The following is a 115343-nucleotide window of genomic DNA, read 5'->3' as shown; positions in this document are numbered from 1 at the left end:
TAATGACGGCGGTAAGCAAGATGATGTTTCGCTGCAAGGTGTGGGTCTTGGTCATCAGTTCATTGACCGAGTAAATGTTAACGTTTATCCATCCGAACTGCTTCGACCGGGACCATGTGTACAGCAATCGCTCGTTCTCAAGCTCGCGAAACGCATAACCCTCCGAGGAGCCGTTATCCATAATCTCACGAATAAACGGCTCCTCGCTGCCGTTCTTGAGCAGCAAGCTCTTGTCATTGTGAGAGATAATGGTTCCGTTCGATTCCATGAGTAAGTAGGCTTGCTCACGTGTCTCCGATGAACGCAAGTGATTCTCGATTTGACTTTCCCGCAAATTCACGACGATCGTGCCGCGCGTCGTGGTTGAAAGTCGGTTGAGCGGAAGCACATACGATACAACATGTACCCCCGAATCCAGCTTGCGCGGATACCAGACGCCGCTGATTCCGCTTCGCTCCGCAAGCGCCTCCTGCATCCAATCGATGGACTCGTACCCGTCCAGCCTCGTAATACCTTTGTCTGTGGACACCACATAGTCCGAATCGCTGAGGTAAAAGAAAGAGGAATATACGCCATCACCTATTTTGTTTAAATTCAACAGGTCCTGGTGCACGGCCAACGCGCTGCTGACATTGTCGAAATTCAAATTGAGTTCGGCAAAGGTCTTGTACGGGCGGATACGGTCGAAAAAGTGGGTACCGGCAAGACGTATCGTATACTGGGACATGATGTTCAGTGCATTCTCGTTCAGATTCCGGCTGGCGTTCAATCCGGCGAGCGAGGATTCTGCAATGGCGTGCTTTGAATTCCGTAAAATTTGCGCGCCGCTGTACCATGTTAAGATCGCCGTGGGAACGGCCATGACGCAGAACAGGATTAATGCCAGTTGAAGCATCATCGGAAACCGCTTCATATAGCCCCTCCTATCAATATAGTGGCTTGGAATCTTTCTAAGGGAGAATCACACAGGATTGCCGAAAGTACCAGCAACCCTACAAGATGAACATTCACATTACGAAGCGTACCGGTTCTGCAGGAAGCCGCGTAAATTCGCTCGAACCTGCATTCCGGAAATCATACACTGCATTGCCGTCATAGCCGATACCGCATTGAAATTCAGGCTTGTAAAACAAGCCAAACATACCTTCCGCTTGGCCCTCAATTGTGTACACGGATCAGCTTCATTCCACTAATTGGTTAATTAAGTATTCGATAGGTACTCATTAAACCCTTCTGATTTAGAACCTGACCTCTCATGTAACGAGTTAATTAAAATCATAAAAAGTACATGTATTTTCCGACAATATCAGTTAAAATAAGCAAGTAGTTTTCCTGCTGCAGGGGCATGTTGGACAAGCTGCAGGATTGCGCGGCATTTCAAAAAGGAGGACATATATCGTGCAAGAGTTATTGTTAGGGGTATCTTGGGTTGTTCTTTTGAAAATTATTTTTATCGACATCATTCTTAGCGGGGACAATGCAGTCGTTATTGCGCTTGCATCCAGAAATTTGCCTAAGGATCAACAGAAAAAGGCAGTATTCTGGGGCGGTTTCGGCGCCGTTGCCTTGCGCATCGTGCTGACCTTTGTAGCAGTGTTCTTGTTAAAAATCCCGTTTGTAAACGCTATTGGTGGAGTCATGCTCGTGTGGATCGCGATTAAGCTGCTCAAAGGGGAAGAGGAAGGAAACGACATCAAGAGCGGCAACAGTTTGTGGCAGGCGATTAAGACGATCATTGTCGCGGATTTCGTGATGAGCTTGGATAATGTCGTTGCGATTGCAGGAACGGCAGAGGGGCATTTGGGACTTATCATTTTCGGATTGATCGTGAGTATTCCGATTATCATATGGGGCAGCCAGCTGTTGATGCGCTTAATGAACCGCTTTCCGATCATTGTTACACTTGGATCTGCGCTTCTGGGGTACACAGCTGGTGAAATGATGATTCACGATAAAATTGTCGGCACCTTTATTACGGATCATATTCCTTATGGCAGGTATGTCGTGCCGGCTATATTGGTCGTAATTGTCGTTGTTGTCGGAAAAATCCTTGCCAAAAAGAACGAAGAAAAAGAGATCAAAGTACCAGGAAGCGTCGCCTAATTACAGGCTGGCTTTTATAATAAGAGCGCCTCGGTATGATGGTATTGGGTTTGGAACCCTTGGACAATCCCATCATACCGAGCGCTCCTTTTTTACAATGGCTATTTCTTAGCCCTAACATGAATGTTTAACGGCGATTGCAGCCAATCTTGGACGACCAGCTGCTTCAAGTTTGCAGATCCATCGCCTTTATTATTTACGCCAGTCATGTGGAAGAAGTTCCTTTATGGTAACTACAATACCATGGTCAACCATCACTTCTGTATATACATTATCGTTATGAAGCTGACTAATAAACTCACGGCAACGACCGCATGGAGGCATAATATTTCCTTCCCAACCAACAGCAATCATTTTTAGTACACGGCTTTCACCCTTGGTGATCATGGCAGCTGCAGCGGCATGTTCAGCGCAAAACCCCATCGAACATGCTGTGTCAATACATACGCCTGTATGTACATCTCCACTTTCTGATAGAATCGCAGCTGCAACTCCTCCAGCATCTGCATATTCTGAAAGTTTGCGTGGATTTAACACCGATTTTGCCTTGATATAAAGTTCATCAAATGTCATCCGTCTAACCTCTCCTACTCACATTAATTAATGACTTCCCGCCACTCGGGAGCCGTTAAGTGCAATTATTGCGCTAACGTTACCCGGTAGTTAAATGCCACTTTCAAAAATCCCTAGCCTTTTACTGCCGAAATTAATAAAAACATCGGGCGCCGAATTTCTTCTTGCCAGGCAGAATTCTTATCCAGCATATCTTGGGTTGGTTGAAGTTCGGAAAGCTTCACAATTCTAAAGCCGGATTCAATTAATGCGTTAATATGGGTGGTGATGGTGCGATGGTATTTGATGACATCATTGTCCAAGAATCTAGACTGCCGTGGACCTTCATTGTGGTAGTTGTCGACAGGCCAATGCAGTTTCTCACCTTGCTGTCCGTAGTACCATTCTTGTGCAGCGAGCGCGGTGAAGATAGGATGCTCAACCGATAGAACGAAGGTACCGCCTGGAGCAAGGCAGTGATAGACTTTACGACAGATGATGTCGAATTGCGCTACATAGTGGAGCGCAAGAGAACTTATCACCACGTCGAATTCCCCTTCAGAAAAGTCGATATCTTCGATTGCAAGACGCCGATATTCGATTTGCGGATCTTCGGTCATAGCTTTAGCACGATCTAACATATTCTCCGAGAGATCTACGCCTACCACCGATCGTGCCTGAAGTTCGCGCGCATAACGGCAATGCCAGCCAAAGCCGCAGCCAAGATCAAGTATCTTTTTATCGCGCAAATCAGGAAACAATGTACGAAAGGTAATCCATTCACCGGCTGCATCCAATCCGCCAAGCGATCGCGGCATCTGACTATATTTCTCGAAGAATCCGGAATCATCGTATTTGTTCTGTTTCACAATAACCGAAACCTCCTAATCAGATCTTAATATGTCCTACCTGTATTTTATCTTCAAACCATGAAGGGTATCTATCGATTTTATTATTTTAATAAAACAATACTACCTGTTAGCGTGGCAAAGGCAACCATGTTTAGTGGTTGCCTTTTTCTTAGTCACTGGGTTTAAGCTATCGTGTCCCGTCCCTCAACCTATCCCAGTCACCGGAATAGTATTGTTTCCAGCTCCAAAGACTTATCTTTTGTTCCAATGGATAAACCTTCCGCAATTTCCTTCCATTGATGCGGATCAGGTACGGATTTTCCCCCACCAAAAGCATCTATCCACTGCTGATGAATGCCATGCATGAATTGGATTTGTTTTTCCATTCCTTCGATTTGAAATGAATCGGAGTCGGGCAGCAGTACCCTTTTATCAAAGAATTGTGTCATCGCATACGCTATTTCTGCAGGTTCCATTGAAAGCTTTTCAGAAGGTTTTCCCAACCGTTGGATTACCAAACCATTTAGATCACTGTACGATTTCGAAAACGTAAGGGTTCCATCACGTAATTTTGTCATTTCCTCAAAGGATAACGTTTCACCTGCGATTAACCGTTCCAGCAGTCTAACGTTATCGTGAGCGGCTGTGAACAAAACCATTACTTGATTACCTAACATCGTGTCGTAATAACCTTCGTAACGGGCAACCTCCTGCCGAGTTACAATCAACCCCCATGACACAATTATAAATGCAATAAGTTCTGCAAAAGCGATAAACAACCAAAATTGCCGTTTCCGCAACAATTGCAAAGTCTTACCCCCTTCCTAGCTTGGCTAGGCGCGCTCTGCCCGTTAATGCAGACTGAAGCACAACCCTTTAGAATTAACGTTCCCTGTTGTTGAATAAGGAAAGAGACAATAGATTTGTATTACTAAAACCAATATAATCATTAATATGATGATGTAAAAGAAGGAGACGTTCTGATGAAATTTATTGGTGCCGTCGTTGCTTTTTTTGTAACTGATTTTTTCTTTCATGTTATAGAAGCTTTTGCAGCGGGGCTTAAAGCTGATACGCCACTAGAACGTATCGGGGCAGTTTTTTGCGGTATCATTGTCCTTCTGATTCTAATGGCAGTATTCCACAAATTCTTTTCAAAATCTTTTTTTAATGGGTTCACGGTAGCGACAGGTCTATTCCTGAGTTTTGATATTGTAGTGTTTCATTGGATTTTTCAAATTCATCGTATAACAAATGGACCTGAAGCGAATTGGTTAGAACCCGTGTTTGTTGTCACGGGTATCATTTTCGTCACTTATGGCATAAAGAAAGAAGGATCCTCGAAAATCACTAGTTAACCGAATAACGTATCCCCGCCTTTATAAGGTTACGCCAGATTATCTTTCCATTATTCTCCCCGTCCCTCGGTTCATTGAGAAAGAGGAGCTACATCGTTGCAAGCTCCTCAACTATCATTCTCCGTCGTAATGAGGTTGGGCTAATCTAAAGCTCCTTTACCATCTTCACAACTTCGATTTAATAATTAAGTTGCTTATAGAAATTCACAGCACGATGGTTATTGCTAAAGACATTCAGTATAAGCTGTCGATAGCCTTTTTGTCTTGACCACTCTTCTGCCTTCGTCATGAGTCCCTTGCCGACTCCTTTACCTTCACCTTGCGGAGAAACCGTAATCGCCACAGTATAGCCTTGTTCTACGTCGTTCAATTTATCTTTATGAGGCTGTACTTCCAAGATACCAAGTAGCTCTCCTGTTTCATCTTCCGCCACAAAAATCTCCGTGCCTGGAGAAAGACTGTCTACTGATTCTTTGGCTAGCCTTAGCTGTGCTTCTGCCATTTGCCTGGATCACGCCAGCTCATCATCTCAAATTCCATAAATCGTAAAGCAAGACTAACAATAAAATCTTTATCGGATTCTTTAAAAGCTCTAATTTGCATATACTTACCCCTTATTATATTAAGTCGTCTTGGTCATTCCGTTCTACTCTATCTTCACAATAGAATATCATCCATTAATATAAATCTCTTAACAATGACGCTCTCCGAGCAGAAATTGATCGATTACCGCCCGATCCTCATCTACCAATTCTCTGCCGATTCGGTTCACCAATTCGCGTTCGATTCCAGGCTTATTGTCACCAAGCTCCATCACTAGCTCTGCAAACGTGCAATATTCGTTCATATCCCGCCAAAATTCCGCCGCGTTCACAGGCATATGGTGCGACTCAATGTACCATTCGACATGGTATTGCTTGATCAATTCTACGATTCGAAGAAGATCCCGCGCAATATAATATCGTGGTCCATCGTAGATCGCCGGTCCTAGTACGTCTCCGAGAAATAGCACCCGCTCCTCAGGAACATACAATATGCACGAATCCTCTGCATGAACGCCGCCAATGCGCTGGATATGGCATGATACAGCGCCCAAATGAAGTGTCAATGTATCGGCAAACGTAGTATCCGGAAGTACTACCCGAATGTCTCTATTCACGCCATCATATTCTTTCTTTATATAATCTGCACAGAACTCGATCTCTGTACCTTGCCTAACCCGTTCGTCCAGCGCTTCGTCCGACCAATCTAACCCGACCAGCTTTTGAAGAGCTTGGTGCGTCATAACGGAAGCAACGAGCGGTGAATTGAGGTCGCAAGCGGCGCCGAAACTATGGTCCCAGTGCCAGTGGGTCAATGCAGTTATCGACGGTCGCAACGGATATTCCCTCCTCACTGCATTGCGGAACACCGTCGCATGTCGGACTGAATTGCCGGCGTCTATGAAGAGCGTCCGGTCGTCTCCAATGACGGCACCAAGGATCGGACGATCAACAGAACCGTCCGCGGGCATATATACAAATCGTTTAGTTAGCTTATTAAGCATTTCCGCTCACTCCTATTGCGGCTGGGAGAAGCCGCTTTGTTGATCCATAAAAATTTATTGGCGCTCTTGTATGAAATAATTTTACAATCATATCTGCTCTTCTTAACTATCGTTATTCCGTTAGCGCATGCTTTGGGAGTGATATTTCATCTTCACGATCATTCCACTTTATTTTTAATAAAATTGTCTCATCGCTCAAACGGCCGTTTTTACCCAAATAAGTGGTCCATTCATACAAAAGACCTTGTACATTATCCCTGGAACGGCTGATTGCACCCATTTTCCTGCTATGGTTGCTGGTAATATCATAGATTAGTGATTTGATGAAAGTCTCATCCCCAATATAGGTCAACTTCCAATTCACCTTACCTGAGACCATATGTGCCAATTCGACATGCCAGTTGTTACTTTGTCCATGAAGTTGGCATAAAACTTCATTACGCTTTGTATCTACCTCTTTAACGAGGCGGGGTATGTTGATGTGAATCGAACCATCATTACCAATAACCGCACTTGGCACATGCTGCCGGGGCTCACATTCTTGGCGTAAATAATCAGGCGGAGGGGGATACACTTTGCTACTGTTATCGTAATATTCTCCTTCATCCCCTTGGACATAGGCCCCTATTCTCTCAGCCATTTTAATCATTAGACCAATGACACGGTCATCTGCACCGCATAGCGTAATTCGTCCCTTTCGCAATATAAAAGGTATGCCTTTATAGGCTTCCATCAGTTCAGCAATCTTTAACAAATCATCTGATGTGATGGGATGATTCTCACTTTCAATCCAATTATTGGCCTTCGTAATATGCAGATCATAACTCATAAAGACTCATCTCCAGCAGCAATTTATTTTCAATTTTAATTCTAACCTTGCAGAATGCATATATGATGGCAATGGTTATGCGGTAAGGGCGTGAAAATCGTTTCGAAAGAAAAAGAGCTGCCGGAGCAGCTCTCTTCGTTATTTCAAAACGTCTTGAATAAATCTTTCGAGCGCGGTGACATCCGTGATGTTCTTGTTGCATTCTTGACTGTCCATGCACAAGTAATTACCAACCGCCTTGTAATAATCCGGCGAAGAATGAGCCGGCCTCGATTTGGATACCGCTGTAAATAACGCGAGCTCTTCATGCTTGTTGCATAAAAAGCAGACACCTTTTTTGTTCGTTGGGGTAAACTTCCCTTCAATCCCTACGATTTGTCCGTCTAAAGGGTACACCAGGAACAATTTACCCGTGGAGATGCTGATCCATCCGAGGTAGGTCAAATACCGGTAATCTATGGTCAAATCAGGAATCGGCAACTTTTTATTCTTATGGAACAGCTTCCGGATCTGTTTTTCCGTAACTTGCGGAAAATTTGTCATATAGGATTCCAATGACCGGTGATATTGCTCGAAATCCTCTGCGGTTTGCAGCGCAGGGATGTTACCGAACAGCTCTCCTTGGATCCCCTCTGAATCCGGAAATAGCTCCTTAATCTTGAATTCCGTGCTACTCCGGACGGCTTCTACGACCTTGCGGTCGGAAACGGTTTGGCACGTGCGCTGCAGATAGCCGATTTGCTTTTTAATAAAATTATACTGATGGTTTCTAATGAATGGCCCGTTCATGACCTACTCAGCCCCTTATCATTAATTGAAAATGAAAATAAGGTGCAAAGCCCATTATTAGAAACGATACATGCTTCGCCTGGGCGATGTTATCTCAATTGTTCGCCCCATGCAAAGAATCGCCCCAATAATTAGGCTTTGCATGAGTTAAGCTAGTCCCGGCAACATGATTTGCCATGGTCTACCACCTCCCGCCGAATACATAACCATTATGATAATACCATCAATCGTTTTTTTCAAGGCGCTAATTGCATAGGTTATCTTCCCCGACAATTAACGTAATCTGCCCGATCGGAACAGGCTGCACTCCTAAGGACGACTCCAATCTCGATTATACAGATTTTGGAAATATACTTATACATTGGATTGAGCTTTTAAGAATCAGGCCGCTCGAAATCTGCCTACTACTCGTCTCCGCACCACTAACTCCAGCCGCCCTTCATGCTCCTTACAATGTACGTTTAAACCGCTCATGCGACCGCAGCGGATACTCGCTCGGCAGACTGCTGACCTGGTCCAGATGCTCCCACTGCTCAGCCGTGAGCGACCAACCGATCGCGCCCAAGTTATCTTCGAACTGGGCAAGGCTGCTGGCGCCGATGATCGGTGCCGTGATCTCCTTTTTACCAAGCAGCCAATTCAGGGCAACCTGAGAAGACTTCTTCTCGGTTTGCCGTGCGATCTCCTTAACCGCATTAACAATCTCAAAGTTTTTCGGCGTGAACTTGTGGTTGATATCGAACTCGCCTTTTAAGCCTAAGGAGAATCGGCCGAAGTCCGGCTTTTCGAGCGAATCGTACTTGCCCGACAACAAGCCTCCCCCAAGCGGTCCCCATGGGATAATGCCGACCTTTTCCTCTTCGCATAAAGACATATGCTCGCGGTCCATTTCGCGGCTGACCAGGCTGTATTGCTGCTGAATCACGACAAAACGGGCATAGTTCTTGGCATCGCTATGTGCCAGTGATTTCATCAGATGCCAAGCTAGAAAATTGGAGCAGCCGATATAGCGGACTTTGCCGGATGTGACGAGGTCGTTCAGCGCCCTTAAGCTTTCCTCGATCGGCGTCAAGTGATCCCATACATGCAGGTAGTACAAGTCGATATAATCGGTATTCAACCGGCGAAGGCTCGCATCGATGCCATCCATAATATGCTTGCGGGAATTGCCTCGATCATTCGGATGCGGACCGACGCCAATACCAACCTTCGTTGCCAGAATGACCTCCGATCTGCGCCCGCCGATAGCCTTTCCTACGATCTCCTCGGAGGTTCCTCCGGTATAAAAATCCGCCGTATCGATAAAATTCCCGCCTGCATCCAGAAACTGGTGCACCATCCGCGTCGATTCAGCTTCATCGGTTGAACTCCCAAATAACATCGTGCCAAGGCACAGCTCGGATACGAGCGTTCCGCTGTTTCCTAATTTACGGTATTTCATGTTCATTTCCTCCCTAAAATGTAAATTTGGTTAGTTCAATTACGCTTCTACAGTAACCGATGACTTCCTCACGGAGCTCCGGCTTTCTCCTTTTAACCGGACGATAGTCCAGCGGATAAGAATGAGACCTGAGATTCCCATGACGAAATAAAGGGAAGACATCATGCCCGAGGACAGCACTGCGCCAATACTGATACCAAGAGCCCCCACCGCCTGCGCCAATTGAAAAACTAATCCGTTGACCGCCATGTAAGAGCTTCTCGCGTCTTCCTTTACGATCTCTGCTAAATAGGATTGTCTGACAGGGTGGTACAACAGCTCTCCGGCCGTAGCCAAAAGGACGGCAAACAAGATGAGCCACAATGAATTGCTAAATCCAACTACGCAATAACCAATCGTGTACAACAGAGCTCCGCTATACAACACAAGCGTATCCTTGAATGCCTTAACCAGCTTCGTAATAAAAAGGGAAAGGCAGATAACCATAACGGTATTCTCGATTTGAATGAGACTCAGTACCTTCATGCCGGTCAGCTCAAACGAAAACCAATCCGTAAATGCGACCTGACGTGCGACAAATTCCCGCTCCAGCCTTACGCCTATGTAGTTGGTCGTTTGAAACTCGATGGAGTACAGCAGCATCCCGCCCAAGCTATACAACATGAAGAGCTTATCTTTCACCAAAGGCGTATAATTGTGCCAGATGCCACGGAAAATCTTCATTCCCGTCCCGCTCAGGCCATGCTTAAGAGCAGGCTGATAGGTTTCCTCAATCCGAAAAGCAGTTAATATCAGCGTAATCAGACAGGCTAGAGTGAGCATGACGAACAATTCAAACCGGTGTGAAGCGAACCAGAGTCCGCCTAACACGGATCCGATCGCGACGGATAAATTGACCGACCAATATTGGATAGCGTACATGAAGCTGCGGTCTTCCTTCGTGCTGACATCGATCAGCATCGCATCGGCGGCCGGACTCATCATGCCATTGCAGGCGCTTTGCACCAGCATCATGGTAAAAGTCAGCCATGCGGAATCCAGGAGCGATGAATTGGCCAGCGTCATGATCGAGAGGGCGATGAACTGTATGCCCAAGGATGAAACCATGATCACTTTTCTTCCCCGAAGGTCGGACAAATACCCTCCATAGACGCTCATGACGACTTGCGCCGCCAGAGTGATCAGGAGTAAAATACCGGCCAGCCCCTGCCCCAGTTTTTCCGAGAAATAAATGGCCATAAACGGGAAAATCATCGTCCCCGCCGACCGGTTTAAAAATGAAGTAAAAATGCGAATTCGGATGTTCGGATGCAGCTTGAAAAATTCCATCTCCATTCCCCCCTTGATGTAGTTCTATTTTATCTTGTAAAAGTAGAAAAAAAAGAGTAGTATCAAAACAAAAACTTCACCTTTTATGAAATGGAGGACGGAAAGCGCGATGAAGTCCACCGAGCATTATCTGAACATTCTGCTGTCGCTCCCACCCCACCTGGTCAAGGGAGAGACCGTTTCTATTACGACCCGGGATTTGACGGAAGTTCTATACTGTACATCCCGCAACGTCAAGCTGATTTTGCGTAAGCTCTTGGAGGAAGGATTTATCGAATGGCAGGCCGGGATTGGCCGAGGCAATTCGTCCAAAATGACTCTCTTGAGGGATCTAGGGGATGTGGCGGATGAGTACTTTCAAGACCTGCTGGCCAAAGATAAGATCAAAGAAGCTATGGACCTGCTCTATCATAAAAACTTGCCCATCCCTCTATGCAGCAAGCTTCGAGCTCGGCTCGGCGCCCGGTTCGGTTTTCAGGTGGAACAGACAAAATCCGCCATCGTGGATGTTCTGCGGGTAACCTTGGACAGGAAGCTTACTTCTCTTGATCCCGCTTTCGTATCGACTTCGACCGAGGCTTTTTTTCTTCAGCAATTTTGTGATACATTGGTTGCCTTCGATCCCCAGACCAAGACCTACCTTCCGGCCCTTGCCCACTTCTGGGAAAGCAATGAGGACGGGAGCAGGTGGACTTTTTATTTGAGAAAAGGAGTGCGTTTTCACCACGGACGGCCGTTTACGGCAAAGGATGTGCTGTTTACGCTGCAGCGGCTTGAGACTGTCCATTCTCCATCACGTTGGCAGTATAAAGAGATCGATCGGGTCGACATCGTGTCCGATCATATCATTACCTTTTATCTAAAGCAGCCTAACCGGTTATTCCTACACTTTTTCGGCTCTTTCTATATGTCCATCCTTCCCCATGACGTTGAATTTTCGGAAAAAGCGATGATCGGAACGGGACCGTTTCGCATGGCCGAGTTCACGGACCAGGTGCTGGTTCTGGAGGTTTTCGAAGACTTTTACCGGGAGAGAGCGCTCTTGGATCGGGTGGAGCTGTGGCTCATTCCGGATGACATCCAGAACGATCAATACCAGCTCCCTAATTGGGACGATGCAAGGCAAGAGGAGAACGACCCTACGACCGAAATCGAATCGTTGATAGACGGCTGCCAGTTTGTGGCTTTCAATTTTAGAAAAGAAGGCATTCATCATCAACCTTCTTTCCGCATGGCGATGAGGCTTCTTTACGACCGCACCGCGATCATTGGGGAGTTGAAGGGGAACCGCATGGCTCCGGCGAGCAGTTTTTTGCCTGATAAGAGCAAGCATGTCGACGATGGGGAAGCGCCCCTTAAAGAAGCACAGGCTTATCTTCGGGAAAGCGGATATTCCGGGGAAGCGCTAAAGCTTTATTACTTGGATAAAAAGGAATTCTTGAAGGACGCCCAGTGGCTGCAGCTGCGCTGTCATTCTATCGGACTGCATATCACCATTCATCCGATACCCTTTGCTGACTACTTTTCAACGGACGCGGACCGTGAGGCGGATCTGCTGCTCATCTGCGAATCGCTCGAGGACGATACGGAGTGGGGATATCTGCGATTATTTCAGGATGAGTCGAGCTTCCTGCACCGTTTTTTCAATCACGAGCAGCATGCATGGCTGGGAATGTGCTTCCGCAAGTTCGTGCAATTGCCTACACCGAAAGCGCGGGGTGAGGTCATCGATCGGATCGAGCAGAGAATGAGGGACGAGGACTGGATCATGTTCGGTTATCACATCAATAAGGTATCCAAGTATCATTCGGCGCTCAAAGGGGTCTCACTGGACTCCTTCGGTTGGATCGATTTCTCGAAATTATGGATCAAACAAAAAGCGGCTATGGGGTGATCGGATTCCGGGCCACGCTCTACCGAAACGTATGCACGCTATGCGCAAAAATGCTTGAGAAAAGGCAGCCGACCCTGGCTGCCTTAGGTGTCTTTATTAAGTTCTTGTATCCGTTAGCTTAATGATGTGTACGATTTTTCAGCTTACAAAACAAAATTGCGATAAATATCCAAACAATAGCCCCTATAATAAACGGTAAAACTCTAAAGTTATAATTAATCACATCATCCATTCCTAGAATGATTTTAATGAGGAATTGAATGTTTGAAATTAAGTTCGCGTATATTTGGTAACTTCCTTCTGTTACTCCCTTTTTCCATCCTAAATCGTCAATTAACCACGCCATAATTGTTAATAGGTTATAAATGAATAAAGAAACAATGCACCATTTCAAATATCTCATAAAAATGAACTCCTTAATTAAAGCGTATCACGAAGCCTTATTTCGTTCTTGAACCTATCGTTCTCCGTTAGGGAACAATCAATTTATATTGCTTACTTCGCAGCAATATTTTTAAGATCTGATTCGGTAATGCCTAATTGCTTACCTTCTTCTGTAACGTTATGGCTAAACTGCATTACATTATTATGGGCAAAATATATGTACTCAACGTACGGTTCATTTTCAAATACAACAATAGTGTAAAATGACGGTAATTTAATACCCCAGATTCCTTTAACTGATTTTATTTCATTCTTTTTGTAATGCTGTTCATTCAAAAGATAGTTAGTCACTTTGTTCGCATACATTTTTTTGTTCGTTTGTACGTAAAAGAAAGGTGTGATGAAAAGTCCTATTACTAAAATGGCTAGTATCCATTTCATTATTTTCAATGCTTCAGCCCCTTTCTACATCCCAACGCTTTCTGTTCACTAACTAATCTGCTAGTAAACGTAACGAAGCTACCGATCGTGCCGGCAGCTTCTTCGTTATTCAACTATATAATACGTTCAGAGAAAAAGCCTATCTATCATCTGCCATCATGCTTTATTGATTGAGCTATCGTTCTGCGTTAGTTGAACGACCTAATAAATATCTTAAGGTAGATACTATTTAAGGGCCGCCATGAATCCACTGATTGGCGCGTCTTAGTTCATTTGACTTCCTCGTCGGCCGAGGGACCGTAGAGGCCGGGCACCGGAATATCAAGAAGCCGAAAATAAACCCCGAGCTGCGCACGGTGGTGGACCATGTGGCTTAACCCGAAGGTGCGAAGCGCGATAGCCCGCGGTTGGCGCAGGATGATATGGTCGCCGTTCCGCAAGGTCCATTCCTCGCCGAGCGTCTTCTCGTCGCATTCGGCTAACAGCTTTTCAAGCTTGATGACGTTCGCGTCGAATTCCTTCAGCACTTCTTCGCGTCTTTCCAAAGGTTCCCGCCGAAGCGGCACGGTCGAAAGATCGAATTCCGGGTAATGAAAAATCGCGACTTGCCAGTTCAGCAGGTTGATCAGGTGCGTGGCCAGCCCGCCCAACGTCATAGATTTCACATGCGGCTTCCACGTCATATGCTCCTCGGGCAAGCGCTCCAGGATGCGGCGCGTAGTGGCCAGCTCATGCATGGCGTCTCCGACGATCAGTTGTTTCACCATAGATTCCCTCTACTCCCTTATATGAAATGTACTCCATTCTATACTACCATATATTGTAAGTGCCCTGCCCGTTATTTGAGAAAACTCAGGACTATAAAAGAAAGTACCTGTGAAGCCGCGCCCCGCTTGGATTTTCGTGTTTTTCGCATGAGAAAAACGTCTATCGACGTACATTCAAAGATGTGCGACCGCGTTTAGTGGAAGTTTTTATCGCCAATAAGAAAGCGGTTTTCGGGAACCGAAAACTTATACTTTCTTATGTGGTAATAAAAAACAGCCGTTTCCGGCTGCCTCCCGTCCTCTCGAGCGACGATTATACGATAAACCTATATCCGGAGCCCCATACCGTGCCGATATACTGCGGCTTAGACGGCGTCTCCTCAATTTTCTCCCGGATGCGGGCGATGTGAACCGTCACCGTGGACGCATCGCCTAAGCTGTCCAAGCCCCATATGCGTTCGAACAGCTCCTCTTTGCCGAATACCCGGTTGGCGTTCTGCAGGAGGAACAGCAGCAGGTCGAACTCCTTCTGAGCTAGCATCACTTCATTGCCGTTCACGAACACGCGGCGAGCATCCTTATGCACTTCCAAGCCCCGCACTTGCAGCTTGTTACCTTCGTTGCCTTTGCCGAACCGCTCTTTCATCCGTTCGAACTTTTTCAGATGCGCGCTAACTCGAGCCACCAATTCGCCCGAACTGAACGGCTTTGTGATGTAATCGTCCGCGCCGAGACCGAGTCCGTTAATTTTATAAATCTCCTCCGCCCTGGCGGACACGAGCAGCACCGGAATATCGCCCTGCTCCCGGACGTTTCTCAGCACCTCGAAGCCGTCGATGTCCGGCAGCATAATATCCAGAAGAATCAGCTCAAACTCCTCTTCCTTGAGTGCTTGGAGGGCTGCTGTTCCACTGTTTACGATTTTCACGGCATAGCCGCTCAGCTCGAGATAGTCCCGCTGCAGATTGGCGATGCTTTGGTCGTCTTCCACGATCAGAATCTTCTTCATCTTCTAACTCTCCCTACACGCTAGAACTTCTTGAGCGATATCATGATCCGGGTCCCTTCGCCCACTTGGCTCGTAGCCCAAATCTTTCCTTCATGCCCTTCAATAATTTGCTTAGCGATGGCCAGGCCAAGTCCGCTGCCGCTCTTTCGGGACGGGTCCGCCTGATAAAATCGTTCAAAAATGTGAGGCAGCTTCGTTTCCGGTATCCCTTTTCCATTATCTCTTATCTCTATAATGACCGAGGTCCGCGTCTCCCGGAGCATAATCATAACCTGCCCTCGGCCCTTCTCTACATAAGTCATCGCATTGTCCAGGATGTTCTGAACGACTCGTTTCAACCGCTCCCGATCGATCAAGACCTGTACCGATTCCTTCATTTCATTGATTAGCTCGATGGCGATGTCCGCCTTCTCGAATTCATATTTATAATCCGCTACGCAATCCTCGAAATAAGCCAGCACATCACTCTTCTCAAAATGATACGGCAGCTGGTTCAGATCCAGCTTCGAGTACAGTAGGAGATCGTCGATCATCGCGTTCACCAGAATCGCTTTGGACCTGGCGGTTTCCAGGTACTCCTCCAGCTTTTCCGGCGTTTTGGCAACACCGTCGATGATGCCTTCAATATATCCTTTAATGGATGTCACAGGCGTTTTCAGATCATGTGAAATGCTGGACACCAGGAACTTTCGGTTGTCGTCGTATTTTTCCTGCAGATAGACGGATTCCTTGAGCTTGATCCGCATAAGCTCTAGCGTTCTGCACAGTTCGCGAACCTCGCCTTCGCCCTCCTCGGCAATGCCTCGGCTCAAATCGCCTTCACTAATAGCATTCGCCGCAGCCTTCAGCCGTGAGATCGGCGTAACGATGCCCCGTGAGAACCGGTACGATACCCATAAGTTCATCACGAGAAAGACGAGCGTGAAGAAGCCCAGTGTAAAGCCGCCCAGCAGCCAGTAGAAGCCCGTGTTCATCTGAATCGGAGCCAGGAGCAACAAAATGCCCATATCGCCGGATTGCAGCTTATAATCCACGCGGGCAAACTGATAATTGTCGCCATCCAGCTCAATCGTATCCGGATGCGTTTCTTCCCCTGATAGAATTAAGCTTTTCTCAATATCGAATTTACTGAAACTTTTTGTAGCATATAAGACTTCCCGATTCTTTAATAGGACGGCACTGGCCCCTAGAACGTTCACTCGCCTCGTCAGCTCGTTTTGGTATTGTTGATCGAGCAGTTGGTCGAACCCGGCCATCTGCGCTTGTCGCTGCAGCTCGCCTATCGCCGCCCGGACCTCGAAAGCGCGCTGCAATCCCTTCGACTGCACTTCGTATCCGAATACCTTCGTATAGGTCGCGATAAAAATCACGACCGCCAGCAGCGTGAGGCTAATGGATGCCAGCATCGCCAGCGCGTTCATCGTAAAAAAACGTTTGGTGAAGTCCATGCAAGTCCCTCTCTAAATATCTTTCCTGTCAAACAAATAAAAACCAGTTGTAAATAACATCATACCACAACCTGCCAGAATCAAGACTTGGCGCAAAATCTTGAATACATTGATCGACTCTGAAATCCACAGGAAGTACCAGTCGAACATGGAGGTCACAAAAAAGCTGGAGTAGGCCGAGAACGCTATGCCCAGGAAATTAAACGCGATAAACACTAAAATCGATAGGAAAAAGACAGCTAGTCCGCCTTGAATCACATTCGCCAAGAGAATGACAATCAGCGCAAAGACCAATACGGGGAAGAAGGTTAATGCATACGACGCGATGACCTTGAACACGCCCTCGAAGCTTGCGGTAGACGGATTAAAGATGAAGCCTGCCAGCATCGAAATGATCATCACGAACAACAGAATACCGGCAATAAATAAAGCCAAATTCAATACTTTTGCGCTGAATACGCCGAATCTCGATACCGGTCTAAGCAGGGTAATTTTCATCGTATTCGAAGAAGTTTCCCCGTTGAACATATCGATCGCTACGAAGGTCGCAAATAGCGGCAAAATCGTATACGAGAAAAATTGCAGCACAACAATCGGAAACTCAACGCTGCCCACGACCCGCAGTCCCAGCCCATGCTTAATCGTTGTGACGGCAAGCTGTCCGATCATCACGGCTAGCGTGGACAAAATTGCGGCCGCCAGCAGCTTCTTCTTCTTCATCAGCTTCACCGCTTCATTGAGGAATGCGGCTTTAAACCCGGCCATTTCGATCCACCTCGCTTACAAAATAATTTTCCAAGGATGAATAATAAGAAAGAATGTTCTCGGTATATTCCACGTTGACCAGTCGGCCACCGTAGACGATTCCGATTCTTGTGCAGGTTAACTCTACATCATGGATCAAGTGACTGGAAATGAAAAAGGTGGTTCCTTCCTGAGAAAGCTGCTTAATGAGCTTCCGCATCTCCAGCATGCCTTCCACGTCCAGCCCGTTCAAAGGCTCGTCCAGAATGAGCAGCTTCGGCCTGGAAAGAATAGCCGCAGCAATCCCCATCCGTTGCTTCATCCCCAGGGAGAACTTCTGTGACTTTTCATTCTTGTATTTCAGCATGCCTGTAATTTCCAGGCATTCATCAATGCGCCGCTGATCCACATCCGGATAAAATCTTGCAAACAGCTTTAAATTCTCATTCGCCGTTAAATACGGATACGACTCCGCAGTTTCAATCAAGCAGCCCACATGCTTCATGGCATTCACATAATCCTCGGTCACGCTGGCGCCAAAAATCTTTACGTCGCCGCGGTCCGGCTTCATCAGCCCGGTAATCATTTTCATGGCGGTTGTCTTCCCCGCCCCGTTCGGGCCAAGGAATCCGAAGACATCCCCTTGATCGACTTCCAGGTTCAATTCGCTGATACCCCTGCCGTTCTTAAACGACTTGGTCAATCCGCTAATTTCAATCGCCTTGACGGTCACTTTGTTCAACTCCTTCAAAAAATGCTCAGGAAGCCGCGGATCGCAGCCTCCTGAAGTGTTCGCTTTATTCAAATACGCGATTAAACTCGCCATCAACGAATGGCTTCATCTTAGATTTGTAAGAATTGTCTTTGGTGATTTCCATGTTGATATTTACATACACTTTGCCTGTACCGTTCGGGTGAATCATTCCGTTCTTCTGCTCACCCTTGGCATTCATGTACGTGAACGCCTGATTCGATGACGACAGGCTGTATTCGAAATTGAACGTATCTTTCTCCGGATAGTAGCTTTCGAAGCCTGGGTAGACGATTTCTGTATATTTACCCGTCACTTTGTCCCCATCGACGCTTATAATTTCGACCGTTCTTTCGCCGATTTTCACGAACTTCCCGTCTTTGTCCATCACGATGTTGTTCTTATAGGTCCCTACGTATTTGCTGCTGAGCCCATTGGAGTTGCTCACTTTCTCTACGTCTGCGCCCGTGAGGTCCGGCTTCACAACCTTCGTCGTGCCTACTTCGGACAGCTTCAATACCACATTCAGTGTAAGATCATGCTGAACGCCATTTTTATCTTTTCCCGACAAAGTGATATCACCAGTAACATTCTCTAGATAACCTGTTTTATTCTCAACCGCTGAACCTACAACCTTCTTTACGAAGATATCGCTGCTAATCGTCGGCAGTTCCGTTTCATGGCTCAGCGATTGCTTAAAGCCGAAAGAAGCTACTGCATTCGCAAGCGCAGGCACCTGCGCCTCGGACAAGCTGCCGGCATACACTTTACTGCCGTTTGCTCCTTCTTCGACCTGAACGTAATCCTTCAGGTTACCGACCACAGCGTCTACAATCTTCTCGATCTCCGCTGCGCCATTTTCATTGAATGGATTGTTGAACTCCCCCGGTGCACGTCGCTTTAGATCCTTTGGATATTCCATAACGTAGAATTTATTCTCTGCGCTGTTTTTCCAAGCGGAAATTTTCGCATCTTCATACGAATAGTTGCTAGTCGTTTTGCCATCAGTCTCTGTAGTCACGCGATTGCTTTCGGACATTTTATTGACCGTATCAAACTTTTTGACCTCGGAGGACTGCACTAGAATTTTATCGTTATCTTTGAGCGTATAAAGCGTCTCAACCGTATAGCTGCCTAAGCCATTCTCCATCATCGCAGCCGTCGATTTCGCGGAACCCTTCAACGAGTCATACCCGGATCCGAGCAGCGAATCAGCGAATGCCGTCGAGACAAACAAGCAAGCGCCAACTGTAAATGATAGCACCGTTAATCCTTTTTTACTTAATTTCATTTCGGTTCTCCTTTTAAGCAAGAATTAGGGGGAAACGTTTCCTTACTACTTATTCTAAACCAAGCTTATTGAATCCCTCTAAATCGTTTATTAACAAAGTATAAACTCCTGCCTCCTCTGCCATCCCTGGGTAAAATAAAAAGACAACCGGTTTCCCAACTGTCTTGTCTTTACTGCTTATTCCGTTGTGTACGGAAGCAATGCTACTGTACGAGCGCGTTTGATCGCGATTGTCAGAGCACGTTGTTACTTCGTGGAAGTACCCGTAACGTTAACTTTATTTAATCCAATCTTGCCCATTGATGGGTTGCTTGCAGCAAAAAAAGCGGATAAGATCAGCTGCTGTTGATCCGAGTTCAGACCATTATAGAACGATTCAAAAACCTATTCCCTCTCACCTAGCCGATTGACCGGCAGCCTGCTTCTTTTCATTTATGGGGCTATCGTTCCTCGTTAGTTCAATGTTCAGCTAATGAGTTCGTTCATGTAAGTTATTATTAATTTTCTTTACTTCTAGGGCATGACTGGCAAGATTGGGGGTCGGACAAATATTCATGCAAATCCCGCCAATCGTTTTCTATAAATTTTCGCAGCACCAGCCGTTCTGTATCCATGACCTCCATATCCAAGCTCCTTTTTTTTCATTCAGTTTTTACATACTTCTTTTGCTAATTGCCATGTTACTATGAGTACTGAGAATGTTGCAGTTGTTGATTATTTGTATTTCAAATATCTAGCAATTGCATTAAATAAATACGTTCTTCGTAAGACTTTGGTTCCAGCACCTTCTCGGCATCCCTGCCCATTGCCGTTCGAGCTTCTGCTATCAGTGAAGGGGCCGATTCACTGAGTTGAATAATTGTCGCTCGGCGATCAGATGGGTCAGGTGTCCGAACCATTTATCATGCTAATATGGGTCCGCCCTTAACAGCATCATTACAGCGATCACATCTATAATCACCACTATGTGTTATCAGAGGATTATTCCTTATGGCATTTTCTGAAATCTTTAGCATTGAATTTACATCAAGTACGTTCCATTCACTTTGGCCAACTTTAACTTTTTTAGTAACTGGCATAAGAACATCCTGTAATTTGATAAAACCCTCAGAGCTTCCGCCAATCTCAACCTCAATTGTTAAACCTTTAGAATCTTTAGCCCATCGTCTAAACAAATTTCTTCCTGCCATTTGCTCCGCTAAGTGAATTAATGTCAAACGGTTAAAATTAACACCCATAAGAACAACATATCCACCAAGTTCAGCAATGGCTTTTAGTGGTGCATATACATTTAACGGAGCTTGTTTCGATATCAATTCTTCTTCATATGAACCAAATGCAGTAAATGAATTTAATGGGTGATTACCTCGTAGTCGATTTTTCAACCTCAGTATTGTTTTGGGAATAGCACCCATCTCTATATCTACTTCATTGCTCGTTGGAGAATAAATATTATTCATTTCTTTGGAATTGTCGTTAGTTAACCAACTATAGTCACCGCAACCATTTTGGGATGGTCTTAGATGTTCTGGAGGGAATACACTAAACGCATCTGAAAATGTAGGTACAAGTAAAGTACATTCTTCATTTAAGAAACCTTGAACAATTGTTTCTGCTCCTCCATCAATGACTTTTCCAATATCACTTTTTGAAACTGACATGAACATCCATCACCCCAATTAAACGATCGTTCTAATCCATTTTTTGAATTGTCACTGTTCTGTAATCACGTGTTTTCAAAACACTTATTGGCAAATGTTTGTTTAAGTCCATCAATTACATATGAATAGTTTACCACACACTTTTTTTGGAAAGTACGTTTATAACTAAACGGTTAAGACGTCAAACAAAAAAAACGGGCTCTCCCACTAACTCGGAGTGCCCGATCATATAAACAAAAGGTTAGAATTACAGCAGAATCAAGATAGCGAACGCAGCGCTTCAGGGGTGAAAGGCTTCAGCTCCTCAAGCCGGCCATCGCGGACCTTAGCCGCCCATGCCGGATCAACCAGCAGCGCACGGCCGACTGCAACCAGATCGAACTCTCGATTGTTAAGCTTGTCGGTCAAGGCATCCACATTCGCCGTACCTGCGTTTTCCCCTCTAAACGAAGATAGAAACTCATTATCCAGACCTACGGAGCCCACAGTGATTGTAGGTTTGCCGGTTAATTTTTTAACCCAGCCTGCGAAATTCAGATCGGAACCGGCGAACTCCGGTTCCCAGAAGCGGCGGGTCGAGCAGTGAAATACATCAACACCCGCTTCTACAAGCGGCGCAAGGAATTTGGCCAGTTCATCCGGATTGGCTGCCAATTTCGCCTCGTAATCACTTGATTTCCATTGCGATATCCGCAGTAAGATAGGGAAATCGGGTCCTACGGCGCGACGGCAAGCCGCAATAATTTCAGCCGCAAAACGGGTTCTTTTCACAAGGTCTCCACCATAGCTATCGGTGCGCTGGTTCGTTCTCTCCCAGAAAAACTGATCGATCAAATAGCCGTGGGCGCCATGAAGCTCAACCCCGTCAAAGCCGATCCGTTTGGCATCCGCCGCCGCTTGTGCGTAAGCGGCAACAACGGAATCGATCCTTTCCTGGCTCATCGGCTCATTGACTTTTTCTCCGGTCGCGAGATCCAAGCCTGAAGGTCCGATCGGCAGCTCTTCCGGGTTCGGAACGGCTCCTACCTTACGGTCCGTGCCGATATGCCATAGTTGCGGCATAATCAGCCCGCCGGCTTCATGTACTTCCGCGACGACGCGAGCCCAACCCTTCAGCGCTTCCTCCCCATGGAAATTCGGAATATTCGGATTATTGGTGGCAGCCGGATCGTTGATCAGGGTACCCTCCGTAATAATAAGCCCTACACCGTTCTCAGCACGGCGACGGTAATAAGCGGCTACATCAGGACCCGGCACTCCTCCGGGAGAGAAGGCTCTCGTCATTGGAGCCATGACGACCCGATTCTTTAGGTTCAAAGTTCCAAGCTTGAAGGACTCGAATAAAGGTCCTAGCTTGGAGGCAGGTTGGATTTTTTGATTATTCACTTTAACATTACCTCCATTATGAGTAAATTCTGGTTTCATAAGCTTGCCACTTAAACTGTCATATTAATCATTACAGTTATTGGATTTACTATACCATACTTTTTCCAAAATCACTACTTTTCACTTACTTTTTTCTGTAAATAAATTGACATCAGCCTCTTCTACCGCTGAGGAGAGCAAGCCCTCAGTGTGAATTCAGTGTCAACCGATGTCATTACCTACTCTAGAAGTTCTTCGTTCTGATTATTAAAAATTTCCACTTTAGCTTTTGAACTATTTGTTACCTCACCAGTTGGATGATCGATTATATAAGCTTTCTCGTACTTCATTTCAGATTCAACAGATGTATTATCTTCAAATGTTACTTTAAGTCGCTGTCCTTGTTCCAGAATATCGCTCAGAATAACGTTTCTCTCTTCATCCTCAAATTCAGGATGAATGTGGTAAACACATTCAAGAGCCGGCGACAGATGCTGCATATCCCTATTTCTTTGACAGCACCAGATTTTTCATATCATGTTATATCCCTTCTTCGGCCAGCAATGAAAGGTTGTTAGAATAGTTAAAAGCTTATTTTATCAACGAAGTCAAAGATAATAGAGGAGGCAAAAAGCGTAGTCATCAGAAAGACAATTACCAAAAATACCAGCAAGCTTCGTCTAAAAGCAGGAATAGGAACACCTGAAGCTTGGGCGTAATGGGCAGCTGTTAAGCAGCAAATATGCCCATGATGAGAAACCACGGCTCGTAAAACAATAGATCCCATAAAGCCAATTTTTGCATATCGAATACAATCAAATGAGGAAAGTTAAGTTCTATGAAACCCGTCAAATAAAGAATCTTTGTAAATATCCCAGTGACTCCATGTGCAATTAAAAAGGCAGTGCAGAGAAGGGTCGGAACTAGTACAAAAAGACGGTGTATCTTTATCCCCCCCCCATAAACGGCATCCACGCTGGCACGACCTTGCCCCACGGTTGGACGAGCCCAAGTAAGATGAATCCGCAAACCAAAATGATAACGCCTGCGAAGTAACTTGCATAACTAGCGTTTTGTACCGATTCAAGGTCTTTAAACGTATGCGAATTGTCTATTATTCCTCCTGCCGCTTCATAGAACCGAACGCAGACGGCATAAAAGATCGCCCAGACGCAACCGACGTAAGTTGCTTCGATCTGGTAATGCCTCACAACCAAATTAGGTATTAATAACATGTTTTTTCAAATTTACTCAAGAATGTCCTATCAATACGTAAAGTGTGGTGAATAAAGTGAAAATATATTTAACAATCTTTTTTTGCATAATTATTCTGTTAATTAATATTGGTTGCAGTAATAATGATGCAGATATCCGCTCATTATATGCAACAGCCGAAGGTAAGTACACGGTTCATATAATTGGAGAAAAAAGTGAAAGAGAAATGGCCACCAAGTTTACCGAGTTTTGGAATTCAGATAGTAATATTGAACTTATTGAAACTATAGGATTATACGACAGTCAACCGAAAGACGTTAAACTAAGAAAAAAACTAAAATTATCAGAATTCCCAACAATCATTATTTGTGATACAAAAGGAATCGTGAAAAAAGCAAAAAACCTTGAAGAAGTATATGTTTATTTTGAATTAGTAAAATCCACATCAAATAAATAAATTTCTATAAATTCGATTAGCGAATCCACAACAAGATCAGATATGGTATTGGTTTTTTCTTATATTTGTGACAGTTCTTGTTTAAACTTTACTTCGCAGTCTGTATACGGACGAATCGCCGCAAAATCATCAGCCCCCCCGCTCCCTCCGAAATTCGGTCGGCGCCAAGCCGTTGCGCTTTTTGAACGCTTTGCTGAACTGATAGACGTCAAGGTAACCGCAAGCCCGCGCAATATTCGATACGGAATCCCCCGTGTACAGGAGTCGGCGAACCGCCTGCTCGTTGCGCAGCCGGTCCAGATACTCCTTAGGACTGCACCCGTACCGGGCAGCGAAGGTTCTGCGCATGTATGCAGGGGAGAATCCGGATTGCTCCACCAATTCGGCGATACGCAACTCCGAAGCAAATCCCCGATCCAGACTCTCTTTTAATCGGCGAAGCGCCACAGCCAGTCCTTCCTCCATTCCCTCGCTCCACTCTACTTCCGCCGCTTCGTGGAGCTCTTGGATCAATCGGTACCAAACGGACTTTACCCGAGCCTCACGCCCAGGGTCCCCCGGCACCCACTCACTCTCCGCCTCTTGAAAAAGCATGCCGATTCTACCCATACGGTCTTTCTGCAAAGGCATGAGGAACGGCAGCTGCAACCGCTCAACCGGCTCTGGCGGTTCCCAGCCGTTCCCGCTTTTCCGAAGCAAAGCGCAATCGAAGAGCAGCATCGTCATCCGCAAGGGATACGCAATAGAAGACTTCATGAAAAGCGGCATGCCTGGCCACAGATAAACTAAGGTGCCTCCTTCCACATCTTCGTCTCCTTCCTCGCGACGGAATACCCCCTTACCGCTGTAGATATAGTAAAAAGTATGCCCCGTAACTGTCCGCCGGATATCCTCCCAACCAGGCACCGCCGGCTTGGCGAGCACCCAATGGATATGTGCCGCCAAATCCCCCTGAGAATATTCCATGCTTATTCCTCCTCCGAGCAGAATCTAACCTGTATCGTTTATGATAAACGATTCGGTTTGTTTTTGCCATTGTCCCTCTGATACGTCAGGTGCTACACTCCACATGTACAAGAGTGGAACAACCCACTCTGAATGACATTATAACTTGGAGATGATAGCTATGATCCGGACTTTTCAACAACACCGGCTTCGGGAATTTAAGCTGCTTGATGGATTATGGGATTTCGTTTTTGACAAGAACAATGTAGGAGTGTCCGAAGGATGGTATGAGCGCTTCCCATCCGGCTGCGATCAGGTGCCGGTGCCTGCATGCTGGAACAACGAGCTCGGCAAATTCGACTACGAAGGAGTCGCATGGTACCGCACCCGGATCACCTGCGAGGAAGCAGGCCATCTTCGGCTCCTGTTCCATGCTGTACTAGGCCATGCCGATGTCTATTGGGACGGGAAGCATTTAGGTTATCATTACGGCGGCTATACCCCATTTGGCTTCACCATTCAGAACGCCACCGCCGGAGAGCATGAGCTCATCGTCCGGACGGACAGCACGCTGGAGCGCAATACCATACCGACCCACGTAGTGGACTGGTTTCATTACGGCGGCATCATCCGCCCTGTGGAGCTTCAGCGTTTGCCTGACATCTCGATCGGAAGTATGCGGATTACTTACGACATGACTGGCGACTTCAGCGCCGACGTCCGGATCGCACTTACCCTCCGGTCTCTGGGGAATGCATCAACCGACGTCCCCGTATCCCTGTACCGAAACGGGGAAGTGTTCTACTCGGATACGGTTCATGTCCCTGCTGGCGGCAACGTCGAATTGAACGTAGCCCAAGCTTGGACGGGACTGCGACGATGGAAGCCGGAAGAACCTGAACTCTACCTTATCCGTGCCGTAGCAAGCCAGGATGACTTGACGGACCGCATAGGCTTCCGCACCGTGGAGTCCAGAAAGAAGAAGATTCTGCTGAACGGCAAGGAGCTCTACTTGCAGGGAGTCAACCGCCATGAGGAGCACCCGGAATGGGGCTTTGCTTTCCCGAACAAACTGATGACCAAAGATCTCGACATCATCTTGCAGATGGGCTGTAACACCGTACGCGGCTCCCATTACCCCCAAAGCGAATACTGGCTCGATCTGTTGGATGAGCGGGGAGTTCTCTTCTGGAGCGAGATCCCGATCTGGGGTGCTTGCCTGCCCGCGGAAGACACAGACGATCCTCTCTTTGTCCAGCGTGCGCTCACCATGATGGATGAGATGATCGAACGGGATCTTCATCACCCCTCGATCCTGTTCTGGTCTGTCCATAACGAAATTGATACACGGTCCAAACAGGCTTACGATCTGTCCGTTAAGCTGACGGAGCTCGTACGGAGCAAGGACCGGTCACGGCCTGTAGCTTATGCCACCATGTTTCCGATGGAGGACATCTGCCTCGGACTATTTGACGTCATCGGCATTAACTACTATGGCGGATGGTATTACGGGCACGCCGATTTCGAAGTGATGCTCGAGACTTTCCAAGAGCGCTGCAAGGCGTTTGGCGCGGAGAACACCCCGGTACTTATGACCGAGTTTGGCGGAGCAGGCGTCTACGGCGACTCCGGCTGGGAGCCCAGGTTGTTCAGCGAAGACTACCAGGCCGATTTGATCAGCCGGGCCCTGAAGCTCTTCCGATCCGATCCAAAGATTAGCGGCACGTACATCTGGCAGTTTGCAGATACCCGCGCCGACCTGCAGAGCCGTCGTGCCTTCTTCAGGGACCGTGCCCGCTCCTTCAACAACAAGGGGTTAGTCAACGAATACCGCAAACCCAAACTCGCCTACCGCGTGGTCAAGGGCATCTACACCGGACATGCCGATCCATACAACTGGGGCTCCACGCTGCAATAATCTCACAATAGGGGCACTCGTAAATCTAGCACTGAGCGGATTTGCCCCTCAGTATTCCGCGAAACACCGCCTTTCAATATAGGGGCTATCCCAAGTGAGGATAGCCCCTTCCTCTTAAAATCATGCTTCTCATTCATGATGATCATGTGCATTGCCGTCTGCATTCTCTCGATACTGTCCTGGCGTCAAACCTTCCGCTTTCATCCGCTTTATTGGGAATGCATAATTATGCATCATTTATGAATTATTTTTTTATTTTAAAAAACAAAAAAATCGCTTTTAAAGCGATTTTTTGGAAGATGCTTTATGATGAATTATTTAGTTTTTTCTATTTAAAACTTTTTCATTCTATATGATCCTATTAAATTATGTAATAGCTTTTTATCTAGACTATCAAAGGCTTTTTGAATCCAAATAGTCGTTGCTGCACAAGATTCCGCTGACCTCCAAAACTATAATTGGAAGGATGCGTTGATACCCGCCCTTATTCAGTCGAATTCGATAACTTTCTAGTATTAAGATTCCGAACCCAGATACTTTTCCGCGTAACGCAAAAAAATCTCGGCAGCCGGCGAGAGATAACGTCCTTCGAAGAAAAAGACAGCAACCGAACGCGAAAGAGGAGGGTCCAGAGGGATAATCGAAATTGTCGGACCCGGCGTTTCCGCCATCAGACGCGGGAGTACCGAAAGCCCGAGTCCCTCTGCAACCAGTATCCGCGGAGATGCGCACTCGTAGGTAATGATCGGCACAAAACCCTCTTTGATGCACGCCGTAAATACAAGCGAACGGATACCCGATCCTTCTTTAAAGGATACGAACGATTCCTCCCTTAATTCCCTGATCGAAACCGCTTTGCGTTTCTCTAGCGGATGTCCTTTGGCAACGGCTAGAACTAATTCATCGTCATACAGCGCTTTCGCGCAAACCCCAGGCGGGGGAATTAAGTGTTCCAACTGCGGCAAATGTTGATCGTCCCAGGCGTGGGCAAATGCGAGATCCAATTCGCCCTTCTTAAGAGCTTCAAGCAGCGGGCCGGTCGTGTTCTCCCTGATAAACACTTTAATCCCCGGATACTCCTGCCCGAACGCTACCAGCATTCGCGGCAGTCTGGTTTGCACCAAAGATTCTAACGCCCCTACCGTTACCCTCCCTCTCGGCTGATTGATGAATCCTTTGGCGGAATCTTTGGCCCTCTCCGCCTCCGCCAAAGTCTTTTCCGCACCGATAAAGAAATTCTTTCCTGCCTCTGTAAGCGTTACACCGCGGCCGGAGCGGTTAAAAAGCCTGACGCCGAGCTCCCGTTCCAGGTTCCCGATCTGCTGCGAGAGCGCCGGTTGGGCAACCCTCAGCCGCTCGGCCGCTCGCGTTAAATTGTTTAGTCTCGCGACCTCGACGAAGTAAACTAATTGTCTAAGCTCCATTTCCTAGACCACCTGTTCTCCAAGATATAAGTAAATCTTATTGCTACAATAACATAAATGTCTTTTCCTTATCAATTGAACCGTAGTAATGTAATCATCAACGACACACAGTTAGATTACGTTAGCATGGGAGGCTAAAAGGTGAGACCGGCAAATGCGGGAAAGTGGTATTTTGGATGGAATATTGTCATTGTCACTTCAATGATTACGATGCTGACGGTAGGTACACGTCTTGGAGCAGGGCCCTTTTTCAAGCCGATGTTGGACAGCCTGGGGATAAGTCGCACGCTTCTGTCTTCTATTTTTGCCGTTAGTATGATCGTGTACGGGATTGGTATGCCTATAGCCGGTTATCCCGTCGGCCAACTCGGTACACGTTTTGTTTTGTTGGCAGGAACAGCCATCATAGCCGTTTCCACGGTTTGGACGGTCTGTACGACAGACCCGGTCAGCTTTACGCTCGCTTATGGCATTTTACTATCCTTCGGCCTTTCTTTCACAAGTCCGATCGCAGTAACTCCTATCGTAAGCAAGTGGTTTACAAGGCAGAGAGGAAAGGCGCTATTTTATTTGTCTACCGGGGCGATGGGAGGGATCGCAACAATGACGCCTGCTTTTACATCCATGATTGAGTGGGTCGGATGGCGGATAACTTTGCTGCTGCTCGCAGGCTTGTTTCTTGTTTTGATTGTTCCCTCTACGCTAATTCTGAGTGACGATGCTCCCGTTTACACGGACCTACTCCCCGGACAAATCAAGACAAATCGGACCGATATTTCGGCGCCGATGATTTCATTAAATAAATGGACGGATGCCCTCGTGACACGGCCTTTTTTGCAAATTAGCATGGCAATTGTATGCGGTGTCGGCCTTCGGAGGGCTTGTATGGGCTGGGAGCACGGCGCTTTCTTCTGCCATTCTCGGAACCGTATACGGTCTCCGATGGCTGGGAGTTTTATACGGCTGGAGCTATTTCATTCATCAGATCGGAGGGGCGGTTGGTATCTTTGCTGCAGGATGGGGATATGAGTTTTTTGGGACGCATTTTTTCTCCTTTGGGATCGCGTCCGGTTTATTGGCGCTTGCCGTTTTCGTAAGTCTGCGGCTGCCTGATTGCGCAACCGACAAATTTTTAGAAAGAAGAGGAGCCGTAAAATGGGACTGACCGTTAGGAAAGCAGTAGAAGCAGACGTGCCGTTCATGTTAACAATCTACAATGAGGTTATTCGTAAGTCGGCGGCGACTTTTGATTTAGAAGTGCAATCTCTTGAACAGAGACTGGACTGGTTTGCCAAATTCGATGATCGTCATCCGTTACTCGTCGCAGAGGTCGAAGGGAAAGTGGCCGGATATTGCGGAATCCTGCCATTTCGGCAAAAACCCGCTTATTCACATACGGTAGAAGTATCCATTTATATCGATGAACTTATGCAGGGCAAAGGAATTGGGCGGATCCTTCTCCAGGAGATACTGGAACTGGCTAAATCTATAGACCACCATGTCATCATTGCAGGAATTGTCGGCGAGAATAAGGGCAGCGTTCGCTTGCATGAAAAGCTGGGTTTTACTTTTGTCGGAACTTTTCGCGAAGTCGGATATAAATTTGGAGAGTGGCACGACATTTCATTTTATCAACGGTTTTTATAGACTTTAGGAATGGTCATCTTATAGGGAGGAAGCCGAGCTCATCGCGGGCCACGCTACCGCGTTCGGGATGGATGCCTCCCTTCGACCCAACACCCGATATCGTAATCCATGTGTTTCATGCTCCTTTCCATCAACATCTCGTATTACTATCTTCGACACGTTCATATGGAAATTATTCGCAATAAAAACTGCGAAGACCATGAAGAAAAAACAAATAAAAAAAAATCACCCATCGGGTGACTTAACCTTCTAGCCGACCAAAGCCCTCATCCTTATTCAAGATGGGGGCTGTTTGATGCTTACGAAATTTTCATAAGATTAATCCTCTACAACTGCAGCTGCTGCATCAGCTCATCCTCGCCGAAGGCGAGTGGGTCGATACAGACTTCGCGATGATAGCCTTTTCCTTGTGTAAACCTGGTCAGCGGCGTGACAAACCGGTGATAAGCAATCCAATACTTATCGGTGCCCGGCTCCTGGAGAATCGAATGATGCCCGGTGCCGAGCATACCCTTTTCTTTATTTTTGAGAAGAATCGGGTAACGGTAAGTTACCGGCCCGTATAGATGCTCCGCCGTGCCATAGTTCACGTGGTAATCATCGCTGCCGGTATCGTCGCAGGACCACGTGAAGTGATACTGTCCGCCGCGCTTGAGAACGGTGACCGCCTCCCGGAAGTCGAGCAGGCCGACAAGATTCTCCATCGTATCCTCAATTACGCTTATCATATCATCGCCGAGCTGTACAATTGCAGGGTGTGCATTTCCAAACAATAGGTAAGCCCTACCGTCATCCTCAATAAAGACAGATGGGTCAATGACTTGTCCCATGGCGATACCAAGACGTTTCGTCTGTTCCATGGTAACTAGCGGCTGCGGATGCGCGCAAAACGGGCCTTCCGGAGACTCGGCAACCGCAACACCTATGGCGCTCTCTCCGCTTTTCATTTTGCCACAGAAATAAAAGTAATATTTACCATCTTTGCTGGCAATGGCCGGAGCCCATGCGCTGCCGACAGCCCAGGGTACATCTTCCGTGGCCAGATCCAAAATCATGCCTTCGTCTCTCCAAATACGCATGTCTGAGGAAGAAAACGCATGAAATTGCGTGCCCGACCAGCCTGTGAAGCCATCGGTTGTAGGATAAAGGTAATAGCGGTCGCCGAACTTCGCAAGATCAGGGTCGGCGAATTGTCCGGGCAGCACCTGATGTCCGTCGCCAAACGCCGCCAGTAGGCGGCTGCATTCAGCAGTGGTAATTGGGAGGACTCCGCCGTGGCGTTTCTTGGTTTTCCCCAAATCGAACGTCCCTTCCGGCAGAACCTGGAATACACCGCCTTCAAGATCGGAAGTTAGCAGGGGGAGGTAGCCCTTTCCTTCTGCAAAGCGATCCACAATAAGGCACCACTCATCGCGGTCGTTAAGCTTATATATTTGCGGGCCTTCCACACCAAACAATTCTTCCAAAGCCGGAGCGTGCAGATTGGTAAATGAGTCCTTATCCAGAGATGTGCCTTTTTCGACCCGGATATTCTTAGTCGTTTCATCCTTGGAAAAACGGTAGTAGGTACCGTTATGGGCAATGATTGTGGTGTCAATGATGTGGTTTTCCCGTTCAATATACTTTTCAGGCGCTGTAAAACTGCGAAAATCCCTGGTACGAGCGCTATAGATTTTTTGTTTCCGCTCTTTTTCATGCGGTTCCTGCGTCGCTGAGGCCCAAAACACAAAGAAATCGTCCGAGGTTTCGTCATAAATGGCCTCAGGCGCCCAAACGCAGCCGGCGCCCGGTACGCCAAGCGTGACTGCCCACGGTGAAGACCAATGCACCAGGTCGGCGGATTCCCAAATGATAATGTCGCGGCTTCCGACTGATGATGCTGCAGACCAGCCCTTTCCATTTGCGATACGGAGATCCGTGGCAATCAGATAAAACTTGTCCTCCTTGGGCGAGCGTACTAAAAACGGATCCCTTACGCCTTGTTCCCCCAGTTCGGAACGCAGAACCGGTAGGCCCGCGTTCAGGTCTTTCCAATGCAGGCCGTCCTCACTGTAGGAGAAATAAACCTGCTCGCCGTCAGGCTGTTCTCCGATAAAGTGCACTAAAAGATAACCTGAATATCTGCTATTATGTACTGACAAAATAAAGACCTCCTTAATGTTATCAAGACGCATAACTTCAGTTGAGCTAAATAACCCAACCGGCTAATACGGCCTTATCCTTTTAACGCGCCAATCATAACCCCTTTGACAAAGTACTTCTGAATAAGTGGATAGACGAATAAGATCGGGAGCGTAGCGATCATAATGGTTGCATACTTGATTGTTTCGCCGATCTGCACCTGCTGGCCGAACCCGAGTTCCCGGATCCTCCTTCTTTCACATCCTGAAGCAGTCCGTCTTCCCGCTCGTACTGTCTAAAATAAGCTGCGATCCCTTCGGCAACCGGCAGCATCTCTAAGGCGAACTCAAGATCGCCGTTTTGCTTGGCGTATTGCAACAGCTGCAGCGGCCATTGCAGCGAAAAATCGGCGATTTCCTGCATGAAGCTGCCGGGAGCGACAGCGAGCAGGCCCGGACATACCGCTTTTACCGACAAGGCGAAATCCCGCAGCGCTTTGCGGGTCAACCGGTAATCTCCGCTGAGGTACATATGCGAGTGGGCAATGATCGTATTGTCGCCGAGATATTGCCCTTTTTCGCGTGTCGGGCATTCCATGAACTGCTCCTGCGTCCCGTAATTAACCGCATTGCTGCATATGCGCCAGATGGAGTCCAGCCGGGCGTGAGAGGTCGAAAACGAGCAGTTGTCGTCATCCATCGGATAATGCCTGACAACGGCGGCAAAATGCTGCGGTTCGAGCGCCAAGCCTCCGCCGATTACTTCCACGTACCGGAACGCCTTGTAGTCGAAAAACTCGAGCACATCTCTCCCTCCGGACAAGGTCCAAAACTCCAGATATGTACAGTTGCATCTCAGCTTGTACCGGACATGAACCCCATCCGCATCCAGTTCTTCCCCGCACCGGATTTCTATATTCCCGCCATTCCTGCCTTCGGCTTCCATCATGAATTGGCCCGTTATTTCTTCCCAAAATCGACTACATAATGATCGTCAACAAGCCTGTGAATCGAACGGGGCTTTCGCGGGTTTTACTCATATTTCAATAGTAACAAAACTTTTATTAGACAATAAATTTTCGTTCAAAAAATAAAGTTCTTTACTCTAATAGTGTCCATAAGAAAGTATTGGACTCAATTAGGACAAAAATAAAATGATGATTATCATGGATTCTTCCTACAAAGAGTTTATGCCAAACTTATCCATAAGTATCTCTTTAAATAAGTTTTTGTCAATTTCTTTTTTATCTTCTTTTCCATCAATCCATTCGGTGAACGAGGTATCCGTTAGAATTATGTTTCCTCGTTGACTTTGCCTAGTGATTAATGGTCTCTTATTAAAACGAGATTCTTGATGCTCCGCTATTATCCTCTGTACCTCATTCAGTTCCGAAAGATCCTTAACTACAACTGTGGAATCAAACACATACCCTAGTTTCCAACAATCATGTTTATGTTTCAACCTCATATACAAAAAGTAATCACCGTACTCACTGTCCGCTTTTTCTACTTTAAATTTACCATTATTGGATATAACAATGTCCCCATTTAATGGGACTGGCTTTAGCGGTAAGTTCCCTCCAAATCCGGTGTCGACCAAATATTGTTGTCCATCGTGAGTTATGATATTGAGTACATGTGTTCTTCCTGTCGCGCTCCATCGTTGTCCAACATGGTCATAAGTAACACCTCTAACAAGGGTTGTATTAAAGAAATTTTCAATTAAAAATAAATATAAAATAGAATTTAGCTCATAACAAAGCCCTCCCTCATTTCTTTTGATTATTTTGTCGATTAGATTCTCTTTTGTAATGTCAGTAGTTCTATTTTCAATTACGCATAAATTTTCAAATGGGATTTCTCTTGCAGTCTTTTCAAGAACAATGTCTAAGTTTTCAAAAGTTAATATTTCGTTTTTTAAGATACCTATTCTATGACGAAATAGCAAATCTAACTTGTCCATTAAATCATTTACCTCCTAACAAACTGTGTACGAAATAATTTTAACATGAACTGAATAAGGCTGCCGTTCATTTTTCGCGGCTGCCTTTGTTTGGAGTTGTTTAGCGCTAGTTCAACGGCATTATTTTAACGCTTTCTCCGTTAGCACAACTTCATCTTTTCTTTTAATACCTCTGGGTTGTTCTATGAATATCATTACAAGCGAGTCTTGATTACTCTTTTGCGTTAAGGGCTGCTCGTTTCCTCTTTCATCAATCGATCGTGCCATCACACAATATTCTCCCACAGATCTTGGACACCAGTTTAGGACGAATCGCTGCCATTCCATATTCTCGCGCGGTTCAACACTTGCATCTTCTCAGGTTTCTCCCCCGGCGGGGGCTATGCCGGCCTAACACAGGTTATTGTCATTAACGGCACAAGAAGAGAGTGATGCTTGCTGACACGGATGAACCGATGAATGTTGGAACAGAACAGAATCCTGCGATTCAAGTGATCGAGCCGACGCCGTATATTTAATAAAACAACTAAATTATTGGTGCGGTTAAGTCCTAACCCTGTATCTTCAATAATCATATATGCTGCTGGGTGTTCATGAACAATTTGATAACGGTCACGCTGAGGAACGTCGAAAACTTCTACGACAACAGTATGAACAACTTCTAAAAGTTTTTTCAGACTTGCTTTATCTCGACCTTCTATAAGGTCAAAACGAAGTAAAGGCATACATTCTTTTCTCCTTCAATATTGAAATATAAATTTCTGGCGTTATAAATGAAACATCATTTTTACCCCAAGTTGCCAGAAACGGTGGTTGATATTCGCGAAGATACTGTTGAAAGAGTGGGTACATCTTTACATTATTTTAGTAATCAAAAATTAAATCTAGTTGTTTTTCGTCATTTCCGGGTCGAGACATATATGATATGTCGTCAATTTAAACCCTCCCATTTACAAATAATAACTTAAGCTTTCATATATCAAAATTGTTCGAATACCTCTTGCCGCTTTGCCTGAAAATGCGCGTGTTATTTAGTGGAGCCCTCTTGTGCTGACACGAGTGCTCGAATCAGAACCGTTCCCCTGCATAGAGGAAACTCTTTTTGACAAAGGCATCTGCTTGCTCGATGGTTTGTTTGACGATTTCAGCTGCAGATTGGTCTTTGGCTAACCTAAGACCCTGCCCCGCCCAGAGTGACATATACTCAGGGTCATTCGATTTTGCAGCTGCCTGTCGAATGTCTCGCGTCATAGCGTTTTGTATTGGGTAAGCAGGGATTGTTCCGGGATACTGATGCATGTCATTCATAAATTTTGTTCGAATACCTCTTGCCGCTTTGCCCGAATATGCGCAAGTAATTTCAGTGGAGTCCTCATTAGCTGAGAGGATCTTCCGTTTGTACGTTTCATGTGCGCCGCTCTCCGGACACGCCAGAAACGCAGTGCCCATCTTTACAGCAGCGGCCCCTAATGCGAGGCTCGCTACAAGTCCCCTTCCATCCATGATGCCCCCCGATGCGATGACCGGAATCGATACATGATCTACAATCTGTGGAACAAGAGCCATGGTGCCAATCAGTGATTCGGAAACATTTTTCAAGAATGTGCCTCGGTGACCTCCTGCTTCACATCCCTGAGCCACAATTGCGTTTACGCCGGCCACTTCCAAATGTTTAGCTTCCTCAACTGTTGTTGCAGTGCCTATTACGACAGTACCACACTGCTTCATGGCTTGGATCACGTCATGTGGTGGTATACCAAAAGTGAAACTAAATACCGGGATCTTCTCTTCAAGCAATACTTGCACTTGATCGTCGAACGATTCCGAAGACTTCAGAATGGATGGATTTTGAGCAATGCCAAGTTTGACACGGTATTTATTGAGATAATCTGTCATTTGAACGACTGCTTCTTCCGATTCTTCCGGTTGCTCAGGTACAAACAAGTTTACTCCGAAAGGCTGGTCTGTTAATTCTCTGATCTTTTGGATCGCGCCGCGGAGTTGTTCCGGCGTTAAGTATCCGGCTCCCAGATTGCCTAAGCCTCCGGCATTTGAAACTGCTGCTACTAAGTCGGGCGTCGTGGGCCCACCTGCCATCGGTGCTTGGAATATCGGGTATCGAATTTTTAGCGTGCGTGTTAACTCAGTTTCAAACACGGTTGAACGCCTCCTGTTATTGGTTTTGAATTAATGCGAAACTTATTAAATGTTTCTTAACAATCCCTTTTTATTGGTATTGACTGCACCGGTTATCAATATCATAACAGCGATAACGAGCACCAAAGTAGCAAGAATGAGCGACAGGCTGTAACTATGCGCCAAAAATGATGCAGAGCAGCAATTGAATCCTAAGATGATAAGATCTCCGGGTTTCCCAAGTTATGAACCCTGCGCCAAAGGCGGAAATAAGGTAACCGAAGTTATTACTTCCGGCCAAATACCTGGATTCCGTGACGGAAAGATGAGCTTGTGATTGCATCAATGGAAGTATGGAAGTGTATGAAAAACGTCCGATCCCCATTGCAATGATGATGATGAGCATAACAAATCCACCTATCATGGTCTTGGTGGATTCAAACATTTTCGTATGTTTAGTTCCTGCATTCTCCATGGAGAGAAACCCCTTTCTAAATTCATTGTAGCTCTCCATGGATATCGTGTAAAATGAATATAAACAATATTAAACATCAAAATTTTCAATATCTTGAACGGAGGAATGACGGTGGACATCCGGGACATGCAGATTTTTCTGGCTGTTGCAAACGAGGGGAGTATTACCAGGGCGGCCGAGAAATTGGAATACGTTCAGTCGAGTATAAGTATCCGTATCCAGCAGCTCGAAAGTGAACTAAAAACAGAACTATTCCGCCGTGGGCGGCATGGGGTTCGGCTCACAACATCCGGTGAGGCACTAAAGTCCTATGCAGAGAAAATTGTCTTTCTTACGCAAGAGGCGGAACGTGTCGTGGCAGATAACTCGATTCCAAGAGGGACACTTCGGATCGGATCGCTTGAAACCACAGCAGCCATTCGGCTGCCATATATTCTCACAGATTACCATAAGTCTTATCCTGAGGTCGATTTGACAGTAAAAACCGGAACGACGGAAGAACTCATCCATTTAGTGTTGAAGTACGAATTGGATGGAGCATTTGTAGCTGCGCCAGTTGAGCATGCAGAGCTCGATATTATAGAGGTTGGGGTTGAGGAACTTGCACTCATCTCAGGAGGACAATTCCCCTCAATTGATCGGCCGGAACAATTGCGAAATCTAACTTTACTGGTTTTTCGTGTTGGTTGTTCTTACCGCCGAAAACTCGAGGATTGGTTACATTTAAAAGGAATTATTCCTGCTAAGATCATGGAATTCGGAACATTGGAGGGAATCCTTGGGTGTATTCACGCCGGCCTCGGGGTCTCCCTTTTACCCCGCTCGGTGGTTGAGAGAGCCTTGGTTCAATATAACTTGCGATCTCAAAAAATCTCGGAAAAGCTCTGCAAAACACCGACTCTTTTCATTCGCCGCAAAGATGCCTATGAAACTGTAGCTGTGTCTGAGTTTATCCAGATTGCAAAACGTAGGTTCAACCTTATGGAACCCTCTTTTATTCAAGCAAAATAATCTTAAAAAGTCGTAAGAAGCTTTGGTGTTGGATGGTACATGTCGGACAGTTCTCCCTTGCCAGTACTTTAAGGCTGGTCTAAATGTTCGCGACCTCTCGAATGTCACTTTACAACGTCTCCGTAATGAGCGTAAATCCTTCGATCACGGCGTCTTCGTCAACCTCGATCAAGATACATCGTTTTCCTTGATAATTCACCTGTCTCACGTACTTTAAATCTTGCGGACTGACAGAAATCGTGGCTACCTTCGTATCAATCTTAATCGATTTCGAAGTGAACTTCGGAATGACGCTGCTCGCTTTGATTTCATAGTTTTTGTCGTCGACGACCGTTTGGAACGCTCGTTCCACCTTTTCCATCGTTACGTCCTCCACGCCGCTCACCGTCAGCATTCGTTCCACATCTTTATAATCCAGCTTGGGAGGCTCTTCTTCCTCGTGGGACTCGATGACCCGATGAATTTCCTCGTAAACATGAGCGATCGTAGCGGCATCAAGTTGTTCGCCCGCCACTTCCTTCACGATGTCCTCAAAAATGGCCCTCTCTTCTAGCGCCGTCAAGGTCTTCTCGGCATTTAAGACTTGCTCGATGAATTGCAGATTCGGTTCATTCGCTTTCCCCGCGCAATACAAAATGCGATTTACGTCGGAATAGTTGTCCGTCACGCTAGGGTAGAAAAAACCTTGCTCCGGCGAGTTCAATTTGATGATCGGGTCTACGAAGACATTATACTTAAATTCCTTCTCGACATAATCAAACATGAGCGTTTTCCGCTGTTGTTCCGTAGAATTCACGCTGCACAGAATGAACAGATTCGCGAACATCTCGTCCTTTTCGCTCTCATCGGCTTCTTCGTTCCTGATCTTGGTCGGCCGGGAATATTGTCCGCGGACGAAAGTAACCACCGTATCCTGTTCGTATTGGGTATCCACCAACATTTTCTCCACCAACAAGAGCATTAGATCTTGCCATTCTTCCGAATCACCGGTCACCAAACCTTGATGGAGAAGCACCTGCGTAGGCTGCTCCGCTTCCTCTTGAAACTTTAACTCGAACATCTTCTGATCTAATTCGCCAGTCAGCAGTTTTTTGAAATTGACCATATATAGTTCCTGCTTCTCCCTGTCCAATAGGGCAAACGGCTGGCGCTCGTAATGGTAGATCTCGTTGCTTTCCTTCATGATATACACGTTAAAAATTTCGAAAATATGAAGCATGTCGTGATCCAATTTAAATTGCTTGCGAATATGCGCGATTTCTTTCTTTATCATGATTCGTCAGTCAACTCCTTAGAAGTGTAATAGCCTTACCAGAATAAACCATGGCACTGAAAATATGTAACGGATGACCTGCCTTCCTGAGTATTCACATCAACACAAAAGCCCTTCATGAGAAGGGCTTCCACCGTTACTTCCCTTTATTTCCGTTCCAAACTAAGAGTGAACAGAACTCCAATGTCTCGTAATTGAAAATATAGCGTTAATTGACACTACTTATGAAGCGTACATGTTCTTTCCTATCACTTGGATGAACTACTTCCTGTATGTTAATTCATAATTATAGATTTCTCAACAATTTTAAGAACCTATCCTATCCTCACTACTTCTGAAAATTTTCTCAATAAATATGACACCACAAAAAAGAAAGCGGCGCAAAAAAAGAAAGAAAGTACTGTCATTGTAAGGAGCCCCCCATTATTGGGGAGCCCTGCAAAATACCTTGGTTTTATAATGAAATCCATGAAAATGAAGGTTTTTTCCCAAAATTGAGGGTAAAAAAACAAAAATGCAGTCCGTTCTCTCCTAAGAGGCGGGCTGCATTTGTTCTATTAACTTCACCATCCGCTTTGCATTTACAACGAAAGCGGTAAGCAGGGCCTGCATTCGCATGCGAAATAAACCTCGGTATTTGGCCCTGGTCATCCCGTGATACCTTTTCAGTTCTGCATTCTTATGCTCAATGATCGGTCGACGGCGAATACGTTCTTTGAACGTATCCGAGAGATGCAGGTTCTCCCCGTGCCTATTTCCTTTAATCACCAATAATCCGGTTCGTTCGAGCGGCTCAATACCATGTTTGATGGCGTTCTCCACGATGGGTTGAAGGATCATTTTTGGGACAAGACATCCAAGGCATTCCGTGCGAATGTCATATTCCACTTGTAATCGATTCCCAAACCGGATTTGATGAATGAAGATATAGTTTTTAATAATGCTCAATTCTTCTTCCAGCGAAATCATATCGGGTCCCTTGATACTGTAACGAAAAAACAAGGAGAGCGCTTTTGTAAGTTCGAATATTTGTGAAGAATTCTGTCTCACAGCAAGCCCTTTAATCGATTCCAGCGTATTGTATAAAAAATGGGGGTTGATTTGGCTTTGCAAAAAGCTGAGTTCCGCTCTCCGTTTAATCAATTCCGTCTCGTAGAGGACACGCTTGCTTTCCAGCAAATGATCCGTCAACTTCTCAATTTCCGCCAACATTTCATTGAAACGAGAAGCCATAATAATCATTTCTGCATAACCATCTACTGTGATTCGTTTGCTGAGATGTTTTTTTTCACCGAGACTCACTTCTCCCATCAGCCTCATAAACTTCTTCAAAGGCTGCAGAATGTTGTTGCTTACGTACAGAAGAGGTATGATCATCAATAAAAGTGCGATTGCGACCATGATAAGCTGCTGTCGACGAATCTCATTAAGACCTTACAGGAGCACACGATTCGGCATGGCGATAACAATTTCACCGCCCAAATCCGGAATAGCTTCCCTCTGAATCATATATTGACTGTTAGGATTCAACAATTTATCTTTGGGAATCGGCTCCCCCAGATTGCTTGAATCGTCATTCGTATAAAATAGCCTTCCGTTACGATCATCCATGTAGACTAAGGCACCCTCGGGTAAATTGACAGGCTTGCCGTCGCCGAAAAGCAATCGATTATCTAATACCAGCAGCAAAGTGCCGAGTTCATTTTTGTCGGCATCAAAATCAGTTATTGAGTAGATAGGTGCTCCCGCCACCAATACCGGCGTTTCATGGTAAGGAAAACCAATCATTTTAAGTCCCAAAAAATAGGACAAGTTATTTCGCGGAATCTCCCGGGAAATTGCTGCGAGTTGATCCGTATTGGCAAGGAGATTGGAGACAGCGCCATTTTTTTCGACTAGCGCGATATCCAGAATTCCCGATTTCATTCCCGCCATATCTGACAAATAAGCCTTCAACTGGGAAAACAATTCAACCTTTTGGGCTAAATTAGTAGCAGTCAAATAGTTTTGTACGGTTTGTCCGTTGTAGGCAACCGTTTCAATAATTCTTTGAATATCTTTGCTATTCGCAGAAATGGATTGATTCAGCTGCGAAATAACACCTTTGATATAATCGCTGTTATTCCTCTTTACAACATTGATCGCACTATAATAATTCGCCGCCATGATCGAAAGCATAACCGCAACAATGAATAAACCTAGTAAAGATAGCTGCAGCATGATGGGAAGTTTTTTCAAATAGGATAGTTTCATGTGACATGTCCTTTTTTTATCCTGGATTTCGAAACAATTGTAAAGGTGCGCCAAACCAAGGATAATGGAATCTGCCAAGAAACCCAAAAACCTTGAGAGGAGCACCTATAAACGATAATAATCCTCAAGTAAAGTGGTGCCGGTATTTTCCATAAACGACTTCCAACTCGGACAAATCATGGGATTTCACAGATGTTTACTACAGCAAAATCCCGCCACGTCGGGTTTTTGGCTCACTGCTGTCATTTGGGAAAAACTCTTTCCCTCTTTGGATATTTGGGAATTTTCGTTATTGTTAAGTGCGAACTTGCGTTAAGATTATTGGACACACATAATGAAGTGTAAAGGACATCTCGAGGTCATTTTAGGGAACAAAACCAAGAATCTGCAAAGAAGGGATTGATCAAGTGGAGCTCCCGAAAGTTAGTGTCGAAAATATGAACGTCAAGATTTCGTTAGGCGGGTTATTATTAAACGTTCTGTATGTCAGATTCGGGTACTTTTATCAATCCTTTCTCGAACACAGCCATAGCATGAAAAGCTATGAACTGCATTATATTCCTCGAGGACAAGGAATCTTGGTAGCAAGCGGCTCCAAATATCCGATACATCCTGGCACGCTATACATGACTGGCCCGGATATTGTGCACGAGCAAATTACGGATCTTTCCGACCCTATGGCGGAATACTGCATATGCTTTGAAGTGTTGGCCAATCAAAGTAACGATGATCCGGAGCTGTCCTTTATTGCAGAGCAATTCGTTCAAACAACCTTTTGGTTCGGTCAGGACAAGCAGAATTTGATGCAATTGTTCGAGCAGCTCTCCTATGAAACTGCCAACCGGTATGTCGGCTACTACCTGACGATACAAAATATTATCGAGCAGATTGTCATCAAGCTGATCAGAAACTACACAAACAATTATCCGACATCCTCCGCTATGCCGCTTAAAACCTTGGACGACGAGAGAATCGTTATCATTGAAAACAGCTTTCTGTCTGACTTTCATGATATAACTATTCAGCAGCTCGCCCAAAAATTGGGGCTAAGCGTCAGACAGACGGAGAGAACCATTCAACAGTATTATGGCATGTCGTTCTCCCAAAAAAAGACCAGGGCAAGAATGACGGCCGCTACTCACCTTCTTACTATGACCTCAATGTCCATTAGCGAAATAGCGCGACATGTCGGTTTTTCTTCACTGGAACATTTTTGTGCCGCCTTTAAGAAATACTACAATGTCTCGGCAGGGGAATATCGCTCCTTACGCAAGCCCTCTGATCTCAATGTGACATCCCAATGAAGACACATTACAAACCGAGGCTATCCTGAATCATTTACATGATTTCAACATAGCCTCGATCTGCCTTTGCTGTTTTTCTGAAACGTCCTGTTACACCTCATTCAAAAATTATATACCATGAACATCACATCTATCGGACAAAATAAAATCAACTGTAACGTCTAAACCGGAATGCAGCGTTAAGCGAATATGTTTACCATATTCATCGCAAAGCGCCTTTGTTTCTTGGGCGTTAACCATGGCTTTTATCCACGGAATGCCTGCTTTTAATTTGATTTCATTATGATCTACAACTGATTTTAATGTAACACGTACAACGTTGGTGTCCCATATTAACTCTTTAACTTCCACTCGAGTCCTTGCCATCAATCCGTTTATGGACCCCGATTTCCATCCGGTAGGCAGCGCCGGAAGAACTTCAATTTCACCTGTATTGGAGAATAGCAGAGCTTCATTTACTGCTCCAACTGTACCAAATAAGGTATCCGTACAATAACAGTCGCTTCTTCTGTTTGTGTCATGGTCCGTCATCAAGGAAGTGTAGTAACCGGAATCTGCCATCATCGGCAGAAGGGAAGAGACGACCCCGTCACCGTTTTTTAACCTGGCGTAAACAAGAGCCTTGTGCATCCAGCCGTGCCCCGCTGTCGCGTCCCCTGTATTATATTTATTTCTGTTCTCGATGGAGATATTGGCAGCTTTCATCAAATCCATATTGTTCTGCGTTTCATACGCAGGCCATGCAGGGTAGAGATGGCTCAAATGGCGGTGATTGTTGTTTTCGGTGTATTCATTCATCGCCCATTCGCGTAATGCGCCGTCCTTATCGACTTTGTAATCCGGCAACAGCGCCAGCAACGCTTCCCATTTGGCAACTGCGTCTTCATATCCGTCGCGCTTTATTGCTTTCTCCATGGTTATGACCATATACAGACCATCTCGCGCCGCGGAAATATCCATTGTGGCATTTGCCGTAATCGTACTGTTGTAACCGATTGGATTATTCTCCGGCGAATAGGTAGGGATCAACATATATTTCTCGCCTGGATTTAGCGCTGTCTTCCCTTTCTCATAGCAAGCATTACCGTTTTTATCCGTATAATATTCCGGCGTACATAGCTGCTCCCAGAAATTAGCCTGCTTTGTCAGCAGCGGAAGCAAAATATCCTTTTCCAGATCCAAATATCCCTTTTCGATTAATTGACCGAATTCTTTATCCGTCAGCCCACCGTCCTTTACACTGAGAAGCGGTTTCAGATTATGGATTCTCATGTTGTCATGGATTGGAATCTGACGGTTGCCGTAACACTGCCAATACTCGAAGATGGGAAGCAGACACCAGCTTGCCCCTGCATTCCAGTATTCAAATGGATAATCATTATCGTATTCCACTTGCATCCCGCGGTCGCCATCCGAATTTACAGACACCTGAAGCGCATCATGCATCCCGTAAGACATTCGCGCATTGTATTCGAAATCGGGGGCATTTCTCAAGAAGAATGTAATATACCCAAGCTGCGCTAGCGTGAAACGGCCTGTATTCATGGGGGAAACCTGCAAATTCACGTTGGCGTCGAGGGTATAGATGCCACGCCATCCGGGATTCCATTCTCCGGTCCACATTCCATACAACCGCGGCGCGCTTGAACCGCTGCAACAAATTAAGGCATATCGTCCCTGGTTGTACACCTGCTCCATAAAAGCGTGATTGATTTTGGTTTTCGATGCCTTTTGCGCGTTGATTAGCGATAAGTTGTCTGCGCTCTTGTCATCCTCGTCGCCTTGAAGCGTAAAACATACAGCGTTAAATTCTGCGGACTGTTTTTGGGCATGCGGTGCAAGTGCGGCGTTGTAATCGAAATTGCCGGAGGAATCTTTATATTTTTCCGAGACAGCATTCGTGTTTTTAAAAACATTATCAACTATATCGTATTGCGTCATTCCGGCAAAATCTTCGCTTTTGCCCATATCAAATGTCCTGCTCGATTGCGTTATTAAATATACGGCGTCGGCATCGATCACTTGAATCGCAGGATTTTGTTCCGTTCCGACGTTCATCGGTTCATTCGTGTCAGCAAGGAGTACTCTCTTCTTGGATCCGTTAACAACAATAACTTGCGTCAGGCCTGCATATCCGCCATCGATCAATTCGCTTCCCGGGTAGGACGGGTAATGGGCAACCTGTGCGATATATGCCGCATTCGGATCCACCAGCTTTTTGTATTGGAGTGCCGAAAGCTCGGACGCGCCATCCCGCGCTTTGTACATACCCGAGATGTCGTCAATGGAGATAATCATGTTGATCTTTGCGCCGGCTGAGGATTGTTCAATCTTCGTAATCGAAACATTGTCTTCTCTGGATGTAAACGAGGTTCGAATCCACTCACCGAATTCATCGGTGTAACGCACACCGGTTTCCGCCGTCTCGTAATTCGTCCATCTTTCATACCCGGACACGGATCCCTTATCCGTCACGCTCAATCTGAGCTGGTGTCCCGGATGGTAGCTGTAAAAAAAGGTTCTTTGCCTAGTTGTACCGTCCGGAAAAGTAATCTTCCATTGATCATTCAGATGAAAAACATTCCATCTGGCCTCGGCAAGCTGCCCCGTTAATTCTTCCGGAATCACTCTTGGATCTCGGGACGGATAGTTGTACCACATATATTGAAAAATAAAACTGTCCGTATACGGCGAGCCTGACGTGATATACCCGTTTTCGCCGTTTCCGCTAATCATGCCTTCCCGCCACGCTAATCCGGGATTTATTGTTGGCACTTCTTTATAGGTGTTAGTGTAATTTCCTTTTTCGTACATTCGTGCGGTTCCCGATCCTTTAATCATGCTATTACTCTCCTAATCTGCTCGTTATATTAATTATTATATCGAGTAGGAGAAGCTCCATGAATCGTTCAGAGCGACATAATAGAACACAAATATGTCGCAATTGTGCAGGGGTGCAGAGGAAGCCCTATTCAAACAACATAACAACAACAACATGCTGACTTTCACAACTCCGTCAAACACTTGTCATTCGTTGCTCACATTTATGTGAAATTAATCACATACTTTCGTATATGATAAAAGTATAGAAAGAACGATAGAGCAGGTGAATATATATGGACAAATACCGCAAACAGGAAAAGGCGCTAATCATCCTATGCGCAGTGGTTGCTGTGATCATGCTTATTTCTTGGAGCCGTCATTTATTTGCATAAAAGGAGATGGTAATATGCACTACGATCCTGTGCTTTACAGCCGCATGCTTACCGAGCTTACTCTCGCGTTTCACATTATTTTCGCTACGATCGGGGTCGGTGTCCCCTTGATGATCGCACTCGCCGAATGGACAGCGATTAAGCGCAATGACCCGTATTACTCGCTCATGGCGCGGCGCTGGGCGCGCGGCTTCGTGATTACCGTCGCTGTCGGCGTTGTGACCGGAACGGCAATTGGCCTGCAACTAAGCTTACTATGGCCAAGCTTCATGCGGATTGCCGGGCAGGCGATTGCGCTGCCGCTGTTCCTGGAGACTTTCGCTTTCTTTTTTGAAGCGATCTTCCTGGGCATTTATTTGTACACGTGGGACCGTTTCAAGAAACCTATGATGCATTTTTTGCTGCTGATCCCTGTCGTCATCGGCTCCTCCGCCTCCGCGTTCTTTATTACGACCGTGAATGCTTTCATGAACACGCCGCAAGGCTTTAAGCTGCAAAATGGGATCATCACCGACATTCAGCCGCTGGTTGCAATGTTTAATCCGGCTACGCCGACGAAAGTTGCGCATGTGCTCGCTTCGTCCTATATGACGAGTGCTTTTATACTTGCCGCGATTGCCGCTTTCTCTTTATTGAAAAAGAAAGATACGCTCTATCATCGCAAAGCGCTTAAACTCACAATGACTGCAGCTCTTGTTTTCTCGCTGTCCACCGCTCTTGTCGGCGATCTTTCCGGTAAATTCCTAGCCAAATATCAACCTGAAAAGTTGGCCGCCGCCGAGTGGCATTTCGAGACTTCGGAGAATGCTCCACTGGTATTGGGCGGGTTCTTGACTAAAGACAACGAGATCAAATATGGGCTCAAAATCCCTTATGCCCTAAGTATTCTGGCTCATGGCTCTCCGACGGCGGAAGTCCAAGGCCTGAATGAAACCCCGGTCAAAGAGCGCCCGCCGCTCTATGTACATTACATTTTCGATATGATGGTCTCCATCGGTATCTTCCTCACCCTGTTGGGCTTCATCTACTTATGGGCACAGCGCAGAGCTCATAAAAATCATGGCCGTTACCCACGCTGGCTGCTGCGTCTGATTACGTGGTCAGGACCGCTCGCCATGCTCGGCATCGAATGCGGTTGGGTATATGCCGAAGTCGGACGTCAGCCCTGGATACTCCGCGGCTTTATGAAAACAACCGAAGGTGCAACCACTTCCACGCATGTGGATACGATGCTCGTCCTATTTTGCTTCCTTTACATTTTGCTCGGACTAACCGTCATCAAAGTACTCGGCAAGCTCTTCAAAAACAATGACGTTCAAGAAGAACTGATCGCCCGCGGCATAGAAGGAGGGGAAGCCTGATGAACTATGAAACGATCGGCATCTCCGTGCTATGGATATTTTTATATGGCTACCTGATCGTGGCCTCCATTGATTTTGGCGCCGGATTTTTCAGCTATTACTCCTTCATCACGGGGCGAAAACATCTTGTTCACAACATCATCGAACGCTACTTATCACCTGTCTGGGAAGTGACCAATGTATTCCTGATCTTTTTCATGGTGGGTATCATCGGCTTTTTCCCGGATACTGCCTATTACTATGGCACGGCGCTGCTCATACCGGGAAGCGTGGCCATCATTCTGCTCGCGCTGCGCGGTTCCTATTATGCTTTCAGCAATTACGGCTCCAAAGACAACAAATTCTACATGCTCATATATGGGGCCACAGGCCTGCTTATACCGGCGTCACTCTCGACCGTACTGACCATCTCCGAAGGCGGATTTATCATGGAAAAAAACGGCAAGGTGCTCTTCCTTTACGGAGATCTATTCCGCAGTCCTTATTCGTGGGCCGTCGTCCTGCTTGCAATAGTCAGCGTGCTTTATATTTCGTCCATGTTTCTAACATACTACGCGGCTAAAGCACGGGATAACAAAGCTCTTGAAGTCGTTCGCGGTTACGCACTTGGCTGGAGCATGCCAACGATCCTATGCAGCTTACTCGTTTTTTTCGCGATCAACGGTCATAATCCGCAGCACTTTGGTCGAATGGTTGATTTGTCCTGGATGTTCGCCGCATCGTTTCTATGTTTTCTAATCGCAATTTTTCTCGTCTGGAAACGCCGCGGTTACGGCTGGGCTTTTCTATTCGTAATGCTGCAGTTCGCCTTTGCCTTCTTCGGTTATGGCGCATCGCATCTCCCCTACATTTTGTATCCTTACATTACGCTTTATCACAATTTTACAAGCGATACGATGGCGCTATCTTTGATTATTGCTTTCATTGCCGGATTGCTGCTGTTAATTCCTTCACTTGCTTTACTCATGAAGCTGTTTCTGTTCGATGCCTCTTACGTTCAAGGCAAGTCTTCCAAGAAAGGATGATGCTGATATGGATTTCGAATTTTTTTTAATTATGGTCGCCCCGATACTGATCGTCTTGACTTCGATCTTTTTTCTATTCGCCTGGTTTGCAAAAGGAAATGATGCATCGATGGAGTAATTATAAAAGTATCTCAATCGATAAGAATGCGAGGGCAAACCTTGAAATCTACATCAAATCGAAAAACTTACAATGAATCCGTCGTATACTGGCGGCAGTACCAGCCATTTATGCCTGAGGATATGCGGCTAAAACCCGGCAACCTTCCCTTGGAGGATTGGTGGAAATGGCGTGATTTTCATATACACTTGGATCGCATGCCGGTCGAACAAGCACCGGTTAAAGTGATTTTGATTCACGGCGCCGGCGGCAACGGCAGACTTCTCGCACCTTTCGGCTTGCTGCTGCAACGTGAAGGTTACGATGTGGTCGCTCCTGATTTGCCCCCATATGGTCTTAGCTATCATGAATGCGGACAAACCGCAGATTATCCGATGTGGATTGAAATGCTCAGCGATCTCATTCAAGCTGAAATCGATCGCGATGGCAAGCCGATCATCGTAATCGGTACAAGCATCGGGGGCATGATCGCTTACCATGCTGCTGCTCACAGCCAGCAGGCAATCGGTGTTATAGCCACAACCTTCGCTGATACGAGCAGGCAAGAAGTTCGCGATCAAATTGCTCCGAATCGGATGATCAGCCGGCTTGGCAAACTCTTGCTAGACCGGTTTCCATTTGCCCTGGATCCCATTCGAATACCAATCACTTCGGTATCCAGAATGCATTTGATCACCAATAACCCGGAGCTTACCAAACTGATTAAGCATGATCCGCACGCAGCCGGAATTAACATTCCTTTGCGCTTGCTGCGCACTTTTTTAAATGCCAAACCCGCCCATACAGCCTGAGCATTTTACACAATGTCCTGTCCTGCTTGTTCATCCGGAGATCGATCCGATGACGCCATTTCCCATTTCAGAGCCTTTTTTCAACCGGTTAGCCTGTGAAAAAAGCTGCGTCATTCTGGAAGGGGCCGGCCACTTTCCGATCGAACAGCCCGGCGTGGAACAAATGATACAAGCTGTTAAAAGATTCATTGATAGGCTCGTTAAATGAGAAAACGTCTATCGACGTACTTTCGAAGATGAGCGACCGCTATCTTACCCGAATACTTTGCGGGGACCCCAATGAGCGGAAGTTTTATCGCCATGTGGCAAAAAATCCCCTTCCTTCGCTAACCTGCAGCGAAGAGAAGGGGATTTACATATTTCCCGGGAAATGATCGAAATTAGTCGAAATAAACTGCTTTTCCTGTTTTCGCCGACTCATAAATCGCTTCGAGAATTTCAGAAACAACACACGCTTGCTCAGGTGTGACTACCGGTTCTGTGTCATTCTCGATCGCTTGAATCCATAGGCGCATCTCTAAATCAGGCGCACTTTCCGTTTCGCCAGCATAGAAGGCAACGCCCCCAGCATTAAGCTCGACCTCAGTAGTGAACAAGCGGCTATGTTTCTCGCCATTGATGCGCAGTCCGCCTTTCATGTCGGCTCCGCCCTCTGTACCGCTTAACGTGCATTTCGCTTCATCGACTTCAAGCGTGTTCAGTGCCCAGCTCGACTCCAGAATAATGGTAGCGCCGTTTTTCATCGTAATCATACCGAAAGCCGAATCCTCAACGGTGAACTTGGATGGATCCCAAGGTCCCCAAGCATTTGCTGCGTTTTCACGTTGAGACAATTTGTGGTAGGACGTTCCAAGTACGACCTTAGGCTCGTAGTTGTTCATCATCCACATTGTCAAATCGAGCGCATGCGTACCGATATCGATAAGAGGTCCACCGCCTTGTTTCTCTTCATCCAGGAATACGCCCCAAGTCGGAACAGCACGACGTCGGATTGCATGCGCTTTAGCGAAGTAAATTTCACCAAGCTCTCCGTCCGAACAAAGTTTGTACAAGTGCTGGCTGTCGCCGCGGAAACGGTTATTATAACCGATCGTGAGCTTCTTACCTGTGCGTTTGGCTGCCTCAACCATGCGGCGTGCGTCTACGGCTGTCTTGGCCATCGGCTTTTCGCACATCACGTGCTTGCCGGCTTCAAGAGCCGCGATCGTAATTTCGGCATGGGAATCGTTTGGCGTACACACATGAACGATATCGATGGTTTCGTCCGCCAAAACCTCTAGGTAATCAACGTAAACGCGGGTTTCGCTTTTACCGTATTTGCTTGCCGCTTCATGCGCTTTTTCTGGAATGATGTCGCAGAATGCCACCATTTCCACATTGCTTAACTTGCTCAGGCTCGGCATATGCTTGCCGTTCGCGATTCCGCCACAGCCAATAATCGCGATGCGATACGTTTTGGACATTTTCAAAGTCTCTCCTTTGGATTATTATTACCACATAAGAAAGCATATATTTTCGGTTCCCGAAAACTCTTTCTTATTGGCGATAAAACCTTCCTCTATACGCGGTCGCTCATCATTGAATGGCCTCGATAGAGGTTTTCTCATACTTTTCATATGTACATCAGGCTATTACAATAAGTAGAGGCATTTTTTCCCTACCTTAAAAGTATAACAAAATACCAAAAAAAGAAAATTTCTGATCTGGCGAAAGTTATATGCGATTTTGTCATGATGGAGGATGAACATGCTAATTCATGAAATATCCCGGAAAATCGGCATTACCGCGAGGGCGATTCGCTTTTATGAGCAGAAAGGGCTGCTGTCTCCCGCCAAAATAAAAGAAAATGGCTACCGCACCTACACCGAGCAGGATGCCTGGCGCCTGCAAACCATCATTTCGCTGCGGGAAGTCGGCATGACACTGGATGATATCAGGCAAACGCTGAATCAATCCGACTCCTCCAGCCAAGAGGAATTCATTTACGCCTTGCAGCTGCAGCGCTCCATGCTGTTCCGGCAATGGACCGGAATGAAGCAAATGATCGATACGATGGACCGCATGATTCATGCCGCCAAAGTCAATCAAACACTGCCGACTGAGCAGCTCTATGAGCTTGCCGGGCATAACAAAGCGATGCGGGATCTGCGCGATAGCTGGCGTGACCACTGGGACTTCGACGCGAAGGCATCTCAATTCGATAGGCAGCTGAAAGATGAAAATCTCTCGCCGAATGCAGCATATGAAGCCGCACTCAACCTCATCGCCCGGCTTGTCTCCCCTCTGATAGGGAAAAAGGGACTCGATGTAGGAACCGCCACCGGCAATTTGGCTGGCAAGCTGCAGCAATTAGGCGCCTCTATGTCTGCTATCGATCAATCTAAACAGATGCTGAAGCTTTGCGAAAGCAAATATCCCCAAATCGAGCTGAAATTAGGCAACGTACTGGCGATTCCGTTCATGGATGGACATTTTGATATTGTCGTTAGCTCGTTCGCGCTTCACCATTTAACACAGCCGCAGAGAACATTAGCTTGGGATGAGATGCTGCGTGTACTGAAGCCCGGCGGCCGAATTTGTCTGGCAGATTACATGCTAAGCGATGCGAGTGAGCAAAGTACCTACATCGCCAAGATCATCGCGTCAGGAGCGAACAAGCTGCCCATGATGCACGAAGAGGTCGAGCTTTACCCTATTCACACCGATCTTATTGCGTGGATGAAGCAACATGCAAGCCAAGTGGCATCTCACCGAATCAACGAACTGATCTATATTGTATATGCACAAAAATAAGCCTGGGCCGCTGTCCTATCAGCAAACCCAAGGCTCATTATTTTTTAATCGTATTCGCTACCAGCTTGTAGCCGACTCCTCGAATGGAATCGATTTGAACGGATTGTTGATTCATCTCAAGCTTCTTACGAAGCGAACTTACATGAACGTCGACGGTTCTTTGGCCACCGATATAGTCGAAGCCCCAGACAATATTCATGAGATCGTCTCTCGTTACGACGACGCCCGGACGCTGCACGAGATACAGCAGTACTTCGAATTCCTTCGGTCTTAAAGGGATCGATTCCCCATTCAGGGCAACTTCATATTTTTCCGGATAAATAAATAACTCACCGGCTTGAATGACCTTCTCATTCGTTTTATTCCTATCGGTTACTGCATCCTCGGGCTGCGTTCTGCGCAGCACAGCAGACACGCGTGCCAGAAGCTCGGCAACACCAAAAGGTTTCGTAATATAATCATCAGCACCATGCTTAAGGCCTTGAACGACTTCGTCCTCCGCATTGCGGGCCGTTAAGATGATGACAGGCGTGCTGTTCCCTTTTTGCCTCAGCTTGGTTAATATTTCAAAACCGTTCAGACCCGGAAGCATAATATCCAAAATAATCAAATCATAGGACTGCTGCAAAGCTTCTTGAAGTCCATCTCCACCATGGTCGATGACTTTCGTATCATAACCTTCTTGGGACAAGTTATAGGATAATAATCGGGCTAAAGTGGGCTCATCTTCAATAACTAGTATTTTTTGTGCCATTGGATCCCCCGAATTTACAGACTTTTAACATTGCACAGCCTTATTTTAACACGAGATTGTAAAGACAATGTAAACATACCGTTAATGCGGTGTAAATTAGTGGATCACAGGGAGCTCAATGGTGAATTTCGTCCCCATGCCGACTTCACTGTCGACACGGATCGTTCCCTTGTGCAGCTCCACCAAATGTTTGACGATTGACAATCCGAGTCCAGTTCCGCCTGAGCTTCGGGAACGTGCCTTGTCTACCCGGTAAAACCGCTCGAAAATACGCGGCAAATCCTTCTTCGGAATCCCGATTCCCGTATCGGAAACGATGATCCGCAATCGTTCATAGTCGCCATCGGCATTCATGTCGAGCGGCTCAACGCGTACTCTTACCTTGCCGCCATCCTGCGTATAGCTAATTCCATTGGACAGCAAGTTTATTAAAATTTGCCGCAAACGGTCCTCATCCGCCTCAATGTAAATATCATCGTCTACATGCATGCTTAGCTCGATATGCTTCTTCTCCGCTTCCTTCCGGAGCACACTGAGCGATTTCTCGAGGAATTCCGGCAAATAGACCGGCGAGAACTGCATCGGTATACGCTTGGACTCAATTTTGGACAGCTCCAGAATATCCCCGATCAAACGGTTCAACCGCTCGCTCTCATCGAAAATAATTTGCAAAAAGGAGACAGCCGTCTCTTTATCGTTCAAAGCTCCGGCAAGCAGAGTCTCGGCAAAACCTTTAACAGCTGCAATCGGTGTTTTCAACTCATGAGAAACGTTGGCGACAAATTCGCTGCGCATCCGCTCCAGTCTACGCACAGCCGTAATGTCATGCAGGACGATCAAAACCCCCGACCATTCCTCATCCTCATGGGCAATCGGATTCAAGTTGATTTCAAGGATACGTTCAGCCGGATAATAAAAAATCATCTCGTCGCGAATCGGCTCCCGTGTCTCGATGCATTCCTGGATCAGCTTCGTGAACTCGTATTGCTGCTTCGCTTCGTTGTATTTTTTACCGAGCAGTTCCTGTGCGGAAAAGCCAAGAATGTATTCCGCTGACGGATTCAGCAGCATAATCCGCTCTTCACGGTCAATCATCATAATGCCGCTGACCATATTTTCCATAACGCCTTGAAGCCTGCGCTCGTTTTCTTGAATGCGTTCCATCTGCTGCTGCAAGCTTTCCGACATGTGATTGATCGCCTGTCCCAACTGTCCAACCTCATCATTGCTGTAAGAAGGCACGCGCGATTTATAATTCATATTCGTAATCTGTTTGGCAACCCGGGTCATCTTCTCAATCGGACGCGTGATGCCTTTGGCAATTCGATAGCTGACAATACCCGCAATGATAAACAAGATGGCAAGGCCTGTGATAAGGAAATACCACAAGCTGCGGATCGATTGATCCACCTGACTCAAGCTCATCGCAATACGTAAAAATCCGGTAGTTTGCTCGCCGATTTTAACAGGAATAGCCGCGTAGAGCATTTTTTCCTTTAATGTATCACTATATCGGGTTGTATAACCTACTCCGCTGGAAGCTGCCGCCGCGATTTCGGGCCGATTCAAATGGTTGTCCATTTGCTCGGGATTTTGGTCGGAATCACCTAATACACGGCCGTCGGCACGAATGAAAGTCAGCCTGGCTTCCGTCGATGCCTTAATGCGTTTCGCTTGGATGGTATAATAAGTGATCAGCTCGCTATCTGTACCAACTCGATTCCATTCCCCTGTCGCCAGAATCACTTTGAGCTCGCGTTCCATGTTGTCCTGAAGCGCCTCAATATGAGAATCCTCCAACACCTTAGCCATAAACACGCCCGCAATCAACATCGAGCACCCAATCAGCAAAATCAAGATAAACGTCAATTTGGCACGGAATTTTGTCATCCGTCATTTTCCTCCGATAGCGTATGTTTGCAAGCTTCGTCCTTTCCGATTTAAAAGAAAAAGGGCTACTCCACATAGTAACCCTTTCTTTCGTGCCCGATCCAGTATTTTTTTTGTAAAGGTTATTTGAAGACTGGCTCTTTGAGTGCAGTCAGCTTCTCCAGCGAGTTCTTCTCGACGTCAGCATGAAGGCTGTTGCCATGGGAATCCATCGTCACAATCGCAGCAAAGCCTTCAGTCTCCAGGTGCCACATCGCTTCCGGAATACCGAATTCCATGAAATCGACGCCCTCTACTTTTTTGAAACATTGTGCGTAGTACTGCGCAGCACCACCGATAGCATTCAAATACACGCCGCCGTGCTCTTTGAGGGCAGCAAGCGTTTTCGGACCCATTCCGCCTTTACCGATAACGGCGCGGATGCCGAACTTCTTAATGATATCGCCTTGATAAGGCTCCTCGCGAATACTTGTCGTCGGTCCAGCCGCTTTAACATGCCATTCGCCGGACTCGTCTTTGCTCATGACCGGTCCGCAATGATAAATCGCTGCGCCGTTCAGATCGAGCGGAGCGTCGTGGTCCATCAAATATTTGTGCAGCGCATCGCGTCCCGTATGCATCGTACCGTTAATGACTACGACGTCGCCCACTTTCAGCTGGCGGATTTGCTCTTCGGAGATTGGCGTCGTCAACACGATTTCACGACGTTCTTCTGCAGCGCTTGCCGCAGCTTTCTGGCCTGCCTCGAAAGCTTCCTGGAAGGAAACTTCCGTTCCTCTTGGATAGGACCAGCCATTAATTTCACCGGTCTCCGCATTCAGAATAACGCCCTGACGACGGAACGCCCAGCAGTTGTAAGCTACGGATACGAAAAAGCTCGCCGGCAAACGATTCATGACGCCGACTTTACAGCCAAGCAGCGTCACTTGACCGCCGAAGCCCATCGTTCCGATACCGAGTGTGTTCGCATGCTCCATCACATACTCTTCCACCTTGCGAAGCTCAGGATGCGGGTTCACATCGTCTACGTGACGGAATAATTGATGCTTCGCCAGCTCGTAACCGCTTGTACGGTCGCCGCCGATTCCTACGCCGATGAAGCCGGCGCTGCAACCTTGACCTTGCGCTTGATAAACCGCGTGCATGATGCATTTGCGGATGCCGTCGAGGTCACGTCCAGCTTTACCTAGACCTTCGAGCTCCGTAGGAAGGCTATACTGGATGTTTTTATTTTCGCAGCCGCCGCCTTTAAGGATCAGCTTCACTTCAATATCATCGCGTTCCCATTGTTCAAAATGAACAACCGGCGTACCAGGTCCGAGATTGTCGCCTGTATTAGCCCCAGTAAGGGAGTCTACCGAATTCGTGCGCAGTTTGCTTGCTTTCGTCGCATTGGCAACCGCTTCAAGAATCTGCTTCTTCATCATAATTTGGTTTGCCCCAACCGGGCAGTGTATAATAAACGTTGGCATGCCCGTATCTTGGCAAATTGGAGATACATTGCACTCCGCCATATGAATGTTATCGGCAATACGCGATAAGGACAGCGCAGAACGGGTTCCTTGATCCTCGCGGTCCTGTGCCGCTTGAACCGCTCGGCGAACATCGCCTGGAAGGTTCGTAGAAGTTTCGACAATCAAATCGTAAACGCTTTGATAAAAATGCTGCATAACTAAGTCTGGCTCCTCTCTCATTTGAAAGAAATTATGAAAATAATTGATAAGTCCGCTTTCAGAACCAAGAAGGTTGGACGAAACTCGGAGAAGGAGGAACGGAGCGTAGCGGTTTGCTACGTGAGTACCGGACTTCCCGATTTCGTTCAAGATTCGACGTCGATTTAACTACATAGAATAACTTCGTTATTAAAGTGGACTTTATAAACAACTCTATCTATTATATCATACCTCATACAAAGAGTTCGATGTTGTTGTGAGGAAAACAAGGAGATTCACTGACATGTACAAAAGAATTGGCATTACGGTGCTGCTAAGCCTGATTGGCATCAGCCTGCTGCTAACTCCGCTGCAAGCTGAACGTTCCCGGCAAATTTACTATCAGGACCAGGTAGCCGTCCTCATGTACCATCACGTGCACGACAAAGACACCAGCTCCGGAACGATTACGCCCGTGCTCTTTGAAGAACAGATGCAGTCTTTGCTAAGTAAAGGTTATCATTTTATTTCATTAAATGAATTCAAGCAGTTCATGGAAGGCGCGACTGTTCCTGTCAATGCGGTGCTGGTCACCTTCGATGACGGCTATCAAAGCTTTTACACATCGGCTTATCCGATCCTCAAAAGCTTGCGCATTCCCGCTGTCAATTTCGTCATTACGAACGAATTGACCAATCCGCTCGGCTCTTATATTCCATCTATGTCCAGGGAACAAGTCAGCGAGATGACGCATGCGACGAATTTCATTGATATTGGCTGCCATACGGACAGCCTGCACCACAAGCTGCCTAGCGGTAAAGCCGCTCTGGTTGGAAGATTAGACCAGAATGGCCAGCAAGAAACCGACGAAGCTTACAAGCAGCGCGTGTTCAAAGATACGAACGCATGCGTCGGCAAGCTCAAGGGGTTAACAGAAGCGCCGCTCGACACGATGGCTTATCCGTTCGGCATCACGTCGCCGGAAGCGACGGCACTCGTCCGGCAGGCGGGCATTCGCTACGCCTTCACGATCTCTCCGGAGATGGCGACACGCAGCGCCGATCGCCTGCTCATCCCGCGGATCAACGCGGGCAGCCCCGGCATCACGCCGGAGCTGCTGCACCGCTCGATCCAGCGGAGGGTTACTGCGCAGCCGGGCAACGCCCCGCTGCGTTTGGATGTGGCGACTGCCGCCGAGCAGCTGGGCGGCAGCGCCGTTCTAGAAGGCGGAGCGCTCCAGCTCCGCCTGCGCGGGCAGGCATTCACCCTGCAGGTGAATGCGAAGACAGCGACGCGCGGGCAGACGCGCGTCATACTGCGCGAGCCCGTGCTGCGCGTGCACGGGCGGGTTACGATCGCGCTTGACGACCTGCAAGCGCTGATCGGGCTGCCGCTCGTCTACACCCCGGCCACCGGGACGGTGGCTGAGCGGGTGACGCCGAGCGTGAAATAGACAAGGCCGTCTGGAGGATTATGCCAGACGGCCTGCTCTCTCTTGCCCGCATTTCGCGGGACAAACATTGTCGAAAAGTGATGGATATTTCCCCTCGCAAGCGTTACTATTAAGATGATCATCTACTAGGAGGACATTATGAATCATCACTTTTTTGCCTATTTATACCGATTAAAATATATCGACCGCTGGAGTTTGATGTGGAACATGCGCCGAGACACGGTGGCGGAGCACTCCTACTATGTCTCTGCGATCGCCCATATGCTCTGCACCATCGCCAATGAAGTTTACGGACGCAACGTACCTACGGACCGAGTCGTTTCCATTGCCTTGTTCCACGATGCATCTGAAGTTTTGACCGGGGACATTCCGCAGCCCGTCAAGCATAACAACGAGAAAATCCTGCGCAATTTCCGCGAAATTGAAGATGTTGCCGTGGAGAGATTGATAGATACGATTCCCCCGGAAATCAGCCATGTTTATCGTTCATTGATCCAGGATCATGACCCTGAGCTGTACCGTTGGGTAAAAGCCGCCGATCTCCTGGAAGCTTACATCAAATGTTTAACCGAGCTTTCTACCGGTAATCGCGAATTTGTCGTAGCTAAGCAACAGATACTTGAGAGCCTTCAAAAAATGAACATGCCGGAAGTGGACTATTTCCTTACCCATATGAGCGCTTCTTTCGAAAAAACGCTGGATGAGATTACGTTGAACTAACATAAAAGAGCATGTCATCGGCCGATGAACATGCTCTTTTCATTTGAACTATAAGATTGTCGGATTGGTCATCATCAGAACCGCCAGGATAACCGCAATCGCTACGATCCAGCTGAATGTTTTGATTTTACCGGCATGGGATTCCGTATTTTGACCTGCTTTACCCGCCGCAATCAGCTTCTTCATTCTAGCTCCCATCATTCCCGTAAGCGCACCGATGATCAGCAGCAGCACAACCGCTGCAATCATCCAAGGTACGGAAGGACCTGCTTGGTGAATCATAGCTCCACCTGTAATTAAGGCAACAATTAAAGCAAATTGACCGACCCGATTAAACGATGAGAGCAAGCCAACGAAGCTTTCTTGAGCTGCTCCCGACAATGCCGCTGCACGTCCAACGAAAAAAGGGAATAAGACATACGCACCTAGCAGTAGAGCACTCACTACATGCAAGAAAATCATAACGTTATACATTTGACGCCTCCACATTGTTTTGAAATGGTTTTCTTTAGTATACCGAATTCCACAAGGCTGGACAAGAAAGCGATCCCATAAATGGCCTCAGTTCACCATATCTACAAATGTCAGTGGCTTAACATATGCACACGACATGCATACAAAAGAGGGCACAAAAACGCCCTCTTTTCCTTTAATCTATAAATTCAGCAACCTGCAGCAAACGTTTCAGCAGTACGGCCGCTTCCGCTCGGCTAGCATTCGCGTCTGGCACGAATGTATGGTCTGTCATACCATTGATAATACCAGCATTGACTACTGCTGATACAGCATCCTTCGCATAACTGCTAATCTCTTGATTGTCCGTAAACACCGTTACTCCCTTGCCGCCAGACGCAGGTTTCTTGCCTGCCTTCTCAAGAGCGCGGGCGATCATAACCGCGGCTTGTTCACGCGTTATGTATGCATTCGGCTTAAAGGTGCCGTCTTCGAAGCCGTTAATGATACCCGCTTCTGCTGCCGCGGCAACTGCTCCCGCGTACCAGTCGTTTTCATTTACATCGGAGTAAGCAGCGTTCATCTCCTTCGGCAAGCCCAGCGCACGAACCAACAACGCTGCAAATTCTGCGCGCGTAATCGGGTTCAATGGGACAAATGCAGTATCCGTCATTCCGTTCACAACTAGCTTGGATGCCAATAGTTCAACATCCGGCTTTGCCCAATGACCGTCCAAATCCTTAAATGATTTCGCGGAATTTACAATAATGTAAATGCTATTGCCCGGTCTTTTCATCGTTACTTCCGTAGCACCGCCAACCGGTTTAAAGGTCGCCGGTACGAACGTCATCGAACCGCTTGTCGGATCGTAAAGAACGACGGTGCTCTTGACTGGGCTTATAATACGATTTACATTTATAGATCTGCTCACATAGATACCGGAGAAGTCATGGATGGAAACCGACTTACCATTTGCTGAAGCTGTCAGTTGAAAATCCACAGCGTTACTGAGTAGACTCACCCCGTTTTTCCTTGCGTCTGCTTCGATTTGAGCTGCTTTATCTCCCGCCAACTTCTCGATCGTAAAACTAAGTTTCACGTCTTTGGCGTCGGCACCCAGCTGATTCGCCAAATTCAAAGCATCGAGCAGCTTTAGAGGAAAGTTATACGTGATACCAGCAGCATTCATAGATAGTTCCGCAGAAGGAACAGTTTTAGCTGCTTCAATTAGATCAGAAGCTGGAAATTCAAACTCAGTCGCAGCGCCGTCAACGTCTAATTCAACGATAATCTTAGGCGCAGATGCATTGCTCGTCGTTTTGGTCATTAGCTCTAAAGCGGTCTTGATATCCGTTCCTTCAATAACCGCCTTCTCAACCATAGTTCCATCTGCTCGCAGCGCTTTCACCGAAGCAGCTGCGATTTTGGGATTCCCATCCTCATTCTTCGTCACTTTTAAATGAATTGGCCCTGTTGTTTGATTACCTACCTCATTGATTTGACTTGATCGGTAAGGTTGAGCGTTGACCTCTAGTGACTTTGCCCCTTCACCGGCTGAGTTCACAGCGGTAACGATATAGTAATAGGTGGTACCGTTTTGAACGTTTCGATCTGTATAAGTTGCTGCAGTAACGGTATCAGCAATGCTTGAATACGGACCTCCGCTGGATGTTCCTCGCTTCACCTTGTAATATGTCGCTCCTGTAACACTATCCCATTGCAAGCTCACCAAGCCGTCACCCGCTGACGCGCTTAATCGGGCAGTAGCCGGCGGTACTTGGATCTCTGCTGAAGGTGTTGCGTTCGCTTCATTCCAACTGACGAATTCACCGGTAGTTCCTACGGCTGTCACCAAATAATAGTACGTAGTTCCATTTATGACCTGCTCATCTGTATATGTGGCATCTGTAACCGATGGGTCGGACACGTTAATCATCGGATTGATCACCTCATATGTTCCGCCACTCGTTGTACTCCTCTTGAGCGAGTAATAAGTGGCATTGGTAACTGTTGACCAGGTTAAGTTGACCCGGCTATCTCCTGCCTCTGCTCTTAGGCCTGTCTCGGCAACGGGAGCAGGAACTGTCAACGTTCTACCTTTTGCTCCTGCGTGACTAAGCACTACTTCCTTCACATTGACCGAAGGTATGGCTGTATACGGATATGTATCCTTCGGATTCCATGTACCATTTGGCTTCCATGTTGGCAAACCGCTATGGACAAAAGTACTGCCTACATCAATGATAGATCCTGCCGAAGCGCTATCATAATACGCGACAGGCACTCTGACATTTTCAAAATAATTTCCTTCCGAGTACACTTGAGATGAAGCGCCTACGCCAATCGAGTATATATTGTCAGGACTGTTTGACGAGTTATAGTAGTTGTTATACATATGAACTTGTCCAAATCGAACCCGTGGAGCTCGCTGAGCAATATTTTCGAAATAGTTATGATGAATGGTCACACGCAAGCGGCCAGCGTCCGGTCCCGAGTCACTGCTGCCTATCAGCATCGTTTTATCGTGATTCGAGAAATGGTTGTTGGATAAAGTGACCAAATCCGATTGATTCGTAATATCAACAAAGCCGTCATGGTGCTGGAAGTGCTTGCCGAAATACGTTGCTTCATGACCATCCGAACGCCCGCTGTTATCGTTAAACGAATTATGGTCAATCCAAATCCGCGAGGAAGCGGTTATCGTGATGTTATCATATTGGGAGTTCCAATTCCCCGAAGCTCCATCGGCCGGATCCCACAACGGAAAATAATCATAAGCATCTTGGAACTCCAGATTGGTAATCGCGATATTACTCACGCTGTCCAGTACAAGATTACCTCCCACAATCTTCGCGTCGGAACCGATGCCAATCAGAGTGGTGTTGGAGCCTACATAGATTTTTACCCGTTCCGCTTGCTTGGCTTGTGCCGAACTTCTTGCATGTTCCAATGCCGCTGGATTAGCAACATAAGCTTCAACGGTATAATTGTACGGAGTTCCTTTAGTATCTACACCTTGTCTATAATCCTCATAACCAAGCGGTTGATTCTGATCATCGACGTTCATATCTACTTTACCTTTGATAAAAACTACTTTCGGGCTCGCGTTCGTTTTATTCGTCGCGTTATTGCCGCCTAATGCTTGAATCAGTTCATTGCGGTTAGTTACGATGTCAATGTGATCCCCGTTAGCCCCTGCGCCTCCCGTTAGCTCCTTTTTATAAGAAGCCCAGCCGTCTTGATTTGCGACAAGCGTTTTCACCTGAACTGAGTTGATGACTTTAAGAATAAATGAAACTTGCGCTCCCGATGTATATTGAAAAGTCAAATAATGCTTATCTAATTCTAATGAATTCAAATAATGGCGATAAATAACGTACCCGCTTCCGTTAAAATCATAATCCTGACCTCGAATCAGCGTATAGGAGCCGTTGGCTATGGACTGTAATTCGATTCCTGGCGAAAGGAGGTTGATTTGCAAATTTTCGGCTCTTTCCACATTTTTATCAACAATAGCTTCTTTTTGATCAAGTAATGGCTGCATAATGAGCTTTGGTAAAATGATCGGCTGCGTCGGATCCCAGTCTCCAAAAATACGCGGGATTGTTAAAGCGCTCGCTTCTGCTGCCGTCATTTGCTCCGAAATTTTCGAATCCCGAAGTGCAGCATTTGCTCCGCCTCCAACGCTGTTGAATTCTCTGAAAGCACTTGGCGATAATGGACCGGAAGTGCCGGCCCAACTGCTTGACCAGCCTGAGGCTTTAATGTGAGAATCCATCCAAGTATTGATGAAATGAACCTTTGGGTTATTTTTCCAAGGACGGCCTAAGTAGTGATCTCCTTTGGCAGAAGCATCTTTAATGAGCCTGTTGTTCAAAAATACATAACCGACATCGGAAATTTTATTCTGTGCGGCTGCTGTGACATACCCGCCATCCTTGCTCGTGGCTCCAGGGTGTCTGGCGCTTATAATATCACTATTTTCAATAACGACAGCTGGCGCTTCGCCAAAAATAAAATCAACATCACCTCGGATAACGCTATTGCGGAAGTACTGCCTGCCCGGATTGGTCGTTGGATTCGTTGTACCACCACCGTTATATAGCGTATCTTGATACCCCAAAATTTGTACGTTGTCAAAGATCGCTTTATCCGCTTTTACGGATACCGCTACCGCTGTACCGTAAGTATCGCGAGGTCCCGCATTATTTTCAACGGTTAGGTTATATGCGCTGAAATTATCACCCTGTACATCTAACGTTTGGCTCTTGAACGTACTGCCGACGTTACCCGACTGTCCATTCGTGCCACCGTAATCTCCGTAGACAATTTTGGTCACTTCACGACCTTCTCCAATAAAGCTGATATTCGGAGCCGTCACAATTACTTTTTCATTGTACGTTCCTGCTTTAATGTAGACGACTTTGCGACCGCCTGATAATTGTGAAGCTCTCGCAACCGCCTCGCTGATCGTTGGAAACCTCTTAGCGTCAACATCGGCCGATTGGTTGGGATCAACGGTCACGATTTCCGCCGGGGCTACGTACACTTCATTGGAATAGCCGCTTATGCCAGCAGCATTAACAGCTGCTACTACATAATCGTACTCGGTTCCGTTCACTACGCTATTATCTTCGTAAGAATAGTGATCGGCTGCAACAGATCCAATTTCAACAAAAGATCCAACTCCGTGCATGCTCCGTCTCACTGAGTAGGCTGTTGCCCCTTGAGTTGCGTTCCAAGAAAGCATCACTGTCCCTTCATTTGCAATTGCAGTTAAGTTTTTGGGGGCTGTTGGGGCTCCAGGGATCGGTGAATACGGTGTACTTTTTACCTGGTTCGAGATCATGCTTTCCGTTTTGGCGTTAACCGCCGTCACGACATAATAGTAAGCGGTTCCATTATTTATTGAAGCATCTACGAAGCTCGTTCCCGTAATATCTCTTTGAATTTCGGTATACGGACCGCCATTGTTAGTACTTCTTTTCACGTTGTAAGAAGCTGCTGCGCCGACTCCATTCCATGTAAGCGCAACCTTATTATCCCCTGCTTCAGCCGTCAATCCTGTCGGATTGGATAAAGGCGCGCGCGGAGTGCCGGCCAACACCTCTGATGCCGAGCCTTTTCCCGCAACACTTGAGGCAATGATTTTGTAATAATAGGTTTGGTCGTTATTTAGCACAGTGTCCGTATACCTGGTTTCTGTAATGGCCGCGTCAGGACTTAATTGTATGTATGTACCATCTGGAGCATTGCTTCTCATCACCAAATATTTGATCATCATACCATTTGTCGTTGGAACAGCATTCCAGGAAAGCTTCACTGCACTATCTAGAGGCATTGCTTGCAAACCCGTCACTTGTTCCGGTAGCGGTATCGAATCCGTAGGTGTAAGCTGAACGGCTTCCGAGTCCGTTGATCCATTATCATTAACTGCGCTTATGATATAGGAGTAGCTCACCCCATTGTGCAATCGGGTATCTTCATAATAGAGCCCGGTAAGTGCAGCGATCTGTTCATAATTCCCAGTTGCCCCTTCTTTCCGCTTAACGAGGTAGTTGGTTGCTCCATCCGTAACCCCCCAGGTTAGAGCAGCTTGTGTGTTACCAGCTACCGTGCTCGTGATTACGGGCGCTGCCGGAGGCAGCAATGGCTCGTATACGGTTACGTTGTCGTAATAAATGTTGGCTTTGTTACCGTCTGACGTTTGATGATCCAGCTTGTCCAAATACCTGCTTGCTTGCGCTGTAGTGGAATCAAAAAACTGAAATCCTTGGCCGTCATTGAGACGGTACGTATGGTTATTCTCATCGGTTACTGTAACCATGACGCCAGTGGTCGGATTATTCAGATTCACCTGAATTTTCATATGATACCAGGTACCCGCTTGAAAGCTGCCGGACGGTACGATCGATTTATATTGTTTATCCGCGCCGCTGACCGGATCTTTGTAACGATATGCAATCGCATTAGAGAATGTCTCAATGAAAACAATCTGAGTGCTGCCGCCCAACAATCGAATTGCTCTGTGATTTGAAGAAATCGCAGCAGCATCGAACTTGTAATCAAACTCTGCTACAATCGTTCTGCCCTCCTGCTTGGTGAACACAGCCTGAGCCGTTGCATGGTTGCCGGTTTCGTCGTGAAGCATAAGTACTTTGTTGTCGGTGTTGTTCGTCCATGCAGGTCCCTGCATGTTGATGATTTGCGCAAAGTTAGGTGTACCTGTGCTGTTAGCCGGTACGATATATTTGGAAGTTAAGCTTCCACTTGTTGTTGGAGTCGTGGTCAAAGGTTGCTCAAAATTCTCACTAAAACGGAATGCTTCTGCCTGCGCACTTCCAGGCCCAATAGCAGGAACAAATGTGACAACCAAAAGCAAGCAAAGCAGAATACGAAATAATTTGCTCATCAAACCCATCAACCTCCTATTTATTACATCCATTTGCACATAATAATGATTACGCTTACATATTTTCAGCACATCTCTCCCCTAACTCTCTCCTGTTTGTATTCCCCCTCTGCCATTGCATATTTCGTCTTAATTATATGAACCAACTCCCGTTACGTATATAATCCTAATGTTTGAATAGAGCCTAGATTAAGGGGCTGAAAGGAAATCTGTTCCAATGATTATCGTGATTATCGAGCACAAAAAAACTAGTGCCTGCTATCCGCAGACACTAGTTCTAATCGATTCCTATTTAAGGTAGTGGCTCCACCGGTACATTACCGATCGTAACGGCTTTCGTGAACTTTGCGGTCGTATTCTGTCTTAACCGCATATTGGCTGAACCGGAAACGCTCGGATTAATTTGGACATTTACGATTTTCTCCGCATGCCCGCTGGCATCAGCTGTCAATGAGAAGCTCGTACTGTAGCCGTAGGATGAAGGCCACGTGCCATTGCTGTTCTGTACTTTGGCGACTTGCGTACCGGAGCTGTTATAAATGCCGAGATTATAGCCGGATACCGTCGAATTCGCTGCTAATCCGTTCACAATGATTTTTACTTGGAACACATATTGATTCGGTAATGTGGATTGATGGATAAATGCATACGGATCGGTAGTATTGGTTGACGAGCTATATCCATAGGAGCCTGCTTTGAATGTTGTACGATCCCACCATTTGTAACCGGCGGCCGGCGTTGCCCAAGGTTCTGCTACGGGTTCAGTTGAATTAGCCGGCTGCTCCCAACTGTACAGTGTTGTAGCTGAATCAAGACTTAGACCAGGGACTTGCGTCAAGCTTGTGTACGATTCTTTGGTAGCCAGCCAATTAACCATGTTAACAAGCAGCGTGGCATCATTCTGCTCTTGGAATCCTGCGTAAGTGGTCTTCGTGCCGCCGTTCTCTTCTTTCTTATACTTCGGCGTTGCATCTTCAACCGGCGATGAATCACCGATGAAGCCGGCTTTACCTGCGCTTACTTTGGAAACAGCGACATACGGACCTTCGGCGACTCCTCCGCCGTTGTATACGCCTTGATCCACGGCGCTGGACCATTTGGCGCTTGTTGCAGGCAGGTACACAATGCCTTTGGCCTTATTAGGATCCGTGATCGCGAGCGTCGAGCCAGCATGCATGGCGACCGTGGAAACTCCACTCGTAATGTTAAATGCCTGTGATGGGCTAACAATGTTGTTTGCCGTAACATCGCCTATCGCATTGTAACGGAATCGTACGCCAAAGTTATCGGCCAACCAATCCGCACTCGCTACTCCTTGCATCGCTGTTGAGGCCGCTTCTTCCGTGCTCATGCCTTTTGCAGGATTGGTCCATGCCCCGCGCCTGTAACCGTTAAACACTTCTGAGGCGTCCCAACGATTCTTGTTTCGATCAGCATTATAATGATCGCCAACGAAGAAGATACTGCCGCCGCTTTGAACATACTGCAGCATGGCGCTTTGCTCGGAAGTCTTGTATGGAATGTTCGCTTCGCCGACGACAAATACATCGTACTCAGATAAATCCGAAAGCGTAATCGGACTTGTCTTACGAAGTTCTTTTACATAATAACCCGCATTGCCAAGCGCATTGGCGAAATCAGAGAACCCGCCGTCAATGACCCAGTCGGCTGCACCCGCCGTTTGACCGTGCGTATTGTCAAACAGCACCTTTTTCCCATTCGCTGTCGAAGGCGTAATTGTCGGAGCCGGATCGGTCGGTCCTTCCGCAAATGCTTGCGGTATCGTTCCTAAGAAAGATACCGATAATACGACGGTAAGAACAAGGCTCTTCCAGCTCTTTGTTCCAAACAAGCCTTTCTTCAACATCAAATCCCTCACCTTTTGGATAAATTAGCCAAGACTTGGCCTATCTATATCGTAGCACAAGTAAATGAGATCGGAATAGCATCCCGGAACGGATTTACAAAAGAAACAAAAATTTAGTGGCGTGCACAAAGGAATTGCGAAGTATAAAGTAGACGTGGTAATATTAAACTAATAAAGGAGCCGGCGGCAACCGGTTCCTTGACAAATAGATTACCCTCAAGGGTAATCGGCCGCATGAGCATTGATCTAATAGACCGCTGAGCGCGAACTCAAGAGCGGTCTATTTTCTTTTCATGTAGATTAACAATGCTATACACCAAAAAAAAGAACCAGCGTTCCCATTCAAGGAACCTGGTTCTTTTTCTATTCATTAACCCGTTACAACTTTAATTACATTGCGTACGGAGTTAGCTGTTTTATCCAAAGCCGCTTTCTCGTCTGCAGTCAGCTCGATATCCATAACTTTCTCGATACCATTGCCGCCAAGTACAGTCAGAACGCCCATGAACAGGTTGTCGTAGCCATACTCGCCTTCGAGAAGAGCGATTGTAGGGATGATGCGTTTTTTGTCTTTCAGGATTGCTTCAGTCATTTGTACAAGAGAAGCTGCTGGTGCGTAATAAGCACTGCCGTTACCAAGCAGGTTAACGATCTCGCCGCCGCCTGTACGCGTACGTTGAACGATCGCTTCGATACGGTCAGCTGGAATCAGCTTCTCGATCGGCACGCCGCCAGCGTAAGTGTAGCGAACGAGGGGAACCATGTCATCGCCGTGTCCGCCGATAACTACGCCCTTCACGTCTTCTACGGAGACGTTCAGCTCTTGGGAGATGAATGTCAGGTAACGAGCCGTATCGAGTACACCGGATTGACCGATTACGCGGTTTTTAGGGAATCCGAGCGCTTGGTAAGCTACGTAAGTCATCGCGTCAACCGGGTTACTCAAGATGATAACGATGGAGTTAGGAGCTACTTCTTTTACATTCTCACAAACGGATTTCACGATGCCTGCATTCGTGTTAACCAAGTCGTCGCGGCTCATGCCCGGTTTACGAGCGATACCTGCAGTAATGATCACGATGTCGGAATCAGCAGCATCCGCATAGCTGGAAGTACCTGTGATTTGGGAGTCGTAGCCTTGAACAGGACCCGCTTCGAGCATGTCGAGCGCTTTACCTTTTGTTGGGTTCTCCAGTTGTGGGATGTCAAGCAGAACAACGTCTCCGAGTTCTTTTTGAGCCAGCATAAGAGCAGTGGTTGCACCTGTGAAGCCCGCGCCGACAACGGTAATTTTATTACGACGGATTGCCATTTGAGGTATGCCTCCTAAGAGTTTTTATGGTGGAAATCTGATTTAAAAAATGGGATTAGCCCATGTTTTTGATGATTTCGTTAGCGAACTCGGAGCATTTGATTTCTTTCGCGCCTTCCATCAGACGAGCAAAGTCGTAAGTAACGGTTTTGTTGTTGATGGATGCTTCCATACCTTTGTAGATCAATTCAGCCGCTTCCAACCAGCCTAGGTGCTCAAGCAGCATAACGCCGGACAAGATGACGGAACCTGGGTTAACGACGTCAAGACCTGCGTATTTAGGAGCTGTACCATGAGTTGCTTCGAAGATCGCGTGACCAGTCAAGTAGTTGATGTTCGCGCCTGGAGCGATACCGATACCGCCAACTTGTGCAGCAAGAGCGTCAGACAGGTAGTCACCGTTCAGGTTCAATGTTGCGATGACATCGAAGTCAGTTGGACGAGTCAAGACTTGTTGCAGGGCGATGTCGGCAATCGCATCTTTTACGATGATTTTGCCAGCTGCTTCAGCGTCTTTTTGAGCTTTGTTCGCAGCTTCAGCGCCTTGCTCTTCTTTGATGCGGTCGTATTGAGCCCAAGTGAATGTTTTGTCGCCGAATTCACGCTCAGCCAGCTCGTAACCCCAGTTTTTGAACGCGCCTTCCGTGAATTTCATGATGTTGCCTTTGTGTACCAAAGTAACACTCTTACGGCCGTGTTTGATTGCGTACTCGATAGCCGCACGGATCAGACGCTCAGAACCTTCGGAGGATACTGGTTTAACACCGATACCGGAAGTTTCAGGGAAACGGATTTTCTTAACGCCCATTTCGTCTTGAAGGAATTTGATAACTTTTTTAACAGCTTCGGAACCGGACTCCCACTCGATACCTGCATAGATGTCCTCTGTATTCTCACGGAAAATAACCATATCGACCAGCTCAGGACGTTTAACCGGTGAAGGAACGCCTGTGAAGTAACGAACCGGACGGGAACATACATAAAGGTCAAGCTCTTGACGAAGCGCCACGTTCAGGGAACGGATACCGCCGCCAATTGGCGTAGTCAGAGGTCCTTTGATGGACACGATGTATTCGCGCATAGCTGTCAATGTATCGTTAGGCAACCAGTTGTTGAATTTGTTGAATGCTTTTTCGCCGGCAAATACTTCGTACCAAGCAATTTTTTTCTCGCCTTTATAGGCTTTTTCTACAGCTGCATCCAGAACGCGTTGGGAAGCCGCCCAGATGTCAGGCCCCGTACCGTCACCTTCGATGAAAGGGATGATTGGGTTGTTAGGAACTTGCAGAACACCGTTTTCGATGGTGATTTTTTGACCTTCTTTTGGAAGTTCGTAGGATTCGAATTGTGGCATGGAATTTCCTCCTTAAGATTATGGAAAATATGGTTTTTGAGTTACGCTTGCGCTTTTCCGTTACGTGCTTCGGCTGTTCACTCCGAGGGCATGGCGGATACACAAAAAGTGACGGGAGTTGCGGCACTCCCCCGGCTATACCGGGAACGGGTACCGAACTGCCCGCACCTTGAGCAAAAAGCTTCATATACTAGCAATTATCGTTCGCTAATTGGGATATATTTTTGGTTCACAGGACCCGTGTACTCTGCGCGAGGGCGGATCAAACGGTTGTTCTCGTATTGCTCCAGCATATGGGCTGTCCATCCGGATGTTCTGGAAATGGCGAAAATCGGCGTAAACAGGTCACGCGGAATTTCCAGGGACGTATACACAGATGCGGAGTAGAAGTCTACGTTTGGTTTCAAACCTTTGAGGCTGGTTACCAAATCATCGGCTTTAATGGACATATCGTACCATTTCATGTTGCCGGTGATTTTGCCCAGCTCGTAGGACATTTTTTGCAGGTGCTTCGCGCGAGGATCTCCGTTTTTATAAACACGGTGGCCGAAGCCCATGATTTTGTCTTTGCGCTCTAGTTTATCGTTGATGTAAGGAACAACGTTCTCTACAGTACCGATTTCTTCAAGCATCTCCATAACCGCTTCGTTCGCACCGCCGTGAAGAGGTCCTTTGAGCGTGCCGATCGCGGAAGTGATACCGGAGTAAATATCTGTAAGCGTTGCAACCGTAACGCGGGCTGCGAATGTGGAAGCATTCAGCTCGTGGTCAGCGTGAAGAACCAATGCTTTGTCCAAAGCTTCGATAGCAACTTTGTCCGGCTCTTTACCCGTCATTTGGTACAAGAAGTTAGCAGCTACAGTAGAATATCCTTTCGATTCCAAAGGCTCTTTGCCTTCACGAATACGTGCGAACGCCGCGATGATTGCAGGCACTTGCGCTTGTAATTTAATCGCTTTACGTACGTTTGCTTCCGGGCTCATGTCGTTCGCTTCTTCATCGTACAAGGCAAGTGCGGATACAGCCGTACGAAGAGCTGCCATAGAATTAACGTCTTTCGGATAAGATTTGATTTGCTCGATAACCGCAGCAGGCACCTTGCTGTTCGCGTTCAGGTCATTCTGCAATTTCTCAAGCTCGGATTGGCTAGGCAGCTTACCAAACCAAAGCAGGTAGATTACTTCTTCAAATGTCGCATTTTCTGCGAGGTCATCAATATCAATCCCGCGATACGTAAGGACACCATCTACAATGGAGCTGATCGACGAGGTCGTGGCTACAATTCCTTCCAAACCTTTGGTTGCAGTCATGGGAATCTCTCCTTAGCTACTTTATTAGCAAAAAATTGCTTTTTTCCTAACCTTAATAATAAAGGATTTCGTACGGTAAGTGAACAAAAGAGGACATAAAACTTCATTATCACTACCATAAAGAATCTTTTTGACGGAATTCGCGCTTCCGTCAGCATTTAAGAAATTGGCATTTTAGTATGGATTCTTAAACAACCTTTAACAAGTTTCTGTTAATTTTGTCGAAATATACTTACCATTCAGGAAAAGTTTGTCGGAAACGATGGAGATTGATACAATGTAGCCTAAGAACATCTATTTTTACGAAGCTTATACTTCGACGCCAGTTTTTCCGGCGAAAAACGCTAAGGAGCATAGATATGTGCAGCAACTTCAGTATCGGCATTATTGATATCGGGTCCAACTCCATCCGGCTTGTTATCTACGAAATCAATGCGCAAGGGGCATATCGTGTGGTGAGCGAGCATAAAGAGTCCGCAAGACTGAGTGAGCGTATCGGTCCGGACGGCCTTTTACATAACAAAGATATTCTCTCAGTTGTTCCCATTCTCGCACATTACTCGCTGCTGTGTAAAGCTCACAACGTGCAAACGATTAGAGCTGTAGCGACGGCTGCGATTCGCAATGCAGCGAATTCCGCTGATATCATTCGCACCCTCGAAGAGCAAACCGATCTTCGCATTGAAGTTCTGAGCGGAGCCGAAGAAGCCCGTTACGGCTTCCTTGGCGTCATTAATACCATCGATATCCGAGATGGGCTCATTATCGACATCGGCGGCGGAAGCACGGAAGTTACCCTGTTCCGCAATCGTGAACTGCTTCAGAGCGTGTCTTTTCCATTCGGTGCTGTGAATACAACCCGTCAATTTATGAAAAATGGAACGATTTCAGAGCAAGAAATTATGGGGATCCGCCATACGGTAGAGGAAGCCATCTCCTCTAATCCTTGGATCTCAAGCTCACCGAATCTACCTATGATCGGGCTTGGAGGTACTATACGAACACTAGGCAAAATGAGTCAAAAACTTAATAAATATTCCCTCCAGCTTGCACACAATTATGTGATGAAACCTGGCGAGCTCGATTATTTCCTTAGACTGCTATCCTCGATCCCTTTAGAAAAACGAAAAAAAATCGAAGGCCTGGCCAAAGAGCGAGCCGACATTATGATTCCAGGGCTTGTTATCTTAGACACAATATATGAGGCAGCACTCAGTTCACATTGTATCATAAGCGGTGCAGGACTTCGGGACGGTCTATTTTATGAAACATTTAACCCAGAACAGCCCAGGAAAAAGGATGTACTTGAGGCGAGCATTAACAACATGCTCCTACTCCATCCGAATGCAACAGTAAAACACGTACAGCATGTCGATAGACTCGCTATGAAGCTTTATGACGAACTCAATGTCGATCAAGCCTCAGGCGAACAGAGCAAACGTTACCTTCACGCGGCAGCTCTTCTATATCGGATAGGAGCAAGTATACATTATTATCAATTCACCAAACATACCCAGTACATGATAGCGCAAGCACGAATCGACGGGTTCAATCATCGGGAAATCGTTATCTGCTCCCTCATAGCCTCATACAAAACAAAAAGCCGGACCCACCAGCAGGTCCTTGCTTATAAGGACATTTTGATGGAATCCGACGAAGGCTTGATCGTAAAGCTGGGTTTACTGCTCCAATTAGCGATTGCCCTGGATCGAAGCGAGACGCAGCCTGTACAGGATGTGGAGCTGACTATAAAAGGGAAGACGCTTGCCATCAAACTTCAATGCGTCCACAACCCCCTTCACGAGCTAAAAGAACTAGCTGTGATCAGTAAAGATTTTGAGAAAGGCTGGGGTCTCAAGATTATGGCTCAAGCTGAAGCTTTTTCCAAGACATAATTTTCATCGCCTCGAACTGGCTCCGATAAGGGGTCAGTTCATTTTTTACCCGCGCATACATCCCGTTCGGCATTAGTTCTCTCGCTTTGACGTTGTCATTTAACGAAAGGCTAAGGATTTGGATCATCATTTTTTTCAACTGTCCATCGAGCACAGGACACATCAATTCAATACGGCGAGTTAAATTCCTCGTCATCCAGTCGGCCGAAGACAGATATATATCCACTTGCCCGCCGTTTTCGAAATAATAAATGCGGGAATGCTCCAGGAATCTGTCGACGATGCTCCGTACCGTAATGTTCTCACTCAATCCCGGCACTCCTGGACGCAAGCAGCATACACCGCGAATGATCAGGTCGATCTTAACCCCTGCCTGAGATGCCGCATAGAGCGCATCCACCATCTCCTGATTGGATAAAGAATTCATTTTTGCAATAATATGAGCCGGCCGGCCGGCTCTTGCATGCTCAGCTTCGCGCTCAATAAGCTCGAACAGTTTGATTCTCAAATCTGTCGGGGCGACTGCAAAAGACTGCCAGTTATGCGGCGCCGAATAGCCGGTAATTTCGTTGAAGAGCGCCGAAGCATCTTCTCCAATGACACCATTTGATGTGAAAAGGCCAACGTCGGTATACAAGCGAGCGGTGCTGTCATTATAATTGCCCGTACCAACGTGTACGTATCTGCGCAGCGTGTTTTCCTCTTGACGCACGACTAGGGTGATTTTGGCATGTGTTTTCAGCCCTACAAGGCCATAAACGACGTGACAGCCCGACTTTTCCAACTTGCGCGCCCATGCGATGTTACGCTCCTCGTCAAACCGAGCCTTCAGCTCAACGACAACCGTTACCTGCTTTCCGGACTCCGCGGCTCTGGCAAGCGCCTGGATGATCGGGGAATTCCCGCTAACTCTATACAAAGTCATCTTAATCGCGAGTACCTGCGGATCGTAGGCTGCATGAACAATAAAATCCGTAACCGCATCGAAAGATTCATAGGGGTGATGGACGAGCACGTCTTTTTGTTTCAACAAAGAGAAATAATCGCTTATATCCTCGAATTCAACCGGATATTTGGAAACCAGCCGCGGATATCGAAGATTGTCAAAGCCGTTCAAACTGCCTGCCAGCTTCATAAAGTAAGTAATATCGAGCGGACCGTCAATTTCAAAAATATACTCCGTAATCTCAAACTCATCCTGAAGCTGAGCAAGCGCATAAGGATGCATGCCCTCTTGCACTTCCAAACGCACCGGAGATCCCCAGCGCCTGCGCCGCAACTCCTTTTCAATCTCTTCGAGCAGGTCCTCGGCCCCTTCTTCATTCAACGTCAAATCCGCATTCCTCGTCAGTCGAAAACCATGAACGGCAATTGGCGTGTAGCCGCTAAAGAGCGACTGAATATGATGCTCAATTAGTTCCTCAAGCAAAATGAATTCCTGCTTCTTACTGTTAGGCCGCGTCGGGACCGGGATGTAGCGCGATAAGTTACTGGGTACTTGCACGATGGCAAAGTAAGGCTCATCATCAGGATCGTCTCCATCTCGTACCAGCACAACGGCTAAATATACCGATTGATTATGTACTAACGGAAATGGACGGCTCTGATCCACAGCCATAGGCGTTAGAACAGGGAAAATAATATCATGGTAATACGCATCCATCGCTTTCTTTTGGCTGGCATTCAATTCCTCGTATTCGGTGAATACGATGCCCTCTTTAGTAAGCTGCCTGTTGATCTCCCGGTATGTTTTGTATTGTTCGGACACCATTTTGGCTATGCGTTTCATAATGCGTTTGATTAATCCGGCAGGGGTGTAGCCTGTAAAGTCCTTTTTGTTATAGCCAGCTTTCATTTGATCCAGTAGTCCTGCGACGCGGACACTCATGAACTCATCCAGATTGCTGGAGACGATAGACAAAAACTTCACGCGCTCAAGTAACGGAGTACTCGGATCTTGAGCCTCCTGCAGTACGCGACGATTAAACTCGATCCAGCTCAGATCCCGGTTCAAGTACATCGACGATACTTCATTCATTTCCTTGAGCTCTTTGACTTCCTTCGCTGCGGGTTCTCTTGCAATACTCATAAAGCCTCCGTTAATGATGTTCTAATTTTCGACATTCGTACCCTCATTGTACTATGCTCCAGGTGGACGGACAATGCAGAAAGTCCCCTCTTGAAATATTAAGATTTTGTAAATAAAACTTTTATCGAAGTCCTTTCCAAGTAGCCAGACCGCTTTTAGAGGAAGTTTTATATGCCAATAAGAATTTTTATTATCCGATTAATCGGAAACTAATAAATCCTTATGTGGTAAATGTGAATGGATTTTCGTATTCTTCCTTGAACGTGTTACAATACAACTATGTTGAAGCAAGGAGAGAAAATACCATGAATATCCTCAATCCGCGCTTAGTTCATCAAATTTTCAGAGGCATCTGGGTAGCCATCATTGTACTGCTTCTCGGCTTAGCCCTTTATTATGTTACCCCGTTGATTTATCCGTTTATTTTCGGCTGGCTCATTGCCCTCTTGCTGAACCCGCTCGTTAATTTTTTCCATTTTAAAATGAAGCTGCCGCGCTGGCTCGCCGTAACCCTATCCATGCTTTTGTTTTTGGGTGCAATGATCACGGCCATAACCGTGCTGGTCGCCAATATCATTGTGGAATTAGGCTCTTTAGCCGAAACGCTGCAGGATCAGATTAACCGCTGGGCCGATCAATTTAACGTTTTCATTAACTCTACGGCTTTCCAAGATTGGATCGAAAGGATTAATGAATTTTTTGAAAGCAACCCCAAATATCAAGAAACAGTCAACAATAATTTATCTTCGACAGCCGGATCTATAGCAGATGTCAGCAAACATATTATCGGGTATGTGTTCGGTACGTTGAAAGGGTTCTTGACCTCCTTGCCCAACATTGCGACATTAACGATTATCGTCTTGCTGGCCACTTTTTTCATTAGCAAGGATTGGTATCAGCTTATAAGCAGATACAAGGGCATCTTCTCGGATACGATCGTGAAGACCACGAAGCTTATAAGGAACGATTTGCAAAAAGCGTTATTCGGTTACTTACGTGCCCAACTCATTCTTGTCTCTCTCACAGCGCTGGTTGTCATTATCGGCCTGCTCGTGCTCAATGTGAACTATGCGATAACCATTGGCTTGCTGACCGGTTTAGCGGACTTAATGCCGTACTTAGGAACGGGAGCCGTTATGGTACCTTGGATTCTCTATGTATTTTTCGCACAAGGAGATATTTATCTGGGGATAGGTCTTAGTGTCCTATACGGTGTCATTGTCATTGCCCGGCAAATCATGGAGCCCAAAGTATTAGCCTCATCCGTTGGTCTAGAACCATTGGCGACATTAATCGCTATGTTTGTTGGACTGCAATTGTTCGGGTTAGTCGGACTGATTATCGGACCCGTGACGCTTCTGATTATATTTGCGTTCTATAGGGCGCGTATTTTCCACGATATCGCCGCATACATACAAAAAGGCTCAGCCTCCTCTGATTAGAGAGAGTGCTGAGCTTTTTCATAGGGTATTATTTACGGAAGAAAAAGTTAATTCGACCCTTGCCTATTTGCTTCTGGATCAAAGACAGGAACAGTACTTTGAAGATCGGACGCGTAAATGGAAACACAAGTAAAAAACCTAGAATGTCAGTGACAAAGCCCGGCGTTATTAATAAAATGCCGCCTACGAAAATACAAATTCCGTCCAGCAGGTGTTTAGCGGGCAACTGACCTTGCGACCATTCATATCGGGCATACTCCCACACCTTGCTCCCTTCGCGTTTAGCAAAATAAGCACCCAGGAAGCCGCTTAGCACGATCAGCGCAAAAGTAGTCCAGCCTCCAATGAAATGACCAAGCGTAATCATAAAGGCGATTTCTATCGCAGGCACAACGATAAAGACAGCAAGCAGCAATCGAAACATGGGCTCATCTCCTCTCTGTGAGCAGCTGCCATAAATCCGGCGCTTCCTTTTCTATACGTACGGGCTTCCAAGAAGGATTCACCCAGACGTGGCGGGTTGTACCGGTTACCAGCAATTCCCCTTCCGGTTCATGTACGCCTGTCGAATGAACTTCAGTAATTTTGCGGATTTCATAGGCGAAATCTATACGAATGCTGCTAGACTCGGATATGCGTGTGTAAATACTTACCAGATCGTCATAGCGAGCCGGTTTCTTGAACTTGGCATCCGCTTCAACAAGGGGCAGAAGAAGCCCTTTCTCCTCAATTTTACGGTAAGGGTATCCAAGCTCTCTAATAAGCTCGGTTCGTCCGATCTCAAACCAAGTCAAATAATTGGCATGATACACGACCCCCATTTGATCGGTTTCTTCATAACGTACGCGAAGTTGATGTTGGTGCCATGTCTGCGTGCTCATGTTCTATGCCTCCTGTACAAAAAAGAGTGAAGCCGAGAACGATCTCGCTTCACTCTTGCTGTTATTTCAATCCCTTACAGAACTTTCGCCTGGCCGGAGTAGATCACGCCGACCTCCGGGTAGATGGATACTTCCGTACCGTCTTGAATTAAGTCGGTTGCACGTTCTACACCTACAATTACAGGGATGCCGAGGCTTAACGCAACAACGGCTGCGTGAGAAGTGATGCCGCCCACTTCCGTAATTAATGCGGAAGCTTTTTGGACTGCCGGCATGTATTCTCTGTCAGTAGAAATGGTAACAAGAACCGCACCGTCAACCATTTTGGCATTCGCTTCTTCAGGAGTGCGTGCAGTCACAACTTTACCGGTAGCTGTTTGAGTACCGATCCCTGTACCCTTGGCAATCATCTCGCCGACGTGATGTACCTTGATCAGGTTCGTGGTTCCGGAGCGGCCAACAGGTACGCCTGCCGTAATCACAACGATGTCGCCAAGGCTTACGATGCCTGTTTTGATACTGCTGTCAACAGCAAGGTTGAACAGCTCGTCCGTTGTTTTCGCTTCAACGCCTTTAACCGGAATAACACCCCATACAAGGGAAAGACGGCGAATAACTTGCTCGTTAGGCGTTACAGCGATGATAGGCGCTTTCGGACGGTATTTGGATACCATTCTGGCTGTATATCCGCTTTCTGTTGAAGTAAGAATCGCTTTCGCGCCAAGCTCCAGAGCCGAGTTCGCAACAGCTTGCGAGATTGCCTCAGTCACCGTAACTTGCTGCGCTTGCGCTTGTCGAAGGAAGATCTCTTTATATTCCAAAGCTGCTTCCGCACGTTCAGCAATGCGAGCCATCGTTTGTACGGATTCAACAGGATACTTACCAGCAGCTGTTTCACCGGACAACATAACAGCATCCGTACCGTCAAAAACGGCGTTCGCTACGTCACTTGCTTCTGCGCGAGTCGGACGAGGGTTACGCTGCATAGAATCCAGCATCATCGTCGCCGTAATAACCGGTTTACCAACGATGTTACATTTCTTAATCATTTGCTTTTGAACGACTGGCACATCTTCCGCCGGGATTTCAACGCCAAGGTCTCCACGGGCAACCATCAGACCATCGGATACTTCCAAAATTTCGTCTAAGTTCTCGACGCCCTCCTGGTTTTCGATTTTACTAATGATTTGAATGTGAGTCGCATTGTGTCTCTCGAGCAGCTCGCGAATTTCCATAACGTCGCTTGCTTTACGCACGAAGGATGCCGCGATAAAGTCAACGCCTTGCTCGATACCGAATACGATATCGTTGGCGTCTTTGTCCGTGATGCCTGGAAGGCTTATTTTCACGCCAGGTACGTTTACGCCTTTTTTGCTTTTAATCGTTCCGCCGTTCACGATGCGGCATTCGATGTCTGTACCGCGAATGTCTACGACCGTTAATCCGATCAGACCGTCATCGATCAGGATCGTGGAACCTACTTGAACATCGCGCGGCAGGTTCTCGTATGTAACCGAGATGCGGTCAGCGTCGCCAAGAATCTCTTCGGTCGTGAGGATGATGTGCTTGTCCTGAACAAGCTCGATCGGCTCTTCTTTCAATTTGCCGGTACGGATTTCCGGCCCTTTGGTGTCTAATAAAATCGCTGCTGTTTTGCCTGTTTCTTCGCATGCTGCGCGAAGGTTGCGGATCCGTGCGCCGTGCTCCTCAAAATCTCCATGGGAGAAGTTGAGACGGGCAACGTTCATTCCAGCTTCAAGAAGCTTTTTTAAATTTTCTTTTGATTCGCTTGCAGGTCCAATCGTACAGACAATTTTCGTTTTACGCATGGTTACCCTCCTGAATAAATGTGAACCTACCGATGTCTCTAAATTTACGGTATCGGCCCTCGAGCAGCTCCTGTTCAGTCATGCTCAGCAATGGCTGAAGTTGTTCCCAGATTGCATCTTTAATGAATTCCGCTTGCGCCGATGGATCCCGATGCGCTCCGCCTTTCGGCTCCGGAATAATGCCGTCGATCACGCCAAGATCCATAATATGATCGGCCGTAATTTTCATTGCTTCTGCCGCATGCAAAGCTTTGGAAGCATCTTTATATAAAATGGAAGCAGCACCTTCCGGACTGATTACCGAATAGATAGCATTTTCCAACATTAACACCTTATTGCCGACGCCTAATGCGAGTGCGCCGCCGCTCCCGCCTTCACCAATGACAATGCAGATGATCGGCACGCGAAAAGAGGCCATTTCCAGCAAATTTCTGGCAATCGCTTCACCTTGGCCGCGCTCTTCCGCTGCATTCCCCGGGAATGCGCCTTTAGTATCGATGAACGTAACGATAGGACGCTTAAACTTGTTTGCTTGACGCATCAATCGAAGCGCCTTGCGGAAGCCTTCCGGATGCGGACATCCGAAATTGCGGGCGATATTGTCTTTGGTATCTTTCCCTTTTTGGTGACCCACAACGGTGACCGGTACGCCGTTCAACTTGGCTAGTCCGCCAACGATCGCAAGGTCGTCCCCATACAGCCTGTCTCCGTGAAATTCAATAAAATCAGTAAAAATGGATTGAATATAATCAATTGTCGTCGGCCTTTGCGGATGACGAGCGAGCTGCATCTTCTCGGCAGAAGACATATTTGCATAAAGCTCATCCTCAAGCTCGGCGTATCTTTCTTCCAATCGGCGTATTTCTTCTGAAAAGTCAATCTGTTTCTCTGCGCCAAATTTGCGAAGCTCAGCAATTTTACTCTTCAGTTCTGCCAATGGCTGTTCAAATGGCATCTCACCCGCCATAAGTCACATCCCCCTTCACTCCGTGCATGTCGAGCAGCTTGATTAACGTAGGCCTCATGTCTTTGCGGCTCACGACTTTATCGAGCTGACCATGCTCCAGGTTGAATTCAGACGTTTGGAAATTGTCCGGGAGCTTCTGTTTAATTGTCTGCTCAATGACGCGGCGGCCTGTGAATCCGAACGGTGCCGCAGGTTCAGCGATAATAATATCGCCGAGCATAGCGAAGCTGGCTGAAACGCCGCCGAAAGTCGGATCCGTAATAACCGAAATGAATAATCCGCCTTCCTCGCTAAGCTTGGACAATGCAGCGCTTGTCTTCGCCATTTGCATCAGGCTTAAGATGCTTTCCTGCATGCGGGCTCCACCCGAAGTGGAATAAATAATAATCGGGTACTTCTTCTGAATGGCCATTTCTACTGCTCTTGTTATTCTTTCTCCTACAACGGAGCCTAGCGATCCGCCCATGAAGTCAAAGCTCATCGCCGCGATAACAACCGGATACCCGCCAATCGTACCTTCACCGGTGATTATGGCATCCTGCAGATTCGTAGAGCTTTTGGCTTTATCCAGTTTCTCTATATAGTCCGGAAACTGTAAAGGATCCTCTGAGATCATGTTGTTGTCGTATTCGAAAATCCGACCTTCGTCGAGTGTCATCTGGATGCGTTCCATCGCGTTTAATCGATAATGATAGCCGCAGGCTGTACAAACTTTCAGGTTCTTCTCCAGCTCTTTGCTTGTCTGAATCGTACCGCATTTCGGACATTTATTCATTAAACCCTCGGGAATTTCCCTTTTTGTTCGCTCGGAAGGAATGGTCGCATATTTTCGTTTTTGAAATAGATCCTTTAGCACTTTTCCACCTCTACTTGGCTTTTATCGTGATAATCTGACAAGCCACGTTACTTACTTCTACATCCGCTATCTATGTAAAATAGAATTCAGCACTTCCTGCACTTCTTCCACTTCCCCTGCGGGAACGAGAATTTCGAACTGGTTTTTGGACAGGTTGATACCTCGAACCTGCACGAGAAATCCTTCCTCCGATAGCTTCTGTTTAATCCGCTCTGCGATTCTGGCGGTAGGAGCTATGTAAATCACCGTCCACATGAAAAAAAACCTCCTATGAAGTGCAACGACCTGTATAAAGTGCGAGAGTTGGCAACGATGACTTGATAAACATCATATAGGCATAGGCACACACAATGGAATAATGATATCATAACTACTCTTTTTCCCGCAACAGAGCACAACCTGAATAAGCTAGTCCAGACGAAGTTTGGAGCTATAATCAGGTGCATTTTCGTTTTGATGGGCGATTCTCGCGGAGGCCGCAGCTGCAAGCCCGCAGACAAGATCATCGAGAAAGACATGCACGGCAGCCCGATTATCATTCAAAGCCCGGATGATGCCGATCTTCTCTTTGTCCAAATATCCAAAGCTGGTGAGTCCGATCATGCCATAGACATGAACAATGCCTAGGGCTAGCGTCTCATCTACGCCGAATAAAGGCTCATCCACCTCAAGAATCGACTGAAGCGGCTCGGGGAGGAGCTTTTTCTCAGCCAATTCATCGAGAGCTATGCCCGTATAGAGCGTATACTGCACTTCGCGCTTGGCCAGGACGGCCAGCACGCTGTCTGCGCATTCTTCTATAGTAAGTTTATCATTATAGGGCTTTTGCAGTTTAAATACAATTTCAGCGATCTGCTCGATGGTAACGCCGCGCTTTTGCAGCAGTTGGATCATCAGTTGTTCGGTCATAACTTTCCTCCTTATATAAACCCGAATTCCCATACATACGGGTTCCTATTTATATGCGGAGGAAGAGGACATTATTTCACCCGAACGGAATCTTTGCCCATGATCGTCTCGATCATGCGCAGCAGCTCCTTCGAGGGATCGACCAGGTATTGATCGCTGAGGGCCAAGAGCTTGCCGCTGCTTTCGTAGAAGAGCGCAACAGCGAGTGGCCCCTTGTGCAGCTTCAGCAGAGCCTTCAGCTGAAGCAGCTTGTCCGGCTGCTCGCAATCAGCCGAGATCTTGACGAACACCCGCTGAGCCTTCGGCTCAACAGCGGGTGCAGGACGCGCGATGCCCGCAGCCTGCGGCCGGGCAGCGCTCGTCCGCGCAGGCTGCGCCGCTGCGCGTGAGCCTGCGGCAGCCGCGCGATGCGGCCGATCGTTGACTCCGTCAACCGATCGCCTATGCATCCCAGGCTGCCGGCGGATCCGCTGGACGGCCGCAGGGTCGTCCAGCGCGGCAAGCTGCTCCGCGAGCAGCTTGGGCGGATCCTCGTCCTGAAGCTGCAGCTTCGCCCGGACGAGGACAAGCCGCCCTTTCTGCACGAGCGGAGCCGCTTGCTTCCAGGTCTCGGGGAACAAGACCACCTCGACCTTATCGATGCGATCCTCCAGCTCCATGAACGCCATGGGCTGGCCTTTCTTCGTGACGATCGTCTTGTTCGAGAGGATCATCCCCGCTACAATGACTTCGCTGTTATCCGGCAGCTCCTGAAGCTCATGGAGCTTGTCGGCTTCCAGCTCGGCAAGCACTTCCATGTATGCGTCAAGCGGATGTCCCGAAATATACATGCCAAGCAGTTCCTTCTCGAATTCCAACTGCCTGCTCTGCGCCATCGGCGGGATATCCGGCACTTCCACTTCCCAGTTCGGCTCTTCGACAAAGCCGAACAAATGAAGCTGCAAATCGTCCCGCTCCTTGCGCCATTTCGTTGCCGAAGCGATCGTCTCGTCCAAAATCGCCATCAGCTGCGCGCGATGTCCTCCGAGCGTATCGAATGCGCCGCCCTGTATGAGCGATTCGATGACCCGCTTGTTGCAGACGCGAAGGTCGACCCGCCTGCAAAAATCAAGCAAGCTCTCAAACGGCCCCTGCTTGCGCTCGCTCAGAATCGCATCGATCGCATGGGTGCCTACGTTTTTGATCGCTGCAAGCCCGAAGCGGATCGCGCCTTGCCGATCCGGCGTAAACACCGTTCCGCTGCCGTTCACGTCCGGCGGCAGCACAGCCATCTTCATCCGCCGGCATTCGTCGACGTACTCGGCTACTTTTCGGTGATTGCCCATAACGGCCGTTAACATCGAGGCCATGAAATAGACCGGATAATGCGCCTTGAGGTAAGCGGTTTGGAAAGCAAGTACCCCATACGCCGTGGCATGCGCTCTAGGGAAGCCATAATCGGCAAAGCGGACAATCATATCATAGACACGATTGGCATCCTCGGCTTCAAAACCTTGCTTCAAGCTGCCCGCAACGAAATGCGCGCGTTCTTCATCGAGCACTTCCCGCTTTTTCTTGGAAACGGCTCTTCGCAACAGATCCGCTTCACCCAGACTGAAGCCCGCCATGGAGGAAGCGATTTGCATAATTTGCTCTTGATACACGATAATGCCATACGTATCACGGAGAATCGGTTCAAGCGCAGGATGAGGATAGACAACCTCCATCAGACCGTGCTTACCCGCAATGTATTTGGGAATAAATTCCATAGGTCCCGGACGATACAGCGCCAGAACCGAAATAATATCTTCAAAAACGGAAGGCTTCAAGTCTTTGAGCACTTTCTTGAAGCCGTTGCCCTCCATTTGAAAGACGCCTGTCGCGTCGCCTTTGCTCAGCATTTCGTACGTGAGAAGATCCTGATCCATATTCAGCTTGTTAAAATCAATGCGTACGCCTTCCATTTGTTCGATCCAGTTCAGCGTCCGTTCAATAATCGAAAGCGTCCGCAGCCCGAGGAAATCCATTTTCAAAAGACCGATCGCTTCCAGATGCTCCATCGTATACTGCGTAAGAGCCGTCTGCGCCGTTCCTTCTTGCAAAGGGACATACTGCGTTAACGGTTCTCTTGAAATGACGACCCCGGCCGCATGCGTCGAAGCATGACGGGGCATGCCTTCCACCCGCATCGCCATTTGCAGCAATTCAGCCGTTTTCGGCTGTCTCTCGGTTAACGTTTTGAGCTCAGGACTCACCTGCAGCGCCTCCGACAGCGTCATCCCGAGCTGGTTCGGAATCGTTTTCGCAGCCCGGTCGACTTCACCGTAAGGCAAGTTCAACACTCTGCCCACATCCCGCACCGCAGCCTTGGCTGCCATCGTTCCGAACGTAATAATCTGGGCAACATGCTCTTGACCATATTTGGCCACCACATAATCAATGACTTCGTCCCGTCGTTCATCGCTAAAGTCGATATCGATATCCGGCATCGTAATCCGTTCGGGATTAAGGAATCTTTCGAAGAGCAGCTTGTATTGCAGCGGATCGACATTGGTAATGCGCAGCACATACGCGACGAGGCTGCCGGCTGAGGAGCCCCGCCCTGGCCCCGTCATAATGTCCTTTTCATGGGCGAACCGGATGAAATCCCACACGATTAAAAAGTAATCCGAGAACCCCATCTTTTCTATGACGCCAAGTTCGTAGTAGAGCCGTTCCTCCGCTAGCTTTTTCAGCTGAGAATCAAGTTCTTGCCACTCCGGCTTACCTCCATACCGCTGTTCCATTCCTTGTAAGCATAACTCTTTTAAATAAGCTCCTGCTGTCAGGTCCTCGGCTATCGGGCGGAATTTAGGAAGGATCGACTTGCCGAACTCCAGTTCGAGATTGCATCGCGAAGCGACGACAGCTGTATTGGTCAGCGCTTCAGGGACATGGACGAACAAACGTCTCATCTCCTCATCGCTTTTCAAATACATCTGGCTCGTCCCCATTCGCAGCCTGTCTTTGTCTTCGACCGTTTTGCCGGTGCCTATGCAAATAAGAATGTCTTGAACGACATGATCCGGTTCGCGCACATAATGCACGTCATTCGTCGCAATAAGCGGAATTCCGGTTGCCTTGCTGAGCTCAATCATCTCGACCATCACTTTTTTCTGCTCAATCATGCCATGATCTTGAATTTCGAGAAAGAAATCATCTCCGAAAATATCGCGATAGCGTTCGGCCGCTTTGCGCGCTTCTTCTTTCCGGTCATGCAGCAAGTGCTGAGAAATTTCGCTGCCTAAGCAGGAACTCAAACAAATGAGCCCCTCGGCATGCTTCGACAAATGCTCATAATCAATTCGCGGTTTATAGTGAAAACCTTGTAAATGACCGATCGAGCAGAGCTTCATCAGATTTTGATAGCCTTGTTGATTCTTGGCAAGCAGTATAAGGTGATAAATCGGCTGTTCCTGCCTCGTCCCCTTTTCCCGGATAGAGCCTGCCGTATAATAAACCTCACAGCCAATAATCGGCTTGATGCCACGCTGCTTGCATGCTTTATAAAAGGCAATTGCCCCGTACATAACACCGTGATCCGTCAGAGCCAGAGAAGTCATGCCGAGAGCAGCCGCTTGCGAAACCAGCTCCTCCATACGCGCAGCACCGTCTAATAAGCTATATTCACTATGTACATGCAGATGGACAAACGAACTCATTCAGCATTTCCTCCTGTCTCACATTTTTTAATTATCTTATCATAATGAACCCTGCCAGTCCCATACATTAATAGGGGTTGTCTAAAAAGTCCACTTTGATAACGGAGTTATTCAGGATGACGATTCGGCATCGAATCTTGAACGAATACGGGAAGTCCGGTACTCACGTAGCAAATCTCTACGCTCCGTTCCTCCTTCTCCGCATTACGTCCAACCTTCTCGGTTCTGAAAGCGCACTTTTAAGACACGAATTTATAAGTAAGAGTTTGTCCTTTGGGACATTTCCGGAAGGGAAGCGATATGGACATGTACAGCTTTTGGGCCAATATCATTGTTTATTTTTGCATTGCATTTGGGGTCGTGTTTGGCGGGAGTATGCTTAGCGGCATAGCAGCTGTGCTGACCCTCCAATCCCCGACGGAAAAGATGCTGACCATCGCCGAAAACATTAAAATTTGGGCCATGGTGGCAGCTGTTGGCGGAACGATCGACCCTATCCGCTATATTGAGAGCCACGTTGCGGAAGGCCATTTGAACCCGGCCATTAAACAGATCGTGCTGATTGTCGTCGCCTTTATCGGCGCCCAGATGGGCACTTCGCTCATACAAATGATATGCAAGGGAGGCAATCAGCCTTGAGGGTTCCTCCTTTTGCCCGTTATCAGCGATTCCTCGCGAGCTGCGGGCTTCTGCTTTCCGGAGCCATCATCGGCAGCGCCGTTTATATGAGCATCCACCAGCATACCTATAACCAGCTTTATGTGCAGATGCATAAGTATTTGGAGGAGAACCGCGATCTGCGTTCGGATATTGACAATTTAAATAAAACGCGCAATAAGCAAGCTTTGATCAATGTCGTTAACGTCTATTTACTGCCCAAAGATCAAAATGAACTGATCAGCGAAGATATTCAAAAAGAAATCGAAGGCGATGTAAAAAACGAGCTTAAGCTCGTCATCGGCCAGAAAGCCGCTTATGTGAGGGATGCCAGACCTCTGTACGAAAGGCTTATTACCCAAAGGATCTATACCTTACATGATAAAAAATATATCGTTGAAGTCCGCTCGATCGTTCTGATTCAAACCGAGCTGACGATTTGGATTACAGCTGAAGAAAAACGCACCTGAACAAAGTCCCCGAAAGTGACCTTGAACCTTCTGAACCGCTAAGACGGTCGGGCAAGGTTTTTTTGTTTGTATTTTCGGCAGCGACGGATTGCAATATGATGTTAAAATCGCTAAAGTAGACAATAAACCTTCATAAAAAAGGACGGTTCCCACTCATGTTTTGGATTCAAATCCTGTTATTCGTTCTCATTTGTATTACGCTGGCAGTTTCCGTGTATTTCAGCTTCCGTTCCCGCCGGGAAACGGAGACGGCCAAACGCGGGTTATACGCGGCTCGCATGAATATTTGCATGGGACTCATGCTTATTCTCATTGCCGTCACACAGCTGTTCTTCTTTAGCGAATCCAGCTTTCGCCGCATCTTCGGGACAATCTGCGTACTGCTCGGCTTATTCAATTTGTTTGCCGGCATTCGCAACCATGGTCACTTCGACCGCATGCTGCGCTAAATCACTTGCGCCGTTAACATCGCTTTGGAAACTAACGCGCCGGCATGATAAATTTCTACATCGATTTTGCCAAATTTACGGCTCACCTCTATGATGGTGGGTCGTATTTCTATTTTTGAATCAATTTGCAGCGGCTTTACAAAATAAGTCGACATGTTATCCATGACGAGATCGCCTTTCTTGTGTTCCTGGACGATGCGATATGCGGCCTGAGTCATCAGCGTAGTGAGAACGCCTTCGGAAACGGTCCCTAAATGATTCGTCATCTGCGGGGTAATCACGCCATGGAACAGAAGGGAGCCCTGCTCGTCCCGCACCTCTTCGAGACCGGACCAGATCAAATCCTCGAACGTCTCGCCGTTCTGCGGCTGCTTCTGAATATACTGCATCGCTTTCAGCACATCGGTGCGATTGAGCACGCCAAGCATTTTGCGGTTTGCATCGACGACCGGCAGCAGTTCAATGCCTTCCCAAACCATCGTATGAGCTGCAGAGGCAACCGAGGTTTGAGGGGTGACCGTAAGCGGGCTGCGAGTCATCAGCTTATCCACCGTTTGCATGGAATGGGCGCCTACCATATCCTTGGAGGTGACGACACCGATAATGCGGTTCCACTCGTCTACAACGGGAAACCGGCTGTGCCCTGTCTCCTCTGACAAGCGCTGCCAGTCTTTCAATGTACTGTTCGCTTTTAGCGCGAATAGCGAAGCACCTGATGCCAGTATGTCTTCAACCAGCAGGATTTTCTTCTTGATCAAGCGGTCATAAATGGCTCTGTTGATCATGGAAGCTACGGTAAACGTATCGTAGCTGCTCGAAATAATCGGCAGCTCCAGCTGGTCTGCAAGGATCTTGACCTCAGGGCTCGTATCGAATCCTCCGGTAATAAGAACGCCCGCACCTTGTTCTAACGCGCATAAATGCGCTTCGTTACGGTTCCCGACAATGAGCAGGCTGCCCGCTTCGATATAACGCATCATCGCATCCTGTTCCATGGCGCCGATCACGAATTTATGGAGCGTCTTGTGGAGACCTCTAGAACCGCCTAGCACTTGGCCATCTACCATATTCACCACTTCGGCAAACGTCAGCTTATCGATGTTCTGACGCAGTTTCTTCTCTACCCGCACGGTACCGATTCGCTCCTTCGTGCTGACCAGCCCTTGATTCTCCGCCTCTTTGATCGCTCGGTACGCCGTTCCTTCGCTTACTTCCATGTTTTTGGCGATTTTCCGCACAGAAATGCGGCTGCCCAACTTCAAACTCTCAATATGACGTAAAATTTGTTCGTGCTTCGTTAATGCATCCATGGCCTGTGTGTCCATCTGTTACACCCCATTCGATTCATTCTGTACTAATCTGTATTATAAGTATAATTCATTTTATGGGGCAAGAACAATGAGAGCTCCTGGTAACGAAAAAATCCAATCCAGATGGATCGGATTCATGCAAACATGTGTTCCTAATCGATTATAGCATACATACGTTCCCAGATAAAGTGCATACAAAGTTTAACTTCGTTTGGAATCGATGGGCATTACGTGGCATTAAGAACAATGGTCGTTATTAGAGTCACACGGTTCTATATTAGTGTACTGGGGACGCAAATGTAGAAAAACTGCCAATTACTTGGCAGTTTGCTGGGATTATACGCTTATTTACGAAATTGAAGTAATTTCCGGCGGCCCTGGAGCGTTTGCTCCATTTGCCATTTTTTCATCCGATTGATCCGCGTAAGCTCTTTGCGTTTTTCCTCATCTACACCAAGAATATGGTGAAGATGCGCAGCAATGACTAAAAGCGCCATAGCGATCCAAACCACACTAAAGATCATCGGCAACGTCAAGCCATCTGTGAATTCTAATTGAGGTACCGAGTAGAATAACATACCTAGCGCCAAGCTCATAAAAACGACATTCCTGAAGCCTTTCAAAATAGCTGCACTCCTTTCGCTCTAACAAGTTTCGTCATCCTGTCTCTTGCTTACTCCATTGTATGAGACAAGTTCTCGTTTTATGAGCCGAAAAAGGAGCTGTACCGGCTATATCTATCAATCGATCTCGAATCCTTGCATACGAAGGAACGATTTCATGTGTTCGCGCGGGCGCAGCGCCTTGGCCGCCATCTCTTTGGACCAGGTCGTATCCACTTTGCCAAGGGTACGTTCCTTCATATACTCGCGAATCGTTTCGTCGTAGGCTAGAATCGCGTCAGAATTATCCGTATACCGATTCTCGTGGTATACGGCTTCACGCGGGAGCCGCGGGCGGTGCAGCGGCTCCTGGTCCGGCATGCCGATGCACATGCCGAAGACCGGATACACCAGCTGCGGCAAGCCGAGCAGCCGGGATACTTCGGCGGGATTGTTGCGCAGCCCGCCGATATAGACGACGCCGAGGCCGAGCGACTCGGCAGCTACGGCTGCATTTTGCGCAGCTAATGCAGCATCAACCGTGGCAACGATGAAGTTCTCAGCGTTGCCGGTAACCGGAGTGTCCGCATGAAGGCGGACAGCCTTCTCGTAACGGTGCAGGTCTGCGCACCACACGAGGAACAGCGGACACTCGCTGACGTAGGCCTGATTACCTGCAAGTACGGCCAACTGCTTCTTCAGTTCAGCATCGGTGACCCCGATGACGCTGTATGCCTGCATATTACTGGAGGTAGACGCAGCTTGCGCAGCCGCCAGGATCGCGCTCAACTGCGCTTCACTGACTGGATCGCCCGTAAATTTGCGAATTGAGCGATGATTTTGCAATAAAGCAATGATTTCGTTCATGTTTTAACAACCTTTCTTTTCATAAAATAAAGGAAGTCTCCACATGTATGGTAGACAAACTCTAGTATACGACTTTTTTATTTATTTTCACAAAACCACAAGACCCAGCGGTCCTTTTCAATCAATAGGCACTTGATCGCGCAGCTGGCTGATTCCATAATCGTAACAAGAATTCGATATGGTTGTGATTCTCCGAAACCGCTGAATGCAGGCGGGAAAGAGCCTTTAGAGATCAGTCAAGAAAAGCTCGAATTCGGGCTTAAAGTACGTCTTATCTTCTCACAGTCTAGCCCACTCAAGGCCGCAGAAAGCGTCCACCGGGGATTCTCCGCGAAACGGCTGCTTGCCAACCAGACAATGAACAATCGCCTTTTGTACCGCTAAAGTAGCGTTATATGCGTTAATCATTGTTGGCATAGACGGGAGCTCATAGAGCGTATACGGATTTCCCAGCGAGATAAACACGGTCGGTACCTGTATAGGGTACCATTTGAAAATACCTCCTGTTTCATGTGGAGAAAGGCGCATCGAGTTTTGCATGAAGCCAGGCGATTTCTGGACAAGAAAGACAACGGCATCGATTTCATTATTCTCTTCCTTAACCTCATATTCCCGGAGCACGTTGAAGCCTTCCTCGCTCAGTATTCGGGCAAATTCGTCGCCAGTTGCGGCCTTATCGGCAAAGAAGGACGCCTCATCCGAAGCGGCTAAAAGTAAAATCCGTTTTTGCTTTTCCGGCGTTAGAGGGAGCAGGCCCTGGGTATCCTTGACCAGCGTTACCGATTTGACGGCAATGTCCTCGGCCAGCTGCAAATGGGCGGCAGAGCCTACCGCATCAAGCTCCCTCTCTTCCTCTTGGGTCAGGTGCAGACCGAGCGACGCTTTCAGCGCCAATATTCTGGTGACCGCTTCATCTAGCCGCTCCTCCGTAAGCACACCGTCATGAACGCCCTGAAGCATAGCCTGAAAATCATCATGCATATCATTCGTAAACAGGAACATGTCTACGCCCGACGCAATGCATTGCGGAATGATATCTTTACGCCGTCCAAAGCTCGTCATGCCGATCATCGATGTGGCATCGGATACGATTAGCCCGTTAAACCCGAGCTCTTCCCGCAGAAGCTTCGTGTTCAATTCATGTGATAAGGAACCCGGCGTATGCTTAGTTCTTACGTCTGTAATTCCCAGTTCTTCATAATAGCTTGGCAGTGCGATGTGAGCGCTCATAACGGTTTTGACCCCGTTCTCGAACGCAGATTTATATACGCGCCCGTAGGTCTCGCGCCACTCTTTCATTGATAACGTATTGATCGTCAGCACCTTGTGCTGATCCCTGTCATCCATTCCGTCGCCAGGCCAATGCTTCACACAAGCCGCCATCCGGTTGTTCTTCTGAATGGCTTCCATGACCGGCAATGCCGTCCGTTCAACGACATCCGGCGTATCGCCGAATGCGCGGATGTTGACGATCGGATTCTGGCAGTTGTAATTGATGTCCACGACCGGACCATACACCCAATTGAAGCCCATGGCATATCCCTCCGCTTCGATTGCGGCTCCAAACGCTGCTGCGAGGTTAGCATCATTCGCTGCAGCCAGCTGCATGTTCGAGGCAAGATTAGTTCCATCATTCGCCCCGCCTTGTCCCCCATTCTCCAAATCGCCGGAAACGAGCAGCGGTACTTTACTGCGCTTTTGCAAGTCACGAATCAAAGCCGCCTGATGCTGCTTATTGGCATGAGGGGAAAATCCAAACACATGGACTCCCCCTGGGCGGATACCGAGCAAATCCGGTTTTGCCCCGGTATCAAACGGAAGATCTACGGTAATAAACAGTTGGCCCGCTTTCTCTTCCAAGGATAGTCCCTGTAAAGTTTCGTTGACCCACTGAACCGCTTCGTCATTCAGATTAAACGGTTTGGCTTTCAGGTTTATCATGCGTTTCTCCCCTTTTATCGCGTAGTGACGTTTACTTTACCTTCCGAGATGGCGTTCAACTTCCTGATATCGTCCGCAAGCATGTCCTCGGTGTAATTCCCTTGTCCAAAGCCAACCATAGCGCGCAGCGGCATATATCTCATCATCGCAAGCAGCATGTCCGGGTTATCCTCCAATAGAGCGTCAAATCCGAATCTTCCTATATATGCTTTCGCCGTATCGGCCGTTAACGGATTTTCCATCAGGTCGCCGATCGTTGTGTTGCGATGATACGAAACGGGAAGGGAGACAGAAGATTCGACCTCAATCGTCGTGTGAAGTATGATATCCCGTGAAGATTTTCCGACTAAGAGGTCAAATGCGCCGCTTTCCACGTGCCAATCTCCGATCTGAACATTGTAGTAAGCGAACGCACGCTTATCCAAAACGAAGGTAACTGTCTTTTGTTCACCAGGCTGCAGCTCGACTTTTTGGAAGCCTTTCAGTTCTTTTTGCGGTCGGATAACGCTGCTTTGTACGTCTTTTACATAGAGCTGAACGATTTCTTTTCCGGCACGTTCCCCTGTATTTTTCACAGTCACCTGAACGGTAACGGTCTCATGATCCTTAATCGCTGATCGATCTGCCCGGATGTCGCTGTATTCGAATTGGGTATAGCTGAGACCGAACCCGAAAGGGAAGAGAGGCTCCATCTCTTTCGTATCATAATAACGGTAACCGACAAACAGGCCTTCCTTATACTCCGCCTTGTCTCCCTCGCCTGGGAAATTCAAAAATGACGGAGTGTCGCTCAGTTTTACCGGGAACGTCTCCGCAAGCTTGCCGCTCGGGTTCGCTAGGCCAAAGAGCAGGTCTGCTACCGCGCCGCCGAAAGCCTGTCCCCCCAGGTAACCTTCCAGCACTGCTTTCGCTTTGCCGATCCAAGGCATGACAACCGGGGACCCGTTGCTCAAAACAACGACAAGGTTGCTTTGAACTTCAGCGACGGCTTCGATCAGCGCACGGTGGTTGTCCGGGATGGACAAATGAGTGCGATCATATCCTTCCGATTCGTAACGATCCGGCAGACCGATAAAGAGAACCGCCACATCCGCATTTGCCGCTGTTTCCCTCGCCTCCAGAACCAGAGCTTCATCGATTTCGTCGCTATCCAGCTTGTAGCCTTGGGAATAGACGATTTGTGCGGCGCCGCCTGCGATAGCCTTCATATCTTCAAACGCATCATCCAGCTTGGTCGGATTCACATGGGAGCTGCCGCCGCCCTGGTAACGCGGGTTTTTGGCAAATTCACCGATGACGGCAATTTTGCCTTGTTTGCGAAGCGGCAGAATATTCCCTTCATTCTTAAGAAGCACCATGCTTTCATGCGCAGCTTCCCGTGCCAAACTGTGGTGAGCGGTCGCATCGAAACTAGCGTCAGGCTTGCTGTTATCCGCTGCTTTAAAGATGAAGGACAGCATTCGTTCAACCGCAAGGTTCAACGTTTCTTCCGAAAGCTCCCCGCTTCTTACGGCCGCTACAATTTTTGCATCGCCGACTCCGGCGCTTGACGGCATTTCCAGCTCCAGTCCGGCCTGTAGAGCCTTAACGCGCTCGTTCACCGCACCCCAGTCTGAAACGACGAAGCCCTCGAAGCCCCACTCATCCCGTAAAACCTTTGTCAGCAAAAACTCGTTTTCCGACGCATACTCACCGTTGACTTTGTTGTAAGAGCACATCACACTCCACGGCTGCGACTGTTTAACCGCGCCCTCAAAGCTGGCCAAATAAATTTCTCTAAGCGTCCGCTCGTCGATAACGGCATCAACGGACATTCTCCGATGCTCCTGGTTATTGGCGGCAAAGTGCTTAAGCGAGGTGCCTACACCCTGACTTTGTACGCCTTTAATATGATTCGCCGCCATTTCGGATGAAAGGTACGGATCCTCGGAAAAGTATTCGAAATTTCTGCCGCACAAAGGCGAACGCTTAATATTGGCTCCAGGACCGAGCAGAACGGATACGTTTTCCGATTGGCATTCCTTCCCCAGTGCCTCGCCCACCTTGCCGATCAATTCCCGGTTCCACGAAGAGGCCATTCCTGCCGCCGATGGGAAACATGTAGCAGGCACGCTGTTATGCAGGCCAAGATGATCGGCGTCCTGCTTTTGTTTTCTCAACCCATGCGGACCATCTGTCACCATTAGCGATAAGATCCCGAGGCGCTCTACACCTTTCGTATGCCAAAAATCCAATCCCGAGCACAACCCGGCCTTTTCCTCCAGCGTCAATTGAGAAATTAAATCTTGAATCTTTGCATTCATAGATTACTCCTCCAAAGTCTAAGGTTAGTTTTAAAACCGTTTGCTTAACCATTTCATCGCTAATTCGACCCATATCTCACAATGTGGATTCACATGTGCAGGCTCAGCGGCGGTCGTTTCATTGCTTAACGACAAACCGTGCACCCCGCTCTCAAACACGTGAAGCTCATAAGGTACTTTATGCTTCGCCAGTGCGGCAGCTAATCGCAATGCGTTGGCAGCATAAACTAAGGCATCATCCGCGGTGTGCCAAATATACGTCGGGGGCATATTCGAAGTCACATAATTGACCGGGCTGCGTTTTATCAATTCTTCCGGTTCGGGGTCGGCCGTTCCGAATGCCGCTATATTAACATGGGCCTTTATCCCTCTTGCCGCCTCGCTCTGATCCGCATCCGCTTCTTCTTTCAACAGAATATAGTCAATAAGTGGATAACCCAAAATAAGTGCGCTAGGCTTTAAAAGGTTTTTATCGGCTTGCAGCATTGCCGTTACAAATTCATCCTGCCAATGGGCGCCCAAACTTGCTGCCAAATGACCGCCCGCGGAAAATCCGCAAACGGCAATCTTGTCTGTATCAATGAACCACTCGGCTGCCTGCTGCCTCACCGTTAGTATCGCTTTCGCCAAATCAAACAAAGGCTGCGGATGCTTCGAATTTGGATTGCCTGGTAGCATATTCTGAAAATCCGGCCTACTTGTATAATGCGTTGTATAACGCAGCACGAAGACATGATAGCCTTGCGCGGCAAAACGTAAGGCGACAGGCTCCGCTTCTCTGTCCGAGGTCCACAGATACGCGCCTCCCGGACATACAATGACTGCCGGCCGGTTCCGATTCGTATTGAATTCCTGAGAATTATCAAGTAAATAAGCCGTCAGGCGGACTTCATTATTGCCATCCCACAGTTGGATGTTCTTCACTTGCTTTCTCCTACACCCCTTATCAAAAAATGAGCACATAGCTAAAGCTCTTATGAAAAACCGTACCCCACCTTTTGTAGAGTACGGTTCCGTAACCTTGTTCCTTATTTACCTGCAGTTTTAGCCCATGCATCAATCTGCTTTTGCTTTTCAGCGATGATCTTGTCGAGGCCGGCAGCCTTCAGCTTCGTATTGAATTCTCCGATCAGAGCCGGATCCAAGGTTCCGCTTTCAAGACCTACTTTATATTGATTCATGACGTTAGTAGCGGCAGCAAGCTCTGTTTTTACCGGATCTACGTTGAATGTAAAGCCGACTGCTTTCGATTTAACCGCAGCGTCATTATGCTTTTTCATCAGTTCCCAGATTTTCGAATCTGTGCCTTCCCAAACATAAGTCAAGAAGTTATTGCCGACTTCCCACTGGTTAAATTGGTAGCCGCTTTGTTTGACGCCATCCGGAAGCTTAATGATGTTATCCGCTTTTTTCACATAATGCTTGCCTTCAATACCAAGTGAGATCAGGTTGGCAATATCCTTATCGGTGTACATCAGGTTCATGAATTGCATCGCTCTTTCAGGATCTTGGCTGTTTTTAGTAATAGACATCATAAAGCTTGTGATCGAAACGGATGTTTGCAGGGGCTTCGTCAAACGTACCGCAACCATTTCCTTGCCTGTCAAATTTGTTTCCTGCGCCTCAAAGCCCGGTTTCATGTTGGAAGTGTAAGAGAATGCCTTGCCTGCTTTAACCAGGTCTTTCCCGCCTTCTTGCGAAGTTGCGATATCCTTCATAATATAACCGGCTTGATACCATTTACGAGCCATTGCGACAGCATCTGTAAATTCTTTCGTTTCAAAGAGATTCACGATTTTCGTGCTGTTACCCGGATCAGCGATGACACCCAGATTGTCGCCTAAAGTATCCACGATAGAATTGTACATATTAGTACCCGGCATTAAGCTATTGGCCTGTTGAACCAATGGCGCCATACCTGGCTCGTTATCTTTGATCGTCTGGAATACCGGCTCCAGATCGGCCCAGGTTTTGATTTTGCTCAAATCAATCTTGTATTTGTCAACCAGATCCTTCCGCATGATCAAACCGTTGTCAGACCCGATATCTCTTAAACTTGGAACGCCATATACTTTACCGTCGATTTTGGAGCCGTTTATCAAGTCCATTCCAACTACGTCGACAAGGCTTTTTCCATAATTCTTCAACAGATCATCAAGGGGCTCCAATTGGCCTTTGGCAACCTGGCTTCCGAAGTTACCGATCAGAGAGGAGGAAACCATTAAATCGAGCTTTTCGTTTCCGGCCAGCATCAGATTCGTTTGCTGTTGCCAAGCTGAGATACCGATAGGTATCAGTTTAACGGTAGCATTGATTTTCTCTTTGGTGATTTTACTGATTTCCTCTGCTACCAGGTTCGTATCCGGCATATCGTTCAGCTGCAAATACGCCATTGTGATCTCATAAGGCTTGGAATTAGCCGGTTTTGCGCTGTCAGTCGCCGCTTTGTTTCCTTCATCGCTGCCGCTGCTTCCGCAAGCAGCCAACAGGGTACTCGATACAAGAAGAACGCTTATTAATCCACTAGCTTTTTTCCATTTCTTTTCCATGGTTGTAATCCCCCTAATTAAGCAAAGTATAAAGTCTGATCTATGCTAATCGAATCCGTAGATTCAAGTATAGCCTCGAGTCTTATCCTTTTACAGCGCCAATCGTAAGACCTTTTACGAAAAACTTCTGGAAGAACGGATAAGCGCAGAAGATCGGAATGATTCCGATGACGGCAATCGCCATGCGCACCGATTCCGCCGGGATGTTAGCCGTAGCTTGCGATGTATTTGTCATATTGCTTCTCTGGATAAACTGAAGGTCGGTCAGCATTCGGTTCAGCATATTTTGAATACTGAAGAGCTTGCTGTCGGTTACAAAAATCAACCCGTTAAACCAGTCGTTCCAATACGATATGCCCAGCATAAGTCCTATCGTTGCCAGAATCGGCAGAGATAACGGGAGTACAATACGGATAAAGATTTTAAATTCGGAAGCGCCATCAATGTAAGCCGATTCAATAATCGCCGGCGGAATCGAGGTGCTGAAGAACGTCCGGATCAGCAAAATGTAAAAACCGTTTGTGAGCAACCCAGGAATGATAAGCGCCCAGATCGTGTTTTTGATGTGGAAAAATTCCGTATAAATCAGATAAGTCGATACAAGCCCGCCATTAAAGAGCAAGGTGAAGAATACGAGAAACGACATGACTTTACGAAGCGGCATATCACTCCGGGATAAGGGGTACGCAAGCATGGTTGAGATCGCGAGGCCCACCGCCGTTCCGAAGAGGGTGATAAATACGGTAATCCCGTAGGCCCGGAACAAAGAAGAGGCGCTATTCATCATAAATCTGTAAGCATCCAGGCTTAACGCACTCGGAAATAGCGAATAGCCTTCGTTGATAATGGCCTTCTGGTCAGTAAATGAAGCCATGATGAGCAGAGCAAAAGGGAAAATGCTCACACAGGCCAAGACAATAAAGAGCAGGTTGACTGCATATTGGTTCATGTGGTTCGATTTCATCAAAACATGCTCCTTTCCTTTTAGAATAAAGCTTGATCCGGGCTTTTGCGGCGAATGATAAAGTTGGACACAAGCACAAGCACGAATCCTACGACAGACTGGTAAAACCCTGCTGCTGAAGACATTCCGATGTCGCCCAAGGTCATTAACCCGCGGTAAACATAGGTATCGATAACATCTGTAGTCGGCTGAAGCGGACCTGAATTTAACGGAACTTGATAGAATAAGCCGAAATCAGAGTAGAAGATACGTCCGATACTTAATAGAGCCATAATAACAATTGTCGGCGAAAGCAGCGGAAGTGTTATCGTCCTGATTTGCTGCCATTTGCTCGCACCGTCCAATGTAGCAGCCTCATAATATTCATGATCGATTCCGACGATAGCTGCCAGGAAGATGATACACAAGTATCCGACGTTTTTCCAAATATTCACGATCGTCAGGATAAACGGCCAATATTCCGGTTCCGAATACCACGAAATTGGCTCGATCCCTAACAGCGGTAAAATATGATGATTAATGAAACCGTTCTCCACATTCAACATGGCAAGTGCCAAATATCCGACAATAACCATCGAAATCAGATAAGGAAGCAAAATTACGCTTTGGTAAAAACGGGACATGAAGCGGTTTTTCACTTCATTCAGCAAAATCGCTACGGCAACGGCTAAAGCCAAATTTATTACAATGAAAAATCCGTTGTACAAAATCGTATTTCGGGTAATGACCCAGGCATCGGCCGTTTTAAACAAATATTCAAAGTTTTTAAAACCCGCCCAGTCGCTTCCAAATATCCCTTTGCGGTAGTTAATGTTCTTGAATGCAATGATAACCCCGAACATGGGGAGATAATTGTTAATGATCAAATATATCATTCCAGGCAAGACCATTAGAAATAGTGCTCGGTACCGCTTGAATATTTTCCAGGCTTTGAGCATTGCGCTTGGCTGCTTAACGACTGATGTTCGTTCGTAGATCACTTCCGTTTTTGTGTTCATGCCGTTGTCCTCTCCTTTTCTTACTATAGCTTTATTATAGATGAGGACGGTTAAAGGCTCTCCCTACTAATACGACTTGATAGTTTAGGTTTTCCGACTTTTTATATGAAAAAAGACTCCACGCCCTGTTGCATAGGGGTGAAGTCATTTTAATATTTCCCGCACTGCTTTCTGTATTCATTGGGGGTCATACATTCTGCTTTCTTGAAAATGGTTGAGAAGTAAGAAAGATTCGAATAACCTGCTGATAAAGCTACTTCGATAACGGGTAAATCCGAACCCGCAAGCAATTCCTTGGCGTATTGGATCCGCTGCTGCTGTAAATAGTCGGAAATCGATATGCCTGTTTCCTTTTTAAATACGCGCGTCAAATAATCAGGGTTTAAAAATACGTAGCCTGCAATATCTTCCCTGGATAAATCCGATTCGGAAATATGAGCCGCCACATACTGCTTTACTTTATCGACTACGGACATGCTTCCTTCGGTCGAATGAATCTGGTTCATGGCCACCTCGATGACGTATTGGACCCAATCCTCCAAGGCGGTTATCGATCTTAACACCGACTCCGGCTTTTCCGTGAGCAAATTCGCTGCAAACACTTTATTCGCCTCGAGTCCCTTCATTTGAAGTACAAAGAAGAGCATTTGGAGAAAAGACTGATAAAAGCTGTGCAAGAGCGGGGCGTCGACTCCTTCTCTTGCCTCCCTTAACGATTGAAATAATAACTTAACCTCATTCAGCAGCTTTTCTTTTGCCCCTTGCTTCATCCACTCCGCCCATACCGTCATGGATGGAAGCGTGATTACGAATTCCGCTTTTTTTGCCTCGCGAAGCAAAATGGTTTCATTGACCCTTGAAACATTGTCCCGGTCTAATCCGTTCAATCTATTCATCATAGGAACTACTTCGTGAAGTGAAGCCGGTTCTCCGACGTAACAGCAAAGATCACAGTAGAAGTACTGGTTGCAGGATTGAATATATTCCTCGCACATCTCCCGAAGCTCACGGATTTGCCGTTCGGATTTGCTAGGCATCATGATTAGCAAGCTTCCGCTCTCCGGTGAAAGAATCGCTGCATGCTCGCAGATTTGTGTGATTTTTTCCTCCGCAGCATTCCTTAATGCGTATTCCATGATCCGTTCATCCCGTTGACTCAGACTCTTATACCAACGCCTGACGCGAATCAATATGACGATAAACCGCTTGGATTCCAATGGCATTAGATCATATTTCAATAAGTGCTCCCTTATTTTTTCCGGTGTGGAGGGAATCGATTGCCGGATCAGATCCTCCCAGAAGCGTTCTTTCATCACGGGCTGATGGGATTCCCACAGCCGGTAATAGTGCTTATAGGTTTCTTCGAAAGATAAAAGCTGTTGATCTTTATTGATTTTGGCCAGCACCTTCCGAATCACGTCTTCAAGCTCCCCATAATCCACAGGCTTCAGCAAGTACTCAAAGCTGCCCAATTGGATCGCACGTTTGGCATAGGAGAAATCCGAGTGACACGTTAAAAATATCGTCTCCGTTCTCGGATAATGCTCTCTGACCCACCCCAGTAAATCCATCCCGGTGCCCTGCGGCATTTCAATATCACAAATCATCAGATCGACCTTGGAGGAAGCATAAACCTCTTGTGCCTGCTTCATACTATGGGCAGTTTGAACCGAATCAATATGGAGCTTTTCCCAGTCGACGCCGACCTGTAATCCTCTCACGGCATGTACTTCGTCATCCACAATTAAAATATTCACGATTTTTCTCCCCTCCCATCATGAGATGCTGCAGGAATGCGGATCCATACGCCCGCTCCTTTGCCTTCTGTATGATAGAACCCGATAGCGGCTTTATCTGAATATAGCAAATGCAGCCTTCTTTTGACATTCCAGATTCCGATATGCTCCCCATCTTCGTTAGGCACATCCATGTTTCCCTGCAGCAATTCCAGGATGTGATCCGGGAATCCCGCTCCCGTATCCTCGATGCGGATCGTTACCCATTGTTTCTGCTCGTCTTCCTCCAGATTTACGCATACATCAATTTGAATCGGTTCATCCATATTGACCGCATGTTTAATCGAATTCTCTACCATCGTCTGTATGACCAGCGGAGGAATCTGCAGCGATTGAACAGCTTCCGGCGCGTCGATCCGATAGGTTAAAATTCCCGGGAAACGCAGCTCTTGAATTCGTAAATAGTTTTTAGTATGAAGCAGCTCATCCTTTAGGGTCACTAAATAGGAATTGCTCCGGAACATAAACCGGAAATAGGTAACAAGACATTTGGTCATCTCTTGTATTAGCTTGAAATCTTTTACCGTTGCCAGATTGTAGATGATATTTAGCGAATTCAAAAAAAAGTGAGGATTGATCTGCAGCTGCAAATGCTTGAGCTCCGCATGCTGATGCATTAATTTTTCTTCATAAACGTTTATTTTCAGATCTTGAATTTCAGTAATCATACGGTTAAAGGTATCGTTCATGATCCCAAACTCGGTAGAGGTCGGGTACTGCCCAATTCGGGAGTTCCAACGGCCTTCGCCCAATTTCCGCATGGCCTGGATGATCCGATTGATCGGCAGCAGGAAAACTTTTCTCATATAAATAATGAATAGCAGCAAGAATACGATAGCCCCTATCGAAATCATGGATGAAATTCGTTGTAGGTAAGGCAGGTTCTCCAAAGCGGTTTTCTCGGGGATTAAGGCGAACAAATAAAAGTTGCCTTTATTTGACGGTTCTCCCATGACCATATAATCTTTTTTCTTACCTGAGAGCGTATAAGAATCTGCGTTAAAGTCCAATTGAATGCCTTTTTGGGCGATCAAATCCCCGTGACTCATCGGTTCCAGACGATCAGAAGCTAAAAGTGCCGCGCCGTTTGATCCCAGATTTATGAATTGAAGAGGGATGATAAGCTTCTTTGCATCCACCCATGCCCCGACATATACATTGCCGGTTTTAATGACATGATATACATAATGATTTCCTCCAGACTGCCAAGTAAACCATCGATAAACATTTGGAGCCACTGTGCTGTCCTGCAGCATCCTTACGATCTCTTTGGCCACCTGATCACGTTCCGCCAAACCGCTGCCGAAATTTTGCGTCATTAACAAATCCTTGTTCATCCCGGAATAAATAAAAAACAAGTCGACTCCCTTGTAATAACCGACATTGTCGTTTAGCGTTTGAAATAGCCGAAGTTTAGCTTTCATATAATTATTTTCGTTAGCGTCCCGGTCCGTATCCAAATGCAGCAAATCCAAGTTCGTCTGCGATAAATTGATCAAAAAATTGTCCACTTCCTGCAAATTGCGGTCGATCTGCCCCATATACAGGCTGAGCATGTTTTTATTGGATTGGGCCACCTGGTTTCGAACGACTTGGGTTGAGTAATAGTTGATCACAAGCAGGACGATGATCAGCGGAACGATCGTAAACAACAATCCCGAGAAAAGCTTGACCCGCAAGGAATTCAGCCATAATTTCATTGGTCGCATGAAGACGCTCTCCTTAGTTCTTAGGTGATAAGTCTCCTTATTGTACAACGAGGCAGGAGCAAAATCACCCTGCAGCAAGAAAAGACCATTCCCAGCATGAAGTGCAGGGGTGGTCTTTTCGCTTTAAACCTTCCTCATTCGGACAGCCATATACGGTGTTCCGGGCAGTTCAATCCGGAAGGTTCCCTCATAAGTTCCTTCCTGCTCACGGACAGACATGTTCCACGTGTCGATAACATCCACTTTGTAGCGGATGCCCGGCTTCATGGTGTATGTTCTAAAGCTCGGTTGGTTAAAGCCATAATAGTATAAATAGTATTCATCTTGAACGCCCGCTGACGGGACATCCCATTCGGACTTTAACGGATTCAAGCCTTCCGTTGGACCCTCTTGAATGATTTTATGCAGGAAGCCGATCCGCTCAGGGCTGCTTCCGTACAGCTTGCCCCCTTTGGACCACCATAGGATGTTCTCCGGATGCAGGTAGGTTTCGCCGTGGCCGACATAACCGCCTCGGATGGCGCCTTCCCAGAAGCGGCGTACCATTTCCTGACCGGAAATGTTGCCCCAGCCTTGATCAATGTTGCCTTCATACGCGCATTCGTCAATCACGATAGGCTTCTGCCATTTCTCCCGCCATTCGTTCGTGTTTTCCGCAGTCCGGTAAACGTCGATTCGTTGAATGCTGCAGTGCGTTACCCAAGGCCGGCTGTAATCGTAGAAGCCGAAGCAGTTGTGGATAGAGATCAAATGACGGTTGGGGTCATTCTCCGTTACGATCTTCGCGAAGCGTTCCCAATCCTCTTCCTCTTTGGCCCACATCAGATCATACTCATTGGCGAGCGACCACCAGACATTGCGATATGCGGAGAGACGGGCCGTCAAATAACGCAGGTAGCGGTCATCTGCCGACTTCGGCATTTCAGAGAAGCCCCAGCGGTCGTAGGCATGGAATAAAATCAGATCCGCCTCGATGCCTAACTCCCCAAGGTCGGCGATCCGCCGTTCCAAATGCTGAAAGAACATTGGATTGAAGCGTGTATAATCCCAGCCTTCCTCGACTGAACCCTCGTAAGGATAGTAGACCGGCTCATTCGCGTTGAATTGATAGGATTTTGGAAAGACGCACATGCGCATCTTATTGAAAGGGGCCGATTTTAGCGTAGCCAGCGTTTCTTCCTCCAGCTCTTCGCCTTGATGGGTCCAGACGTAACAGGTGGTCCCGACTGGAATATAAGGCGTCCCATCCTCGTAAGCGAAATGGAAGGTATGCTTGACCCGTACCGGTCCATGATTTCCCTCAATTGCCGGTGTGCATATAAACTGCCCGGTGAGCTCATTTAGCGAGCGCGCGTTGCTGTAGGTTCTGTACGTCCAACTACCTTCCGCATCCGGCATGAAGCGGATCCGGTAAATACCATCCCCTTCATAAAATCCCTGCGTGCGCACAACCCGGCCTTCATTGCTGAATTCGGCCTCCAAGCTTACATCCACGAACGGATTTCCGTGCTTTGGCCCTTGGAGTGTCAGCTCAAAGATACCCCATTTTTCGGCTTGATCCGATGCTTTAACAGTCGCCGACCCTAAAGCTACAGATTCTCCCTCATAGTCGGCGGCGGGAGTAATCTCTTCATCCACTTCTTCTATAGGTATCGGAGCTAACTCCGAAAGAATGGTCTCCAACAATTCCGGCGCGATCATCCATGCTTGATTGGCTACGGAAAACGAAGGCAGTGTATACTTTTTGATGAACGAAAGATAAGGGGAGTCCGCAAGATGCGGAAGGTACTTCAACAGTACAGCTCGACCCGTAGGATTCGCCCATATTTCACCTATTTTCGACTGTTCATTAAACGGCATTTTCTACGCCTCCATCTCTATTATCCGCACCTAATACCGATGCTACCGCGCGATGCCATCCGGCAAGATGCTGTTCGCGCACTTCAGCCTGCATCTTTGACTCATAGGTGATATAAGCTTGGCTGCGATCCTTGATTTCTTCCAGGGATAACCAGAAACCGACCGCTAGCCCTCCCAAATAAACCGAACCCATGGCCGATAGCTCGGCGACCTCCGATTTGACGACGCTCCGCTCCAGCATATCTGCCTGGAACTGCATGAGCATCGTGTTATCGGAAGCGCCCCCGTCCGTGCGCAGCTCCTTCAGCTCAATGCCGGATTCCGCTTGCATCAGCACGACCGCATCTTTCACTTGGTAGGCAATGCTTTCGAGTGCAGCCCGGATAATATGCGCCCTGCCGGTTCCCCGGCTCATTCCCGTAATCGCCGCACGGGCATAAGGATCCCAGTAGGGAGCGCCCAATCCGACGAATGCCGGAACCAAATATACACCTTCGTTATTCGGAGTACGAGCCAGCAATTCCTCCATCTCCTCAAAGCTGCTAAAGAGGCCCAATTGGTCACGTACCCATTTGATCGTATCGCCCGAAGTGCGGATAATCGCTTCGAGCGCATAAGTAATTTTACCGCCCATCCCCCATGCAATGGCCGTGACCAGCCCGTTTCCAGGTTGAATGTGCTTCTCGCCGACGTTCATAAGCACAGAAGTGCCGGTCCCGTACGTCGCTTTGGCCATACCGGAATCAAAGCATTGATTGCCGAATAAAGCGGCTTGCGAGTCGCCTATGATTCCGGAAATCGGAATTTTCTCCGGGAATAGCTCAGGATCCTGTGTATAGCCGAAAATCTCGTCCGACGATTTGACCTCCGGAAGCAAGGCAGCCGGAACCCTAAACCTATGACACAACTCATCATCCCATTCTAAGGTATGTATATTGAATAGAGATGTCCGGCTTGCATTTGTATAGTCGGTGGCATGAACGCTGCCCCCGGTCAGCTTCCATAGAAGCCAGCTGTCCATCGTACCGGCCAGCAGCTTTCCTTGTACCAGCTTCATTTTCGCGTCTTCTGCATGCTCCAATATCCATTCCCACTTGGTTGCAGAGAAGTAGGGGTCAAGCAGAAGGCCGGTCTTGGCGCGAACGGTTTCTTCCATACCGGCAGCTTTCAGCGCGGCGCACCGGTCCGCTGTCCGCTGACACTGCCAGACGATAGCCGGATAGACGGGTAGACCCGTTGTCCGGTCCCATACTACGGCCGTTTCCCGCTGATTGGTGATCGTTAAAGCCACCAGCTGACCGGCTTCAATGCCGGCCGATTGAAAGGCCTGGCGGGCTGTTATCTTGACATTATTATAGATCTCAATTGGATCATGTTCTACCCAGCCGGGCTGCGGATAGCTCTGCTTATGCCCACCCTCGCTCCGGGCAATGATCCTGCCGGAACGGTCTACGATTAAAGCCTTCGTACGTGATGTACTCTGGTCTATGGCCAGAATGAAAGTTCCAGTCATGCTTCGGCCACCTGCTTGCCGATCATTTCAAGCGCAACGCGCTTTAGATTGTCGGGGGTAAGGCCGTAATGGTTGAAAACCTCCGCTGTTTTACCGGCGATCGCAGGTTCGTCCGGAATGCCGAGAATGCGCATCGGCACCGGTTGATGTTGAACGACCACTTCAGCGACTGCGGCACCTAGGCCGCCGAAAATGCTATGCTCTTCAACCGTAATAATATGCCCTGTTTCCCGGGCAGCCCGGATTACCGCTTCTTCGTCAAGCGGCTTGATCGTATGCATATTGATGACGCGACAGGATACCCCCGCCTCTTTGAGCGCTTTCTCTGTATTAAGGGCTACCCGAACGGTTTCACCTGCAGCAATGATCGTCAGATCCGTTCCTTCATGCATCGTTACCGCTTTTCCAATGACGAATTCATAGTCATCGGATTCGTAAACATCCTCCACTGCGTTCCTGCCGATCCGTACGTAAACGCCGCCATGGTGCTCAACCAAAGCCTCGGTCATTCTCTTGGTCTCGTGACGATCCGCAGGCAAAATTACCGCAAGTCCGGGAATTGCCCGGGCAACCGCTATATCCTGAACGGAGTGGTGGGACATGCCGAGAGCGCCGTAGCTCACTCCTCCGCTAATGCCTACAAGCTTCACGTTGGTTCCGGAATAGGCCACATCCACTTTAATCTGCTCAATGCTCCGCATACTTAAGAAACAAGCCGGCGATGTGACGAACGGCTTCTTTCCGCTGTGGGCAAGCCCTGCCGATATGCCGACAATATTTTGCTCGGCGATACCAACTTCTACGAACTGTTCGGGAAAAGCCTTGGCGAAAGGCGCCATCGCGGCTGAACCCCTGGAATCGCTCGCTAGAACCATGATATCCCGATCGGTTTCAGCCAGATTTAATAAGGTCTCGCAAATAACCTGACGGTTAGGAATCGTATTCATCATCCGCGCACCTGCCCTTCCAGTTTCAATTGCTCAAGAGATGCGGAGAGCTCGGCCAAAGCTTGTTCGAGCTCCGCATCGTTCGGCACGTGATGATGCCAAGCAGGCTTATTCTCGGCAAAGGAAATTCCCTTGCCTTTCACCGTATTGGCCATGATCAGTGTAGGCTTGCCGGGTACAGTTGGTACGGACCCAAAGGCTTCAACCAGAGCTTCCATGTCGTTACCGTCAATGGAAATAACGTTCCAGCCAAACGCCGCCCATTTCTCCTCAAGCGGCTCAAGCCCCATGACTTCTTCCGTGCTGCCGCTGATTTGCAGGCGGTTCCGGTCAATAATGCCTACGAGATTATCGAGCTTATAATGAGGGCCGGCCATAGCCGCCTCCCAGACGGAGCCTTCCGCCTGCTCCCCGTCGCCCATAAGACAAAATACCCGGTAGCTTTTGCCGTCTCGTTTAGCCGCCAGCGCCATGCCAACGGAAATCGCAAGCCCATGCCCGAGTGCGCCGGTATTCATTTCAATCCCCGGCACCTTATTGTTGGGATGGCCGATCAAACGTGTTCCGAACTGGCTGAAAGTCGCTAATTCTTCTTTCGGGAAGAAACCCTTGTCTGCGAGAATACACCATAAGGACTCCACGGAGTGGCCCTTGCTCGCGATGAAGCGGTCCCGCTCTTCCCATTTCGGATTTTTCGGATCGATGTTCATGATTTTATAATATAAGGCCGTTATAATGTCCGTATTGCTGAGGGAGCCGCCGGTATGTCCCGTATTCGCTCCGTGAATCATTTTGAGCAGATCCATTCGGATCTGGATGGCTTTTGTTCTCAGTTCGTGATGGTTCACCATAGTAACCTCCTTCGTAAGCATTTAGTTACAGGTCAGACCCGCGCAGCCAAGCCTGAATCTCTTGCACCGTCGGATCCACCGGATCCGGGGCAAGACCTGGAATATATTGGCACGCTTCGTAAAGAGCCGGGATCACATTGGCATGGATACCAACGGAATGATGAACGTACGGACCTTTGACAAGCTTCTCTTCCCATAATGGCCAGTCGTTCACTTCTACCCAAACGTAGGAGCCGCGTGTATAAGGTCCTTGTATACCGCGAGCACGCCCTAAAAATAGTTGATATTCCCCATGATCGCCGTCAAAACGGACCAGTGTCATACCGCCGCCTTTGATCTCGCCTTCGTGAGTTCCCGGCGCATGGTCATCGAACAAGAAGTGCTTGCGCAGCTTCGGCTTATCCTCTACGGAGAGAGACACTGGGAAATTGCCGCAGTGGAACAGCAGCTCACCGTTGGGATTCTCCGGATGCCGGACCGTCAAGTCGGCAAAGAATGTTGGAGCTTGGTTCATCGAAGCAGCCTGAACCATGGTGGAGGTAATCGCGCCATGAATGTCGGTTTCGCACGTCACTGGAATCTGTTCATCCGTAAGAATCGCATTCGCCAGACAAGGCATAATTCCTATTGCTTCCTGAAGGGAAGACCAACACTGGATGGCAATGGCGGTGCTGCCGGTTTTCGTCGCGTATTGTTTCATGGCCACCTTTAGTGCTGCAATGCGTCTGACATCATCCTCGGTAACCTCGCTGTAATCCAGCTTTTCTTTAATATAAGCAACGGCTTCCTTGAGCTCTGCGCTATCTCCTTTTTCAATTTGCTTAGAAGTCCGTTGAATATCCACCAGCGTAATAGGATGAATCTCGATACCGAACCGCTCGAGTAGCTCTCCCTCGTTGCACATCATTGTATAGAAGGAAGCCGGCCTTGGTCCGATCTGTAAAATACGCAGGTTGCGGAACTGTCTGACCACGTTGGCAGCGGCAATAAAATTTGTAAATCCGCGTTCAAAGATCGGATCATCCACCCGGCTGTTCGTCACATAAGTGAACGGCACATTAAAACGGCGAAGCACTTTTCCTGTGGCGAAAAGACCGCATTGAGTGTCCCGCAGACGCATACCGTCCTCAAGCGGCGACTCATCGCGAGGCCCCCACAAAAGTACAGGCTTTCCAAGCGCTTTTCCGACCCGGGCTACGGTATCTTCGGTGCCAAAGTTGCAATGCGGAAAAAAGACCGCATCCACCTTTTCCTGCTTGAACCGCTCAATAATCGCCTCCGCGTTGATGTGATCATCGTAAAGCAGTCCCTCAGAATTGAGTCCCTCCAAGTCTACGATGTCGATGTCCAAGCCGAAGCTCTCGATTTTCTCCCGGATTTGAACCTTATACTTAAATGCGTCTTCAGCGCTAAATACAAAACGGCGTGTAGGGGCGTATCCCAATTTAAGCTTCTTCATGTCATGTCTCCTTTAAAAAAATTCACTAAACAAAACATAAACAAATTTACTAAACCAGTATAAACTTATTTCTTGGAAATGTTTTATAATCTCATCCTAACACTCGTTATTTTGGGTGTCAACGACTTATTTAGTTGTTTTTTTATAAATTTTTAGTCAATAATAAGCTAAACTTAACTAAACAAATTCATATCTCTACCTTGTATAACTCAGTCATTCAGTGTAAACTAAACTTACTCAACGAATTAGTTAGTACGAAACGAGGAACCAAACAATGAAGATGGAAGATATCGCAAAAATCGCAGGCGTTTCAAAATCGGCCGTATCCCTCGCTTTCAGCGGAAAGCCAGGAATCAGCCTGGAAACCCGTGAACGTATCCTGCAGATCGCACAGGAAAGCGGATACCTCCCTAAAGGAAAATCCCCGACCTTGGACCATACAGCTAAATCCCTTACCTTTTTAGTCATTGCAAATTCGGGAATCGTACTGGAGCAGTATTATCAACAGCCTTTTTTCAGAGAACTGATTCACTTCATTGAGGAAAGATGCCGCGCAAAGGGCTATTCCTTGCTTTTTTCCTCGATTGATATGGAGTTTTTTGATAGGGATATCCGGATGGTTGCAGAGGAGAAGAAAAGCAATGGGGTTGTCTTACTAGGAACGAACTTAGATCGGGAGCAAATCGCAGATATTGCCGGTAAAATTCAACCGCTTGTCGTATTGGACACCTGCTTCGATACGCTGCCGATTCATTTTGTAGAGATTAACAATTTTATGGGCGCTTATCAGGCCGGCAACCATCTCTGTAAAATCGGGCATAACGATATCGGCTATATTGAATCCAATGTCCGGATTCATAATTTTGAGGAGAGAAAGCGCGGTTTTACCGCGGCTATACATGAGCATGGCAGAGAGATCCCGGACACTCACAGATTTTCCGTAGCGCCAACGATTCTCTCCTCCCAGGATTCGCTCAAAGCTCAGCTAGAAGCGTTCTTAAAGAAAGGAAACCGCCTGCCGACCGCAGTATTTTGCGAATGCGATTATATCGCAATAAGCGCCATGAAAACACTTCAAGAGCTTGGATACCGGGTTCCGGACGACGTATCGGTCATCGGGTTTGACAATATTACGGAAGCGGTCATTGTTTCTCCGGAATTAACGACCGTCCATGTTGAAAAACAGAGAATGGCTTATCTCGCTGTGGACCTTCTTATTGAATCCATTGAGCTGGAGCAAAGCGCCGGAACGAAGATCAGGGTCGATACGCATTTTATCGAGAGACAATCCTCTCGGGTAAAATGAGATAAAAGGGGCCGTCCCTCAGCCATGTTTGATGGCTTTTGGGACAGCCCCTTCGATTGTCGACAAACTTAATCCGAATCTTATTTGAGTCGAACTAAGTAGATAATAACTTTCTTCCTTTGCGAAAAAGAAGAGTTAGCATCCATGGGATCGCAATAATAAGCACAAGCACAATAAGGTTATACAAGTTGAAAAGCGCGATGGAGCCGGGCAATTTCACTTTGAATTTCCACATGGACAATAGCGCCGGATGCATTAAATAAACACCAAAGGATACCGCGCCGAGCGATGTAAGAAAGCTTGCCAACCGGTCCGCATTCTTCTGGAGCAGCTGCGCCAGCCAAATGAAGCTTACGCCGATGCCGATGCTGTAGAGCACCCACAATACCTCATACCACGTATTATCGATCCTGTATCCCTTTAGAGCCCCGACAAACAACATGACATAGGCAATGCCACTCAGTATCGTAGATGGAAGCACCCAGCCTTTATTGCGGTCCAGCCATGCCCGAAAAGCCGGATAATGAATGCCGATAGCCCCACCCACGAGGAAGTAACCGAAATACGTGATGCAAAGCTCAGGCTTATGGCTAATGGTGCCAAACCAATGACTGTAGACATAGACGCCCGCCTGAATCAATATTCCCCATAGCGCCATCGTTCGTCTAAACCATAATAGCTTCCGTGCTGCCCACACTAGTAATGGGAATAGCAAATAGAACTGAACGATAATGATCATAAAATAAAGATGATAACCGGAGTCCGCCCACTTCAGCTGCTCCAGAAACACGGAAGGCTCCACCTTAACAGGATGTCCGGGCGTCCATAACCAGGGATTATAAATATAATAGAAAAAAGACCAAACGATATAGGGAACCAATACCTGACGCACTCTCTTCCAATAGAAGATTCCCGCTTGTCCGGCGCTCCAATTATCGATATAAATATAAAACAATACAATTCCGCTAATAAAAATAAACACAGGTACGGCAAAATAGCTGACTTTGTTCAAAATAATGCTGAATAACTGCGTGCTGCTCCCAATCAAAGCCGGATCCACGGTGCTGTCTGCTGTCACATGGATCAGAACGACAGCTATAATCGCTAGCGCCCGGACGATATCAAGCTCTGTAATTTTTGCTTTAGCCATAACGGTTTTTGTCCTCTTTTCTTCATCAATCCCCTTTTTACTATAATGAGTTTCGTTAGCTAACGCAACTCATGCATAGGGTTCAATATTTAGGGGAAAATGATTCCGTTCAAATACTCAATCATGGAGGGAACCATGAAGCATCTGCTTGTTTATGCGCATCCGAACCCAAATAGCTTTAATCACGCTATACTTGACACATCGACTAAAGCATTAGAAGCAAAAGGCCATGAGGTGACCGTTCGCGACCTCTACCAAATGAATTTCAATGCTGTATTGACATCCGAGGATATGGCGGCTTTGCGTTCGGGGCAAACTCCTGAGGATATCCGGAAGGAACAGGATTATATCGCCGGGGCGGATTGTATAACTTTTATCTATCCCGTTTGGTGGACGGGGCTGCCGGCCATTCTTAAGGGCTATGTAGACCGTGTGCTATCCTACGGATTCGCCTATGCATATGGATCAAACGGGAATATTGAAAAACTGCTTACCGGCAAGAAGGGCTTGCTGATCAGCACCCATGGAACGCCAAGCGATATTTACGAATCCATCGGCATGACTCAGTCTTTGAAGCAAACGTCGGACGGAGGCATTTTTGATTTTTGCGGTATTGAAGTCGTAAATCACCTCTTCTTCGGCAGTGTTCCTCAGGTTGATGACGCAGCACGAAAAGGCATGTTGGCACAAGTGGAACAGACTTTTCAAACCCACTTCTGATCCGCATACGGGGTTGAGAAGCGGAACGATTTTTCTCAAGTTCATGAATTATGAAGCAAATAAAAGGCCGCCCCATCGTAGATCGCTCTACTGTCGGGACGGCCTCTTATTTATTTCAACATGCTCTCTAGAGGCTCCGCAATAATGCGCTGAACATCCTCCAGCACAACCGACAAGCGGCGCTCCGCATCAAACAAACGGCCGATGTTCGGATTCAGCGCAAGCACCTCGTACAGCTTCTGCATTTGTTCCATTTCCTCTTGCGGCGGCATTTCGCCGGCCATCATCTTTTGCTGAAATTCCGTTTGGCGTTTACGAAAATCTTCCAGCATGTTTTTGGCGGACGGATCTGCATCCACCTTGGCGCGAATATCTTTCATTTCCATATACTCGCTGCTCTCTTTAATCGCTCTTGCCAGGTCGTAAGCTTTGTCATGCACATTCATCTACGATACCCCCTAATTGATGTTTTAAAAATATAATCAGATTTTTATACGCTAACTAATCATTTCCTTTTTTCGGTTGGGCTCTTCCCACGGCACTTTCAAGCAGTTTCTTAAGCACCACTGGATTTATGTCCTCATACAATGGAGTAGTTTACTTTGCTTAAACAGCAATGCCATTTTTGATGCTGGAAGGAGTGTTCGCTATTGACCAGGACGAAAATTGGGATATCGATTCAAGGCACCAGCATCTATTTGGATGATCGGACCGTTGTTCTAAGTGAAGCCATTGCAAAAAAATGGAAAATCCCAACCAATCAAACGATAACCTTGCGTTTTGGCTCTGTCAAGCAGGATATCAAAGTCATTACCGCCTCCATTAAGAACAGCTTGCGTGTAAACCCTGCTCTGGCATCCAAACTCGGTCTTCATCAAGGATCGAAGCTCTGTCTCCATTATAGGCAAAGCAGCAATACCTTGTCGATCGGACCGCTGATTGGAGTAATGGTCAGTCGTGTTTATGCCGGCTCTTCGGATCGTCCATTTGGCGCCATTACTGCCTTTTGCAAGGAAATGACAGCGGCATGTGAAAAGTTTGGCGCTTTTGTGTGCTTTTTCCCTCCCGGCGAAATGCGTGGGACCGCTCAATCCGTGTCCGCATATTCGTACGCCAATGGTGCATGGAGCAAAAAAACGTTTCCGATTCCAAATGTGATTTATAACCGGCTCACTTCGCGTAAATATGAGAACCTGAAACATGTTCAACAGTTCCTAAGCGAAGTTAAATCCCGATATGGCACGGAAGTTTTTAATGAAAAATATTTAGACAAAACGGAAGTATTCGAGGCGCTGCGTAAAGATAACAGCCTTCACGGTTATTTGCCGGAATCCTACCTGTTTAAAAACTACCAAATGCTAAAGTCCATGTCCAGCCGACATCCCGTGCTTTTCCTGAAACCCATCACGGGAAGCCTCGGCAAAGGCATCATTCGGATTCGCCGGGAAGCCGGAGACACTTACACGTGTCATTTCACCAATCTTGGCGGTGTTCGCAAACAATCCTTTCCAACGCTCACGAGCGCATTTCAAGCGTTATCCGGCAAGCTGAAAACGCAGCGCTACCAGCTCCAACAAGGCCTCGACCTCATTACATCAGCGGGCAGACCTGTCGACTTCCGGGCGCTCGTGCAGAAGGGGCCGCTCGGGCAGTGGTCCATCACCTCGATTGTCGGCCGAATCGCCGGAACTCAGCACTTCGTATCCAATTTGGCGAGAGGCGGTACGCTTAGCACCGTCCCGAACGCACTCGCCAAATCATCGTTAAGCGCCAAATCCCGCGTCCTTGTGTCCGGGCGATTGCGCAAGGCTTCCTTGGACATAGCTAAGGGGATCGAAGCGCAGATTCCGAATCATTTCGGCGAGCTGGGCATTGACCTTGCCGTGGATAATCACGGGAAAGTATGGTTGCTTGAGGTAAACTCCAAACCATCCAAGGATGATAATACACAATTAAACGTGGAACGTAAAATCCGCCCTTCTGTGAAGCAACTCGTGCAATACTCACGCTTTTTAGCCAAGTTTTGAGGTGAAATTATGCAGACACGTCCCTTACTTGGAATCATGGTGACGGAACTGAATCGGAAGCTGCCTTTTGCGAATTCAGCTTTCTACGAGCGCCTTTCAAGCCTAGGCGCCAAGGAAGACCTGGATGTGTTCGTCTTCTCGCCGAATCGGATCGATTGGGAGAAACATACGGTGACAGGACATACGTATGTCCTGGAGAGCAAGGAATGGGTCACGAGCCTCTTCCCTCTGCCTTCTCTCATTTATGACCGGTGTTTTTTTAACAACAGGGCCAGCTATCATCAGTACCGCTATCATGTACGCAAACTGCGCGCTATGCCCGGCATACGCTTTCTGGGGTATGGCCTCAGCGGCAAATGGGACGTTCAACAAATTTTACAAAAAGACGACGTACTTCAGCCTCATTTACCGGAAACACGCAAACTTGCACACGGGCATGACCTGTGGAAATGGCTGAATGAGAAATCGGACGTCTTTCTTAAACCTGTGGGCGGCAGCCATGGAAAAGGTGCCCTCCACATTCGGAAAGTCGTGTCCCCCTCTGAGGGACAGCTTTTCATTGTAGAGGGGCGCAACGCCAAAAACCTGCCGATCCACCGGCAATTTAAGCAATTTGATGCTTGCTGGCAATGGCTGCGCAGCTTAATCGGCTATCGGCCCTATTTAATACAGCAGTACCTTCCCCTACTTTCGACGGAAGGCATGGCCTATGACGTTCGTTCCCTCGTGCAAAAGAACGGATTCGGATCATGGGAGAACACCGGCATGGCCGTGCGCCTCGGCAAACCCGGAAGCGTCACCTCGAATCTGCATGGCGGAGGGTCGGTTGAAGAGGTCTCCTCCTTTCTGAAGCAGCAGTTTGGAGAGCTCAAGGCTGAAGAGCTGATTGCCGATCTCATCAGGCTCTCCAGCCGCATCCCGCCGGTTCTGGAAGCCCATCATGGACGATTGGCTGAGCTTGGCATTGATCTGGGTATCGACAGCTTCGGCCATATTTGGGTTTTAGAAGTAAATTCAAAGCCGGGCCGCACGATTTTTGCGCAAATGCGCAACGAGAAAGCTCGCATAAAGTCCTTATCGAATCCGATCCGCTATGCCGGATTTCTACTACACAAGAAGCTAGCGCAACAAGTTTAGGAGGGTAACCTAATGAGTTTGACAACGTGCATGCTC

At 47.3% G+C, this 115343-nt stretch carries 99 protein-coding genes and 4 pseudogenes (2 of these 103 running past the window's edge); 26 read left to right on the top strand and 77 right to left on the bottom strand.

What is annotated here, in order from left to right:
• Both ICC18_RS22130 and ICC18_RS22125 read right to left on the bottom strand, forming a co-directional pair.
• Positions 1–913 carry the 5' end (the start) of an AraC family transcriptional regulator gene (locus tag ICC18_RS22130; RefSeq protein WP_188176620.1) on the bottom strand. The gene continues 1355 nt to the left of window position 1, outside the view, so the window shows 913 of its 2268 coding nt (coding positions 1–913); it begins with the start codon at positions 911–913; the stop codon falls past the left edge of the window.
• 94 nt (positions 914–1007) lie between these two features.
• On the bottom strand, positions 1008–1172 hold the full coding sequence (locus tag ICC18_RS22125) for a hypothetical protein (RefSeq protein WP_188176619.1): 165 nt from the start codon (positions 1170–1172) through the stop codon (positions 1008–1010).
• Positions 1173–1398: 226 nt separating this feature from the next.
• Here ICC18_RS22125 and ICC18_RS22120 point away from each other — a divergent pair, with 226 nt between their 5' ends.
• Positions 1399–2103 carry a TerC family protein gene (locus ICC18_RS22120; protein WP_312029580.1) on the top strand — a complete coding sequence of 235 codons (705 nt, stop codon included), beginning with the start codon at positions 1399–1401 and terminating at the stop codon, positions 2101–2103.
• Positions 2104–2295: 192 nt separating this feature from the next.
• Here ICC18_RS22120 and ICC18_RS22115 read toward each other — a convergent pair whose 3' ends face one another.
• The 3 genes from ICC18_RS22115 to ICC18_RS22105 form a co-directional block, all read right to left on the bottom strand.
• Positions 2296–2676, bottom strand: a complete 381-nt coding sequence (locus ICC18_RS22115; protein ID WP_188176618.1) for a cytidine deaminase family protein — start codon at positions 2674–2676, stop codon at positions 2296–2298.
• A 113-nt stretch (positions 2677–2789) separates the two neighbouring features.
• Positions 2790–3524 (bottom strand): class I SAM-dependent methyltransferase, encoded by a 735-nt coding sequence (locus ICC18_RS22110; RefSeq protein ID WP_188176617.1) that lies wholly within the window; start codon positions 3522–3524, stop codon positions 2790–2792.
• A gap of 200 nt (positions 3525–3724) precedes the next feature.
• Positions 3725–4315: a hypothetical protein gene (locus ICC18_RS22105; protein WP_188176616.1), complete on the bottom strand. Its 591-nt coding sequence runs from the start codon at positions 4313–4315 to the stop codon at positions 3725–3727.
• Between the two features lie 174 nt (positions 4316–4489).
• Between ICC18_RS22105 and ICC18_RS22100 the strand changes: the two genes are divergently transcribed.
• Positions 4490–4864 carry a DUF2243 domain-containing protein gene (locus tag ICC18_RS22100; RefSeq protein ID WP_188176615.1) on the top strand — a complete coding sequence of 125 codons (375 nt, stop codon included), beginning with the start codon at positions 4490–4492 and terminating at the stop codon, positions 4862–4864.
• Between the two features lie 178 nt (positions 4865–5042).
• Here the strand turns inward: ICC18_RS22100 and ICC18_RS22095 are convergent, their stop codons facing one another.
• The 6 genes from ICC18_RS22095 to ICC18_RS22070 all read right to left on the bottom strand — a co-directional run bounded on the left by ICC18_RS22095 (position 5043) and on the right by ICC18_RS22070 (position 10798).
• On the bottom strand, positions 5043–5366 hold the full coding sequence (locus tag ICC18_RS22095; RefSeq protein WP_223192756.1) for a GNAT family N-acetyltransferase: 324 nt from the start codon (positions 5364–5366) through the stop codon (positions 5043–5045).
• A 189-nt stretch (positions 5367–5555) separates the two neighbouring features.
• A complete protein-coding gene (locus tag ICC18_RS22090) occupies positions 5556–6410 on the bottom strand; it encodes an MBL fold metallo-hydrolase (RefSeq protein WP_188176614.1) in 855 nt (284 codons plus the stop codon).
• Between the two features lie 112 nt (positions 6411–6522).
• Entirely contained in the window at positions 6523–7239 is a 717-nt protein-coding gene (locus ICC18_RS22085) for a hypothetical protein (RefSeq protein ID WP_188176613.1), read from the bottom strand.
• A 138-nt stretch (positions 7240–7377) separates the two neighbouring features.
• Complete coding sequence (locus tag ICC18_RS22080; protein WP_188176612.1) at positions 7378–8028, bottom strand: FusB/FusC family EF-G-binding protein; 651 nt, start codon at positions 8026–8028, stop codon at positions 7378–7380.
• 448 nt (positions 8029–8476) lie between these two features.
• Positions 8477–9469 (bottom strand): aldo/keto reductase, encoded by a 993-nt coding sequence (locus ICC18_RS22075; RefSeq protein ID WP_188176611.1) that lies wholly within the window; start codon positions 9467–9469, stop codon positions 8477–8479.
• Between the two features lie 39 nt (positions 9470–9508).
• The gene (locus tag ICC18_RS22070) at positions 9509–10798 is read right to left on the bottom strand and encodes an MDR family MFS transporter (RefSeq protein WP_188176610.1); all 1290 of its coding nucleotides are present in this window, start codon (positions 10796–10798) and stop codon (positions 9509–9511) included.
• A 109-nt stretch (positions 10799–10907) separates the two neighbouring features.
• Between ICC18_RS22070 and ICC18_RS22065 the strand changes: the two genes are divergently transcribed.
• Complete coding sequence (locus tag ICC18_RS22065; RefSeq protein WP_188176609.1) at positions 10908–12692, top strand: SgrR family transcriptional regulator; 1785 nt, start codon at positions 10908–10910, stop codon at positions 12690–12692.
• 118 nt (positions 12693–12810) lie between these two features.
• Here the strand turns inward: ICC18_RS22065 and ICC18_RS22060 are convergent, their stop codons facing one another.
• The 13 genes and pseudogenes from ICC18_RS22060 to ICC18_RS22000 form a co-directional block, all read right to left on the bottom strand.
• Positions 12811–13095, bottom strand: coding sequence for a hypothetical protein (locus ICC18_RS22060; protein WP_188176608.1), 285 nt, complete (start codon positions 13093–13095; stop codon positions 12811–12813).
• 92 nt (positions 13096–13187) lie between these two features.
• Positions 13188–13517, bottom strand: a complete 330-nt coding sequence (locus ICC18_RS22055; RefSeq protein WP_188176657.1) for a DUF3139 domain-containing protein — start codon at positions 13515–13517, stop codon at positions 13188–13190.
• Between the two features lie 269 nt (positions 13518–13786).
• Positions 13787–14284, bottom strand: a complete 498-nt coding sequence (locus tag ICC18_RS22050; RefSeq protein ID WP_188176607.1) for a DinB family protein — start codon at positions 14282–14284, stop codon at positions 13787–13789.
• Between the two features lie 313 nt (positions 14285–14597).
• Positions 14598–15293, bottom strand: coding sequence for a response regulator transcription factor (locus tag ICC18_RS22045; protein ID WP_188176606.1), 696 nt, complete (start codon positions 15291–15293; stop codon positions 14598–14600).
• Between the two features lie 20 nt (positions 15294–15313).
• A complete protein-coding gene (locus ICC18_RS22040; protein ID WP_188176605.1) occupies positions 15314–16741 on the bottom strand; it encodes a sensor histidine kinase in 1428 nt (475 codons plus the stop codon).
• A gap of 12 nt (positions 16742–16753) precedes the next feature.
• Positions 16754–17506 (bottom strand): ABC transporter permease, encoded by a 753-nt coding sequence (locus ICC18_RS22035; RefSeq protein ID WP_188176604.1) that lies wholly within the window; start codon positions 17504–17506, stop codon positions 16754–16756.
• Positions 17493–18218: an ABC transporter ATP-binding protein gene (locus ICC18_RS22030; RefSeq protein WP_312029583.1), complete on the bottom strand. Its 726-nt coding sequence runs from the start codon at positions 18216–18218 to the stop codon at positions 17493–17495. The genes ICC18_RS22035 and ICC18_RS22030 overlap by 14 nt, the downstream gene beginning before the upstream one ends.
• 64 nt (positions 18219–18282) lie before the next feature.
• The gene (locus tag ICC18_RS22025) at positions 18283–19527 is read right to left on the bottom strand and encodes a hypothetical protein (protein ID WP_188176602.1); all 1245 of its coding nucleotides are present in this window, start codon (positions 19525–19527) and stop codon (positions 18283–18285) included.
• Between the two features lie 177 nt (positions 19528–19704).
• Positions 19705–19797: pseudogene (gene rpsR, locus ICC18_RS33910) on the bottom strand (30S ribosomal protein S18); the annotation flags it as partial.
• 632 nt (positions 19798–20429) lie between these two features.
• Positions 20430–21188 (bottom strand): AAC(3) family N-acetyltransferase, encoded by a 759-nt coding sequence (locus ICC18_RS22020; RefSeq protein ID WP_188176601.1) that lies wholly within the window; start codon positions 21186–21188, stop codon positions 20430–20432.
• A 258-nt stretch (positions 21189–21446) separates the two neighbouring features.
• Entirely contained in the window at positions 21447–22574 is a 1128-nt protein-coding gene (locus tag ICC18_RS22015; RefSeq protein ID WP_188176600.1) for an NADH:flavin oxidoreductase, read from the bottom strand.
• A 218-nt stretch (positions 22575–22792) separates the two neighbouring features.
• Entirely contained in the window at positions 22793–23053 is a 261-nt protein-coding gene (locus ICC18_RS22010; RefSeq protein ID WP_188176599.1) for a hypothetical protein, read from the bottom strand.
• Positions 23054–23500: 447 nt separating this feature from the next.
• Positions 23501–23788, bottom strand: coding sequence for a hypothetical protein (locus tag ICC18_RS22000; protein ID WP_188176660.1), 288 nt, complete (start codon positions 23786–23788; stop codon positions 23501–23503).
• A gap of 56 nt (positions 23789–23844) precedes the next feature.
• Between ICC18_RS22000 and ICC18_RS21995 the strand changes: the two genes are divergently transcribed.
• Complete coding sequence (locus ICC18_RS21995; RefSeq protein ID WP_188176597.1) at positions 23845–24225, top strand: hypothetical protein; 381 nt, start codon at positions 23845–23847, stop codon at positions 24223–24225.
• Between the two features lie 129 nt (positions 24226–24354).
• Here ICC18_RS21995 and ICC18_RS21990 read toward each other — a convergent pair whose 3' ends face one another.
• Complete coding sequence (locus tag ICC18_RS21990) at positions 24355–25191, bottom strand: AraC family transcriptional regulator (protein ID WP_188176596.1); 837 nt, start codon at positions 25189–25191, stop codon at positions 24355–24357.
• A 160-nt stretch (positions 25192–25351) separates the two neighbouring features.
• Between ICC18_RS21990 and ICC18_RS21985 the strand changes: the two genes are divergently transcribed.
• Positions 25352–27088 carry a glycoside hydrolase family 2 protein gene (locus ICC18_RS21985; RefSeq protein ID WP_188176595.1) on the top strand — a complete coding sequence of 579 codons (1737 nt, stop codon included), beginning with the start codon at positions 25352–25354 and terminating at the stop codon, positions 27086–27088.
• 515 nt (positions 27089–27603) lie between these two features.
• Here ICC18_RS21985 and ICC18_RS21980 read toward each other — a convergent pair.
• Positions 27604–28512 carry a LysR family transcriptional regulator gene (locus ICC18_RS21980; protein ID WP_188176594.1) on the bottom strand — a complete coding sequence of 303 codons (909 nt, stop codon included), beginning with the start codon at positions 28510–28512 and terminating at the stop codon, positions 27604–27606.
• Between the two features lie 141 nt (positions 28513–28653).
• On the opposite strand from ICC18_RS21980, the gene ICC18_RS21975 reads away from it, so the two are divergent.
• Together ICC18_RS21975 and ICC18_RS21970 are read left to right on the top strand one after the other, a co-directional pair.
• The gene (locus tag ICC18_RS21975) at positions 28654–29541 is read left to right on the top strand and encodes an MFS transporter (RefSeq protein WP_312029579.1); all 888 of its coding nucleotides are present in this window, start codon (positions 28654–28656) and stop codon (positions 29539–29541) included.
• Positions 29542–29667: 126 nt separating this feature from the next.
• Positions 29668–30159, top strand: coding sequence for a GNAT family N-acetyltransferase (locus ICC18_RS21970; protein WP_188176593.1), 492 nt, complete (start codon positions 29668–29670; stop codon positions 30157–30159).
• Between the two features lie 326 nt (positions 30160–30485).
• On the opposite strand, the gene ICC18_RS21965 is transcribed toward ICC18_RS21970, so the two are convergent.
• The 8 genes and pseudogenes from ICC18_RS21965 to ICC18_RS21935 all read right to left on the bottom strand — a co-directional run bounded on the left by ICC18_RS21965 (position 30486) and on the right by ICC18_RS21935 (position 36853).
• Complete coding sequence (locus tag ICC18_RS21965; RefSeq protein WP_223192754.1) at positions 30486–32300, bottom strand: glycoside hydrolase family 43 protein; 1815 nt, start codon at positions 32298–32300, stop codon at positions 30486–30488.
• Positions 32301–32374: 74 nt separating this feature from the next.
• A pseudogene (locus tag ICC18_RS33905) lies at positions 32375–32494 on the bottom strand (carbohydrate ABC transporter permease); the annotation flags it as partial.
• Complete coding sequence (locus ICC18_RS21960; protein ID WP_262495887.1) at positions 32461–33225, bottom strand: family 78 glycoside hydrolase catalytic domain; 765 nt, start codon at positions 33223–33225, stop codon at positions 32461–32463. The pseudogene ICC18_RS33905 and the gene ICC18_RS21960, both read right to left, overlap by 34 nt.
• 231 nt (positions 33226–33456) lie before the next feature.
• Positions 33457–34242, bottom strand: coding sequence for an arylamine N-acetyltransferase family protein (locus ICC18_RS21955; protein ID WP_188176590.1), 786 nt, complete (start codon positions 34240–34242; stop codon positions 33457–33459).
• Between the two features lie 120 nt (positions 34243–34362).
• Positions 34363–34509: a hypothetical protein gene (locus ICC18_RS21950; RefSeq protein ID WP_188176589.1), complete on the bottom strand. Its 147-nt coding sequence runs from the start codon at positions 34507–34509 to the stop codon at positions 34363–34365.
• A 251-nt stretch (positions 34510–34760) separates the two neighbouring features.
• A pseudogene (locus ICC18_RS33900) lies at positions 34761–34967 on the bottom strand (tautomerase family protein); the annotation flags it as partial.
• 343 nt (positions 34968–35310) lie between these two features.
• Positions 35311–36399 (bottom strand): NAD(P)H-dependent flavin oxidoreductase, encoded by a 1089-nt coding sequence (locus ICC18_RS21940; protein WP_188176587.1) that lies wholly within the window; start codon positions 36397–36399, stop codon positions 35311–35313.
• A 154-nt stretch (positions 36400–36553) separates the two neighbouring features.
• On the bottom strand, positions 36554–36853 hold the full coding sequence (locus tag ICC18_RS21935) for a YbfB/YjiJ family MFS transporter (RefSeq protein WP_223192753.1): 300 nt from the start codon (positions 36851–36853) through the stop codon (positions 36554–36556).
• 111 nt (positions 36854–36964) lie between these two features.
• On the opposite strand from ICC18_RS21935, the gene ICC18_RS21930 reads away from it, so the two are divergent.
• A complete protein-coding gene (locus ICC18_RS21930) occupies positions 36965–37864 on the top strand; it encodes a LysR family transcriptional regulator (RefSeq protein ID WP_188176586.1) in 900 nt (299 codons plus the stop codon).
• Positions 37865–37973: 109 nt separating this feature from the next.
• Here the strand turns inward: ICC18_RS21930 and ICC18_RS21925 are convergent, their stop codons facing one another.
• The 4 genes and pseudogenes from ICC18_RS21925 to ICC18_RS21915 form a co-directional block, all read right to left on the bottom strand.
• Positions 37974–39137, bottom strand: a complete 1164-nt coding sequence (locus ICC18_RS21925; protein WP_188176585.1) for a DUF4317 domain-containing protein — start codon at positions 39135–39137, stop codon at positions 37974–37976.
• A 531-nt stretch (positions 39138–39668) separates the two neighbouring features.
• A complete protein-coding gene (locus ICC18_RS34815) occupies positions 39669–39977 on the bottom strand; it encodes a sensor histidine kinase (protein WP_376745660.1) in 309 nt (102 codons plus the stop codon).
• 63 nt (positions 39978–40040) lie between these two features.
• A pseudogene (locus ICC18_RS33890) lies at positions 40041–40349 on the bottom strand (histidine kinase); the annotation flags it as partial.
• Positions 40350–40571: 222 nt separating this feature from the next.
• Positions 40572–41390: a cache domain-containing protein gene (locus tag ICC18_RS21915; RefSeq protein ID WP_188176583.1), complete on the bottom strand. Its 819-nt coding sequence runs from the start codon at positions 41388–41390 to the stop codon at positions 40572–40574.
• A gap of 407 nt (positions 41391–41797) precedes the next feature.
• Here ICC18_RS21915 and ICC18_RS21910 point away from each other — a divergent pair, with 407 nt between their 5' ends.
• On the top strand, positions 41798–42694 hold the full coding sequence (locus ICC18_RS21910; RefSeq protein ID WP_312029578.1) for an AraC family transcriptional regulator: 897 nt from the start codon (positions 41798–41800) through the stop codon (positions 42692–42694).
• Positions 42695–42802: 108 nt separating this feature from the next.
• Here the strand turns inward: ICC18_RS21910 and ICC18_RS21905 are convergent, their stop codons facing one another.
• Positions 42803–45535: a glycosyl hydrolase family 95 catalytic domain-containing protein gene (locus ICC18_RS21905; RefSeq protein WP_188176582.1), complete on the bottom strand. Its 2733-nt coding sequence runs from the start codon at positions 45533–45535 to the stop codon at positions 42803–42805.
• 388 nt (positions 45536–45923) lie between these two features.
• Here ICC18_RS21905 and ICC18_RS21900 point away from each other — a divergent pair, with 388 nt between their 5' ends.
• From ICC18_RS21900 to ICC18_RS21890, 4 genes are read left to right on the top strand one after another with little or no spacing between them, the layout of a single operon-like run.
• Entirely contained in the window at positions 45924–47270 is a 1347-nt protein-coding gene (locus tag ICC18_RS21900) for a cytochrome ubiquinol oxidase subunit I (RefSeq protein WP_188176581.1), read from the top strand.
• The gene (locus ICC18_RS21895) at positions 47270–48295 is read left to right on the top strand and encodes a cytochrome d ubiquinol oxidase subunit II (RefSeq protein ID WP_188176580.1); all 1026 of its coding nucleotides are present in this window, start codon (positions 47270–47272) and stop codon (positions 48293–48295) included. Before ICC18_RS21900 ends, ICC18_RS21895 begins: the two co-directional genes overlap by 1 nt.
• A 7-nt stretch (positions 48296–48302) precedes the next feature.
• Positions 48303–48413 (top strand): cytochrome bd oxidase small subunit CydS family protein, encoded by a 111-nt coding sequence (cydS, locus tag ICC18_RS34810; protein WP_376745657.1) that lies wholly within the window; start codon positions 48303–48305, stop codon positions 48411–48413.
• 41 nt (positions 48414–48454) lie between these two features.
• The gene (locus ICC18_RS21890; protein WP_223192752.1) at positions 48455–49204 is read left to right on the top strand and encodes an alpha/beta hydrolase; all 750 of its coding nucleotides are present in this window, start codon (positions 48455–48457) and stop codon (positions 49202–49204) included.
• Positions 49205–49234: 30 nt separating this feature from the next.
• On the opposite strand, the gene ICC18_RS33885 is transcribed toward ICC18_RS21890, so the two are convergent.
• Positions 49235–49393: a hypothetical protein gene (locus ICC18_RS33885; protein WP_223192751.1), complete on the bottom strand. Its 159-nt coding sequence runs from the start codon at positions 49391–49393 to the stop codon at positions 49235–49237.
• A 191-nt stretch (positions 49394–49584) separates the two neighbouring features.
• Complete coding sequence (locus ICC18_RS21885; RefSeq protein ID WP_188176579.1) at positions 49585–50667, bottom strand: Gfo/Idh/MocA family protein; 1083 nt, start codon at positions 50665–50667, stop codon at positions 49585–49587.
• A gap of 283 nt (positions 50668–50950) precedes the next feature.
• Here ICC18_RS21885 and ICC18_RS21880 point away from each other — a divergent pair, with 283 nt between their 5' ends.
• Positions 50951–51997 (top strand): MerR family transcriptional regulator, encoded by a 1047-nt coding sequence (locus tag ICC18_RS21880; protein WP_188176578.1) that lies wholly within the window; start codon positions 50951–50953, stop codon positions 51995–51997.
• A 37-nt stretch (positions 51998–52034) separates the two neighbouring features.
• On the opposite strand, the gene ICC18_RS21875 is transcribed toward ICC18_RS21880, so the two are convergent.
• The 3 genes from ICC18_RS21875 to ICC18_RS21865 all read right to left on the bottom strand — a co-directional run bounded on the left by ICC18_RS21875 (position 52035) and on the right by ICC18_RS21865 (position 56311).
• Positions 52035–52751, bottom strand: coding sequence for a response regulator transcription factor (locus ICC18_RS21875; protein WP_188176577.1), 717 nt, complete (start codon positions 52749–52751; stop codon positions 52035–52037).
• A gap of 96 nt (positions 52752–52847) precedes the next feature.
• Positions 52848–54641 carry a two-component system histidine kinase PnpS gene (pnpS, locus tag ICC18_RS21870; protein WP_188176576.1) on the bottom strand — a complete coding sequence of 598 codons (1794 nt, stop codon included), beginning with the start codon at positions 54639–54641 and terminating at the stop codon, positions 52848–52850.
• A gap of 122 nt (positions 54642–54763) precedes the next feature.
• Entirely contained in the window at positions 54764–56311 is a 1548-nt protein-coding gene (locus ICC18_RS21865) for a fumarate hydratase (protein WP_188176575.1), read from the bottom strand.
• Positions 56312–56570: 259 nt separating this feature from the next.
• Here ICC18_RS21865 and ICC18_RS21860 point away from each other — a divergent pair, with 259 nt between their 5' ends.
• Together ICC18_RS21860 and yfbR are read left to right on the top strand one after the other, a co-directional pair.
• Positions 56571–57746: a polysaccharide deacetylase family protein gene (locus ICC18_RS21860; RefSeq protein ID WP_312029577.1), complete on the top strand. Its 1176-nt coding sequence runs from the start codon at positions 56571–56573 to the stop codon at positions 57744–57746.
• A gap of 138 nt (positions 57747–57884) precedes the next feature.
• Complete coding sequence (gene yfbR, locus ICC18_RS21855; RefSeq protein WP_188176574.1) at positions 57885–58466, top strand: 5'-deoxynucleotidase; 582 nt, start codon at positions 57885–57887, stop codon at positions 58464–58466.
• 48 nt (positions 58467–58514) lie between these two features.
• On the opposite strand, the gene ICC18_RS21850 is transcribed toward yfbR, so the two are convergent.
• The 6 genes from ICC18_RS21850 to citZ form a co-directional block, all read right to left on the bottom strand.
• Positions 58515–58940: a hypothetical protein gene (locus ICC18_RS21850; protein WP_188176573.1), complete on the bottom strand. Its 426-nt coding sequence runs from the start codon at positions 58938–58940 to the stop codon at positions 58515–58517.
• 175 nt (positions 58941–59115) lie between these two features.
• A complete protein-coding gene (locus ICC18_RS21845; RefSeq protein ID WP_188176572.1) occupies positions 59116–65331 on the bottom strand; it encodes a pectinesterase family protein in 6216 nt (2071 codons plus the stop codon).
• Between the two features lie 292 nt (positions 65332–65623).
• A complete protein-coding gene (locus ICC18_RS21840) occupies positions 65624–67198 on the bottom strand; it encodes a DNA-binding protein (protein WP_188176571.1) in 1575 nt (524 codons plus the stop codon).
• 370 nt (positions 67199–67568) lie between these two features.
• Positions 67569–68510 (bottom strand): malate dehydrogenase, encoded by a 942-nt coding sequence (gene mdh, locus ICC18_RS21835; protein WP_188176570.1) that lies wholly within the window; start codon positions 68508–68510, stop codon positions 67569–67571.
• Between the two features lie 55 nt (positions 68511–68565).
• On the bottom strand, positions 68566–69864 hold the full coding sequence (icd, locus tag ICC18_RS21830; RefSeq protein WP_188176569.1) for an NADP-dependent isocitrate dehydrogenase: 1299 nt from the start codon (positions 69862–69864) through the stop codon (positions 68566–68568).
• A gap of 197 nt (positions 69865–70061) precedes the next feature.
• Positions 70062–71174, bottom strand: coding sequence for a citrate synthase (gene citZ / locus ICC18_RS21825; RefSeq protein ID WP_188176568.1), 1113 nt, complete (start codon positions 71172–71174; stop codon positions 70062–70064).
• 359 nt (positions 71175–71533) lie between these two features.
• On the opposite strand from citZ, the gene ICC18_RS21820 reads away from it, so the two are divergent.
• A complete protein-coding gene (locus tag ICC18_RS21820) occupies positions 71534–73069 on the top strand; it encodes a Ppx/GppA phosphatase family protein (protein ID WP_188176567.1) in 1536 nt (511 codons plus the stop codon).
• On the opposite strand, the gene ICC18_RS21815 is transcribed toward ICC18_RS21820, so the two are convergent.
• Positions 73035–75107 carry an RNA degradosome polyphosphate kinase gene (locus ICC18_RS21815; RefSeq protein ID WP_376745659.1) on the bottom strand — a complete coding sequence of 691 codons (2073 nt, stop codon included), beginning with the start codon at positions 75105–75107 and terminating at the stop codon, positions 73035–73037. The two genes, ICC18_RS21820 and ICC18_RS21815, sit on opposite strands and share 35 nt — an antisense overlap.
• Before the next feature lie 356 nt (positions 75108–75463).
• On the opposite strand from ICC18_RS21815, the gene ytvI reads away from it, so the two are divergent.
• The gene (gene ytvI / locus ICC18_RS21810) at positions 75464–76600 is read left to right on the top strand and encodes a sporulation integral membrane protein YtvI (RefSeq protein ID WP_188176565.1); all 1137 of its coding nucleotides are present in this window, start codon (positions 75464–75466) and stop codon (positions 76598–76600) included.
• Positions 76601–76628: 28 nt separating this feature from the next.
• On the opposite strand, the gene ICC18_RS21805 is transcribed toward ytvI, so the two are convergent.
• From ICC18_RS21805 to ICC18_RS21770, 8 genes are all read right to left on the bottom strand, one after another.
• Positions 76629–77024 carry an FxsA family protein gene (locus ICC18_RS21805; RefSeq protein ID WP_188176564.1) on the bottom strand — a complete coding sequence of 132 codons (396 nt, stop codon included), beginning with the start codon at positions 77022–77024 and terminating at the stop codon, positions 76629–76631.
• A 4-nt stretch (positions 77025–77028) separates the two neighbouring features.
• Complete coding sequence (locus ICC18_RS21800; protein WP_188176563.1) at positions 77029–77481, bottom strand: acyl-CoA thioesterase; 453 nt, start codon at positions 77479–77481, stop codon at positions 77029–77031.
• A 74-nt stretch (positions 77482–77555) separates the two neighbouring features.
• Complete coding sequence (gene pyk, locus ICC18_RS21795) at positions 77556–79310, bottom strand: pyruvate kinase (protein WP_188176562.1); 1755 nt, start codon at positions 79308–79310, stop codon at positions 77556–77558.
• Positions 79303–80277: an acetyl-CoA carboxylase carboxyltransferase subunit alpha gene (locus ICC18_RS21790; protein WP_188176561.1), complete on the bottom strand. Its 975-nt coding sequence runs from the start codon at positions 80275–80277 to the stop codon at positions 79303–79305. The genes pyk and ICC18_RS21790 overlap by 8 nt, the downstream gene beginning before the upstream one ends.
• Positions 80267–81133: an acetyl-CoA carboxylase, carboxyltransferase subunit beta gene (gene accD, locus ICC18_RS21785; protein ID WP_188176560.1), complete on the bottom strand. Its 867-nt coding sequence runs from the start codon at positions 81131–81133 to the stop codon at positions 80267–80269. Before accD ends, ICC18_RS21790 begins: the two co-directional genes overlap by 11 nt.
• A 66-nt stretch (positions 81134–81199) precedes the next feature.
• Positions 81200–81388 (bottom strand): glutamate decarboxylase, encoded by a 189-nt coding sequence (locus ICC18_RS21780; RefSeq protein ID WP_188176559.1) that lies wholly within the window; start codon positions 81386–81388, stop codon positions 81200–81202.
• A 153-nt stretch (positions 81389–81541) separates the two neighbouring features.
• Positions 81542–82042: a phosphatidylglycerophosphatase A family protein gene (locus tag ICC18_RS21775; RefSeq protein WP_188176558.1), complete on the bottom strand. Its 501-nt coding sequence runs from the start codon at positions 82040–82042 to the stop codon at positions 81542–81544.
• A 71-nt stretch (positions 82043–82113) separates the two neighbouring features.
• Positions 82114–85722, bottom strand: coding sequence for a DNA polymerase III subunit alpha (locus ICC18_RS21770; RefSeq protein ID WP_188176557.1), 3609 nt, complete (start codon positions 85720–85722; stop codon positions 82114–82116).
• 306 nt (positions 85723–86028) lie between these two features.
• Between ICC18_RS21770 and ICC18_RS21765 the strand changes: the two genes are divergently transcribed.
• The 3 genes from ICC18_RS21765 to ICC18_RS21755 all read left to right on the top strand — a co-directional run bounded on the left by ICC18_RS21765 (position 86029) and on the right by ICC18_RS21755 (position 87298).
• Complete coding sequence (locus tag ICC18_RS21765) at positions 86029–86361, top strand: YtrH family sporulation protein (RefSeq protein ID WP_188176556.1); 333 nt, start codon at positions 86029–86031, stop codon at positions 86359–86361.
• Entirely contained in the window at positions 86358–86849 is a 492-nt protein-coding gene (locus ICC18_RS21760; RefSeq protein WP_188176555.1) for a sporulation membrane protein YtrI, read from the top strand. Before ICC18_RS21765 ends, ICC18_RS21760 begins: the two co-directional genes overlap by 4 nt.
• A 155-nt stretch (positions 86850–87004) precedes the next feature.
• Entirely contained in the window at positions 87005–87298 is a 294-nt protein-coding gene (locus tag ICC18_RS21755) for a YtpI family protein (protein WP_188176554.1), read from the top strand.
• Here ICC18_RS21755 and ICC18_RS21750 read toward each other — a convergent pair.
• The 16 genes from ICC18_RS21750 to ICC18_RS21675 form a co-directional block, all read right to left on the bottom strand.
• The gene (locus tag ICC18_RS21750; RefSeq protein WP_188176553.1) at positions 87295–88623 is read right to left on the bottom strand and encodes a DRTGG domain-containing protein; all 1329 of its coding nucleotides are present in this window, start codon (positions 88621–88623) and stop codon (positions 87295–87297) included. The two genes, ICC18_RS21755 and ICC18_RS21750, sit on opposite strands and share 4 nt — an antisense overlap.
• A 329-nt stretch (positions 88624–88952) precedes the next feature.
• Entirely contained in the window at positions 88953–89231 is a 279-nt protein-coding gene (locus tag ICC18_RS21745) for a hypothetical protein (protein ID WP_188176552.1), read from the bottom strand.
• Positions 89232–89348: 117 nt separating this feature from the next.
• Entirely contained in the window at positions 89349–90077 is a 729-nt protein-coding gene (gene nfsA, locus ICC18_RS21740; RefSeq protein WP_188176551.1) for an oxygen-insensitive NADPH nitroreductase, read from the bottom strand.
• 279 nt (positions 90078–90356) lie between these two features.
• A complete protein-coding gene (locus tag ICC18_RS21735; RefSeq protein ID WP_188176550.1) occupies positions 90357–92018 on the bottom strand; it encodes a glycoside hydrolase family 3 protein in 1662 nt (553 codons plus the stop codon).
• A gap of 14 nt (positions 92019–92032) precedes the next feature.
• Positions 92033–94321, bottom strand: coding sequence for a glycoside hydrolase family 3 C-terminal domain-containing protein (locus ICC18_RS21730; RefSeq protein ID WP_188176549.1), 2289 nt, complete (start codon positions 94319–94321; stop codon positions 92033–92035).
• A gap of 30 nt (positions 94322–94351) precedes the next feature.
• Positions 94352–95245, bottom strand: coding sequence for an alpha/beta hydrolase (locus tag ICC18_RS21725; protein WP_312029576.1), 894 nt, complete (start codon positions 95243–95245; stop codon positions 94352–94354).
• A 104-nt stretch (positions 95246–95349) separates the two neighbouring features.
• The gene (locus tag ICC18_RS21720; protein WP_188176547.1) at positions 95350–96870 is read right to left on the bottom strand and encodes an ABC transporter substrate-binding protein; all 1521 of its coding nucleotides are present in this window, start codon (positions 96868–96870) and stop codon (positions 95350–95352) included.
• An 82-nt stretch (positions 96871–96952) separates the two neighbouring features.
• A complete protein-coding gene (locus ICC18_RS21715; protein ID WP_376745656.1) occupies positions 96953–97837 on the bottom strand; it encodes a carbohydrate ABC transporter permease in 885 nt (294 codons plus the stop codon).
• Positions 97838–97854: 17 nt separating this feature from the next.
• Positions 97855–98772, bottom strand: coding sequence for an ABC transporter permease (locus ICC18_RS21710; protein ID WP_223192768.1), 918 nt, complete (start codon positions 98770–98772; stop codon positions 97855–97857).
• A gap of 209 nt (positions 98773–98981) precedes the next feature.
• Positions 98982–100589 (bottom strand): response regulator transcription factor, encoded by a 1608-nt coding sequence (locus ICC18_RS34610; RefSeq protein ID WP_188176544.1) that lies wholly within the window; start codon positions 100587–100589, stop codon positions 98982–98984.
• Positions 100586–102337 carry a sensor histidine kinase gene (locus ICC18_RS21700; protein ID WP_188176543.1) on the bottom strand — a complete coding sequence of 584 codons (1752 nt, stop codon included), beginning with the start codon at positions 102335–102337 and terminating at the stop codon, positions 100586–100588. Before ICC18_RS21700 ends, ICC18_RS34610 begins: the two co-directional genes overlap by 4 nt.
• 123 nt (positions 102338–102460) lie before the next feature.
• Positions 102461–104197 carry a DUF5605 domain-containing protein gene (locus ICC18_RS21695; protein WP_188176542.1) on the bottom strand — a complete coding sequence of 579 codons (1737 nt, stop codon included), beginning with the start codon at positions 104195–104197 and terminating at the stop codon, positions 102461–102463.
• The gene (glpK, locus tag ICC18_RS21690) at positions 104187–105710 is read right to left on the bottom strand and encodes a glycerol kinase GlpK (RefSeq protein ID WP_188176541.1); all 1524 of its coding nucleotides are present in this window, start codon (positions 105708–105710) and stop codon (positions 104187–104189) included. Before glpK ends, ICC18_RS21695 begins: the two co-directional genes overlap by 11 nt.
• Positions 105707–106657, bottom strand: a complete 951-nt coding sequence (locus ICC18_RS21685) for a transketolase family protein (RefSeq protein ID WP_188176654.1) — start codon at positions 106655–106657, stop codon at positions 105707–105709. Before ICC18_RS21685 ends, glpK begins: the two co-directional genes overlap by 4 nt.
• Complete coding sequence (locus ICC18_RS21680; RefSeq protein ID WP_223192749.1) at positions 106657–107508, bottom strand: transketolase; 852 nt, start codon at positions 107506–107508, stop codon at positions 106657–106659. The genes ICC18_RS21685 and ICC18_RS21680 overlap by 1 nt, the downstream gene beginning before the upstream one ends.
• 25 nt (positions 107509–107533) lie before the next feature.
• Positions 107534–108967 carry an L-fucose/L-arabinose isomerase family protein gene (locus tag ICC18_RS21675; protein WP_188176540.1) on the bottom strand — a complete coding sequence of 478 codons (1434 nt, stop codon included), beginning with the start codon at positions 108965–108967 and terminating at the stop codon, positions 107534–107536.
• Positions 108968–109241: 274 nt separating this feature from the next.
• Between ICC18_RS21675 and ICC18_RS21670 the strand changes: the two genes are divergently transcribed.
• Positions 109242–110273: a LacI family DNA-binding transcriptional regulator gene (locus ICC18_RS21670; protein WP_188176539.1), complete on the top strand. Its 1032-nt coding sequence runs from the start codon at positions 109242–109244 to the stop codon at positions 110271–110273.
• A 94-nt stretch (positions 110274–110367) separates the two neighbouring features.
• Here ICC18_RS21670 and ICC18_RS21665 read toward each other — a convergent pair whose 3' ends face one another.
• A complete protein-coding gene (locus tag ICC18_RS21665) occupies positions 110368–111423 on the bottom strand; it encodes an acyltransferase (protein ID WP_188176538.1) in 1056 nt (351 codons plus the stop codon).
• A 135-nt stretch (positions 111424–111558) separates the two neighbouring features.
• Between ICC18_RS21665 and ICC18_RS21660 the strand changes: the two genes are divergently transcribed.
• Complete coding sequence (locus ICC18_RS21660; RefSeq protein WP_188176537.1) at positions 111559–112143, top strand: NAD(P)H-dependent oxidoreductase; 585 nt, start codon at positions 111559–111561, stop codon at positions 112141–112143.
• A gap of 110 nt (positions 112144–112253) precedes the next feature.
• Here ICC18_RS21660 and ICC18_RS21655 read toward each other — a convergent pair whose 3' ends face one another.
• On the bottom strand, positions 112254–112589 hold the full coding sequence (locus tag ICC18_RS21655; RefSeq protein WP_188176536.1) for a YlbF/YmcA family competence regulator: 336 nt from the start codon (positions 112587–112589) through the stop codon (positions 112254–112256).
• A gap of 204 nt (positions 112590–112793) precedes the next feature.
• Between ICC18_RS21655 and ICC18_RS21650 the strand changes: the two genes are divergently transcribed.
• The 3 genes in view from ICC18_RS21650 to ICC18_RS21640 are tightly spaced (at most 12 nt apart) and all read left to right on the top strand, a layout consistent with a single transcriptional unit that may run on beyond the window.
• Positions 112794–114170, top strand: a complete 1377-nt coding sequence (locus ICC18_RS21650) for a YheC/YheD family endospore coat-associated protein (RefSeq protein WP_188176535.1) — start codon at positions 112794–112796, stop codon at positions 114168–114170.
• A 9-nt stretch (positions 114171–114179) separates the two neighbouring features.
• Positions 114180–115307 carry a YheC/YheD family endospore coat-associated protein gene (locus ICC18_RS21645; RefSeq protein ID WP_188176534.1) on the top strand — a complete coding sequence of 376 codons (1128 nt, stop codon included), beginning with the start codon at positions 114180–114182 and terminating at the stop codon, positions 115305–115307.
• A 12-nt stretch (positions 115308–115319) separates the two neighbouring features.
• Positions 115320–115343, top strand: the beginning of a protein-coding gene (locus tag ICC18_RS21640; RefSeq protein ID WP_188176533.1) for a YheC/YheD family endospore coat-associated protein. The gene runs 1344 nt beyond the window's last position; the window shows 24 of its 1368 coding nt (coding positions 1–24); it begins with the start codon at positions 115320–115322; its stop codon lies off the right edge, out of view.

This window comes from Paenibacillus sedimenti, from assembly GCF_014534655.1.
In the GTDB taxonomy this organism is placed as follows: Bacteria; Bacillota; Bacilli; order Paenibacillales; family NBRC-103111; genus Paenibacillus_E; species Paenibacillus_E sedimenti.
The sequence above is the reverse complement of the archived record's forward strand: the minus strand, read 5'-3'. Positions and strand labels throughout refer to the sequence as shown.

Bases quoted from the DNA above. Each gene is read 5' to 3' on its own strand.
- ICC18_RS22115 (WP_188176618.1), bottom strand. From the start codon at position 2,676: ATGACATTTGATGAACTTTATATCAAGGCAAAATCGGTGTTAAATCCA.
- ICC18_RS22100 (WP_188176615.1), top strand. From the start codon at position 4,490: ATGAAATTTATTGGTGCCGTCGTTGCTTTTTTTGTAACTGATTTTTTC.
- ICC18_RS22095 (WP_223192756.1), bottom strand. From the start codon at position 5,366: ATGGCAGAAGCACAGCTAAGGCTAGCCAAAGAATCAGTAGACAGTCTT.
- ICC18_RS22090 (WP_188176614.1), bottom strand. From the start codon at position 6,410: ATGCTTAATAAGCTAACTAAACGATTTGTATATATGCCCGCGGACGGT.
- ICC18_RS22085 (WP_188176613.1), bottom strand. From the start codon at position 7,239: ATGAGTTATGATCTGCATATTACGAAGGCCAATAATTGGATTGAAAGT.
- ICC18_RS22080 (WP_188176612.1), bottom strand. From the start codon at position 8,028: ATGAACGGGCCATTCATTAGAAACCATCAGTATAATTTTATTAAAAAG.
- ICC18_RS22075 (WP_188176611.1), bottom strand. From the start codon at position 9,469: ATGAAATACCGTAAATTAGGAAACAGCGGAACGCTCGTATCCGAGCTG.
- ICC18_RS22070 (WP_188176610.1), bottom strand. From the start codon at position 10,798: ATGGAATTTTTCAAGCTGCATCCGAACATCCGAATTCGCATTTTTACT.
- ICC18_RS22065 (WP_188176609.1), top strand. From the start codon at position 10,908: ATGAAGTCCACCGAGCATTATCTGAACATTCTGCTGTCGCTCCCACCC.
- ICC18_RS22060 (WP_188176608.1), bottom strand. From the start codon at position 13,095: ATGAGATATTTGAAATGGTGCATTGTTTCTTTATTCATTTATAACCTA.
- ICC18_RS22055 (WP_188176657.1), bottom strand. From the start codon at position 13,517: ATGAAATGGATACTAGCCATTTTAGTAATAGGACTTTTCATCACACCT.
- ICC18_RS22050 (WP_188176607.1), bottom strand. From the start codon at position 14,284: ATGGTGAAACAACTGATCGTCGGAGACGCCATGCATGAGCTGGCCACT.
- ICC18_RS22045 (WP_188176606.1), bottom strand. From the start codon at position 15,293: ATGAAGAAGATTCTGATCGTGGAAGACGACCAAAGCATCGCCAATCTG.
- ICC18_RS22040 (WP_188176605.1), bottom strand. From the start codon at position 16,741: ATGGACTTCACCAAACGTTTTTTTACGATGAACGCGCTGGCGATGCTG.
- ICC18_RS22035 (WP_188176604.1), bottom strand. From the start codon at position 17,506: ATGGCCGGGTTTAAAGCCGCATTCCTCAATGAAGCGGTGAAGCTGATG.
- ICC18_RS22025 (WP_188176602.1), bottom strand. From the start codon at position 19,527: ATGAAATTAAGTAAAAAAGGATTAACGGTGCTATCATTTACAGTTGGC.
- ICC18_RS22020 (WP_188176601.1), bottom strand. From the start codon at position 21,188: ATGTCAGTTTCAAAAAGTGATATTGGAAAAGTCATTGATGGAGGAGCA.
- ICC18_RS22010 (WP_188176599.1), bottom strand. From the start codon at position 23,053: ATGCAGCATCTGTCGCCGGCTCTTGAATGTGTTTACCACATTCATCCT.
- ICC18_RS22000 (WP_188176660.1), bottom strand. From the start codon at position 23,788: ATGTTATTAATACCTAATTTGGTTGTGAGGCATTACCAGATCGAAGCA.
- ICC18_RS21990 (WP_188176596.1), bottom strand. From the start codon at position 25,191: ATGGAATATTCTCAGGGGGATTTGGCGGCACATATCCATTGGGTGCTC.
- ICC18_RS21985 (WP_188176595.1), top strand. From the start codon at position 25,352: ATGATCCGGACTTTTCAACAACACCGGCTTCGGGAATTTAAGCTGCTT.
- ICC18_RS21980 (WP_188176594.1), bottom strand. From the start codon at position 28,512: ATGGAGCTTAGACAATTAGTTTACTTCGTCGAGGTCGCGAGACTAAAC.
- ICC18_RS21970 (WP_188176593.1), top strand. From the start codon at position 29,668: ATGGGACTGACCGTTAGGAAAGCAGTAGAAGCAGACGTGCCGTTCATG.
- ICC18_RS21960 (WP_262495887.1), bottom strand. From the start codon at position 33,225: ATGGAAGCCGAAGGCAGGAATGGCGGGAATATAGAAATCCGGTGCGGG.
- ICC18_RS21955 (WP_188176590.1), bottom strand. From the start codon at position 34,242: ATGGACAAGTTAGATTTGCTATTTCGTCATAGAATAGGTATCTTAAAA.
- ICC18_RS21950 (WP_188176589.1), bottom strand. From the start codon at position 34,509: ATGGCACGATCGATTGATGAAAGAGGAAACGAGCAGCCCTTAACGCAA.
- ICC18_RS21935 (WP_223192753.1), bottom strand. From the start codon at position 36,853: ATGGAGAATGCAGGAACTAAACATACGAAAATGTTTGAATCCACCAAG.
- ICC18_RS21925 (WP_188176585.1), bottom strand. From the start codon at position 39,137: ATGATAAAGAAAGAAATCGCGCATATTCGCAAGCAATTTAAATTGGAT.
- ICC18_RS34815 (WP_376745660.1), bottom strand. From the start codon at position 39,977: ATGATCCTTCAACCCATCGTGGAGAACGCCATCAAACATGGTATTGAG.
- ICC18_RS21915 (WP_188176583.1), bottom strand. From the start codon at position 41,390: ATGAAACTATCCTATTTGAAAAAACTTCCCATCATGCTGCAGCTATCT.
- ICC18_RS21905 (WP_188176582.1), bottom strand. From the start codon at position 45,535: ATGATTAAAGGATCGGGAACCGCACGAATGTACGAAAAAGGAAATTAC.
- ICC18_RS21900 (WP_188176581.1), top strand. From the start codon at position 45,924: ATGCACTACGATCCTGTGCTTTACAGCCGCATGCTTACCGAGCTTACT.
- ICC18_RS21895 (WP_188176580.1), top strand. From the start codon at position 47,270: ATGAACTATGAAACGATCGGCATCTCCGTGCTATGGATATTTTTATAT.
- cydS (WP_376745657.1), top strand. From the start codon at position 48,303: ATGGATTTCGAATTTTTTTTAATTATGGTCGCCCCGATACTGATCGTC.
- ICC18_RS33885 (WP_223192751.1), bottom strand. From the start codon at position 49,393: ATGAATCTTTTAACAGCTTGTATCATTTGTTCCACGCCGGGCTGTTCG.
- ICC18_RS21885 (WP_188176579.1), bottom strand. From the start codon at position 50,667: ATGTCCAAAACGTATCGCATCGCGATTATTGGCTGTGGCGGAATCGCG.
- ICC18_RS21880 (WP_188176578.1), top strand. From the start codon at position 50,951: ATGCTAATTCATGAAATATCCCGGAAAATCGGCATTACCGCGAGGGCG.
- ICC18_RS21875 (WP_188176577.1), bottom strand. From the start codon at position 52,751: ATGGCACAAAAAATACTAGTTATTGAAGATGAGCCCACTTTAGCCCGA.
- pnpS (WP_188176576.1), bottom strand. From the start codon at position 54,641: ATGACAAAATTCCGTGCCAAATTGACGTTTATCTTGATTTTGCTGATT.
- ICC18_RS21865 (WP_188176575.1), bottom strand. From the start codon at position 56,311: ATGCAGCATTTTTATCAAAGCGTTTACGATTTGATTGTCGAAACTTCT.
- yfbR (WP_188176574.1), top strand. From the start codon at position 57,885: ATGAATCATCACTTTTTTGCCTATTTATACCGATTAAAATATATCGAC.
- ICC18_RS21850 (WP_188176573.1), bottom strand. From the start codon at position 58,940: ATGTATAACGTTATGATTTTCTTGCATGTAGTGAGTGCTCTACTGCTA.
- ICC18_RS21845 (WP_188176572.1), bottom strand. From the start codon at position 65,331: ATGAGCAAATTATTTCGTATTCTGCTTTGCTTGCTTTTGGTTGTCACA.
- ICC18_RS21840 (WP_188176571.1), bottom strand. From the start codon at position 67,198: ATGTTGAAGAAAGGCTTGTTTGGAACAAAGAGCTGGAAGAGCCTTGTT.
- mdh (WP_188176570.1), bottom strand. From the start codon at position 68,510: ATGGCAATCCGTCGTAATAAAATTACCGTTGTCGGCGCGGGCTTCACA.
- icd (WP_188176569.1), bottom strand. From the start codon at position 69,864: ATGCCACAATTCGAATCCTACGAACTTCCAAAAGAAGGTCAAAAAATC.
- citZ (WP_188176568.1), bottom strand. From the start codon at position 71,174: ATGACTGCAACCAAAGGTTTGGAAGGAATTGTAGCCACGACCTCGTCG.
- ICC18_RS21820 (WP_188176567.1), top strand. From the start codon at position 71,534: ATGTGCAGCAACTTCAGTATCGGCATTATTGATATCGGGTCCAACTCC.
- ICC18_RS21815 (WP_376745659.1), bottom strand. From the start codon at position 75,107: ATGAATGAAGTATCGTCGATGTACTTGAACCGGGATCTGAGCTGGATC.
- ytvI (WP_188176565.1), top strand. From the start codon at position 75,464: ATGAATATCCTCAATCCGCGCTTAGTTCATCAAATTTTCAGAGGCATC.
- ICC18_RS21805 (WP_188176564.1), bottom strand. From the start codon at position 77,024: ATGTTTCGATTGCTGCTTGCTGTCTTTATCGTTGTGCCTGCGATAGAA.
- ICC18_RS21800 (WP_188176563.1), bottom strand. From the start codon at position 77,481: ATGAGCACGCAGACATGGCACCAACATCAACTTCGCGTACGTTATGAA.
- pyk (WP_188176562.1), bottom strand. From the start codon at position 79,310: ATGCGTAAAACGAAAATTGTCTGTACGATTGGACCTGCAAGCGAATCA.
- ICC18_RS21790 (WP_188176561.1), bottom strand. From the start codon at position 80,277: ATGGCGGGTGAGATGCCATTTGAACAGCCATTGGCAGAACTGAAGAGT.
- ICC18_RS21780 (WP_188176559.1), bottom strand. From the start codon at position 81,388: ATGTGGACGGTGATTTACATAGCTCCTACCGCCAGAATCGCAGAGCGG.
- ICC18_RS21775 (WP_188176558.1), bottom strand. From the start codon at position 82,042: ATGACCGAACAACTGATGATCCAACTGCTGCAAAAGCGCGGCGTTACC.
- ICC18_RS21770 (WP_188176557.1), bottom strand. From the start codon at position 85,722: ATGAGTTCGTTTGTCCATCTGCATGTACATAGTGAATATAGCTTATTA.
- ICC18_RS21765 (WP_188176556.1), top strand. From the start codon at position 86,029: ATGTACAGCTTTTGGGCCAATATCATTGTTTATTTTTGCATTGCATTT.
- ICC18_RS21755 (WP_188176554.1), top strand. From the start codon at position 87,005: ATGTTTTGGATTCAAATCCTGTTATTCGTTCTCATTTGTATTACGCTG.
- ICC18_RS21750 (WP_188176553.1), bottom strand. From the start codon at position 88,623: ATGGACACACAGGCCATGGATGCATTAACGAAGCACGAACAAATTTTA.
- nfsA (WP_188176551.1), bottom strand. From the start codon at position 90,077: ATGAACGAAATCATTGCTTTATTGCAAAATCATCGCTCAATTCGCAAA.
- ICC18_RS21735 (WP_188176550.1), bottom strand. From the start codon at position 92,018: ATGATAAACCTGAAAGCCAAACCGTTTAATCTGAATGACGAAGCGGTT.
- ICC18_RS21730 (WP_188176549.1), bottom strand. From the start codon at position 94,321: ATGAATGCAAAGATTCAAGATTTAATTTCTCAATTGACGCTGGAGGAA.
- ICC18_RS21720 (WP_188176547.1), bottom strand. From the start codon at position 96,870: ATGGAAAAGAAATGGAAAAAAGCTAGTGGATTAATAAGCGTTCTTCTT.
- ICC18_RS21710 (WP_223192768.1), bottom strand. From the start codon at position 98,772: ATGCTCAAAGCCTGGAAAATATTCAAGCGGTACCGAGCACTATTTCTA.
- ICC18_RS21700 (WP_188176543.1), bottom strand. From the start codon at position 102,337: ATGCGACCAATGAAATTATGGCTGAATTCCTTGCGGGTCAAGCTTTTC.
- ICC18_RS21695 (WP_188176542.1), bottom strand. From the start codon at position 104,197: ATGCCGTTTAATGAACAGTCGAAAATAGGTGAAATATGGGCGAATCCT.
- glpK (WP_188176541.1), bottom strand. From the start codon at position 105,710: ATGACTGGAACTTTCATTCTGGCCATAGACCAGAGTACATCACGTACG.
- ICC18_RS21685 (WP_188176654.1), bottom strand. From the start codon at position 106,657: ATGAATACGATTCCTAACCGTCAGGTTATTTGCGAGACCTTATTAAAT.
- ICC18_RS21680 (WP_223192749.1), bottom strand. From the start codon at position 107,508: ATGGTGAACCATCACGAACTGAGAACAAAAGCCATCCAGATCCGAATG.
- ICC18_RS21675 (WP_188176540.1), bottom strand. From the start codon at position 108,967: ATGAAGAAGCTTAAATTGGGATACGCCCCTACACGCCGTTTTGTATTT.
- ICC18_RS21670 (WP_188176539.1), top strand. From the start codon at position 109,242: ATGAAGATGGAAGATATCGCAAAAATCGCAGGCGTTTCAAAATCGGCC.
- ICC18_RS21665 (WP_188176538.1), bottom strand. From the start codon at position 111,423: ATGGCTAAAGCAAAAATTACAGAGCTTGATATCGTCCGGGCGCTAGCG.
- ICC18_RS21660 (WP_188176537.1), top strand. From the start codon at position 111,559: ATGAAGCATCTGCTTGTTTATGCGCATCCGAACCCAAATAGCTTTAAT.
- ICC18_RS21655 (WP_188176536.1), bottom strand. From the start codon at position 112,589: ATGAATGTGCATGACAAAGCTTACGACCTGGCAAGAGCGATTAAAGAG.
- ICC18_RS21645 (WP_188176534.1), top strand. From the start codon at position 114,180: ATGCAGACACGTCCCTTACTTGGAATCATGGTGACGGAACTGAATCGG.